The following is a 115343-nucleotide window of genomic DNA, read 5'->3' as shown; positions in this document are numbered from 1 at the left end:
GCCGCTGACGCCCGATCAGCCGGCCGGCTGATCGTTCAGAAGTGACCCAGCCCTTAGCTACTGCCGGTTGGTAGACGCGTGCCGGCGGCGCGCGTAGAATTCCACACGATCCGGGCACACACTCCCGTCCACCCCCGTCGTGCCTGGTAAACGACTGATCTCCCGCCGTGCCGAAAGGTGCGGCGGGCTTTTTTTGTTTGCCGTACGGAACAACTTGGCTAGAGCGAATGTTCGGCTCCTGCAGCATCTCACAGACCTGCTACGATCATGTCGTTTCCCGGCAGCTCCTCTGAATGGGCGGGGCTTCTGCATGGTTTTGCGTTTATCGTCTGGGCGACAACCTTGGTCAAATTCTTACATTAGAAACTTGGAACTTAAGTGAGGCAGAAAACATTGTGGCGCCATGGGCAAGAACGATGGCGACAATCTTCCTGAGTGGTTTCCGGGCAACCTGCCCGAGGACCCTGTGATCCGAGCCGATATCGCGAAAAGAATTTCGAGAGAGACCGACGGTCAAATTGGGCCGACGGTTTGGTGGTCAGGAAGGCCAGGCGGGATCGCAATCTGCTCGAGGAACTGGAAAAAGGTGACGCCGCCCTCGACAGCCAGCCGTCCGTGGTTCCGTTGCTCCTGGTTTTGTATGTGCTCTCAATGTTGGGCTTCGCAGCGTACGCCATCGCTGGTTGGTATCTTCCATAGCGCGCTTTGAGTTTCCATTACCCACTCTGGCAATGAGCTGCGCCAAGCGGTTCCTGTCGGATTTGTCTTTCGCCCATGCTGAGCCGTTCGCGATGGTGGCGCGTGCTTCTCTCATTAACTCACAGGCTCGAGCGGTTGGTGCTCCGGCTCCGCATGGTGAAGCACCTGGCCGAGATCGCGCATGTCAAAGTCCTGACCGCACACGGCGCAATAGTCGCTTGGCAGTTAATTAGGTTCTTCCTCACTTTGTGTGGTGATCAGGCCGGTTGAGTGGCAGCATGCGTGCTCTAAGGAGTTCGGAGCCCGCTCTGCCGTACATCGCACGCTTGATCGTCTTCAGGCGGTTGATTGCCCTTCCGCCTGGCCGTTGCTCCACGGTAATTCAATGGCATTGCACGGCGTCAACGTCACGGCGTAGGACCGGCGAAACGCGTGATGGCGACGAGCCCGGAGTTGACGGCATCGTCGATCCAAGTGTCGAGCTTGTCCAATTCACGGGCCCCGCAAAATGCCGCGGAAGCGCATGGCAAGCCTGCGCATCGTGGCAAACTCATGTGATCCCTGCTTCAGGACGTCGACCTTCCTCGCCTGGTTGATGGTCAGCATACCCCGGGCATGCAGAGGGCCGCGGCGACTACCGGCGAGATCACATGGCCGGTCGCCGGATCCCGTATGGGGACAGCGTCGCGGGCTGGTTGACGGCGTATGATCGAAGCAGGCGACGCACTGTCCTTGCCCGGCCTCTCGGCGCGGCGCCAGCTTGCGAGAAGCCGCTCCAGATTCGAGAAACTGCCCGTGTCGCCGCGCTGTTTGATATCCGTGGAACAGGTGTCGTCCGCAGCGATTGCCGTCTCTCCAGGACTGGCTAAGAAACGCCTCGAAAATATAAGGGTGACGTCGGCTCGACGCGGCCCTGCGTCGGTCGGGTGGCGTGTCGAAAGTCAGCCATTTAGCGATGCTGCGCCGGCATAGCCGGTATGACGGGGGATCTCGGAACAGGACAGCCCTTCCTTGCGCAAGGCGTGAACCATTTCGAACACCGTCTGCCGCGATTGTCGATGAGCGTGGCGCACCCGGCGCCGATGCGTTGCGTCAAGGTGCGGATCAGCCTGAATCAGATCGACTTGCGCGCTCCCGATACCCTTATTAGGCAGCAATGCACGCCCCGTGGCGCGGCCCGAAAGGCTCATCTGCTCCTCGATTGCGACCCGCAGATTCTGCATGAGATGGAACCGATCAGCCACCTGGCGCGCTTGCGGTGCGCCCTCACGGACAGCCTGCGCATACAGGCCGCAGCGGTCTCGGCTGACGACCTCGACGGAAGGGTGGTCCCGCAACCACTTTGCTGCACTCTCGACGCTCCGATCATCGAGAATGTCAACAACCGAGCGACGCTCGAGATCAACCACGATGGTGCCGTATCGCGTCGCTCGCCGCCAACTCCAGTCATCTATGCCGACCACCCGAATCTCGGAGGTGCGGTGAGCGGCCGCGGCATCTCGCTTCAGCTGCCGCAGGATACTGTCGTCGCTGACCGGCATGCCGAGCCGTCGCATCAAGCGCTCGCCGGGACGGCCGCCGGTGCTATGGCCGAGCAAACCGACAATCTCCGCGACCCTCCTTGTCCGGCGCGCATAAGGGGAAGCAATCGTCGGCAGACGGTCGGTGAATGTTTGTCGTTCACATTTCTGATGTGCGCACCGCCAACGGCTCAGCCGGAGCTTCACCGTCACGGTCCTGCTCTGAACCGGCAGATCCTGAAGGCTGCGGTTGGACCAGCCATGCCGACTTCGGGTCCGTCGTCCGCAATCGGGGCAAATGCCGAACGCCGGTCCGGCAGCGGAAACAAGCCAACTGTCATCATCAGTGAGCGCGACACCCAGTATTTTAATCCCTGGGCCGGGGGACCATTTTGTTTTCGTTCGCATGCCCGCACATAGCGGCATCCTCGCCAACGGCGAATGAACCACACAAAGTGAGGCAGAGTCCAATTAAGTGCCAAGCGATACTTGGCACTAGCGACCGAGTGCAGTGGGTCTGGTTTATGATGGGGGTTGCGCGAGATTGCCGTTTTGCTGTCGATTTTGATGAGCTTTAGCTTTCGGCAAACTTTGAAATCTCGACACAGTGTCCTCCTTGGCGTGCTGCCCGCGCCAGCCTCGCACATTTCGCGTACGCCTACACTTTCACTTTTCCATTGCCCGACTTGCAGGCAGCGAGCCACTGCATCGCGGAGGTTGCATCTTCCAATATAGCGGCCCGTTTCGCAAAGCCGAAAAAGGCATTGCGCGCTGCGCTTACAGGTATTCGCTCGTCGTATGCATCATAGCACGCCTTGAGGGCGGCTTCGTGGATCAAGTCTCTGCGGTTTCCTGGCCACTCGTTGAGGAAATCGATAGCGTCGGCCAGGCTGGCAATCTCTTGCACGATGTACGTTGCACGCTTAACGAAAACTGGGCTGCGGAAAGCATCAGGGTTCATTCGTTCCTCCCGACCTGCTGAATACCTACTTTGCGTGATGAGCCGCCTCATCGACATCCGCCGAGCATTGCAGAATGTGTTGTCAGAGCGATGACGGTTTAAGAGGAAGGCAGCGGGTCGTAGTCCTCTGGTGCAGTCTTCGGAGGTTCGGAGGGGAGCTTGAGAGTCACAGTTTGGCAGCCCATCACCTCGGGCCATTGGGCAAAGATCTGCACGCTGTCTAGAGCGTGGCTTGGCAGTCTATTTGGGCGCTCACATGCCAATGCGGCTTCGCACCCGCGATCGGTCAAAGTTCTCCCGTTGGTCGTTCGCTGAAGGAAGCCTCGACATTGCCGACACGAGCGCGGCGTTCGGGCAGACCGCCGGCCGGTGGTCCTCCGCTTGCAGCGCCGTCGCCTTCTCCCAGAAAGAGCTCTGTGGATGGCTCCCGCGATGCAAGAGGTAATTGGACGTTACGGCGCGTTGGGCGGGTGCAGTCTTCTGTCCGGCCTGTTGATGCAGCCGTTCGAGACTGCTGGCCCTGATGGGTCGGCGAACTGGATCCCATCTGCCTATCAGGCTATGGTGCCTCCGATATTCGACGGGTTGTCCCTGTTCCCGGCCTGACCAGTCTCGCCATCACATCGCGTCGCTCTCACAACCTACTGGAGCCGATCGATCGGCCCGCCTGTTCTCTGTCCTAAAATTTATCTTCTTCGCAACCTTACACCGCAAGGTTCGCGGCATGACGAGCTTGAGGTCTCGCGCGTACCATGATCGCCCAGACCACACGGGCCATCTTGTTCGCCATGGCCACACTCGCCAAGCGCACGGGTTTCCTGGCGAGCAACGCGACAAGCCGAGGATCCGCTGCCGCCCCTCGAGTTTTGCGAAGGGGTCGGCCCGAGCCAGGCGGCGAACTCCCGACCCGAGCCGAACTGCCCCGGATCGGCAACGGATGCAGCCAATGCTAGAGCCCCTACCGGACCGATACCGGGGAACCGTGCGGGTGCGACGGCAGTCGGCCACGAAGCGACGGGCAATATCCTCGTTCGGCACCGCCATCTCGGCTTCCCGAAACAGCCATTCCTTCAGTTCGCGCGCACCAACAAAGAGATCGTCGGTAGGCAGGCCAAGCTGCATCGGGGCGAGGCTTAGAGACCGCGCCGACGTCGTTCGGACCGCTCTGCGAGCCGGAAGCCGCCTTGCCCTTCGACTTCTCATTTGCGACAGGCCCTGATGAATTACCAAGCCGGGCTGCAGCGGGAAACCTGTCCGGATAACAGGATCACAGCGTCGCCATCCCTGACGCGCAGTGGGGCCGTTCCACCTCATCAGCTTAGCCTAGGGCTCTCATAGTGCGTCGCAACATTTTGATGCTGCGATGCGGAACTTTCCGATAAAGCGGCAGTTCTCTATGCTTCTAGCACGCGAGGGCTCGATGAGGCGCTACAAGATTCTGCCGTCGGAATCAGGGCTGTGGTCGGTGATCGATAGCCTGACAGGGCTTCCCGCCGAGAGATACGGTCGGCCGCTCACCGGGCTGACGCGGTACGAGGCCGAAGAGGCTGCCTTTAACCTCAGCGAGAGCACTCCGCCATGGATGGCCAGGGTCAGACATCGCAGGCGTTAATCAAGGCTGCCGATTCCACAGATGGTCGGAGCGATGCGCCTCCACTCTCAGCACACCCGATCGCGTAGCCTCTCACCTCTTCCTTCGGGATGAGCGCGTCATGGCAGGGGCGCTTGTGCTCTCCAGTTCGCCGTACCATAAGAGATCCGGATCGTCGCGGTGCGCCATCACCGGCGCGAAATCCACGAGGGGCCGACAGCTTCATCTTTTCGGCAAGTGCGGTGAGGTCGCCACGAAACGGCTGGGATGTTCGACCCGTATGGGCACATCGACGAGATTAGAGTGAGGACGCGGGATTTTCTCTAGCCTCCTGGGCACTGCGGGTTCGGCGTGGACGTCGGAGGGACCTTTACCGATCTATCGCTGGTCAACGAGCTCACGGGTGAGTTGCACCACTTCAAGACGCCTACGACATCGCAGGAATCCGACGGCTGACGAATTTCTTTTGAGGTCCGGACTGTCTGTAACCGAATAGCCACAGCCTTTACCCAGCGTCATCACGTGAGGACTGACGGGTGGTTCGCGTAGCCATGTTCGTGCATAAGCACACCTGGAATGAATTCCTCCCTGTGAAACAACCATGACTAGTCGTTTTCGCTTGGAATCTTCGGCGCTGAACGGTGTTCGAACCTCGGCCGTTGAAGGGGTTTCGGAGTTGGACTGTTCCGAGGGGATCGAGGCGTTGATCGATGCCGCCAGCGCGGATGCCGTTGATAAGGCGCGTGTTTCGCTGGATCAGTTCAAAGGTAGGTCGGAAGCAATCGGTCCAGCAATTGACGAATTCCTGCTTGATCTGATGACCCTTGTGTTTGTTGCAGAAACCACCCGCGAAAGATTCCACAATCCGGTGCAGCGGTTGGTGCGCATGAGATTGACCAGGATCAGGCTGTTGTTGGGGCGCGGCGATGAGAAGGAGCAACCGCTATGCCAAAAAGCCGCCGCTTGATCCCGATGTCGCGGACGAGGCACCCCAGTCCCCGATCCTGACGGGCTATGACAAAGAACACTTTGTGACCTATCTGCGTTTGCTCGACGCAGCGGCGGACGATGCCGATTGGCGCGAAATGGCGCCTGTCGTGCTGCATATCGATCCTGAGTGCGAACCGGACCGGGCACACAGAGCTTGGGAAACTCACCTGGCGCGGGCGCGCTGGATGACGACGACCGGATATCGGTTTCTATTGCAAGGCAGTGCGCCGCACTGACTTTGCAGACCGTCTCGAGATCTCGCAAGACGATGTCCGCCTCGGCTGTTCTGCCGCCCTCGCGCCGAGGCCAGACTGTCGCCCAAGGCTCTTTCATGGCGCTCAGGGATGTAGATCATCTTGAAATTGTATTGCGGCGTAAACCATCGTTCGAAAACCCATGGCTTGAAGTCTCGATCGGCTGCTTCTCAGTCTCGCCGGACATTTAAACGCTCAACAGCGCCTTGTGGAACAATAGCGTTTTAGGCGGTGCGCGAGTTTTGGCCTGCTGTACATTGCAATAATCACCAGCCACGAGGATGCGTTCATCCATGCAGCCGATTGGTCGCCACCTCGCCACCCTTGCCGAAGAAGACGAAGCCGGTGGCGCGTTCGGATGATCCAAGATCGACCGTTTGCGGCAAAAGGGATTTGATTTTTGGCGGCAAGGTAGGCAAGTGTAGCATCCGGCGGAGGCGTACTGTAGGGGATGCAGATCATCTGAACCATGATTTTATATACCTACTCACTTGAGGCTGAGCCGAGCAAAGACCGCTGGAACGACACCGGAATCCCAGGTTTCTTCTTTACAGAACTGGACGAGGTGCGGCAGGTCGTCCGCGAGCTCCGCGACGAAGTCACCTCGGATGAGGATGAGGAGCCTTCATGGAGTCCGGTTCGCATCGAGCGGATTGAACTTCTCGCACCGACGACCCAGAACGTCCTGACCCTGCTCAACGAGGGGATTGGGCCGCTGATCCAGCGCTATGAGATCGTGGAAACCATTGCCTAATAACTAAGCCGAGAGCTTTCCGGCAAGTCCATGCCCGCGCACTTTGCTGACCTTCTGTTGGCCGTTTTCGCAGCGACGTGCGCACTGGGCCCACCCGACAATTGGGCGGGATAGGCTTTGGCGAATTGGTCGAGGCCGACGAGATGCAGATGATCGCGAACGAGTTCGCCTCTCTCGCCAGCGCCCAACCGGCTTTGGCGTAGCGCCGCGGCGACATTGACCTCGACATTGAGCCAGGGCAAAAGCCTGTGCTCCTGGAAAACGATCGAGCGGTCCGAGACCCGGCCGTTCCACCCTCTGTCCATCAAGCCGGATGTCGCCGTCATAATCAGTGTTGAGGCCGAGGACGAGTCGCAGCAAGGTGGACTTGCCGCAACCCGAGGATCCCACGATGCTGACAAACTCGCCCTCGTCGACTGCAAGATGGATATGCGACAGCGCCTGGACCTGATGGCCGGCGACACTGAATCTCTTGCTGACGTCAGCAATCTTCAAGCGTGGCTTTGGCCACGTCCCCGTTCAGAAATGGGGACAGGGCCGCTCATGGAATCCTCCAGCGCAGAAAGTGATGCTCCACGGAGCCGGCGATGACATTGAAGACCACTCCGACGCCACCGAGGAGGAGAATGCACAGCAGCAATAGATCCATGTGGAACAGCCTGGCCCTCGTTCATGCGCCCGCCGATCCCTGGTGCGATGTTGAGCAGAAGCTCGGCCCCCCTGTCGCGGTCCAGGCATAGATCAGCGCGGCATGAAGGCCCATGAAGATTTGCGGCAGCGCTCTCGGAATGGCGATGATCCGGGCGAAGTCGAAGCAGCCGAAGGTCAGCACGTTGGCAAGCTCGCGATAGCTGCGCGGGATGCCGGACACGCCCTGCCAGGTGTTGCTGGAACGCCGCGAGCGCGATGAAGACGACCTTGCCGGCCTCGCCTCCGCCGAACCACATCGAGATCAGGGGCACCCAAGCGAAGAGAGCGATCTGGCGGTGTACCAGCAGCACCGGCTCGAGCAAGCGTTTCATGAGGCGGGAAAACCCGATCGCCAAAACCAAGCGCGATTCCGGCCGCACTGCCACACACGAAACCGATCAGATCACGCTCCAGGCTCGCCAAGAGTTTAGGGCGCAGGGCCCGCCCCCAGGCAGCCTGATCGGACCGTGCGGCCCGATACCTATCCGGCCACCATTGCGCCGGACTTCACGACTGATCGTGGATGGCGACCGACCCAACCGGCGAGCAATCGAACGCAGCGAACAGAGGGTGCTCAGCCCTCTGGAAATCTCCTCCCGCTCACTAAGACTGAGCGCTTGGCTTGCCCGTTTCCGAGCGGCCGGACGAATTCCGCCTGTCGGCGAGATCACCGAAAAGACCGACGAGGACTCCCGATCAAATCGTCGCCCGATCGAACTCATCGACTCGCCAGCCTGCCAACGATCCCAAATCTCAGACCGCTGAGCTGCAGAGTAATAGATGCGACGTCGCTGCTTCATGCCTCACACTCCATCTTTGACAAAAGACTAGGCCTCGTGGACAAAGGGTAACCAAAGCTTGACTGCTGCGATGGCGACGAAGCCGAGGTAAGACTCCCTCGTCTTGTCGTATCTGGTGGCGACGCGCCGCCAATTCTTGAGCTTGTTGAACAGCCGCTCGATCAGGTTGCGCCACTTGTATTTTTCGGCATCGTGCGGCGCGGGGTCCTTGCGGTTGCGCTTGGCCGGGATGACTGCCTCAATCTCGGCTTTTGCCAACTCCTCCCGAATGGCGTCGGCATCGTAGCCCTTGTCGGCCAGCAGCGCTTCGATCTTGTCGGCGATCATCCGCAGCAGTGGTGCGAAGCCCTTGATGTCGTGTGCTTCTCCGCCCGTCAGGACGAAGCCGAGCGGACGGCCTTTGACGTCGCAGCGGGCATGCAGCTTGGTGGTGAAGCCGCCGCGCGACCGACCAAGCGCCTCTGTCTGCTGAGTCCCCTTTTTATGCCGACTGCGCAGTGATGCGCCCGGACGATGGTTGAGTCGATCATGTCGGCGGTGCCGGCTCGCTCGACCAGCTCGGCCAGCGTTTCGAGCATAGCATCGAACACGCCCGTTTCGACCCATCGTCGGTAGCGGCGGAACACGCTGTTCCACTTGCCATATTCGTCGGGCAGGTGCCGCCATTGCGCACCCGTCCGCGCCATCCACATCATGCCCTCGAAATAGAGCCGGTTGTCTTGTGCCGGTCGACACCCGCGCCCGCGCTCAGGCGGCAGCAACGGCCCGTCAGCGCCCACTCCTCGTCCGTCAGACCGATTTGTTCGCCCAAGGCTTCCTCCAAAAAGAAGCCTTGAACCAATCCGAGAGTCTCACGTCAACCTTTGTCCACGAAGCCTAGTGTGTTGCGTTCACCTGTTGAGCCCACCCCGCTAAGCGGGCAGAATTTCTGCGACAGCATTTGCTGAAACCCTACTTTACAACAGTGTGGCGCTTCCGGCCGAGCGAAAGCCGGATCGGGAGGTCTTGGGACGATATCATTGTATCAACCTCGACGACGTTGCCGTTGATCCGCACACCTCGTCCCGAGATCGCCCTTCGCGCTTCCCCTTTGGAGGAGGTCAATCCGGCGCGTACCAGCAAATCCACAAGGCTACTCCGGCCAAGCCCTCGGCGTCATTGAGATGAAGCGTCGGTAGCCCCTCTGCGGCTTCGCCATGCCCGAATGCTTGGCTAGCCGTGGCCTCCGCCTGTTTGGCGGCGTTAGTTCCATGTGCCAGGGCCGTAGCTTCGTTGGCGAGACGTTCTTTGACGGCGTTTAGCTCGGTTCCTTCAGCCTTTCCAAATCGCTCGATCTCGTCCATCGGCAGATCGGTGAAAAGCTTCAGGAACCGAACGACATCAGCGTCTTCCGTGTTACGCCAGAATTGCCAGTAATCGTATGGCGAAAGGCGATCTTCGTTGAGCCACACAGCTCCGGCAGCCGTCTTACCCATCTTGACACCTGAAGAAGTCGTCAGAAGCGGCGTAGTCACTCCGAAGACTTCCTTTCCATCCGTCCGCCGTATCAAGTCGATGCCATTGATGATGTTCCCCCACTGGTCGGCTCCACCCATCTGCAAACGGCAACCGGTCCGGCGGGATAGCTCAAGGAAGTCGAACGCTTGGAGGATCATGTAGTTGAATTCTAAGAAGCTCAGATTCTCCTGCTTTTCCAGCCGCGACTTCACACTGTCGAAAGAGAGCATCCGATTGACGGAGAAATGCCTGCCGACGTCTCTCAGCATGTCGATCCAACGAATGCTGTCCAGCCAGTCGGCATTGTTCACCATCACGGCATCCGTCGGGCCGTCTCCGAAGACAAGGAGACGGTCAAAGACCTTTCTGATCCCTTCAATGTTGGCGGCGATCCGCTCGTCCGTCAGCATCGGCCGCGCCTCCGAACGGAAGCTGGGATCGCCAATGCGGGTGGTCCCACCCCCAATGAGAACGATGGGTTTATGGCCAGTCTGCTGAAGATGACGAAGCGCCATGATCAGAAGAAGATGGCCGACATGAAGACTGTCAGCCGTCGCGTCGAAACCAGCGTAAGCGGGTACGATGCCTGCTTCAAAGGCGGCATCGACACCCGGCAGGTCGGTCCCTTGATTTACATAGCCGCGCTCAATGAGCGCCTTCAAAGCCGCCGAACGTGGTTCGGAATGACCGGTTGATAAATCGGGAAGTGCCATACAGGGAATCCTCCTGGTATTGCCGCCAGGGGGTCCTCTCAATGAACAAAGCCGCCTGACGGCGGCTTGTTTCAAGGCATGATCGAAACGCGCCGCTCCTTATGGAAGCGTCGCATAATAGATTGCAGCGATGAGCGCGGACTTGATCATGTGCCGATGCATAAAGGACTTTATCCGCGCCTGCAAGCAATCTGAAATGGCTACTTCGGGGAGCTGCCGAGCCTTTGTCGCGACGATTTTGCGACTTTTTCACCGTCGCAGAACTCAACTTTTGCGACAACATTTCCTGCTTCCCGCTTTCCTACTGATGTCGAGCCCAGACGCGCTTCACCTGCGCTTCGCTGCAGCCGGTCAGCTTTGCCGTCCTGCCGATACTGTTGCCGCCAGACCGGAAGACAATAATGCGTTCGTGTGTCATCAGTCAGCTTGGTCCGGCATATTTCCCGCCCGCCTTTGCCAATTCGATGCCTTGCCTCTGGCGTTCGCGGCGATCCTCGAAGTCGTCCCGAGCCATTTGCAGGGCGAGCTTCAGCAACATTTCCTGAATGGACTCGAGCACGATCTTGGCAACGCCGTCGGCGTCTGTCTTTGCCTGAAGCTGAAAAGCTGATCGAAACAATTCGGAATAAGGGTGCTGTCTTGCCGTACCTGGTGTTGTGGATCTTAGCGACATCGCGGCCAGCGACTGATGCGGTCTATCTTCTCCGCAACGACAACCTCCCCCGGCTGAAGGTCCGCGATTAGACGAAGCAGCTCCGGCCGGTCGGCGCGAGCGCCGGATGCCTTCTCGCGGTAGACGCCGGCGATGTAGTACCCGGCATCCCTCGCCTCAACGATGATCGATTCCTGGCGATCAAGATCCTGCCCTTGCGTACTGACCCGCAGATAAACACGAGCAACGTGCATATCCCTGGAATGAACCCCTCGCCTCACCCGCCCGTGGGGTCGGTTTCCCCTGTCAGAACGATCCCATCTGAAGGAACCCGGCCGTCATCACGACTACCGGTTGCCGCCGAGCGCCGAGGCAAGGCGCACAAGCGAGAGGAACTCGGACCTGTACCCAAACGGGCCGGCTCCTCGAGCGGCAGTGGCGATCTCCATGATCTTGTCGTAACCGAACTTCGCGGTCGCATCCTCGTCGCGCAGCTTCTGGCCGAAGGCCGCGACCGCGACCGAGAAACGCTGGTCGATGCTGGCCTGGTCGAAGGACGCAACCTCGCTGGCCGATGTCAGCGGTGTGGTGATCAGCTTCGAGACGTCCTCGTTCGGCAGCTTGTAGCGGATCTTGACGAAGGCATATTCATCCGCATTGGCGACGCCGCCATTGTCCACCGCCGCCTGGCGATAGCGCAGCGGATCGATCTGCTCGCCACCGCTGCCCTTGGGCGTGATCTCATAGATCGCGGTGACCGAGTGGCCCGAGCCGATATCGCCGGCATCGACGCGGTCGTTGTTGAAATCCTCGCGGTTCAGCGCCCGGGTCTCGTAGCCGATCAGCCGCTATTCCGAGACCTTGTCCGGGTTGAACTCGACCTGGATCCTGACGTCCTTGGCGATGGTGAACAGCGTCGAGGAGGCATCCTCGACCAGCACCTTTTCCGCTTCGGCAAGCGTGTCGATATAGGCCGCGGTGCCGTTGCCGTTCTGGGCGATCGTCTGCATCATCTGGTCGTTCAGATTGCCGCGGCCGAAGCCGAACACCGACAGGAAGACACCGGTCTTGGGCTCCTGTTCGATCAAGCGCTTCAGATCGTCGTCATCGCTTTGTCCGACGTTGAAGTCGCCGTCGGTGGCCAGCATCACCCGGTTGACGCCGTCCTTGACGAAGGACTTTTGCGCCAACCTGTAGGCTTCCTTGATACCCGCCTCGCCGGCCGTGCTGCCGCCTGGCGTCAAATTGTCGATGGCACTGAAAACCTTGTCCTTTTCGGACGCCTTGGTCGGCTCCAGCACGGTGCCCGCATCACCGGCATAGGTAACGATCGAGACCGTATCGTCGGCCTTCAGTTTGCTGGCCAGCAGCCGGAAAGCCGACTTGAGCAGCGGCAGCTTGTCCGGCTCGTCCATCGACCCCGAGACGTCGATCAGGAAGACCAGATTGGCGTGCCGACTTGAAGCGTTTCATGATCCTTTCGCGTCGTCGGGTCGGCTGGTGCGAATTTTCCGCTCGATTATTGAGGCCTTTGTGCGACCGGTGTTCGACGCCGGGCATGAGGTCGCGCCTGGCGGCACCATAGGATCGGAGCTTGTCGGTGATCATGATCCGTGGTGTCCGCCCTTGAGCCTTCAGCAACTTGCGCATCAGACGCTTTGCCGCCTTGGCATTTCGGCGGCTTTGTACCAGCACTTCGAGGACGAAGCCGTCCTGATCGACGGCACGCCAGAGCCACTGCTTCTTGCCACTGATAGCCACCACACATTCGTCGAGATGCCATTTGTCGCCCAGGCAGCCGGCTGACCGTCGCTTGATCTCCGGGGCGAAATGCCGTCCGAATTTCTCCGCCCAGCTTCGAACGGGCGATGATGCCGCGGGCCGCCAGCATGTCCTCAACCATGCGCAGGCTGAGCGGAAAGCGAAAGTAGAGCCATACGCCATACCGCGTGCGCAATGATCTCGGCGGGAAAGCGGTGGCCACGATAGAGCGGATCACGAGCAACTTCTGACATGGCCCAATGTACGCACATCTTCACAAGCTGTCGGTTGACTTTACGGTGCCGCGCCAAGCGAGCAGCATCCGGCCGGCGGGGCCGACCCCGTCTCCCGGCCGTGTGAGCAGAACGGCATCGCGCAGGGGCCGCTTCATCCTCGACGCGGCCAGCCTGCTTTGCCGTTACCGCCGCCGCCGAAAGCGCCAGGCGTTGCCGCCAGGCGCCGGTCCGCCGGCAGCGGTTCGTTTCCATCGATGATCCGATTGCCAACCAGTTCCACTTTCCCCGCAATACCTGCGTAACGCCGCCATGCAAATCTGGAACAAAATCGCGTATGTCGCCGCAGCATGACAGCCGTCCCGGCCAGCTATCGCTGCATCAAGCCGCTGATATCTTTACAGTGCCCGCACGCCTCCTCGCGCGCCAACGGCCAGTCGGGTGTCGCGAATTGAGGCGCGCTGAAGCCGTCCGGCTCAGCCGATCATGGCGCTTCGGTTGCCGGGTTCGAGGTCGTGGCCTCTGCCGCTGCGCGATTCTAGCATTTGAGCCTTGGAGAGCTCTGCTTCAGCCTCGGCGAGGCATGGCTCGGCTGTGGTTCTCTGCCGCAGAAGGTCCGATTGCGAATTCTTGAGGTTGTCACGACGTAGGCGGGCGGCCTTGGCGAACGTCGGATAAGCGAAATGATTGATATCGGAGATGCCGGCCTTCGTTTCCTCGGCGTTTATCTGGAAGTCCAGTTCTCGCGCCATGCGTTCGAAATCGGCAATCATCATGTCTAGCTGCTGCAACTGTCGCCGCTTCTCATTCACCTGAAATTGCTTCAGTCGGACCAGATTACCTCGTGGCTTCATGACTCGGTACTCCGGTACACATTTCGTCCAATCAAACCGCTCTCTCCCAGCCCCTTAACGTTAGGCCTACAGCGACTCTCACGGTTTCTGCTGCGAGAGGAAACATATTTTCCAAAATCCTTGGCGGATGGCTATGAGTTCGTTGGCATCGACAAGCATGCCAGCGAGGGACTTAAGGGGCGGTAAAAAAGGCGGAATAGGATTTCACATTGTCTGCATATGAACGCGTTGAGACCTGCGGCGGGCTTGTCACACAAACCAATCGTCAAGATTTGCGACATAGACGCCGGGGGGGCATGAATACGCCCGCCGTCAGCTACACGCCCCCCCGATTTCCGCCGCCTATTATCGCCCACGCGGTCTGGCTTTATTTCCGGTTTCCGCTGAGTCTGCGCCTGGTTGAGGAAATGCTGCTGGAACGCGGCATCGTGGCTTCGTATGAGACAATTCGCCGGTGGGGCATCAAGTTCGGGCCGGACTACGCTCGCTGCTTGCGCCGCAAGCCGCCGTGCCGGAATGATGTCTGGTACCTGAACGAAAGGGTTCTGTCGCAAACTTTTCGGAAAGGTCATTTGCTGCATAACGCTTGCTCTTTTTTCCGGGAGTTTGTCATGTTCAAAGGCCGCCATTTTGGCCTAATCGGCCCGAAGCTGCGATTTTGGCCAAGTTGGAGAACATTTGGCGAACATCAGGGCTTGCTCTGAGCTCGCAAGAGCATGGCGACGTTTTCGGCGGTAAATTTGAAGCCTCGGCGGTCGGGAATCCGTTCGGCGGAGATAGGATATCGCGGCCGCTTGGGATCAATGCCAGTGATCCGGAATCGTTCGCTTCCAGTGCTGAACTCGCGTCCGAGATCCGAGGGAGCCAATCCATAGCGTGCAGCCAGAAACTCGAACATATCCTTTTCGAGATTGAATGCTGTGCCGTCGGAGGCGGGAACGCTGACACGAAACATGGGCTCGAAGGAGAGCCCGGAATCCAGGCCGCGCCATCCGGCGCTCTCGATGACCAACCCATGATCCGCGGCGATCTTCCGGCAGACCTCGAGCATGCGGGCCTGGATTTCTTCACAGGTCGCGGGTGTCAGACGGGTTATGTGCTTGCCTTTGCTCATCCTGGTTTCCCCTTCCGCACCTGATAGACGGTTCCACGCGAGATGCCGAGATCGCGTGCGATGCGGGTCGGGCCGTGCCCCTGTTTTAGTCGGCTGATAATTTCGGCGCGGTCGATCTTCGGCGGCCGTCCGTTGTAGACGCCGCGCTTTCTGGCAGCGGCAATCCCCTCGGCCTGGCGCTCGCGCCGCAGATTGGTCTCGAACTCGGCAAAGACGCCGAGCATGTCAAAGAAGGCCTTGCCGGCGGCGGTCGAGGTGTCGACTGGCTGCTCGGTTGCGAAAAGATGCGCACCTTTTGCCTTGAGCCTGTCTACGATCGCCTGGAGGTCGCGCAGAGAGCGAGCCAGGCGATCGATGCGGGTGACGACGAGCGTCTCGCCAGGATGGATGAAGTCGAGAATGGTGTTGAGCTGCGGGCGGCCTTCCAGGGAGGCGCCGCTCTTCTGCTCCTCGCGAATGACCTCGCAGCCGGCGGCCTTGAGCGCGGCGATTTGCGCAGAAAGGTTTTGGTCTGTCGTTGAGGTGCGGGCATATCCAATGCGGGTCATACAAAACTGTTGATTTTGGGTGTGCCGAGATGTGAAGTCGTTCAATATCTCAAATCGGACTCGAAATAAACATGGCTGTGCGGCTGCAACGTGTTCATTCGCGCTGCGCAGGTCGGGTATACCCAAATTAGAACACGACCATCGGTTCCGGGCGGTCAGTTACGCCGTCTTCGTGGTTTCAGCTTTCTGGTAACCTCCGCCAGCCACGCGATTGCGCCGGGCGTGGCCTGCCAGGCCTTGCCGTTTTCCTCGACGTAGTCGGCCGCTTCGTCCTCGCCCCCCAAGGTGATATAGCCGTCTGGAGAGGCAACCAAAGGCTGCTTGCCGGACAGGACGCCGGGCACATGGCTGTTCGCGAGCCAGGCCTCCTCGGCAAGCTTCCCGGCGCCTGGATCGTTTTCACGAAAGGCAAGAAGGGCGCGCGTGTAGAGCCATGCAGCAGCGCAATCGTCTTCGTGCTGTTTGAGAAGCTTCCTCAGGGCCTTGATGTCGTCGCGTGCCAGCAAATGCCCGGCCAGCACGTAGCGGATGCCCTGATTGTCATTCGGATTGAGCTCGAGCATCGCCTGATAATGGTCGATGGCCTCCTGATGCCGACCAAGCCGCCAGAGTACGGCGGCAAGACCTGCCCGTGCCCGCATGTAGGGGCGCGTCTCGAGAAAACCCCAGAAGTGACCGGCATATTCCTTGAACCCTTCCGGTCCGAGCGCCTCTTCTCCGGCCTCTACGCCCTTCTGGTAGCAATCCAGCACTTCCTCGACGGAGTTGGCCTCTTCCTCCGCGAGCAACACATAAGCGTCGGCGCACAACGGCGAGATTTTGAGCGCTTTCCTGGCCAGCGAAATACGCTTGCTGCGACTGGTCGCTTCCCAGGCCTCATACATGACGTCTTGCGCGGCGTCGGTCGGGTCGCTCCCTCGTCCGCCGAAAAGACCTGCCATGAACCCCTCCATGCCACGCCGGTCCGGCATCGGAGGCAGAGCATTGTCATTTTCCGGCTGCTTGGACTTCGCCACTGCCTTCTTTCGGGGCTTCTTCGATACAGGCATTTCTACATTCCCTTCGATGGGTCACGCCGCTTGTTTCTGCTCGAAATCGATCCGGCGATCCAGATCGAGGTCGAAGCGGCCATAAGGGTTGACATGGGCATAGATGAGCGGCGTCAGGCCGCGGTAGTCTTCCGGCGTGAGCCGTGCCGACCAGTTCGGCTCGCTCAGCACCGACTGCATCATGCGCGTGTTCACGTAGACCAGCGACGCCTGTATGAGATGCGGAGCCATCGCCGATATCTCCTGGTCGTCGAGCCGGTTGGAAGCGATCTCGCCACCCTTGCCGAAAAAGACGAAGCTGGTCGCGCTGTTCCAGTTCTCGACGACGTTCAGGCCTTCATGGATTTCGCGGCGAAACGGCTCGTGGCGCAAATACCGGCACAGGAAGATCGTCTTGATAGCCCGGCCAAGCTCGGCCAGTGCCTTGTAGGTCGGGTGCATCACCTCGGCGCGGGCGAAGCGGCGCAGGATCGCTTCCGGATCGGCGAGCCCGCTGTGCATGGCTGCGGCATAATTGACCATCTCGTCATATTGCTGCTCGATCTGATCCCGGTTGATAGCGCTGGAAAGAACGGGAAGCAGGTTGGGCAGTTCGGCGCGGAGGCCCGCATGCGGCTGCGCCAGCTTCTGCCGGGCGATCGCTTTGAGCCGTGGCGCGAGCTCGAAACCGAGCAGCCTGCAGAAGGCAAAGCCGATGGCGCTCTGGCCATGGCTGTCGACATATTGCCGCTGGATCTCCATGTCCGTGCAATGCCGCAGCACGCCCTTGATCATCGAAGCGACCTCCGAAGACGAACAGCGCTTGAGCTGCGAGAAGATGCAGGTCGAGCCCTTGTCGACATGCCAGTAGATCATCACGCCGCGACCGCCATAGCGGACATGCCATTCGGTCATCAGGTTGCCGTCCCAGGCGCCGAACTTCTTGGAATCCGAAGCGCAGGCCGTACCGGCCTCGCCCCAGATGGCGGTGTTGCGGATGGCCAGTGTCGCGTTCGCAACGCTGGCGCAGGCTGCTTCGAGCGCTTCCCGGTGAACGAAGCGCCGGCCGACGTGAAGCAATTCCTCGTAACTGACGTCCGGGCATCCGGTCGCCACGCGCTTTAGGCCGGCATTCGTGCCCAATCCGTAAAGGCACAAGATCAGGCGCCGGTCGACCGCACCGCGGGAAAGCGTCACGCGAGAGGCCGATGTTTCAAAAGCATCCAGAAAGCCGGTGTCGAGGGCCGTCTCCTTCAAAACATCCAGCAGTTCCGTCATCGGCCAGCGATGCCCGATCTCGGCCTTGACCGAGCGAAGGCCCTGCGGTTCCGGCAGTGGCTCGAACGGCGTGATCGAGATGCGGTTTTCACCGCGCCAGAGAATGCGCACCTTATCGTTGCGGGCGATTTCGCCGTTCAGCAGCCGCAATTCCCGCTCGAGCTCGGCCTGGATTTTGCGCGTGAAAGCTCGCGCATCCGACGTCAGGTTGAGCGCGTCGTAGTAGGCCGCCCGTCGGCTCTCGAAATCCTTGGGCAGATCGTCGTCCGGATTTCGATAGCGGTTCGCCCCGACTACCCAGATTTCCTTGGCCCGGATGCGATCGCGCAGCTGGCTGAGCACACAGAGTTCATAGCTGATCCGGTTGATGCGCCCGTCCTTGCCGATGATCGCGCTGCGCCATTTCTGCGGAATGACCCCTTCGACTGGCACGCCATTCCGCGGGAACACGCGGCATCCGGTATCGAAGGCTCGCTTGATCCAATCCAAGGCTTCGAGCACCGGCCGATGCACGGCGTTGTTCGAACGAAACTCCAGGACCGAGAGCAGTTTTGGCAAGATCCTTCTGTAGTGGCCGGCATAGGAACCGCGCATCACTTGGTAGATGCGGCGCTCAAGCGTGCCTTTCGCCCGATGCTCCTTGATGATCGCCGCGAGCTTTTCCTTGCCTACCACGGGAAAGATCACATCGCACACCCGGCCGTCCGGCGTCTCGATCGCCGCACCAGCAATGTCGACCAAAAGCCGCTCCTTGCCATAAACCCTCTCGATATCCTTGGCTATCCCGGCCACCACCTTACGCTTCGAGCGAACCCCGATCTTGTGAATGGCCTCCACCAGCAGGTCGATCATCCCGTCGATGATCTGCGCTTCCCGCACCATCAGGAAAACGGCATAAAGACCCAGTTGTCGCATCGGCGTGTGCCGGCGCATCTCCGAGGCTTTTTCGGCACCGACCCGCCGGACAATCTGATCGATCCAGGTCTTGCCCGGGTCCGTCAGCAACTCCCTTGGCAGTTTTAGCTCTTGAATGAAGGCCAGCCGACCGGCGAGCGAAAGCATATTCTCCAGCGTTGTGGCACCTGCATCGGCTTTGATCGTGTGGAACCCCGTCGGGCTTTCCGGATCGGCGAGCGAAGCTTCCATCAGAGCGGCCGTTTCCGGAACAAGCCGGTGCGCCACACGGCCGAGAAATGTTTCTAGGAACCGTTGCCGTTCGGAACGTACAAGCCGCTCCATCTCCTTGCCCGACGGGCCGAAAATCTTGTGGTCGCGGCACCAGAGACAGACAGCCTCCAGCATCGCCGCGACCGACTGCCCGCCCGGGCAAAGCTCCGTTGCTATCCAGTCCGCAAGCGCCGCGCGATCCGCCAGCCTCATGCGGCGAACGCCCAGATGACGGAGAATCTCCGCGCAATGGCGCCGGCCCGAGCGCCCTGAAAAATGGTAGCCGCCGAAATCGGCCTTGCTGACGCCAAGCTGCTCGGCCAGATACGAAACCGCCTCGTCCGGAACCTCGGTCGCGTCGGTGACAAAGTATCCGAAGGCTGCGAAGAACTTCAACTGCACCGCCAGTCCGAGCCTCGACCCGGCCGGCTTGGCGTTCGCAAAGTCGATGTCGGCAAACGAGAGGCTCCACTCACCGACCAACGACTCAGGTGAAACACGCAAACCCATACATCCACTCCCTGTTCAGGGAGTGAATTCTCAGGCGATGGCGCCATGGCGGTCAATCCGTTCCGGCAACGTTCCACAACTTGGCCAAAATCGCAGCTTCGGGCCGATTAGGCCTAGTCGGATTATCGCGTCCTTGGGGCTTCGATGTCCTCAGGATACGCCTTGATGCCGCATAAGCTTCGTGGCGGCTACTCGCTTAGCGGTGGCTAGGAGCGGCCCGGCAGCTTTCGGCCCCAGACTGACATTCGGCAACGCGCCCTATCTCGGCCGCTGCGGTCAGTTTTGCCAGTGACTGGAAGCGGACATTGTCGGCAACCACGCTGGGGTCGCGGTCGCGCTATTGCAGCCGCTGCCGACGCGCGTACAGCCTGCTCCCAGGATAGTGTGGCACTTGTCAGGCTCTACTCGCACCATCTTCGGAAACGCCGGCACTTTAATCTCTGGCGATGAAGTTCGGCCGTCGCTCGAGCGTCGTCCGGAAGCCTCGTTCGGCGAGGAACGTTCGCACTCGTTCGGCGTCCCGTTTCCCCACGTGGGAGACCCATTCTGAGAATAATCGCACGGCGCGCCGGTTCATATGCCTCGACGGGCAGACGAGCCAATAGCCAGGAAACTCGATGACGTCGAACTCGTTTGAAATCGGTACGAGCGATCCTGCGGCAAGGTCTTCGAACGCGATCGTCGTGCTTTCTAGAACGACGCCCGCGCCATCCTTGGCCAGTTGGACCGACATGGACGACCGGTCGAAGCGAAAGGGGTATGTCATGCGAGCGCCCTGGATGCCGTTGCGGGGCAGCCAGTAATCCCATCGAAAGTAGGCCTTTGAGCTTTCTATGAGCCGCGCGGACAGCAGCTGCTCGCGCGGGTCGTTGGATTCGGCCTTGAGCTGCTCCAGATACGAAGGGGAGCACATAGGCAGGATGAAATCGTTCAAAATGCAGGACGAATAGAGGCCTGCCCATCCGCCGTCTCCGTAGCGCAAGTCGAGATCAATGACCTCCGTCTCGAAATCGGAGAAGTTGGGCGTCGCATCGACCCGCAGTTCCCACGAAGGATAGGCGCTGCTGAACTCCGCCAGCCGCGGCGCCAGCCATCGCTCTCCGAAGGACGGGCTGACGCGGATGCTGAGCTGGAAGCTCTCCCGCTGCCGCATGATCGCGTTACGAACCTCGCGAATGGATTCGAATGCCTGCGTCGCGGTCTGGTAGAGGCGCTCCCCGTCGATTGTCAGTGAGAGGTGCCGTTTCTCCCGGTGAAAGAGCCGAACTCCAAGCTGTTGCTCCAGAAGCCGAAGCTGCTGGCTGACGGCGGAGGGAGTCACCTTCAGTTCCTCAGCAGCTTTGATCACGCCGCCCAAACGGGCAACCGCCTCAAAATGACCCATTGAGTTAAGGTTCAGGTCCGCCATTCGTTTGTTTAGCTCAGCTTCACAGAACATTAAGAATCGAGAATTGAGGCCCAAGTCAATCGGCGTCATCATTCTCCGTACATCGGGAGGAGAAACCGGATGGGACCGAACGCGACCCAGGCTCTGGGCAGCGATGGCGACGCTTTGCCGCTCTCTGCTGGCAGAGCCAGCCGGGTGCTGCTGGAAGCCAGCAACATCGAAAAGAGCTACGGCGCGACCCGCGTTCTGCGCGGAGTCGGTTTCCAGGTTCGCGCCGGCGAGATCCACGCCCTACTCGGCGGCAACGGCGCCGGCAAGAGCACGCTGATCCGCATTATCACCGGTCTCACATCCCGCGACGCGGGCGAGATCCGCTTCGCCTCGTTGAAGCCGGGCCGCACGTCGCCGGTCATCGCCGTCGTCCACCAGGAACTTGCACTCCTGCCCGAACTGTCGGTCGCCGAGAACATCGGTATCGTCCACGCCCGCAACGGGCTTTCCGCGAGCAGTATTCACGCCATGCGCCGCGTCGCCATCGATGCGCTCAGGCTGATCGATCCGGCGACGCCGGAGGCTTTCGTCGACCAGGCGGCGCGGCGCCTGTCCCTGCACGAGGGCCAGGTTGTCGAGATCGCGCGCGCCCTGTCTACCGGAGCGGAAGTTCTGCTTCTAGACGAGCCGACGGCCAATCTCACCGCCGGCGAGACCGGCAAGCTTTTCGCGGTCCTCAGGCGGCTGGCGCATGCCGAGGGCATCGGAATCGTCTTCGTCTCACATCGGATGAAGGAAATCCGCGAACTCTGCGACGTCTGCACGATCCTGCGCGACGGCATCACGGTCGAAAACGCCACGCCGCTCGCCGCGCTGACCGATGCCGCGATCGTCCACCAGATGGGGCAGCCCGCCCACAGGTTGACGGCCGCTCGGTCTCGCGCGAAGGCCGAAACGGTCTCGCGGGCGGCGATATCGCTCGCCGGACCCGACGGCGCCTCAATCGAGCTCGCGTCCGGCACAATCCTTGGCCTCGCCGGCGCTCCTCCGGGACCGATCGGACTGATCGCGCCGCTGGTCGGCGCCGGCAAAGGACGCGACTGGCAGATTTCGCTGGACGGGGTGCAGGTAAAGTTCGCCTCGCCCACGCAGGCGGTGCGGGCGGGCGTCGGCTACGTGTCCGGCGATCGTGCTGCCAAAGGAATCCTGTCGCAGCTGCCGATCGTCGACAATGTGCTTGCGGCGCGGCGCATCCGCGACCGCCGCCGCCTTGTGCGCGGCGCCGAACTGCATGAATGCGCCGACCTAGTCTCGGCGCTCAAGCTCAAGGCTCGTTCGATCTGGGACCTGCCTTCCTCTCTATCGGGAGGAAACCAGCAAAAACTACTCGTCGCTCGCTGGCTCGGACTGCCGCTGCGCATGGTCGTGCTCGAAGAGCCGACCCGGGGCGTCGACATCGGCACAAAGCGCGACATCTACGATCTGGTCCGTCAGATGGCGGACGCCGGCGTGACGGTCGTCTGGTGGTCGACGGAGAACGTCGAGCTGCTCGAACTCTGCGACAGGATCTACGCCTTCGACACCGACGGCCGGCCGAAGGGCTTTCTCGACGCGGACCACTTCACCGAGGACGGCGTGGCCGAACTGACGGGGATGGCGGCATGAGCGAGACCGCGCAAAAGACTGCGTCCGAGCGCGCGGCGAGCGTGGGCCGGGCCGGGCACCCCGGCGTGCTCCAGATCTACCGCACGGAGTTCGCGATCGCCTGCGCCATCGTCGCGCTCATGCTCGCCGTCGGCACGTTCGTGCCGGCCGCGCTGAGCATGGGCAACATGCACAACATCATCCAGGCCGCCGCGCCGCTGATCATCATGTCGCTGGGCGTTTTCCTGGTCGTCTTGACCGGCGGTATCGATCTCTCTGTGGGCTCGGTCTTCTCGCTGACCGGCATGGTCACCGCGCTCGCGATGGCGAACGGCGCGGACGGTGTCACGGCGAGCTTCGCCGGAATGGGCGTCGGCCTCGTCTTCGGCTCGATCAACGGTTTCCTCGTCACGGTGGTGCGGCTGGCGCCCTTCGTGGTGACGCTCATCACCTACGCGGTGGCCGGATCGCTCGCCTTCATCGTCACCAACGGCCGCTCGATGCCGATCGGGGCGCCGGACTTCTGGCTGCTGAACTCGGGCGAGATGGTTCCCAGGATAGCCAACCACCTTTTGTTCTGCATCGTCCTGATGGTGGTGCTCGAGATCGTCCTGCGCAAGGTGGTTGTCGGACGGTGGTTCTATGCGGTCGGATCGTCCGCCAATGCAGCCCGGCTGCTCGGCATCCCGATCCTGCGCATTACCTTCGCGGCATACGTCGCGTCCGGCCTGCTCTCCTCGTTCGCCGGTCTGGTGACTGTCAGCTACATCCTGAACGCCGAGGCGACCGCCGGCGCGAGCCTGATGCTCCAGGCAATCGCGGCCGTGGTGATCGGCGGGGCGAGCCTCTTCGGCGGCACCGGCAGCGCGATCGGCGCAGTGCTCGGGGCACTGATGATCACCTGCATCCAGAACGGGGTGAACCTGATTGGGGTGAACAGCTTCTGGCAGGGCTCCGTCACCGGCGTCGCCATCCTGCTCGCAGTCCTGATCGACCGCTTCAGCAACACTAGTCGTACCTGAATCATCAAAGGGAGGAACCATGATGAAGACGAAGACTATCCTGCTTTCTGCGATCGCCGCGGCCACGCTTTCGAGCGCGTCCTATGCGCAAGACAAGAAGACAGTCGCATACATCGCCCCGTCGCTCGACATCTCGTACTGGCAATGGGTCGGCTACGGGGTCAAGCAGAAAGCCGAGGAACTCGGCATGGACTATGTCGAGTACACGTCCGAGAACTCGCCGGCCAAGCAGATGGACAATGCCCGCACGGCGGTGACCAAGGGCGTCGACGCCATCGTGATCGGGCCGGTGAGCTCAACCTCGACGCCGCCGCTGCTGAACTATCTCGAGCAGCAGACGATCCCGATCGCCTTCGCTGGCATAGGCCCGCAGCCTAGCCTGACGAACTTCACCTCCTCGGTGACCGCCAACAACTACGAGACCGGTAAGGCGCAGGGCAAGTTCACCTGCGATCTCGCCAAGGAGCGCGGCGGGAACAAGGTCGGTATGTTGTCGCTGCCGCAGGACCGTGAGAACGCGCAGAAGTATCTCACCGGCGCCAAGGAAGCCTTCGAGGCCGAGGGGTGCGAACTCGCACAGATGCTCGAGACGCGTGGGCTGACGATCAACGAGGCGGTCACGCAGGCCAACGATCTCCTGACGGCCAATCCGGACATCAAGGCGATCTATGGCATGTATGACGAAGCGGGAACCGGCGCGGCTAAGGTCGTCGAGACCCGGGGCCTGCAGGGTAAGGTCGGGATCACCGTCGCAGACGGTTCGCCGACAACGATCGACCTGCTCAAGAAGGGCGCCATTCAGGGCATCTTCTTCCAGGAAGCGGTCGGCCAAGGCATCGATGGTACCCAGCAGGTCTACAACGCCCTGACCGGCGCCCCCGTCACCCAGAACATGGCCTTGGTGATGCCTCTGGTCACGGCCGATAAGGTGGACAGCCCGGAGGCCCAGAAGGTCATCTCGCGCGTCTTCCCCCCGAGCAACTGAGCGCGAAAACGCGCCCGCCGGTCCTGCCGGCGGGCGCGCCTTGGACAAGCGAGGAGGACGACGTGGACGACATTCCCTTCATCGACCCGCACCATCATCTGTGGGACCTCGAGGAGAACTACTATCCGTGGCTGTCTGACGACGTGAAGCCGTCGGCCTTCGGCGACTACACGGCGATCGTCAAGAGCTACCGCATCGAGGACTATCTCGATGACGCGAAGAACCAGAACCTTTTCAAGTCCGTGCATCTCGACGTCGGCTTCGACCCGAAGGACCCGGTTGGCGAGACGCGGTGGTTGCAGGGCGTGGCCGACAAGCACGGCTTTCCGCACGGCATCGTCGGCTATGCCGACCTGTCGAAGCCGGATGTCGGCGACCTCCTCGACCTGCACATGGAATATGCGAACTTCCGCGGCATCCGGCAGTCGATGAACTATCATCCCGATCCGGCTAAGACATATCAGGCTAGGCCCGAGGTCAGCCGGACGCCCGAATGGCGGCGCGGTTTCCGCGAACTTACCAAGCGGAGGCTGAGCTTCGACCTGCAACTCTACTACCCGCAGATGGCGGAGTTCCTCGATCTCGCCCGCGATTTTCCCGACGTACAGATTATCCTCAACCACACCGGCATGCAGGTCGACGGGCCGGAGCATTTCGCGGCCTGGCGGCAGGGGATGCAGACGCTGGCCCAGGCTCCCAACGTCGCCTGCAAGATCTCGGGCCTCGGCATGGGGGACTTGACCTGGACCACCCAATCGATCCGTCCCTACGTCGAGGAAGCAATCGCCGCCTTCGGTGTGGAGCGATGCATGTTCGCGACCAATTTCCCGGTCGACAAGCTGTTTTCGAGTTTTGACGCGATCCTGAACGCATTCAAAGAAATAACGAAAGAATGTCCGCAGGCGGAGCGGATGGCGTTGTTCCATGACAACGCAGAACGGTTCTACCGACTTTGACACACAGCAATTGGAAATTCGAAGGAGTGCACTCATGTTGCTGAAAAGCAAGACGGCCGTTATTTCGGGCGCGGCGAGCCCGAGAGGGATCGGCCGTTCGACCGCGAGCCTAATGGCGGAGCACGGCGCCCGGGTCGCCATCTTGGATCTCGACCTCGGTCAGGCGCGGGAGGCGGCGGCGGCACTCGGACCCGACCATATCGGCGTCGCGTGCAACGTGGCCGATCGCGACGCCTGCGGGGCCGCGGCGGCGGAGGTCGTCCGCGCCTTCGGAAGGGTCGACATCCTCTGCAACAATGCTGGCATCACGCAGCCGGTGAAGACGCTTGAGATCATCCCCGAGGACTGGGACCGCATCCTCGACGTCAATCTTCGCGGCGTACTCTACCTCAGCCAGGCTTTCATTCCGCATATGCGTGAGAGCGGCGGCGGCTCGATCGCCTGCATGTCGTCGGTTTCGGCACAGCGGGGCGGCGGCATCTTTGGCGGACCGCACTATTCGGCCGCGAAGGCCGGCGTGCTCGGCCTCGCAAAGGCGATGGCGCGAGAGTTCGGCCCCGACAATATCCGCGTCAACTGCGTGACACCGGGCCTGATCCAGACTGACATCACCGCCGGCAAGCTGTCCGACGCGGCACGCGTCGACATCATCAAGGGTATCCCGCTATCGCGCCTGGGCGACGCCCGCGACGTGGCCGGCGCCTATTTGTTCCTCGCGTCCGATCTCTCGTCCTACATCACGGGCGCGGTGATCGACGTCAACGGCGGGATGCTGATCCATGGCTGACGCTGCCGTCCGAGAGATGCCGGAGGCCGGTAGCAATGTCAGCCTCGCGGAGCGTGCCTATCGCATCCGCCGCCACGCGGTGCGGATGGGAGCGGTGCAGGGCCAGGGCTACGTCGGACAGGCGCTCGGCATCGCCGACGTGCTGGCGGTGAGCTACTTCCATGCCCTACGTTACCGCCCTCAGGACACGCTTTGGGAGGGAAGGGACCGCTTCCTCTTGTCGATCGGCCACTACGCGATCGCGCTCTACGCAGCGCTGATCGAAGCCGGAGTACTGCCTGAGGAGGAACTGGAGACCTACGGGACCGACGACAGCCGTATGCCGATGTCGGGCATGGCAGCCTATACGCCCGGCATGGAGATCACCGGCGGATCGCTGGGTCACGGGCTTGGCATCGCGGTGGGCATGGGCCTCGGTCTGAAGCGCAAAAAGAGCGACAGCTTTGTCTACAACCTTTTATCCGATGGTGAGCTTGGCGAAGGGTCTACCTGGGAGGCGGCGATGTCTGCGGCCCACCACAGGCTCGACAACGTGATCGCCATCGTCGACTTCAACAACCAGCAGGCCGACGGCCCATCCCGCGACATGCTCTCGGCGGAGCCGGTCACCGACAAGTTCACCGCCTTCGGCTGGCATGCCCAGCGCGTTGACGGCAACGACATCGAGGCGGTCAAGGCCGCCTTCGACATCGCGCGCAACCTCGGCGAGGCCAAGCCACGCATGATCGTGTGCGACACGAAGATGGCCAAGGGAGTGCCCTTCCTGGAGCGCCGCGAGATCACGCATTTCATCCGCGTCGAGCCCGATGAATGGGTGCTCGCCCTAGAGGCTCTGGAGAAGGGGCAAGCGCTATGAGACTGTCCAAGTTCGAACCCCGCAAGCCGCTCACGGCCGGCGAACGCAAGACGACGTCGGCGATGATCGCATCGATCGCGCCCGATGGCGTGCCAACGCGTACGGCGCCGTTCGGAAACACGCTTGCGCGACTGGCGAATACGCGTCCTGACATCGTCGGGCTAACAGCGGACCTCGCCAAATACACCGACCTTCACGTCTTCGCGCAGGCCCATCCCGACCGCTTCCACCAGATGGGCATGGCCGAGCAGGTGATGATCAGTGCGGCGGCGGGCCTGGCGCGCGAGGGATTCACGCCCTTCGCCACCACCTACGCGGTGTTTGCCTCCAGGCGTGCCTACGACTTTATCTGCATGGCGATCGCGGAAGAGAACCTTAACGTAAAGATCGTCTGCGCGCTGCCGGGGCTGACGACCGGCTACGGGCCGAGCCACCAGGCGACCGAGGACGTCGCGATCTTCCGCGGCATGCCGAACCTGACCATCATCGACCCCTGCGACGCGCTCGACATCGAACAGGCGACCGAGGCGATGGCCGACCACAAGGGCCCAGTCTACATGCGCCTGCTGCGCGGCAAGGTACCCGCCGTGCTCGACGAATACGACTACCGGTTCGAACTCGGCAAAGCGACGGTGCTGCGCGAGGGCGCGGACGTGCTGTTCATCTCCAGCGGCCTGATGACGATGCGCACGCTGGAAGCGGCAAAAGCCCTTGAGGCCGATCGCATCGGCTGCGCGGTCTTGCACGTGCCCACGATCAAACCGCTCGACACCGCCTCGATCCTCGCCGCCGCGAGAAAGCCCGGCCGCCTCGTCGTCGTGGCCGAGAACCACACCGTCATCGGCGGCCTAGGCGAGGCTGTCGCAGCCGTGCTGCTCAACGAGGGAGTCACCCCGGCATACCGCCAGATCGGCCTGCCGGACGCGTTCCTAGACGCCGGAGCCCTGCCGACCCTTCACGACCGCTACGGCATCTCGACCAGCGCAGTCGTCCGCCGAGTCAAGGCCTGGCTCTCATGAAGCAATGGATGCTGCCCCGACAAATCAACAAGTGGAGGAGAATATGACCATTGCACTGAACCGCCGTACCATGCTGCGCACGCTCGGCGCCGCGCTTGCCGCGCCTGCCGTCCTGGCCTTCCCTCTTCATGCGCGTGCACAGGCAACGCTGACGCTCGGCCATGGCGCGGCGCCGGGGAATCCTCGAACGCTGGCGGCCGCCAAGTTCGCGGAACTGGTGACCCATAAGACCGAGGGCCGCATCACGATCAACATTGCCGGCTCAGAGACGCTTGGCAATGATGCGGCGATGCTGACCAGCCTGCGCACCGGCGCCCTCGACCTCACGGCCAACAGCCAGGGTCCCGCCGCCAGTCTCGTGCCGGAGATTTCCGTTCTGGGGCTGCCGTTCCTGTTCTCCGACGCCGCGCACGCCTTCAAGGTCGTCGACGGCGCGATCGGCGCGACGCTGGCCCAGAAATTCGAAGCACTCGGCATCGTCCCGCTTGGCTACTGGGACAATGGCGTGCGCCACGTCACCAACTCGAAGCGGCCCATCACCAAGCCGGACGACCTCAAGGGCCTGAAGATCCGGACTCCCGCCGATCCGATGACCATCGACATATTCCAGACCCTCGGGGCGGCGACCGAACAGATCGCCTTCGGCGAGCTCTATGTGGCCCTGCAGCAGGGCGTGGTCGATGGGCAGGAGAACCCGCTGGCCAACATCAACAGCTCGAAGCTCTACGAAGTGAACAAGTTCATCTCGCTGACGGCGCACAAATGGGAGTCGACACCGTTCCTGATGTCACAGGTCGCATCGGCCCGTGTCGGCGCCGATCTCGAGCATATCCAGGCAGCAGCCAAGGAAGCCGGTGAATTGCAGCGGGGCCTGTCCAACAAGGCCGCCGACGAGACACTTGCGGCCTTCAAGTCGAACAGCGCCATCGCAGTCAACGACGTCGACCGCACGGCCTTTCTGGAGGCAACGAAGCCGGTCGCCGAAGACTGGAAGTCGAAGGAATGTCGGCCCGTTCGTCGAAGAGCTGGTGGCCGCCGCCAAGGCCTAACTTAACGCGCAGAGCCTTCGCGCGCCTGCGACCGCATCGAAAGGAGCCGGCGATCTTTCGCCGGCAATGCGGGGCGCGCCGCAAGGCGCAGGAGAAACCATGCTCAGGATCGTTGACAGCATCGACTTCGCTATCGGGTGGCTTTGCCGGGCGACCATCATCGTTACCGGTGTCTTCCTTACCCTCGTGATGACCGCCAATGTCATCGCGCGCTACGTTCTGGCCACGGGCGGCTTCGGCTTCGCCCAAGAACTGCCAACGCTGCTGTTTCCCTGGTTCATCATGGCCGGAGTGACGCTCGCCGCCCTGGGCGGCGCGCATATGGCCGTCGAGTGGCTCTACGGAAAGCTGGAGGACACCGGCCGTGTCCGGCTTATGGCCTTCGGCAACCTGCTCGTAATCCTCTCGTTCGGCGTGCTGGCCTGGCAGTCGCTGGTGGTGGCCGCGATCGCGGGAGCGGAGCGGAGCCCCGTTCTTGGACTACCTAACTCCATCGGTTACTACTGCGTCGCGGCTGGTGCCGTGCTCGTCGCCGTGGTGACGGCCACCGCCACCCTGCGCATCCTCATGCTCGACTGGAACGCCCGACCGGCCACCAACGTCGAGGAGATGCCGCTGTGACCCTCATAATGGTTGGCGTGTTTCTGGTGCTGATGGTCCTGGCCGTACCAGTTGGATACGGCCTCATCCTTGCCGCCGGCGCAGCCGTGTTATGGAACGGCTTCCTACCGCTTTCCATCGTGGCGCAGCAGATATTCGACCAGACGCAATCCTTTCCGATGCTGGCGCTGCCCTTCTTCATGCTTGCGGGCACCCTGATGCTCGGCGGCAAGCTCGGCCGCGACTTGCTTGAGCTTGCCTCACTTGCGATGCAGCGTTGGCGCGGCGGGCCTCTCTCGACCACGGTCATCTCGTCTGTCGTCTTCGGCGGAGTGTCCGGCTCCGCAGTCGCAAATGCGTCGGCGCTGGGTTCGGTCCTCATCCCCTGGCAGAAGCGGCACGGGTATCCCGCGCCGCTCTGCGCCGCCAACAATGCAACGTCCGCGGTTATCGACGTGCTCATCCCACCTTCGATCCCGATGATCCTCTATGGGCTGGTCAGCGGGGTCAGTGTCGCGGATCTCTTCGTCGCCGGCATCCTGCCCGGCATCCTTATGGCGGCCGGCTTCGTCGGAGTGTGCTGGTGGATTTCGTGGAAGCGCAAATATCCGGTCAGCACAGATCCAGTGCGCAAGCGCGACCTCGTCAAGCTCGCGATACGCAGCCTTCCCGCGATCCTCTTGCCGATACTCATCATCCTCGGCCTGCGTTTCGGATTTGCGACGCCCACCGAGGTTGCCGTGCTGTCGGTTGTCTACTCACTGGTGCTGAGCGTGCTGGTCTACCGCGATCTGACATTTAAGCGTTTCTGCAACAACATGGTTGAGGCGGGCATGGCGACCGGCGTTGTGATGCTGGTGATCATGGGCAGCGCCGCCGTCGGCTGGATTCTGACCTTCGACCAGGTCCCGCAGAACTTTGCGGCATGGGTCTCGGTCAACATCTCGAACCCCATCATTATCATACTGATGATGAACATCCTGATGCTGATCGTCGGCATGCCGCTTGACCTGCCGCCGTCGATCCTGTTGCTCGGGCCGATCTTCGTGCCGCTGGCAGCTGCGATCGGCCTAGATCCGGTCCAACTCGGATTGATCATGGTGATCAACCTCGGCATCGGGCTCTACACGCCGCCTATTGGGACCACGTTGTTTATCTCGTCGTCCATCGCCAAGTCATCGCTTGGCGCTACGACTAAGGAGTTGTGGCCGTTCTTCGCCGTCGCGATGCTGCTTCTGATCGCCGTGAGCTACATCCCGGCGCTGACGATCTACTGACCGCATCAATGGCACGTGACATCTCTGGATTCCTGGCCAGGCGCCGCCAGCCCGAATGTCCGCAATCGAAGATCCGCCGGCCGAAAGCCGCCCGTCAGCTGTCGGCCCCGATTGAGACGTTCACAAAGTCGTCCCAGAGCGTCGGCAGTTGGCGCTTCTTTCTCGTTCCGATCGAGGAAGCTACGGAAGAAAACCACCTCTCGCGACTTTGCTTGTCGCGAAAACTCCCGATCAAAGCGACGGTTTTGCAACTGACTTTTGCACAGTCGCAGAACTCCACTTTTGCGGCAACATTTCCTGCTTCCCGCTTTCCTTCCGATGTCGAGCCCAGACGCGCTTCACCTGCGCTTCGCTGCAGCCGGTCAGCTTCGCCGTCCTGCTGATACTGTTGCCGCCAGACCGGAAGACAGTGATGCGTTCGTGTGTCACCAGGTCAGCTTGGCGTCCGGCATATTTCCCGCCCGCCTTTGCCAATTCGATGCCTTGCCGCTGGCGTTCGCGGCGATCCTCGAAGTCGTCTCGAGCCATTTGCAGGGCGAGCTTCAGCAACATTTCCTGAATGGACTCAAGCACGATCTTGGCAACGCCGTCAGCGCTGGCCGCGATGTCGCTAAGATCCACCACACCAGGTACGGCAAGACGAGCACCCTTATTCCGAATTGTTTCGATCAGCTTTTCAGCTTCAGGCAAAGGCAGACGACTGATGCGGTCTATCTTCTCCGCAACGACAACCTCGCCTGGCTGAAGGTCCGCGATCAGACGCAACAGCTCCGGCCGGTCGGCGCGAGCGCCGGATGCCTTCTCGCGGTAGACGCCGGCGATGTAGTACCCGGCATCCCTCGCCTCAGCGATGATCGATTCCTGGCGCTCGAGATCCTGCCCTTGCGTACTGACCCGCAGATAAACACGCGCAACGTGCATATCCCCCTCCTGCTCTCGGCTCATTTTGATATACCTCAATGCGCTCTGGCTCAGAATTCGGGCAAGCGGATAGCCCCATAGGCTGGGTCAGAAATACGCCGCAGCAAGCGCCATGGTTGCGGTGGTCGCGAAACTGCCTATTGGGGGACGGTGCCAAAATCAGACGCAAAACAGTCGCTTAATCCGGGACTTTTGCGAAAACCAGGCGGCCGGAATCGACGCTAAGCGGAAGCTCGCTTGCTCCGGGTCAATTCACCGCCATGACCCCAAGCTGACTTCGCCGTGACGTTGTCGAATGTCTGAAATGTGGCAAGACATGCACGTCGGCGGCGTCCCCTGTCACCCTCGAAGTTGTAGATCCGGCCCGTCAAGCGCGCCTCCCGATCGGTGCTCAGCATCGTAAGCTTTCAGGCATGAGGGTGAACAGATGGCGAGCCTGGATCTCACCCACCGGCACGCTGGAACACCGAACTTTCGTCCTTCCCTGTGTCTTCGTGTTATTATAGCGACTAGGGAGATGGCTTGATGAGCGAGAACCGCAAGCTAGCCGCGATCCTGGCCGCCGACGTGGTCGGGTACAGCCGGCTGGCTAGCGCAGACGAAGATCGTACTTTGGCAAGGTTGCGGGCACTGCGCAGCGACCTGATCGATCCGACCATCGCTGTCCACAACGGCCGCGTGATCAAGCGCACAGGGGATGGGGCGCTGGTCGAGTTCCGCAGTGTGGTAGACGCCGTGCGCTGCGCCCTCGAAGTGCAGAACGGCATGGTCGAGCGCAATGCCGGCGTGCCGCAGGACCGTCGCATCGAGTTCCGGATCGGAATTCATCTCGGCGACGTAGTCGTGGAAAGCGACGGCGACCTGATGGGCGACGGCGTCAACATCGCCTCGCGTTTGGAGGGCGTCGCTGCCCCCGGCGCCATCTGCCTGTCCGAGGACGCCTATCGCCAGGTCAAGACGCGGCTTGACCTCTCGGTCAGTGATCTCGGCAACACGCAGCTCAAGAACATCGCCGAGCCGATCCGGGTGTATTCGCTGCGTGTCGGCACCACCGAGGCAAAGGCAACCGCGACCTCCGAATCCGCGACAAGCCGGCCGACGACGGAACTGCCGCCGAAGCTGTCGATCGCCGTGCTGCCGTTCGCCAACATGAGCGGTGATGTTGAGCAGGAGTATTTCGCCGATGGAATCTCGGAAGACATCATCACGGCTCTCTCAAAGCTGCCGCAGCTCTTCGTCATTGCTCGCAATTCGTCGTTCACCTTCAAGGGCAAGAACGTCCACGTGCAGGAGGTGAGCCGGAACCTCGGCGTGCGCTACGTGCTGGAAGGCAGCGTCCGTAGATCCGGCAACAGGGTACGGATCACCGCCCAGCTTATCGACGCAGCCTCGGGTGGCCATCTGTGGGCGGAGCGCTTCGATCGCGACCTGACCGACATATTCGCGGTGCAGGACGACGTCACTCAGCAGATTGTGGACGCGCTGGCCATCAACCTGACGGAGGGCGACCGGCAGCGGCTGGCGCCCGAGCACACCGGCAACGTTGAGGCGTATGACTATTTCCTGCGTGGCCGAGAGCTGTGGCACCGGCTGACGAAGGAGACGAACATCGCCGCCCGGGATCTTTTGCAACGTGCAATCGAACTGGACCCGAATTTCGCCTCGGCCCACGCGTTCCTGGCCCTTACCCACGTACTCGACCACTTGAACGGATGGAGCCCGTCACCGCCGAATTCGCGCGAGCAAGCGGAAGAGCTTGCGACGCGGGCGGTAGCGCTGGACGATCGTGATCCTAGGGCGCACTGGGCGCTGAGCATCGTCGAATTGTATTCGCGACGGCACGACGTGGCCATCAGCGAGGCCCAGCGTGCGATAATCCTCAATCCGAACTTCGCTGAAGGGCACGTCGCCCTCGGCGAGGCACTGTATTACTCGGCCAGGGCCGACGAGGCGCTCAAGTATTTCGATCGGGCGAAGGTCTTGAACCCATATTTTCCGGATGTGCTATTGCACTTCCAGGCGTTGGCGTCGTTTCAACTGGGAAGGTACGAACAGGCAGTTGGCTTGCTGAAGGAGCGGCTGACCCGCAATCCCGTTACCGATGTCTCTCGCGCGCTTCTGGCTTCCAGTTTTGGCCATCTGGGCCGTTTCGGCGAAGCCCGCGCGGCTTGGCAAGAGGTGTTACGGGTCAATCCCGACTACTCCCTGGAATACCGTCGCAAAGTGTTGCCCTACAAGAACCCCGAGGATTTCGAGTTGTTGGTGGACGGGCTTCGCAAGGCCGGCTTGGTGTAATTGCGGACCAGGGGAACGCCCGGTTTCAAGCTTCTACAGCCACTCGCTCAAATGAGGAGCAATGACTGGTTGGCGCCTCTCGCTGGTTAAATCATCTGAGCTGCAGAGGGCCCGATCTGAGCGTCGAAGGACTTGTTGGGTCACGGAGCGGCCATTTGCCGAGCCGTCTCAAAACGCCGTCGCGAAGCTTGTCTCGCGCCGTGCTATACTGACCAAGCCGACCTGCACTCGCCGCGGTTAGGGAAATGCCTCACCGCTGCGGACGCACGAAATGTTGACCTGAGGGAGTCGCCAGTCCTGATCAGAAATAAAACGACAGGGAGGATGACGTGTCCCTCGACGCCAATGACTTCGATCAAGCAGTTGAAAAATACCACCTGGCTCTGGATGAGTTCATGAAAGGAAACCCCGCGCCTGCGAAGAAGCTCTATTCCCAACGAGACGATGTAACACTGGGCAATCCCTTTGGCCCTTTCGCGCTTGGATGGAAGCAGGTCGTTGAGACGATGGAGCAAGCGGCATCGAATTACAGGGACGGCGACGCTACCGGCTTCGAGAACATAGCGAAGTGTGTGACGTCTGAGCTGGCCTATCTCGTCGAAGTAGAGCGGCTCAGGTCCAAGGTTGGCGGTCGGAGCGATGTCACGCCTCTTGCGTTACGCGTGACGAGCGTCTTTCGCCCAGAAGATGGTCTCTGGAAGATTGTGCATCGTCATGCGGATCCGATAACGACGGCTCAGCCGGCCGATTCGGTACTCCGCCGATAGATGCGGTTGTGTGATTGGGGAAGCGATTCGATCTCGCAAACGCTTGCTGCGGCAGCGCGGCTATTCTTCAGTCCGTTTTCTATATTAGGGTCGGCCCGCGTCATCGGGCTCGCAGCATCGGACGGCCGCTCTGGGCGTGAAGGTCAGGTTTGGAGAAGCGCCGGGAATGGCAGATCCTGGTGCGACGGAGCTGATCCAAGGATTCGGTCTGCCGTCCCGCCACACAGCGTCGCGCTTGGGTGGATTGTCGACGTGGAGTGGCAATCCTGATTGGCGTGTATCTAGGCGATGTGGCGATTAGCAGTGCGGCTTGCAGGTTCCCGCCGTCGCCTTGTGTAGGCCGTTGCGCAGCTCAATGCCGGAGACTCTTTCGATGAGCATGAATTCGGACTGCGATATTCAAGCCATTCGGGCGCTCATTGAGCGCCAATTCGCGAGCATGAGCTGGACGGTGGAGGGAGAGCCTGATTGAGAGCTGTTCAAGGAAGACTTCATTCGCGACGCACAGCTTTTTCCATCATCGCGGCCGTTGCGGACCCAGGCAGTCCCTGCATTCATCGACCGCATGAGAGCACTCGTGGGGACCGCTTTGCAGTCATTCGATGAAACCGTTCTCGTCAGCAAGATATACGTCTTCGGCAATGTCGCAGTCGCAGTTACTGCCTGTGAGAACGTTGAGAACGAGAGCAATGTCGAGCGTGTGGTCGAAATGATGCTTCTGGTAAAGGAACAGGGGAGCTGGAAGATCGCCGCCCAGGCTTGGGATAAGGCGAGCGAAAGTCAGCCCATACCCGCGGACATACTTGGCTCATGAGCAGTCTGCGATAACAAATCGCGTAACATCTTGGCTTCGTCTCGGAGGTTCGGGTCGATTTGAGCCGTTGCGCGAAGGGCAGCTTTTGAGAGGCGCTATGAATGTCGCTATGGCGCATGCGCGCCCTTGCCGGACGTTGAAGGATTTAACCGCGTCGAATCCTGCCGGACGGGAATGATTGACCCTTCTCGGACATTACGATGAGTGTTGTGAAACGTCCCGAGTAGACCGAAAACCGGACGATCTTCGAATCACTTGACGCCGACTGCGCCGGAGAAAAATTAGCCCCGTCGCAATCAGATCGGACGTAGAATAAGCTGCTTAAGCGGTAAAGATGGGTCCTGGGAGGAACTGATGGTGCGTGGCGGCTCGCATGGTGCGGGTATCGGCCGAATATCGCGTCGTTACTTCTCGAAGTTGGCGTTGGTCAGCGCGGTCGCGCTCGCTTTGCCGAGGCTCGCACGCGCGCAGAACGAACCCTTCAAGTTCGGCCTGACGCCCGTATTCCTGTCCAACGACTTGGAGCTGCTCGGGCACCTGCGGGCGTACCTTTCCTCCAGGGTCGGAGGCGCGGTCGAGCTCGTCTCGCGGCGGACGTATCAGGAGATCACGGCGCTCCTCGTTTCGGGTCAGGTTCATGCGGCCTGGATATGCGGCTATCCCTACGTCCAGTACAAGGCCGATCTCGACTTGACCGCGACACCCGCGTGGCATGGCAAGCCGCTGTACCAATCCTACTAGATCGCGGCTGCCGGCCGGGCGGTGGATGGCTGGTCTGGCCTGCGCGACGATATCCACGCCTTCTCCGATCCAGATTCCAATTCCGGTTTCCTAGTAACGCGGGCACTGCTCGCTGAACACCGTCTGCGCCCCGAGCAGTTCTTCTCGCGCAGTTTCTTCACCTACGGACATCGCAACGTCATCAGGGCGGTGGCCTCCGGGCTCGCGCAGTCCGGCAGCGTGGACGGCTACGTCTGGGAGGTCATGCGCGAGATCGAGCCGGAGCTGGTGACCCGGACGATGATCGTCCGGAAATCGGAATGGCTGGGGTTTCCCCCGGTCGCGTCACCTAAATCGTTGGCCGGCGACCCGAGGATAGCCGCGCTGCGTGATGCACTGGTCTCGATGTCCGACGACCAGGAAGGCCGAAAGGTGCTGGAAATATTGCGCCTCGACGGGTTCGTCGTCGCCCCGCCCGAGCTTTTCGATACCATCGCCGCCAAGGTCGAAACGGTGAGGCAGTTCGGATGACTCCGCTCCGCCGCTGGCAGGCAATTCCGCTGTCCTTCCGGGTCCCCGCCATCGTGGCCCTGCTGATGGTCGTGATAAGCGCGGCCATCTCCGAGAGGGTCCTCGCTCGCCTTTCCCACACCCAGGAAACCTATCTCGATGGATTGGCTGGCACGTATCTGGACGGTCTTTCGTCGTCGGTACTACCTGCGGTCCTGCGTGGGGACGTGTGGGAAGTGTTCGACGCACTTGATCGCTCTTCTTCCGTTTACGAGTCCCTTGCACCGATCGAAACCGTGGTTACGGGCGCGGACGGACGCGTCCTCGCCGCGACCGACCCTAACAAGATCAGGGCATACTCGGCGCTTCCCGTCCAATACGCCTCGCGGTACGGCTCCGAGGCCGTGACGATCGACGAAGACAGGAAAACCGGCTTTGCCCGCCGCGAACTCATCTATCAGAGCCAGCCGATCGGCGCGATTCATGCCGCATTCGACGTATCACACCTGTTTGCCGAGAGGCGCGAAGTCCTTGTCACGCTCCTCGTGACGAACGCGATCGTCGCGGTCCTCTTTGCGTTTGGCGGCTTCCTGCTCGTCCATCGCATGATCGGTCCCATCCGCGTGCTCGAAACTCATATGCGTTCCGCCGCCCACGGCGCGGCCGAACCAATATCGCTGGGCGAGATTCCGCCGGGCGATGGCGAGGTAGCGAGCCTATTCCATGGTTACAACGCGCTCGTCCATGCCGAGCGCGAGCGCACGAATCTCGCTATGCAGCTTGCAGAAGAGGAGAAGCTTTCGAGCCTCGGGCGGCTCGCTTCCGGCATGGCGCACGAGATCAACAACCCACTCGGCGGACTGTTCAACGCCATCGATACGTTAAAGACGCACGGACAGACCCCCGGAGTACGCGACACCTCTATCAGTCTGATCGAGCGCGGGCTGGCGGGTATTCGCGACGTTGTCGAGGCCGCGCTCGCCACCTATCGACCGGAGCGCGCGCAGCGTCCGCTGACGGAGGACGATTTCGACGATGTCCGGCTGCTGATTAAGCCGGAACTGCGCCGCAAGCGACAACAGCTCGAGTGGAATATCTCATGGAACGGCGCAGGAGAGCTGCCCGTCAAGGGCGGCTTGGTGCGTCAGGCGGTTCTCAACCTCCTGCTCAACGCGACCGCCGTTACCGCCGAAACAGGCGTCGTTTCGCTCAGGGCAAGCAATGCCGACCAACGCCTCGTCATCGAGATCGGGGACCAAGGCCCCGGAATGCCGCCGGATATCGCGGGCATACTCGTCGATCCCGATCCGGGACCTGCGGTGCGCGCCGGACGCGGACTCGGTCTGTGGATGGTCAGGCGGGTGGTTGACGAACTCGGCGGAACTGCCAGTATCGCATCCAACAAATACGGAGGGACGGCGGTCACGCTGGCAATTCCCTTCGACAGGGAGGATGCCGAAGCCGATGCTGCCTGACCGCGCCATAGGGCTTGTGGAGGACGATCCCGTGATGGGCGGTTCCATCGTCCAGCGGCTCGAGCTGGAAGGCTGGCACGTCACGTGGTGGCAGTCCGGCAGCGAAGCGATCGGCGCCATTCCCGCGGCAGCGAACGCGCTCGACCTCGTCATCTGCGACATTCGGCTCCCGGACATGTCGGGCGAAACCGTCTTCAACGAACTCGCACGACAGCCGAACGCGCCTCCCTTCATGTTCGTCACGGGCTATGGCGAGGTCGACCAGGCGGTGCGGTTGATGCGTTCGGGCGCGGTCGATTTCATGACCAAGCCCTTTGAGATGGACGAATTCCTGAAACGCATCGAATCCGGCCGCCGCACAACCAGTTCGGGGGTCCGGCTGAAGGGCTATTATCTCGGCGAATCCCCTGCGATTCAGCACGCGGAGGATTTGATCCACCGCTACGCGAACCATGACCTGCCAGTGCTCATCACCGGGGAAACCGGTTCTGGCAAGGAAGTGGCGGCCAGGCTGCTGCACCAGATCTCGCCACGCGCCACGGAGCCGTTCATGGCGGTTAACTGCGCAGCGATTCCCGCAGAGCTTCTCGAGAGCGAGATATTCGGCCACGAGAAAGGTGCGTTCACGGGAGCCCAGCAGCGCCATCTCGGCTATGCCGAGCGCGCAGGCAAGGGCACGCTCTTCCTCGACGAAATCGGTGACATGCCGTTGCCCCTCCAGGCCAAGCTGCTTCGGCTGATCGAGGACGGAAACCTTACGCGCGTTGGCGGCGAGACGCCGATCCCGTTCCGCGCCCGCATTGTGGCGGCTACGCATCGCGATCTGGTAAATCGCGGCAGTTCGACTAGGTTCCGGGAAGACCTTTATTTCCGGCTGGCGGTTCTCACGGTGGAGATTCCGCCGCTCAGGCAGCGGCCCGAAGACATTGCCTGGCTCCTCGCTAGGTTCCTCGAGAATGCCGTCAGCCGCTCGGACACGCGCATCCGCGGGTTCAGCGCGCTCGCCGAGGAGGCTGCCCTTTCCTATGCCTGGCCCGGCAACGTCCGCGAGCTGCGCAACCGCATCGACCGCGCCGTCGCGCTGTCGACCAGCGAATGGATCATGCCGGGCGATCTCTTTCCCGAACACGCGTCCAAGGCAAGCGGCACGGGCTTCCTACCGCTTGCGGACGTGAGGGACGCGGCCGAGCGCCGCCAGATCGAGCGCGCGCTTGAAGAGACTGGCGGCCAGATCGCCAAGGCCGCGGGTCTGCTTGCGGTCTCGCGAACGACACTGTGGGAGAAGATGACGCGGCTTGGCCTGACCGAGCGCGCGCGTCCGGAATCCTGAACCTTCGGCGCTGCAGCATGTTCGGATTTCCGAACACGGACATCTATCCGAGACTTGCCGGAAGAGCGTTCCTGTAATCAAACCAGCCTCTTAAGCGTTTGGCACAAGCGTTGCTTCGCATTTGACGATGTCATCACGCCAAGTGGGAGGAACGCATGGAACGGTGCAACAGACTGGTCGATGTCGGCCGTCGTCAATTTCTGAGGGGCAGCGCTTTCGCCGCTGCTGGGGCTGCGGCCGCCGTCTCGCTGCCAGCGACGCAGGCTAAGGCAGCCCCCGGTCTCGCCCTCGTGGAATATCCTTCCAACAGGCTGGCAAACGTTTCTGAACTGAAGGTCAACGAACCGCTCGACGTCGGCTATCCCGATGACGCTGCTCCGGGCGTGCTCCTGAAACTCGGCACACGGGTTGAAGGCGGCGCCGGTCCCGACGGCGACATCGTCGGCTTCACCACTATCTGCCCGCACAAAGGCTTCCCGCTGAACTACAACGCCGAGGACCGCACGCTGAACTGCCCGGGCCATTATTCCCGTTTCGACTGCGAGGCCGGAGGCCTTCAGATCTGGGGCCAGGCGACGCAGAACCTGCCGCAATACCTGCTTCGCGTGGACGAGAAGGGCGACATTTTCGCGGAGGGGCTTGACGAGCTCATCTACGGCCGCCTGTCGAACGTGCTCTAGGGAGGACCAGTCATGGCTTACAAACGTCAGATCGACCGCCTGCCAATCATCCCGGCAGACGCGAAGGTTCACAATGTCGTCTGCCACTATTGCATCGTCGGCTGCGGCTATCACGCCTATACCTGGGATACAAACCGCCAGGGCGGCACAGCGCCCGACCAGAACGTCTTCGGTGTGGATCTTTCCCAGCAACAGGAGGCGGAGACAGCTGCCTGGTATTCCCCGTCCATGTACAACATCGTCAAGCAGGACGGGAAAGACGTTCACATCGTCATCAAGCCGGATCGCGAATGCGTCGTGAACTCCGGCCTCGGCTCGATCCGCGGCGCCCGCATGGCCGAAATGAGCTTCAGCCGGGCGCGCAATACGCAGCTTCAGCGCCTCACAGACCCGATGGTCTGGCGCTACGGACAGATGCAGCCTACCTCATGGGACGATGCACTCGACCTCGTCGCGCGAGTGACAGCGGCCGTAATGAAGGAACAGGGCGATGACGGAGTGTTCGTCTCGGCCTTCGACCACGGCGGCGCCGGCGGCGGCTACGAGAACACCTGGGGCACCGGCAAGCTCTATTTCGGGGCCATGAAGGTCAAGAACATCCGCATCCACAACCGCCCAGCCTACAATTCGGAGGTCCACGCTACGCGCGACATGGGCGTGGGTGAACTTAACAACTGCTACGAGGACGCAGAGCTCGCCGACACGATCATGGTCGTGGGCGCGAACCCTCTGGAGACGCAGACGAATTACTTCCTCAATCACTGGATACCAAACCTACGCGGGACCTCAACTGACAAGAAGAACGCGGAGCTGGCGGACGAGCCGCACGAGCCCGCCCGCGTGATCATCGTCGATCCGCGCCGGACCGTGACGGTGAATGTCTGCGAGGTCGAGGCGGGCAAGGACCGCGTCCTGCACTTGGCGATCAACTCCGGCACGGATCTCGCACTGTTCAACGCCTTGGCGACCTACATCGCCGAGCAGGGCTGGACGGACCGGGAGTTCATTGCCGCCTCGACCAATGACTTCGACAAAGCGCTCGCCGCCAATCGGACGACGCTGGAGCAAGCGGCTGAGATAACCGGCCTCACCGTCGATCAGATCAAGCAAGCGGCAGCCTGGATCGCTGAACCAAAGGAAGGAAAACGGCGGCGGACGATGTTCGCTTATGAGAAAGGCCTGATCTGGGGCAACGACAACTACCGGACCAACGGCGCACTTGTGAATCTCGCGCTGGCTACGGGAAACATCGGCCGCCCCGGCGGTGGTTGCGTCCGCCTTGGAGGGCACCAGGAGGGCTATTCCCGGCCGTCGGACGCTCATGTCGGGCGACCTGCTGCTTACGTCGACCAACTGCTGATTCAGGGCAAGGGCGGCGTCCACCACATCTGGGGATGCGACCACTACAAGACGACGCTCAACGCGCACGAGTTCAAGCGGCGCTACAAGGAGCGAACCGACATGGTGAAGGACGCCATCTCATCCGTCCCCTACGGAGACCGCCAGGCGACGGTCGACGCGATCATGGGCGCGATCCGCAAAGGCGGTCTGTTCTCGGTCGATGTCGATATCATCCCGACCAAGATCGGCCAGGCGAGCCATGTGTGGCTGCCTGCCGCAACATCGGGCGAGATGAATCTCACCTCGATGAACGGCGAGCGGCGCATGCGGCTGACCGAACGCTACATGGATCCTCCCGGCCAGTCGATGCCTGATTGCCTGATCGCCGCGCGGCTGGCCAACAATTTGCAACGGGTTTTGCGCGAGGCGGGCGATACCGCCATCGCGGACCAGTTTAAGGGCTTCGATTGGAAGACCGAAGAAGACGCCTTCATGGACGGCTATCACCAGCACGAGAAGGGTGGCGAGTTCGTCACCTACGCCCGGCTGCGGGCGATGGGAACCAACGGCTTCCAGGAGCCGGCAACCGGACTGGAGACCACCGGGCCCGTGGCGGCTGGAACTTCGACGGGTGAACCCGGCGAGGTTCTCGGCGGTCCGGCAATCGAGGGCGCGCGCGGCAAGGAGCCTGTGCAGGAGGCGGCGCCGACCAATGCCGGGGCTGCGCCGACGCCGCCTGCCGGAAGCGAGCGCATCATCGGAACCAAGCGTCTTTACGCCGACGGCAAATTCAACAAGGAGGATGGCAAAGCTGTCTTCATGGAGACGCAGTGGCGGGGCCTGCAGGCTGCAGGCAAGCAGGCGGAGAAGGACAAGTTCGCTTTCCTCATCAACAACGGCCGCACGAACCATGTCTGGCAGAGCGCCTACCTCGACCAGCAGAACGAGTTGGTCATGGACCGCTGGCCCTATCCTTTCATCGAGATGCATCCTGCCGATATGGAGGAATTGTCGCTGAAGCAAGGCGATCTGGTCGAAGTCTACAACGACAACGGCGCGACGCAGGCGGCTGTCTATCCCACACCGACGGCGAAGCGGAAGGAAACCTTCATGCTGTTCGCTTATCCCACTGGCGTGCAAGGCAACGTCGTGTCGGCTGGGGTGAACGAGTTCATCATCCCGAACTACAAGCAGACATGGGCGAACATCCGGAAAATTGCCGATGCGCCGGAAGGGGTGAAGCACCTCTCGTTCAAGTCGCAGGAATACCCGGCGGCCTGACACCGTCAACCGCGATCCCGCCGCGGCTCAAAGGCTTCGGCGGGATCGTCTTGTCCAGGACTACGCGACACGCCGGGAGGCCGACATGGAAACCGCCACCGCCCTCACAAACGAAAGCTGCGGCGCAGGTGCCGACGGCAGGGTAATCCCCGTTGATATCGCTGCCGCCAAGGCCGTGGCGATCGCCAGGGTCTTGAGAGAAACCGAGCATGTTCCTCTTATCGAAGCGACGGGGCGTGTCCTTGCCTGCGATGTCCGCGCCTCGATCCACCTCCCGCCCTTCGACAATTCCGCGATGGACGGATACGCGGTCAGGATCGCCGACTTCACCGGAGCGGGTCCTTGGGAGCTTTTGATCCAGGGCCGGATAGCGGCCGGTGATTTCCACGCGGGACAAGCCCCCAGTGCGAACGAAGCGATACGCATCTTCACCGGCGCTCCCGTGCCGGGAGGATTCGATGCTGTCGTCATGCAGGAACACTGCGAACGCACAGGCGACGGGATCACCGTGACGAAGCGCCCGCGACAGCGAGAAAACATCCGGCAGGCGGGCGAGGACGTCAGAGCGGGAAATCGCCTCATGGGGGCGGGTGACCAGCTGTCGCCGCAGAAGCTGGCGCTTCTGGCGGGCCAGGGCCAGGCTGACGTCGTGGTGCTGCGGAAGGTCCGCATAGGTCTGATCTCGACAGGTTCTGAATTGCGCGATCCGGGCGAGCCGCTCGGACGCGGCCAGATCTACAACACCAACCGGATCATGATCCGGGCAATGCTGTCGGCATTTCCATGGGCGGAGATCGTCGACTACGGGATCGTCCCCGATCGGCGGGATGCGCTAGCCGAGGCGTTCGGCGCGGCGGCATCGCGGTGCGATGTCCTCCTCACCACCGGCGGTGTCTCCGCAGGCGAAGAGGATTACGTCGTGTCGGCGCTTGGCCATCACGGCGGCACTCTGGACGTGCTCAAGGTCGCAATGCGGCCGGGCAAGCCGGTCAAGATCGGGATGATCGGGTCGATGCTGTTCGCCGGACTGCCGGGCAATCCGAATGCCGCGCTGGTGACGTTTCGCCAAATTGCGCTTCCTGCGATACGGACTGTCGCGGGCGTCGCGAGCGTGTCGCCGGAATGGTCTCCTGCAGTCGCGGGTTTCACCCACCAAAAGCGCCTCGGCAGAACCGAGTTCGTTCCTGTGAAGATGGTCGGTCGCGACGAGATCGGCCGACCCGTTCTCGAGATGCTGGGCTTGGGATCGTCGGCAAGCCTCATGGCGATGGCTCTCGCCGACGGCATCGCGCTGCTACCGCCCGACGTCGTCATGATCGAACGCGGGATGGCGCTGCGCTTTGAATCCTTCCGTCGGGGCTGAGCGTGCACCCTCAACACTCGATACGTGGAAACGCCCGCAACAGACAAACTTCGCTCCGTAGTTCAGTCATCCGAATATTCTTCGGATGACGCTGTCAGCATCCGCATCAAAGCAGCTGCCATGGCTGAGCACTATTCGCTGCGGCTGCCATGAATGAATCGTTCCGATGGCCGCCTTCGCCTTTCGCCGCTGGAAAAATAGCGGCAGGCGCATACCGAAGAATATCTGGCCGTAGGGATGATACATCCCGGCGATCTTGGTGGCCGTTCGCCATGGCTCGGAAATCTTGTCCAATTCGATGTTGATGATCGTATCGGTGAGTATCAGCGTCCTCGAAGCCTTATGGAAGAAAATGAACTCCTTGAAATAGCCGCCGGGAAATAGCGTCTGGTCGATCTCGCGACGCCACTCTTCGGGCGGACTGACGTCGAGATCTCTCGTGAAGTCGATATCCACGTGCCGTGCCCGTGCCCGCCGGCGCACACCTGGAGAGGCCCAGGAAATCGTTTCAGGAAAGGCCCTCGCCCATTCTCCGATGTGGGCATAATGGAATTGGTTGGGCGACACGAGATGGCGAACCCTCCCCATGCCGCGCAGTTCCCTAGCCAATTTCTCGTCGAACCTGATCGGCGAATGGAGGAAGAGGTCGCCGTTTGAGAGGTGTCGCTTGGCATTTAATTGTAAGAATGCAACCCAAATGTTTTCAGATGGTTAGCTCTGCACTTAATTTGAGAATTGGCATTTAACTTGAGAATTTGCTGCCATTCTTGGCAGTTTAATTGAGAATCGATCGGCACAACATTCTCTGCACTTCTGAATGTTCGAATAGGGCGATTGCCTTCTCAGGTGGAATGCAGCAGGAGCCAAACTCCATAGGTTTTCAGTATCATAGACCGGGCTGCGCGTGATCCCGCTTCATTCTCGCTTTGGCATCATATTTGAGAACCGAGGCGCCGAGATTCTCATAATTAAGTGCCCAAGATAACTGAAACGGCCGCTTTCTTACAATTAAGTGCCAAGCGACACGTCACGATCAGATCCAGCATCGGCTCACCCGCCAGCCATCGATGACGGCTGCCATCCTGATGCAGCAGCATCCCCTCGCACGGCTTCCTCTCCCGCTTGCGCCGGTGAGCACCGCGCCGCTTGGCCCGTCCCACCAGCCCAGCCGCATGAAGCTGCGTCTTGATGAAGGTGTAGCCCCAGCTGAAATGGTGATCACGCAGCAGGTGCTCGTGGAAATGCTTCACGTTCCACCCGAGATAGCGATGACGATAAAGCTCCAGCATCTCTTCAATCGCTTCCGCCGGCACCCGACGCGTCGAAATCTTGCCCAAACGCCGATCGAGCAACCCAGCTTCCCCAGCCTCTTCGTAGCGGTCGCGGTAGCGGCGAAATTGCCGCTCCGACATGCCCAGCAACTCTCCAGCCTCCATCATCGAAAGATCGCCGCCATTCCAGCGGCTCAATACGTCTCGAAACTTCTGCATTCTCCGGTCCTGTAGCCATGCCGCCCGATTCATCCCCAGCCTCCATTGGCTGACGATAAAACCGGACAACTCCTGTGCTACCTAATCCGGACAACTCGTGTGCTTACGACACACGCTTTGGGCGCGTTGACGGCCAACATTCAATCGACTATAGAGGCCTCGCAAGCGAATTCCTGACTGAAATAGTCAGGAAAGCCAGCCTTGGGTTTTGCGAGAATGAAGGCTGGCCAAGATGCGATACTGCCTGCTATCCCCGGCGCGGTTAACCCCCACTGAGGAGGTAAACCCTTACAGGGTTGCTGAGCTGCAGGCGCAGATCCTGCAGGCGGGCTGCTGGACTGTCCCGATCACGGCACAGAAAGACGCACTATTCGTGATGGACGGCCATCACCGGCTGACCGTCGCGCATCGCCTGGGGTTTGCGGCGGTACCGGTGATCCTTTTGGACTATGGCACGGTGCGGGTGGAGAGCTGGCGTGCAGGCGAGACAATCACTCCCGCGTGCATTTTTGCGATGGCCCGAAGCGGCCGAAAATTTCCCTGCAAGACGACGCGGCATATTTTTGACCAAGGCCTTCCCAGTTGCCACGTCCCGCTGGAAAGCTTGCGCCGCGTCGATCCGGTAGACCACATGCTGGCAAGCGCGCCAAGGGCGTGGTCATGACGCTGCATTGCCACAAGCTTGGCGCGGGTCTGCCCCCGGTTCTGCGGCCGTCGACGGCTGAACTGTTGGCCCGCGATGCACAGCGTCTTACGGAATGGGTCGCGCGACATGGCTCGCCGCTCAATCTGATCTGGCCCGATGAGCTGCAGAAGAACCTTGCGGCACTGAGGGGTGTGTTGACAGAAAGCGATGTGGCGCATGCAGTCTATTACGGGGCGAAAGTCAACAAATCGCCGGGGCTGATGGAGGCGGCGCTCCGCGCCGGCGCCGGTATTGACGTCTCGAGCCTTTACGAATTGCGCGACGCCAGGCGGCTTGGCGCCGATGGCGCACGGCTTGTAGCGACAGGCCCGGCAAAGACGACGGCATTTCATAGCGAGCTCGTTGGCTGCAGCGCTCTGATATCGGTGGACTCGCCGGAAGAGCTTGACGATCTTGTGAGCTGCTTGCCGGTGGGCCAAGTGGTCCAACCGATCCTGCTCCGCTTGCGCCCTACGGAACAGGGCATGAGCCGCTTCGGCATGCCAGCGGACGCCATACAGCATTGTCTTTCGCGCATCGCTGGTGAAGGCAGGCTGCGCTTCGACGGGTTGCATTTCCACGTAAGCGGCTATCGCTGGGAGTCCCGCGCGGCAGCGTTGAGGGAAGCCGCCAGCTTGATTACCGAAAGCCGGGCAAGGGGATTTGCTCCGCGCATGATCGACATCGGCGGCGGGCTGCCAGTCCAGTATGTCGATCAGCTGGCCTATCAGGCGCATCTGAAGGCACAGGTCCCCGAGGACTACCGGACCGGAAAAGTCCCGGGCTCCTTCTACCCCTATGGCGGCGCGCTTTCGGCGACTGACTGGCTGCGCCAGTTCTTGCATGCGCCGATGCCCAAAGCCCGCAGCATCGCCGGGTATTTTGCGGATGAGGGATTGGTGTTGGGAATGGAGCCGGGGCGTGCGTTGGCAGATCAGACGGCCATTTCCATCTTCCGGGTCTCAAGAGTGAAGGCCCTCAGTTCCGACAGTTGCGTCATTTTTGTCGAAGGCAGCAGTTTTAGCGCCTGCGAGACCTGGTTCGCATCCGAATTCCTGGTCGACCCTATCCTGGTGCCGGTCACACCGCCGTCCGCCCTGTCAAAACCCGTGCGAGGCTATCTGGCCGGTCATAGCTGCCTGGATGAGGACGTGCTTTGCAATCGGTGGCTTACATTTCCCGTGGCCCCGCGCGCGGGAGACCTTCTGGCTTACGCTAACACCGGCGGTTACCAGATGGACCTTCTTGAAAACGAATTCCACCGCCACCCGATGCCGCGCCGCCTGTGCGTGGTTCAGGATGCGAATGGGCAGCCAGCACTCGTCCCCGACATAATTGGAGAGGCATAAATGCTCTGCACGACCACAACCCAGCTGATCGGCCAGACACCGATCATGTCGATCGCCGTGCCGAACCGCGATGCCACGCTGGTGCTGAAGATCGAGAAGAACAATCCCGGCGGGTCGATGAAGGATCGCATGGCGCGCAGCATGGTGTGTGCCGCGCTCGAGGACGGGCGGCTTGCCGCCGGTGGCACGATCGTCGAATCCTCGTCCGGCAACACCGGCATCGGGCTGGCGCTGGCCGCACTGGAGTTCGGCCTGCGCTTCATCGCCGTAGTCGATCATCATGCCGCGCCGGACAAGATCCGCATGATGCGCGCGCTCGGCGCCGAAATCCGCTATGTCGAAGGGGATTTCCGAGAGGACGAAGTTGCGGTGGTCGAGCGGCAGCGCCTGGCAGCGCAGCTTGGTGCCCAACTTCCCGGCGCGCTTTTCATGAATCAATCCGACAATCCGGCAAATCCGGAAGGCTATGCCGGTTTTGTCGAAGAGCTTCTGGCGCAGCTCCCGAACGGCATCGACGCCTTTGTAGGCTGTGTCGGGACCGGCGGTTCGATTACGGGGATCGCTCAGCGCCTCAAGCGCCACAACCCGGCCGTGCGCACGATCGCGGTAGAGCCGGCCGGTTCGATCGTGTTCGGGAAGCCCGGACATCCCTATTACCAGTCGGGAACCGGAACGCCGGCAGGTGATGAAGTCGGCAAGGTGCTCGATTATGGCTGCATCGACGAAGGAGTGCAGGTCACCGACACCCAGGCGTTCGAGACAGCGCGCTATATCGCCCGGCGCAAGGGCCTGCTGGTGGGCGGCTCCACCGGCGGCACCATCTACAAGGCGCTGGAGTTCATTGCCGCAGGCAAGTTGTACGGCACGGTGGTCACGCCGGTGGCAGATGGCGGCGAAAAATATCTCGGTTCGGTTTTCGACGATGAATGGATGGCAAAGCGCGGGTTGCTGGATCCGGCAATTGCCGACCAGTTGGATGCGTGGCTGGCCGCAAGGGCATGCGCAGCATGAAGGTGACGATCTGCGGCGCGGGCCGCACCGGGCATTTGAACGCAGTGCTCTTCAAGCAGCGTCCCGGCATTGCGGTTTCTGTCCTTACTGCCTCTGCCGCGGTTGCCGAAGGATGGGCAAGCGGCGACGATGTCTGGCAGGCACGCACGCCGGACGGCCGCATCTTGAGCGCACGGCCTGACCATGTCGGCACCGATCCGGGCAAAGCGCTGGAAGACGCGGATATGGTGGTCGTGACCCAGCCGGCCCAGGCGCGGCCGGCGCTTCTACGCCAGATCGCTCCCTACCTTCCCCAGAACAAAAAGGTGTTTCTCGGCGCGATCCCCGGCTTTTGCGGTTTTGACTGGCTCGCGGCGAAGACCCTTTCGGGCCACGACAATGTGGTGATCTGGGGTATGAAGGACGTGCCCCATACGGCCTTTGACCTGGTTCCGGGCAGGCGCGTGCGTATGGGTGGCGCCAAGGCGCAGCTCTTTGCCGCACTTCATCAGCGCGAGAGCAGCGCCGACCGCGCTGTGCTCGCCGAGATGCTCGCCCGGCTTTTCGACGCGCCCGTCGCTATGCTGCAGAATTATCTGGAAATTACGCTCACGCCGGGCAATGCACTGATGCACCCAGCCGTGCTCTATGGCCTGATTGGCCCGGGCGCCCCTTGGCAGGACAAGCCCTTTGACGAACCAATATGTTGGTGGAGCGACTGCCCGCGCGTGGGCGCCGAATTGCTGGAGGCGTGTGACGCGGAAAACCAGGCGATCCGTGGTGCGATCGAGGCGCGTCTCGGCATTGATCTAAGCACTGTAAAGCCTCTCCGGCAGGAACTGATCGAGGCTTATGGCAGCCAGATCGGGGACGACCGCACCATGTATACGCTTCTGCGCACGAATCGCGCCTATGCCGGCATTCGCGCGCCGCTCGTACCCAATCCGCACGGGCCCGGTCTTCTCATCGATCGCGAGAGCCGCGCCTTCCACGAAGATATCGCCGTTGGTCAGGCGTTGCTCGTGGAGATGGCGGCGCGGCTGAATCTGGCCATTCCGGCCATTGCGAAAACCTATCACTGGGCGCGCCGCTATCACGGAGGGCTAGCCGAGGGTGCACCAGCCTATGTGCCCGCCGACTGGCCGGAGGCTGCCTGATGGACGAGAGGACTTCTTCCGCGGTAGATTCTCAAACCCAGGCGCGCGATGTGCAGCTTTGGAAAAACGCGTCGCGCAATGCGCTCAATCGACTGGTGCGCTGCCTGTTCGCCGAGCGTCTCCTGGAACCCAACGCATTGTTGTGGGCGCGGGACGGCAGGCAGGCATGGTTCCCCCTTTGGCCGTCGCGCCGGGTCCTGCATTTTACCGACCTGCGCCGTGCGCCTGCCGGAACATTGCAAAATCTCGGCCACATCGAAGTGCTGGACGGAACCGGCGCCCGGCACCGGCTCGATGATCCGTCCGCCCTTATAACGGAGGTCTCGCCGGCATTGGCGGTTTCACCTGCGCCGGATGGTCTGGCGCAACTGTTGCGCGACGTGGACAACAGCATGCGCAACGACGTCCTGGCGCGTCGCCACCGGGAGGGCTGGAGCGCAGAACTGCGCCTGAAAATAGCCAACGCAGGTGTGCCCGGCTTCCTCGCCTATCTCGAACAGAGTTTGCCGCCGCATTTGGCGGCCATGACCCTCGATCAATGGGGTGCGCTCGAAGGCCATCCCTTCTATCCGACATGGAAGGCCAAACCTGGCCTGCCGCCACAAGAGGTGACCGCGTTATCGCCCGAATTCGGCGCCCGCGTGCGCCTGCGCATCACGGCGCTGCGTAAGGAATGGGCCCATGTCGAGAAGATGCCGCATGTCGGCAGCTATTCGGAATGGTTTTCGCTAAAATTTCCCGACCTCTGGCGCGACTGGGCTGAAGGTTTGAAAGAGCGCGGAAAGTCTCCCGGGGACTGGCTTCCTCTCCCTGTCCACGGGTGGCATCTGGACAATTTCGTGCGCCGGCAATTCGAGTCCGAGATTACTTCCGGCGTTTTCGACCCGGAAGGCCCCGAGATCGTGACGCTGCCGTCCATGTCGTTCCGCACGATGCTGCCGGACACAGAGGAGCCCAGACCCTTCATCAAACTGCCAGTCGCGATCTGGCTGACCAGTGAGCAGCGCACCCTCCAGGCCAAGTCGATCCATATGGGGCCCCGCCTCAGCACCCTCATTTCCGACATTCTGGCAAAGGAGGAGGATCTCCGCGACACGCTGGAGATTTTCACCGAAGAGTTAGGTGCAATCCTGCGCCATCCCGACACCGGTGACGAGCATCCGGGCCGTTTTCTGTCGGTGGTCTATCGCAACACTGACGCTCTGGCACGCAGCGACGGACTGTTGCCGGTGACTGTCGCGGCGCTTCTGACGGCAAGCCCGTTCGATGAGCGCCCGCTCATTTGCGAATTGATCGCCAGAAACGGCAAAGAGAGCGAGGCGGCGGTAGCGGCATTTTTCCGTGGCTATGCGCGTACTGTCATCCGGCCGGCGCTCGCCATGTATCTGCTCTATGGAATTGCCTTTGAGGCGCATCAGCAAAACAGCACGATCCTGTTCGACCATACCGGCACCCCACGAAAGTTGTTGATCCGCGATTTTGGCGACGGCCGCAGTTTCGCGCCCTTGTTCGAGGAACGCGGGCACTGCCTAAAGCCCTTCACCCAGAGAGGGATTTTGCCCACGACGTTCGATGAAGACATCAGCCTCGTGCGCTCGTTCGTGATCGATGCCTGCTTCGTCTGCCACCTCCATGAGATCGCCCTGTGCTTGACGGAGCAATATGGACTGGCGGGCAACAGCCTGTGGCGCATCCTGAGGGAGGAAACCGAAGAGGCATTCGACACGCTTCGGCCGCGCGTGCCGTCCGATGAGTTCTGGCTGCGGGAACGCGCGGCCTTTCTCGAAAATCCGTGGCCGACACGCTCGGTGCTGCGGATGCATCTGGAGCGGTATCGCGACTATCGCGTCGAACACCAACTGCCCAATCCGTTGACGGACGCGGAATGACAAACGCCTCCGCCGCCCTTCGCGGTTTCGGGCCTGTTTTCGTGCTCCTGTTCGCCCTGCAATTCGTTTCCATGGGCGCGATGGAGATGAGTGGCCCTTTCTGGCCAATCCATATCAAGGCGTTGAGCCCCTCCGACAGTGTCTTCGGTCTCGCCGGAATCGGCGTCTATATCTGTCCGATGCTCGGCGTATCGCTCACCAGCGCCTTTTGGGGGCGTATGGGGGATCGCTACGGCAACCGGCTGATGATGGTTCGCGCATTAGCCGGTTTGGCGATCACGCAACTGCTCATCGCCTTTGCGCAAGATGTCTGGACAATTTTGGCTCTGCGCTTTCTGCAGGGCGCCTTTGCCGGTTACATCGCCCCGGCGCAGGCTTATGGCGTGCAGGTCACCGGTGGACGCGATCGCGCCGGCCTGTTCGCGTGGCTTCAGGTGGCGACCAATGTCGGCTCGCTTGGCGGGGCGTTTTTGGGCGGGCTGATCCTGGATGAATTGCCTTTTGCCGCCATCAATCTGACGGCCGGCGTGATCTGTGGCCTGTGCGCCGCCACCGCCTGGGCAAGTCTGCCTGTGCCGCCAAACGGGATTATTCCCGTACGGTCAGCAACCGCGAAAATTACTGCCCATGCACCCACGGGGAGTGCGCCGGTGCCGGGGCTTCTTATGCTGATGGGGATGTTGCTCGCAAGCCGCATGGTGCTGCAGGTTCCGTTTTCCTTGTACATGACGCAAGTTTTTGGCGCACAGCACTGGGTCACCGGCTTGAGCTACGGACTTCTGGCGCTGGGCTTTGTCGTGGGCGCGCCCTTGTGGGCGCGGCTCTTCGAGGGGCGCGCGAAATCCTATGTGCTCGGCTGGAGTGTGTTGATTTCAGCCGGTTGCCTTGCAATCACTCATTTGGCCGGGATCACCGGGTCCATGGCGTTTTTTGCAATGCTGTATTTTGTCTGGGGCGCTCTCCTGGGAGGAACAACGCCGGCTCTCCTGTCACTCATTTCGGCGGCAACGCAAGACGACCGGCAGGGTTCGGTGCTGGGTCTTGCGCAAAGCTGCCAGCAGGGCGCCTCGGTAGTCGGCATCGTCGCCGGCGTTGCGGTCACTCAGTTTTTTGGTCTCGACGCCGCGTTTCCGCTCGTCTCAACCCTCTACGCCTTATCATTGTTAGTGGCGCTCGGCATATGGCGCAAAGCGCGCCATTCACCTGACGAAGGAAGTTGATCGTGAAGAGATATCGTCCGCTGTTGCATGCCGCGATCGCGGCCCTTGCAGTGATCGTGGCTGGCCCGGCACCGGCATGTGCCGGGGAATCGGCGATGATGGAGGCGCAGGCGCCGCTCGTCGTCACCGATATTGCCGGCCGCGAGGTAAAGCTGAATGCGCCCGTCAAGCGCATGCTTCTGGGCGAGGGCCGTCAGCTCTATCTCATAGCGTCTTTGGAACCCGAAGATCCGCTGGCTCGTATCGTTGCCTGGCGCAACGACCTGATCGAGGCCGATCCGGCGACTTACGCGCAATATCTCAAAGCGTTTCCCGACCTGGCAAAGCTCACCGCTTTCAAGGGTTCGGAAGACAGCCTGCTCGATATCGAGTCAGCCATCATCCAGAAACCCGACGTGGTTCTGCTCAACCTTGAAGCCATGCGGGCCAATGAAGACGCCAAATTTGTCGAGAAGCTGGCGGCGCTGGACATTCCGGTTCTTTACATCGACTTCCGCCATCATCCGCTGGAGAACACCGAGCCAACCATCCGCCTCCTGGGCAAGATCATGGGGCGCGAGGCGCGCGCGGAAGAGATCATCGCGTTTCGCCACAAGGCCATGGCGCGGGTGAGCGACGTCCTCGCCGAACACAAACCGCAACGTCCAAAGGTCTTCATCGAACGTATCGGTGGCTATTCCGACGATTGCTGCCTGTCTTTCGGCGCCGAGAATTTCGGCAACTACGTCGAGCTCGCCGGTGGTCACAACATTGGCAGCGACATCATCCCGGCGACATTCGGGCAGCTAAACCCCGAACAGGTGATCGCCGCCAACCCCGATCACGTGGTCATTACCAGCGCCGACTGGGAGGCCTATGTCCCCGGCGGACACTGGATCCCCCTCGGTCCCGGCGCGGACCCGCAGGTGATGCGCAAAAAGCTCGAATGGTTCCCAACCCGCAAAGCCTATACCGGCATTGCAGCCCAAGAGACGCGAAATTTCCACGGCATCTGGCACCAGTTCTACAACAGCCCTTATGAATTTATCGCAGTCCAGCAGCTGGCGAAGTGGCTCCACCCGAACCTGTTCGACGATCTCGACCCCGATGCAACCTTTGCCGAATATCACCGCCGATTCCTGCCCATCGATCACCAGCCCGGCTACAGCGTCAGTCTCTCAGATAGCCCGTGATGACCGATGTCCGGCCCGAAGCGGTTTCCCGCTCGGGCATGGCATTTATAGAGCGCCCGCCTAGTGTCAGGCGACAGTTTGAGCGGCGGTCGGCGCCAGCTTGTCGGGCTTGCCCAATGTCTGGTGCGCGACCCGCCTGCTTTGCGAACAACCAACCAGCGCGCTCGATATGCACCGGCAGTTGGAGGCCATGCGGCGCCGCGTGCGGCCTTGTTTATGACAGCGGGATGATCGTGATGATCGCTCTGCACGACCTCAATTGCACTGAAATTCGCTGACCAGGTCGCAATTCTGTCAGGTGGAATCTTGCATGATTTCGGCACGACGGCTCGCGTCCTGACGCCGGCAAACCTCGCGGCCGACTTCGTTTCAGGGCGCGCGTTGGACGCTGCTTGGCGGGCAGTCCATCTGATCCTCGACGACGCGATTTGAAGCTGGGCGCGTCACGCGGGTCCCCGCCATCAAAAATCCGTTGTCATTGACAGCTTCACGGTAAGCGGCGCGCCCTGCGCCAGCGTGCCGTAACTGGCGACGCCTGACCAGTAGTCGTGGTCGAACACGTTCTCGATGGCGGCCCGGAAGGTGACCGGACGATCCTGAATGTCCGTATGATAGCGGGCACCCAGGTCGAGCCTCGTCCAGGAGGGAATCTCCTGCGTGTTAGCCGTATTGACATACTGGCTGCCGGTGTGGATGGCGTTGGCTGACAGCGTGAGCCCCTGCAGGAAGGGCGTATCCCATTCAGCGCCAAGATTGAACTGGACCGACGGCACGCCGATGGGCGTATTGGCGAGGGTTACAGCACTGTTTGTCTTCGTCAACTCGCCTTCGAGCAGCGTAATGCCGCCAAGCAGTCGCACACCCGGCGTCACTTCCCCGAAGACGTTGAATTCCAGGCCGCGGTTGCGTTGCTTGCCGCCTTCTACGAACACGAGATCGCTGCCGCGGGTTTCAAGCTGCCCAAAGGGCTTTTCTATCTGGAACGCGCTGAATGTCACGGCCAGGCGGCCCAGATCGATCTTGGTTCCAATCTCGATCTGCCTGGACCTGTACGGCGCCAATGTTTCGCCCGCATTCACGGCCGTCGTCGGCGCCGTATCGCCTATGCTCAGCCCTTCGACATAGTTGGCATAAAGCGACACGTTCTCCCACGGCTTGACGACTAGGCCGACCAGCGGCGTGAATGCGCCTTCGTCGGAGGATGAGGTGACGGCGCCGGTGGTCGAGTTGAAGTTTTCCGACGCGATATGCTGCCACCGCGCTCCGACTGTCAGCTGCGCCCTCTCATCAAAAATCGACAAGGTGTCGGCGAGGGCAAATCCGTATAACTCGCTCTCCGATACCTTCGGCGCCGAAGCTGGAGCCGGTACGTCTTGCCAGGGCCTGGCGACAGGATCGTAGATATTGGTGAACTGAGCCGTTCCCGAATTGAAGCCCCGGCCGAGGCTCTGATTAAAATGACTTGCCTGCAACGTGACGGAATGCGCAATGGCGGCCGTGTCAAAGCTGGCGCGCAGGCCCGTTTCCGCTGTCGTTCTGTCAATATCGAAAACGTAGTTCTGAGGCGTTACGCTGACGTCCCCGGCTGAGTTCAAGATGACTGGCGTCCCGAAGAGGCGCTCGATGCGCGAGTTGCCCCCGCCGGCAGCGGCAAACACCGTCACCTGGTCGGTGAGATCATATTCGACGCGTCCCAGCCATGACAGATCTTCGCTCTTGGACCACTCCCACGACTGCTGAACGTTAAGCCGGCCGTCTGGCGCCTCTGGTATTGCGAAACCGGAAAGTGGGAAGAACGGGCGTTGCGGCGCCTGGAAATCTTCCCGCTGTCCGATGACATCTAGCGTCGCTCTCAGCCGCTCGCCCTGATAATCGAGCGCCAAGGCACCAACCGGCACGTCCCGCGTTTGGTCGTCGATCGGTGTGTCGCCGCCATGATAGCTGCCGTTAAAGCGGACCCCGAACTGACGCTCGGCGCCGAAACGCCGGCTCACATCGACATGCCCGCCACCCTGCAGGTTCGAGGTATAATCCGCCGTAAACCGTGTCAGATCGACCTCGGCCGCGCGCTTGGGGACGATATTGATGGTGCCCCCGACACTGCTGTTCGGCGCGATGCCATAAAGCAGCGCCGCCGGTCCTTTGAGGACCTCGATACGTTCGGCATAGTCGGTGAACAGGCGATAGGTCGGCGCGACCCCGAACACGCCGTCGAACGCGACCTCGCCAAAATTGCCTTCATTGATCGGAAAGCCGCGAATATAGAAGGAATCCAATATCCCGCCGGTTGAATGGGTGCTCCGTACGGAAGGATCATTGATCATCACGTCGGCCACTGTGCGTGCCCCCTGATCCTCGATGGTTTCCGCCGTGTAGCTGCCTATGTTGAACGGCGTATCCATGATGTCGCGGTTGCCGAGCAGGCCCAGGCGCCCGCCTCGCGCGACTTGTCCCCCCGGATACGCTTCCGGCAAGGTGCCGATCGTTGCAGTCAGGGGCACACCACCCAGCCCCTCCACCACGATGCGCTCAAGCACCGTCGCCTCCTGCGCAGCGGCGTCCTGACCCACGACCACGGCCAGTGCGGCGCACAGCCCAACGGATTTCCTCATGCAAGTCCCCTCATGCCATAGACCAAGAATGTTTGCCTTGCCCTGGCAGGAGCTGGGTGAAAATGGTCAGGGGGTGGTAGCTAGATAACATGAGTGTTCTTGTCAACTACTAGGCTTCGTGGACAAAGGGCAGCCATAGTTTGATTGAGGCGAGCGCCACGAAGCCAAGATAGGATTCCTTGAAGGCTGAAACACGGTAAAGACGGCGCAGACCGTCACGCTCTTCCAAAAAGACTATTCTTCAGAGGGATCGTCATCATCGATCCGGCGGTCGGGAGGCCCGCCGGCTGAAAGAGGGCGATGGCATTGATGCGGTCAGGAGACAGATGGCACGGTCCAGGCCAGGCACCTGCACGGATGACTTCCCAAAAGTGGCGGACCGGTCCCGGAGTCGAGCCGCCGTCGCGAGATTTTCGCGCCCGCGGAGACTTCGCTGTCTACTGTCCGCAGGGCGAAGCGCGCAGCAGGTGAGAGCCTGCGGCGGGTGCACATGTGCCCGAACCACGATAGCGTTCGGCTTCCTGCGCCCGATCCCGGTTGCGGCGGGTCGCATCGCCATACCCCTTCTTCGTCCGGTGCCGCCAACCACTGGCGTTGGCGATGAATTCATAGGTCGGCCGCGCCGCTCGGGCAGGAGCTGAAGGCAAAGCCAAGCCTGTTTAGCGGGTCGCGGTGGATATCACGTTGGGGTTAGCCACCGGCGGGAATAAGGCCGCTCTCCTGGAACGGATCACCGATGCCATTCTAAGTATTGTCGATGCCGAGATGGTAAATCACGAGATCAACCAAGATGACCTCGACAATAATCCAGATCTTGTCACCGAAGGCGTCAAGGTAGGAGACATCATCAAAATTCCGAAGATTAACTAACCCAGTGAGACCTTGAGCGGTGCCGGTGAGAATGCTATTCTTGCCGGCTTTTGTGTACATTCGTCGATTGAGAGGCGGTCGCGTGGGTGTCTTTGATTCGAAGAACGACCAGGACAATCGCAACTACACTGATGGATACAAGACAGGCAGAGAGGGGGATTCCCTAACCCGAAACACCCTTCGTTTGCTAGGTTTTGTAGGCAGTGACGTTTGGTCCGATGCGTTTAAAAACGGGGAGAGTGACAGGAAGTACGACCCCGGCGTTTTTGATACTCCTCCTTCGAAGGCCAAAGAGAAATCGGAAAAGCGCGGCAGCGGTGGAGGTGGGAGGTCATATAGCTCGTCGAATTGGTCTCATTCTTCCAGCTCCTCCAGCTCTTCGAGCTCGTCAGGCGGTTTTAGCGTTGTAGTAATCGCCATCCTGGTTGGATTAGCGGTCGGCGCTATCCTGAATTATACGGCGAGTGACTACCCCAGAAACGCTACTCAGTCGCCTCAACAATACGCACCCGCATATACTCTTTCTCCGCGGCAGGCGGAGAGACAGCTGTCTCTTGGCAGGGTGGAGTGGGGTTCTATACAATTTGCGCTTCAACAGATGCGCTTCACCCGCAGTCGGCCGGATGGTTTACCGGGACCCCAGACCAGACGAGCGATCGAGCGTTGGCAAGCTGCGAACACTGTAGCTTCTACTGGCTTTCTGTCAAAGTCGCAGTATGAGTCACTTCGCAGAGAAGCAGTAAACCAGTTCCAAGCAGCAAGGTATGTTCTCGAAAAGCTCAGCAGATACAGGTGGAGTGGCACAAGAAATAGCGCCTGTAACGAGAACATTATCAAAATCACTGGATATAAAGATGGCGTCGTCTCTCTTGCAAGTGCTTCTGGCCGCAATGCGAGAGGCTCTCTCTTGTCGTTCAACAACGGACAAGCGGCTGAAGGCGCTGGAAGAGGAGAACGCGAAGCTGAAGAAGCTGCTTGCCGACCAGATGCTGGAAGCCTCGGCGCTGCGCGAGCTTCTTTCAAAAAAATGGTAGGGCCCGTCGCCAAGCGCGAAGCCGTCGCGCATCTGAGGGCCGCCATGGGCCTGTCGGAGCGGCGGGCCTGCTCGATCGTCGCTGCCGACCGCAAGATGATCCGTTACCGGTCCTGCCGGCGGCCTGAGACGGAACTGCGCGGCCGCTTGCGAGACCTTGCCACTGAGCGCCGGCGCTTCGGCTATCGGCGGCTGTTCATCCTGCTCAGACGCGAGGGCGAGCCGTCGGGGATCAACCGCATCTATCGGCTCTATCGCGAGGAAGGGCTGACGGTTCGCAAGCGACGGTCACGACGACGCGCGGTTGGCACCCGCGCACCGATCCTGGTCGAGGCAAGGCCGAACGCCCGCTGGTCGCTGGATTTCGTCCACGACCAGTTCGCCTGCGGCCGGCGCTTCCGCGTGCTCAACATCGTCGACGACGTGACACGCGAATGCCTGGCGGCGATCCCAGACACCTCGATCTCGGGCCGGCGTGTCGTGCGCGAACTGACGGAACTCGTCGCCCGCCGCGGCAAGCCGGGCATGATCGTCTCCGACCATGGCACCGAGTTCACCTCGAACGCCATCCTCGCCTGGTCGAAGGATCACAAGGTGGAATGGCATTACATCGCGCCGGGCAAGCCGATGCAGAACGGCTTCTGCGAGAGCTTCAACGGCCGGATGCGCGACGAGCTCCTGAACGAAACCCTGTTCTTCGGCCTCGACCATGCCCGGACGACGATCGCCGAATGGGCGGACGACTACCCGATCGCGCCCACATTCGGCGCTCGGCTACATCACGCCCGCGGCTTATTCCGCCAATCTCACCGCAACGGGCGATCAGCTGCACAACCCCGACCAGCTCCGCCGATCACCCGTTGCTCAACCCGCGCCATACGGCGTACAATCCGCCGAGGCTCTAATTGCCGCTGGATGAAAATTCGGTGGCAGGTCAGCATCGCCAGGCGGCGCATCTCTGCGAAAGCATCAGATCCCTGCTTCAGGACATCGACCTTTCTTGCCTGCCGTTCTGTCAGCAGGCCTCGCGGCTTGATGCACAGCGCTGCGGCAATCACCGGCGAGATCGCATGACCGGTGTCCGGATCTCGAACCGGCACCGACTAGCGCCTGCTCTCTTTCGGCCCGCCGCCAGGCTCCGAGAAGCCGCTCCAGATTGGCGAAACTGCCAGTGTAGCCGCGCTGCTTGACGTCATGAAACAGGTGCCGTCCGCAGCGGTTCCCATCCTTCCAGCATTGGGCGAGGAAGGCTTCGAAATACCAAGGTGATGTGGGGTTCAATGCTGCGCGCCGCCTGTCTGGCGGAGCCTTGAACTTGAGCCAATTCGCTACGCTGCGACGTTCATAGCCGGTCCGGCGGGCGATCTCGCTATACGACAGTCCCTCGTCGCGCAAAGCGTGGAGCGTTTCGATTATCTCCTGACGAGCTTGCCTATGCGCGAGACGGGCGCGCCGGCGATGTGTCGCAGCGTCGACGATTGCGTCCTCCGACAGGATGGCCCTGCCGGTGGCACGTCCAGAAAGGCTCATCTGTTCTTCGATGGCCGAGCGAAGATTCTGGACCAGGTGAAACCGATCGGCGACCTGTCGTGCCTGCGGTGCGCCCTCGCGAACAGCCTGCGCATAGAGGCCACAGCGGTCCCAGCTGACGACCTCGACGGAAGGATAGCTCCGCAGCCACTGGCTGCACTCTCGACGCTCCGATCATCCAGAATGTCGACAACCGAGCGGCGCTCGAGATCAACCACGATGGTTCCGTAGCTTGTCGCCCGCCGCCAGCTCCAATCGTCGATGCCGACCACCCGGACCTCGGAGTTGCGGTGAGCGACCGTGGCATCCCGCTTCAACTGCCGCAGGATGGAGTCGTCACTGACCGGCATGCCGAGCCGTTGCATCAAGCGCTCGCCAGGACGGCCGCCAGTGCTGTGGCCAAGCAGGCCAACAATCTCCCCGAACCTTCTCGTCCAGCCGCATAAGGAGCAGCGATCATCGGCAGCCGGTCGGTGAACGTTTGTCGCTCACATTTGCGATATGAGCATCGCCAGCGGTGCAGCAGAAGCTTCACCGTCACCGGCTTGCCCTGGACTGGCAGATCCTGGAGGTGACGGTTGGACCAGCCATGCCGACTTCGGCTTCGCCGACCACAATCGGGGCAAATGCCGATCGCGGATCCGGCAACTGAAACAACCCAACTGTCATCAACAGCGAGCGCGACACCCAGAATCTTGGCCCCTGGGCCGGGTGACCATTTCGATTTTGTTCGCATGCCCGCCCATAGCGACAGCGCCACTAACAGCGGATGAACCACACAAAGTGAGGAAGAACCCGTTCAAGTGCCAAGCGACAGCCAACAGGGTGTGGAGAACATGCTCAAGGAAAACACAACGCCAGCAGGGAATGCAGGCTAGTGCTCTGACGTCACTCCAGGTTGGCTGCCGCACTGCACCGGAGCCTCTGCTTTTGAGGCCTGCGCTGGCTACAATGAGAGCAGGGGTTCGGCCGTGTTGACAAAGTCCGTAAGTTCTTGATGCTGCGTGGGAGAATAGATGTTGACATCGTAGGGAGTGTCTCATGGCCGACCTCAAGGACACCGAGGCAAACCAGGCACCAGCCGAGATGCGCGTGAAGGAACAGATATCTGATATCAAGGAAATGGCGCCGAAGCCGAGGAAGCGAACCGGGCAGCAGAAAGGTGCTGTCCGAACCAGAGCCGCCAAGGCAGGCCAACAGGCGTCGTCATCTAAAGCGGTCGCTTCTCCTACGGTCCGGACAGCGCGGAGAATATATTCCGAGAAAGAGCGGGCCCAAAAGCTGGGCGAGATCGAAAAGCAGATCGGGCGGGGAGAGAGCATTAAGGGCGCTGTCCAGAACGCCGGAATATCGGAACAGACCTACTATCAGTGGAAGAAGGCTGCTGGGCAGACAACACAGAGCGATAAGCTCACGGATCTGGTGAAGCTTGAAGAAGAAAATGTCCGTCTGAAGAAGCTCCTCGCCGACCGGCTTCGGAAGGAAAACGCCGACCTCAGGAAAAAGCTAGGGCTTGCTTGAGCTGCTCGGGGCCACAGCTGGCGGTCGCGCTCAGCCCGTCGGCGACGTGATCGAAGCGAGCTTTTCAGTTCCACACTGCACGCTTTTGCAACATACCCTGACCCGATGTCGGTCGGCAACTCCCGCCACGAACGAAGTTCCCGGTACTTCTCTGAAGCTGTCCTTCGGCCGGTCTGCTGCTTGCGCTGCGGTTGCACTCGGAGCATTTGCCTCTTTGCCTCGGCAATTGCACTGAATCACATTCACTATCTCTGCAACGCAGAAGGCCACCGGGTGTCTCCAATAAATTGTTGCAGTAAGTTTCGGACAATCCTCCATCGTACCAAGGTACGCTTCGCTCACTGTGCATCTTGCTTTCTGAGAAACTCGGTCGCTGTGTTTATTTTATCTTTGTTGTCATCACAGAACTTAGCCAATTCCTCGAACGTAGACTTGGAAGTGAGCATCGTTGCGATCTGCTTCTCATATCCATCGGCCGCCTGGATGGGGTCAGAACAAGAGCTGTTCAGAATCGTACGCTAAGGCCAAACGAAATATGAACATCATGCCGCCCGTCGGATTGGTGCTGGCAAGCGAAGCGATCTGAAGCCTTCGGGCATCTGGTGTTCAGAATCCCAGGTGTAGATGCCTGTGAGGTTGATGTGTTCCCAACTGAGCGGCGCGACGTGTTTGAGCAGGTCATCCGGGATAGTCCGACCCGCCATTCGCAGGTGTGTGGCTGCGCGGTCAAGATAGACGGTGTTCCAATGGACGATGGCGCTGACGACGAGATTGAGACCGGAAGCGCGGAATGCTTGGCTCTCGAATGAGCGGTCACGGATTTCGCCGCGCTCATGGAAGAACACCGCGCGTTTGAGCTTGTGCGCTGCCTCGCCCTTGTTGAGGCCGGCTTGGCACCGCCGGCGCAAAGCCGGGCTTGAATACCATTCGATCATGAACAGTGATCGCTCGATCCGGCCGAGTTCCCGCAGCGCCTTGGCCAACTGGCTTTCCTTCGGAGACGCCGAGAGCTTCTTCAGGATCGTCGAGGGGACGACGGCGCGCGTCGCGATCGATGCGGCCAGATGCAGCAGGTCGTCCCAATGGTCAAGGATCAACGCGGTGTTGATCGGTGCGCCGATGTGGCTCGTCAGCGCCGGGTAGGCATCGCCCTTCTCGAATGTGTGAAACTTTCGATCTTTGAGGTTGCGTAGCCGAGGCGCGAAGCGTTTGCCGACAAGGGCGAACAGCCCGAAGACGTGATCGCTCGCGCCACCGGTGTCCGTAAAATGCTCCTGGATGTCCAGGATCGTTTCCTGGTCGAATAGTCCGTCGAGCACATAGGCCGCTTCGCTTTCCGTGGGGCTGATGGGCAGGATGCTGAAGTAGCCGTACTGGTCCGACAGGTGGCTGTAGAATTTCGATCCCGGTTCGCTGCCATAATGCAGATTGACGTCGCCGCGTTTTGCTGCTCGGTCGCTCGCACGGAAGAACTGTCCGTCGGACGACGCAGTCGTTCCGTTGCCCCACAGACGGGAATGCGGGTGCCCGGCGTGTGCGTCGGTGATGCAGGCCTGAGCGCCGCGATAGGTTTCTGATCGGGCATGGAAGGTGCGCATCCAGCCAATCTGATGGGCGCTGATGCCCTTGGAAGCGCCGGCCATCCGCTTCGGACCGAGTGGTTGCATCGGCCAAGATGCCGGCCAGCATGGCAGAGACGTTTCGTGGGGCGTCGCCTGTGCGGACATGTGTGAAGTGATCGGCAAAGCCCGTCCACTCATGCACGCTTCCCTCAGCAGGTCAGGAACTTCGACCAGCGGATACATCTCGCTGATCTCTGCGTTCAGTTCTTCGGCTGCCGCAGGAACGTCGCCGACAGTCGGCGTCACGATCAGCGTTCCCGCTTCGAGACGAACACCATTGAGCTTACCTGCGCGAGCGCGATAGGCCAGGCGCTTCAAATTGAAGTTCAGCACCTGCTTTACTTCGTTCAGCCAGGCGGCGCCGTCACGGCCCACACCAAGGCCAAGCCGATCCTCTTCCTTCATCGTGGTGAACGTAGATCGCGGCATGAGGTGCTCGTCGATCGGGCGGAACGAGCGGCTGCCCTCTACCCATATATCCGCCGAGCGAAGGCGCTCGCGCAATGCGGCGAGCGTGGCTATCTCATATAGCCGGCGATCAGGCCTCTGCTGCCCAAAGATCAGTTTCCGATCGGTTGGACTGAGATGGCTGGTCGGAACACGCTCGGGCAGTGCACGCCGTCCCTCCGAATGAAGCCTTTGGAGCATCGCAATAGCTGTGAGCAAGGAGTCGTGGCGGCGCGCTGAACGGAACGTAAAAGTCGCCAGGAACGCCGTCGCGTATTTGAGGACGCCACTATACTGCTCGGCCGCCAGGACCAGTGGGGATGCTTCATTTTCCTCGACCATTGCTGCAAGCTCCGGCTTCATCCGAAGCAGCCTGTGCCAACCGACCTTCTGGTCGACCACCTCAAGTGCGTCCTGACCCCGATCGTTGGCCGACTGCAGCGCCGATATCGTATCGAGGAACAGACGCAGGGCCTTGGAGGTGTCTGTCCGATGGTCCATGTGACGCCGTTTCTTGCGGCTATGCGCCTGGGAGAACAGCCGCCCGATCAGCTTGATGAACATCGTCACCGCGTCATCGGTTAGCTTCTCGCCGAGCTTGATGACCTGCGCGACGATCAGGGCGTGACGACGGCTCGCATTGAAGTCGTTGGCCAGCCACGCCGGCGTGGCATTGCCCTCACGAACCATCTGGTCCCACCGCCCGGAAGCCACGCGCGCCCGCAAACCGGGATCGATTCCGAGCGTGCGCAGGAATGCAATCCGTTCGGTCAGTCCTACCAGATTTGAAGCCGCGGGCGCTTCCCGCGCAGACCGCAACCAATGGAAGCGGGTCTGACCGATCGCCGCATCAACCTCGAGCAGCTTGTCGAGCGCCTGCAGCTTCTCAGGTGCCAGACCTTCGATAAGCGCCCCCTCCGCGTGGCGGCGAGCTATGGCACGGGCCGCCAGCCCCATTCGCTCGATGATCTCCGCCGCGGGCAACAGTGTTCCGCGTTCTCGCAGCGTGGCAACGATGGCATTCACAATCGAAGCGCCGCTGTCGGACATCGCGGCCGCCTCTATTGCCGACAACAGCGCGGCGCGACGATCCTGAGCTGTCGCGCTTCTGACGCCGAGACAGATCATCAGGCGCGCAATGTGATCGCGACGCGTCTCTTCCCGGCGGGCATAGTGTGAACACAGTGGGATCGGCGCCGATCTGGTCGGCGACATATTTCAGCATCGCGCGGGGCGGAATTTCGCCTGCCGCCAGCACCCGACCTGGATGTCGCATCACGCAAAGCTGAACAGCGAAGCCGAGCTTATTGTGCTCGCGCCTGCGCAGGCCAATTTCGAGGCGATCAGCGGCGGACAATGAATAGTGTCGGATCAGGCTGTCCTCATCAGCCGGAATATCGAAAAGCTCCTGACGATCCTGAGCTTTGAGAATCTTGCGCCTGGCCACTGCTCAACTCCGCATACAACACCAACTGCCGATGAATGTTGCCGAGCGGACTGGATGTGGAAACAGCAGCAATCCTGCTGCTACGGTTATCCACTGGGATCAGACGTCGCGCCCCGGAAATCACGCGACACAAGCAAACTCAGTTCACGCTTCGTTCGACCTTAGCGTACGATTTTGAGCAGCTCTTGTTCTGACCCCTTCAAGGGCGGGACGTCGCTGTTGTCGGGTGCCAAGCGTCAGGTTTTCACCCACTAGGCAGCGAGAATAGCTAACTCCAGATAACGGCAGAAGGCATTCGCGAGCTGCATCTGACGTGGCGTGCGGCATTGCGCCTCCAACACTGATGGTGAGGCAACGAGGATGCACAGGCACTTCGCACGAGACGTCGCGACGTTCAGTCTGTTGGGCGAATAGAGGAACTCCATGCCACGCGGCGCGTCGGCATGGCTGGACGACGTCATCGAGTAGATGACGATCGGTGCCTCCTGCCCCTGGAACTTATCGACCGTGCCGATTCGCGCACCGGGTATCCGGCCTTGGAGTTCAAATACCTGCGCGTTGTAAGGCGCGATGATGAGGATATCGGACAGCGTGATTGGTCGCTCGATGCGGTTCCTGTCGATCCAGCTGGAAGCTGAGCCGAGAATTTCCTGCACGATCGCTCGAACGCGGTCCGCTTCCTCAGGAGAACAGTTCTGGTTACCCTCGGTAGGAACGGCCACATAGCGCAGGCCCGTACCCGAGAAAGAACCTGCGGACTGTATCTTTTGGGCCTCAAGTCCAGGACGGGGCCGCAGGCGTCCGGAGTAGAAGAGTTCCGAAGTGTAGGCGCAGATGTCAGGATGCAGCCGCCAGGTCTCCGCCAGGAACAGGCCTCGTTCGGCTCCGATCGTCTGTTCACCGTCAAGCAGGTGATGCAGTGCCGATACGTCCGTCCCGTCTGGGTGGCTGCCCTGCATCGGCTGCTCGAGTTGCTGGGGATCACCGAGTAGCACGACGCTTCTCGCGGCCTGCGACACCGCAAGCACGTTGGCCAGCGACATCTGGGCTGCTTCGTCGACGAAGAGCACATCAACTGCCTTCGCCGCGTCGCGCAAAGCCCAGAGCCAAGCAGTCCCGCCGGCTACGTGCGCACCATTGCCGACCGCGCCGAGCAACTCGGCACTGTCGATGGTGAATCGCAGACTTGGCTGGTCCGCCTCTTTCTCGGCAGGCTTCTGGATGCACTGGACGACGACGCCCGTTTCTTCGGCTGCCCTTATGACTTCGTCGAGGAGGTTGCGAATGACTTTATGGCTGTTCGCCGTCACTCCGACGGTCTTGCCCGCAGCAACCAATGCACAGATCATTCGTGCGCCGGTATAGGTCTTTCCGGCACCTGGCGGCCCTTGGATCGGGAATATTCCGCCGTCCATGGCATGCGCTATGCGCCGGGCCGCCTGGAGTGCCGTCTCGCCGTCCATCTGAATGGGCTGGCCGCCGATCCGCGGTGGAAGCCGCATCAAAAGATCGCTCGCGGCCAGGTACGGACCATCGCCTTCCATACCGTGCGCGGCGGCATATTCTCCGATCCGGAACACAGCGTCGGCGAGCACTTCGTTGTCGATCCGCTTGTGCGAGAATACCGCCTCTGGATGGACGGCGACGCTGTCGCCCCGTTTTTTAATGTCAACCCATCCTTCTTCGACGGAAATGCAGTCCACCGTGCCGAATGGGCTGCCGCCAACGCGATGGAGCTTTTCACCGCCTCGGAATTCCGTTTCCTGCGGGGGAAATCTGTAACGGTGGACCGGCGATCTAGCAGTTCCGCCAGTCACCGCGACGAAGGAAAGGTCCGAGAGCGCTGCCCGTTCATCTATGAGATCCTCAGCAGCCAGGTCACTCAGTCGAAATTTCTCCCAATACACAGCCTTCTGCTCACGCCGGTGCCAGTCCAGCGAATTGGCGAGCAGCCAGCGCGCGTGCTGTTCGTTGCTCCGCTCACCGACATCGGCCGGAATGTCTTGGGTCAGCTGCTCCAGAAGTGCCTTGGCCTTTGCCTGTCGCTCGCTGAGCTTTTCCGAGGGTTGTCCTTCCGGCGAAACAGGTCTCGGAACGTGGATCCCTCGTTCCACGAGGGAGTCGCGGCGTTCTTCCAGCCAGTTCTTGAGCCTGAGGGTCGAGACGCAATCGTCTCGATTGTATCCTGCGACGATTTCGCGATCGGAGGTCCCGATCAGGTCTAGATCGCCGAGTTCGAGCCCCGCCTGCAGCTTTGCCAGTGCCCTGTTCGCGTCAGAAAGGGGGATAGTGCGATGAAATCCGTAGAGAGGTTCGAGCTTCTTGATCGAATAGCTTTCGACACTCACCCTCACGCCGCTTCGCATCACGCTGTAAAGGTCAACGAAGCACTTGGATCGCAGCAGGAAGTCAACCTCTTCCTCACGGCTTGCATAGCGTCCCATGAGCCGCTTCAGCGCGGCGGGTTCGTAAGGCGCGAAATGATATATATGAAGGTCGGGATACGCCTGCAGCCTTGCCATGACAAAGTCGATGAAGCGTTCAAATGCCGCCTTCTCCTCATCTCTTGTGAACGCCCAGTCGCAGGTATAGGCGATCGCTCCACCTGTTTCCGCACAAACATAGCCGAACAAGTACTCGAGCCCACCTTCGCCTGCGAAAGGATCACCCTCCAGATCAAAGAACACGTCGCCCGGAGAAGGCTCGGGAAGACAGGCAAGCCCGAAGCCCGATTCCACCGGCAGCAGTTCGTGCAGCAATGTACCAGCTTCTCGGCCAGCCACCTGAAGTCTCGCCTGTTCGCGAATCCTTTCGTAGGAAAAGCGCGCGCCGCGGGAAGGCTTCCAGGGGAGTGGTGACGGCATCGCCCCCAGCGAAGCAACGGTACGGACCCCGTGTCTCTTCAGCTCCTCGATCTGGACTTTCGTCGCACCCGCCACCAGCGAAAGATGATCGTCGGCGCGCCACTGCCCCTCGCAACGTCTCTGCCAGCGGCAGACGTCGCAGTGCTCGCAGGGTTCCGGATAAGTTTCAAAGCCATCCCAAGAGTCGACATGTCCGGCCAGCGCGCTCCGGATACGCCGGAAATACGCGCCATAGTCCTGCACCCGGTAAGTTTGCGCTACATAGTTGGTCCATGGCGCGACGACGTAGCAATGTTCGGGCGGCAGGCCCTGCACGTCAGCTAGGAGCTCGGCGTAGAGGCAGAGCTGCAGCACGGTTCCGCCCTTGGTCTCCCGAGCAAGCTTGGTGTCGATGACCTCATAGGACCAAGGGCCGAGGTCGGATGGGGTGCTCGTCCGCCTCAAAATGTCCGTTCGCCCAACCCAGTTGCCGGACCGGAAGGCACCCTGAACGATGATCTCGGCGCCGTCCAGCATCGCCTGGCGAGTGCGCGCTACCGCTTCATTGTCCACGCCAACGCCCTCGATGGCCGTTACCCCAAGCCCCATTGATTTCAGGTGGTCGACGTAGCCCTGCTCATGACGCGCGCCACGCTCCCACAGGATTTGCAGTAACGGGTCCCAGACGGCAGGCTTTGAAAGCGTGCCGTTCGCAACTGCGACATCCAACGTTGTCAGCTGATGGCAGTTCAGATGCCCTACGAGGTCTGAGGCACTGAGAAATAGAGAATCTCCAACCTTTTGCATTCAGTAGCTTCGATCCCGCTGCTCGACTCTGTTAAACCCTTTTCACTAACTTACCAGATTAGGGTTCCTGCCGGGGACAAGGAATTTGGACGGTGGAACGTGATTATCATAAGTTCAACTTGCTAAATCCAGGTGCGGGCGCATGAAGCTGATTCGGAACGCAGGCGACGACCGTGTCGTTGATTATCTCCAGGACTGGCTCGCCCACGGTGCCAGGGTAGACGCGATTTCACCCGGGATCTCCGTGCATGCTTTTTCGGAACTCCGGGATCGACTTGAAAAATCGGGTCGCTGCCGGTTCCTTCTTGGTAATGACGCGACCTTGCCATCCTCGATTTTCGATGGTCCGGCGGACATTGCCTCACGCGCGAAGCTCGACGGGCGTTGGCTCGCCCGTCGATTGGCAGACTGGATCAGCAGGCATTCAGATGTCCGACAGGCGGCTTCAGCACCTCCGCAGTCCCTGATTATAGTGGAGGCATCCGGCACGCGTCGAGCATTGCTGGGAACCTGCGCGTTCACAACAGAAGGATTCGGACTGACGCCTGCAGACCGGATGTCACTGGTCCAAGCAACCGAAGCCGAGGATGAATCCTCGGCTTTTGCAGAGTGGTTCAATTCGAACTGGGAGGCAATCAAACCGGCGGCGGATGCCAAGGAGCGTCTTGTCCGGTTGCTAGAGGATGCCAGCTCGCAACGCCCGCCGTCGTTGATCTATTTTCAAATGCTCTTCCAGCTCTTCAAGGACCTCGGTGACGAGCTGGATGAAGAGCGGATCATCAAATCCGCCACCGGTATTCGGAGCACCGTAGTCTGGAAGAAGCTGTTTCGATTTCAGCGAGACGGCGCGATCGGTGCCATCGACAAGCTGGAGCGGATCGGCGGCTGCATCATCGCCGACAGCGTTGGTCTAGGAAAGACGTTTGAAGCCCTTGCGGTGATCAAATACTACGAGCTGCGCAACGACCGTGTTCTGGTGCTCTGCCCGAAGCGGCTGCGGGACAACTGGACTCTCTATAAGGCCAACGATCGGCGCAATATGCTCGCGGCCGACCGCCTCAATTACGACGTTCTCAATCACACCGATCTGTCGAGGGACGGCGGCCTCTCCGGCGACATCGATCTCTCTCATGTGAACTGGGGGAATTACGATCTCGTCGTGATCGACGAATCCCACAACTTCCGCAACAAGGCGACGCATAAGGAACGCGACACCCGTTACGACCATTTGATGAAGCGGATTATCAAGGCCGGCGTAAAGACCAAGGTGCTGATGCTATCGGCGACCCCCGTCAACAACAGGCTTGCCGACCTGAAGAACCAGATCGCATTCATGACGGAAGGCAACGATCTGGCGCTGATCGACAACGGCATCCCGAGCATCGAGGCGACCATTCGGAAGGCGCAAGCGCAGTTCAACCGCTGGCTCGACCTTCCGGAACCTGAGCGCCGTCAGGCGCGCCTGATGGACATGTTGGGATTCGACTATTTCAAGCTGCTCGACATGCTGACCATCGCTCGTTCGCGCAAGCATGTGCAACGCTACTATGGAACGGCCGAAACTGGCCAGTTCCCGGACCGTCTCCCTCCGACCAACATCAAGTCGGACGTGGACCTTGCGGGCGAATTCCGCCCCATCCGGGAGATCAACAACGAGATTCGGCGTCTGACGCTCGCGGCATATGCGCCCCTGAGATACGTGCTTGCCCACAAGCAAGCGGCCTATGACGAGAAGTACAGCACCAAGATTCGCGGCGGAGAGAGCTTCTTCAGGCAAGTCGACCGGGAGGAGAGCCTTATCCACCTGTTACGGGTGAACATCCTGAAGCGAATGGAAAGCTCGGTCGCGTCATTTGCTTTGACTATCAAACGGCAGCTAGCCGACGTGGAAGCGCTCTTGTCGAAGATCGACGCCCATGCCGAGACCGTCGAAGAAATGATGATCGAGGATGTTGATGTCGATGATCCGGCATTCGAATCCTTACTCATCGGACGGAAGGTCAAAGTCCTGGTCCAAGACGTGGACCGTGTTCGGTGGCGGCAGGATCTCGTCGAAGACCGAAACCGACTCGCAACGCTGCTGTCCGCCGCGCGCTCAGTCACCGCGGATCGCGATGCGAAGCTCGCCGACTTGAAGCGGGTGATTTCCGGCAAGGCCCGTGCGCCGATCAATGGCGGTAACCGAAAGGTCCTTCTGTTCACGGCCTTCGCCGACACCGCCGACTACCTGTATCGGGAACTCGCGCCGTGGGCGAAAGAGGAGCTTGGCCTCAACGCTGCGGTCGTGACAGGCACGGGTGCTAACAAGACAACATTGTCCGGATTGCGGAGCGATATGAGCAGCATCCTCAGCGCTTTCTCGCCGCGCTCGAAGGAGCGACCGACAGAAATGGCCGCTGAGGGTGAAGTCGACTTGCTGATCGCCACCGATTGCATCTCCGAAGGTCAGAACCTGCAGGACTGCGACTTCCTGATCAATTACGACATTCACTGGAATCCCGTCCGGATTATCCAGCGGTTCGGCCGTATCGACCGGATCGGGTCCCCGAATTCGCAGATACAACTCGTCAATTTCTGGCCCAACATGGAGTTGGACGAGTATCTCGATCTCGAATCCCGGGTCAGCGGCCGAATGGTTCTTTTAGATGTCTCGGCGACGGGCGAGGAGAACGTCATCGAGTTCCAGGCGGGCAATCAGATGAACGATTTGGAATATCGCCGCGCCCAACTCCAGCAGCTGCAGGACGCGGTGATCGATCTGGAGGACCTTTCCAGTGGGGTCTCGATCGCTGATCTCACGCTCAATGACTTCCGCATCGATCTATCGGGCTATCTGCGCGAGAACAAGGAGCAGCTAGAGACTCTTGCCCTAGGAACCTATGCGGTCACGACGAGTAGGGAGGTGGATGAAGCGGCAATCGCCCCCGGTGCGATCTTCTGCCTTCGTGCGGTTGGTGACGCCGCGCTGAAGTCTCCGGAACCCGGATATCCGCTCAGCCCGCATTTCGTCGTGCACGTCGGGGCTAATGGGGAAGTTCAGCTTCCCTACACACAGGCCAAGCAGGTTCTGGATAGGTTGAAGAAGCTGTCGATCGGTCGGGATCTGCCTGATGCGGAGGCTTGCATCCGTTTCGACAAGGAAACGCGTTTCGGCCGCGATATGGAGTCCTATCAGAGGCTGCTGGCCCGCGCTGTCGCCTCGGTGGTCGGGAAGAAGGAAGAACGCGCCGTCGCCAGCCTGTTTTCTTCAGGCGGGACGCACGCGATGAAAGGCGAGTTCGCCGGCATCAATGATTTCGAAGTCGTCGCATTCTTGGTCATTCTGCCGGACCTTGGGGACTTGGCAGCGTGACGGCGGAGACCGACACTGCGGCGTTCGTCGATGCTCTCGGTATTCCGCCCGAAGCGCGTGTCGATGCGCGCGTTCCAAAGAAGCTGTTGGTTGAACAGGGCGCGCCCACGACGGCCGACAAGCGTGCCATTCAAGACGGCATCGACGAACTGCAGTGGTTCGCGGCGTGCAAGCCGACGACGATCGGCGTGCCGGCGTTCAAGGACGATGTCCGCGAGTATCTTGAGATTGCCGTTGTCGGCTGCGTGTTCCGGCCAGGGGCAAAGGCGAGGCGGCTGATCGAGCTGATCCATCGGGCGATTCCCTACCCGGTGCTGCTGATCACATCGGACGAGACGGGCATCGCGGTCTCGGTCGGGCACAAGCGCCACGCCCAGAACGAAGCCGACAAGGTGGTGATCGACCGCGTGATTTCCGTAGGAGCGTTGCGCCCGGACAGATTGGATGAGAGCGAGAGAGCCTTCATGGGAAGCTTAACGCTTGCCCGTCAGCCGCGTCACGATCTATTTAGGCTCTACGAAGGGTGGCTGGCCCGAATCGAAGCATTGAGCGCTGCTCGGCTGGCTGGCGCCTTTTCCGTGAGCGACGACGAAACGGCCATCGAGCGCCGCCGCGACGCGATCGACGAGTACGAACGGCTCCAGCGCGCGTGCTTGCAGTTGCGGTCACAGGCTGCCCGTGCGAAGCAGATCAGCCAGCGCGTTGATCTGAACCAAAAGATAAAGACCATCGAACGCGCGATGGATGAAGCAAAAACAGCGATGCTGGGGGGCAACGCATGAAAATCTCGACCATTCTCGACCATATCGACAGCGGCCATATGGCGCTTCCCGAGTTTCAGCGCGGGTACGTCTGGAACACCGAGCAGGTGCGCGGCCTTTTCACCTCGCCCTACCGAAAGCATCCCGTCGGCGGATTGCTCGTATGGGCAACAGAAGCCCAGACCGCCAATCATCGCGGCGATGGAAAGCTCGCCTCCGGTATCGTTAAACTCTTGCTGGATGGGCAACAGCGCATCACGTCCCTCTACGGGGTCGCCCGCGGCAAGCCGCCGGCGTTCTTCGACGGCAATGCCCGCGCCTTCACGGGGCTTCACTTCCACCTAGCCACCGAGACGTTCGAGTTCTATCAGCCGCTGAAGATGTCTGGCGACCCGTTGTGGATCGACGTTTCCGATCTCATGAAATCCGGCAACGCGGGGATCGGCAAAGTGATCCAATCCTTGGGCCCAACACCCCCGTCGGACTATTTTGGGCGGCTCCTAAATCTGCTTGGAGTCCTTGACAAGGAGCTGCACATCGACGAGGTCACCGGCGCCGACAAGACGCTCGACGTTGTCGTTGACATCTTCAACAAGGTGAACAGCGGCGGCACTAAGCTATCGAAGGGCGACCTCGCTCTTGCCAAGATCTGCGCCGAATGGCCAGAAGCCCGGATCGAGATGAAGGGCAAGCTAAAGGCCTGGAACGGCGCCGGCTATGATTTCAACCTCGATTGGCTGCTGCGTTCGATCAACACTGTCCTTACAGGCGAGGCGAAGTTCCTCTACCTGCACAGCCAATCGGCCATCGATATCCAGGACGGGCTGAAGCGCGCCACAAGACGTATCGATACCTGTCTCAATCTCATTGCCGGCCGGCTCGGTCTTGACCACGCCCGGGTCTTCTTCGGCCGCTTTGCCGTCCCGGTGATTGTCCGCTATCTCGACCAGAAGGGTGCGGCGCTGAACGAGATCGAGCGGGACAAGCTGCTGTTCTGGTTCGCGCAGGCAGGAATGTGGGGCAGATACTCCGGATCAACGGAATCCTTTCTGGACAAGGATCTGGAGGCGCTCGAAGGTCCGGATGGCGGCCTCGACAAGCTCTTGGAGCAGCTGCGGCTGTGGCATGGCGGCATGCGTGTGGAGGCCGGCCACTTCACCGGCTGGAGCCTCGGGGCGCGGTTCTATCCCATTCTCTACATGCTGACCCGTATGGGAGCAGCCAAAGATTGGGGGACGGGGATTGCACTGAAATCCGACCTCCTCGGGAAGATGAATGCGCTAGAGGTGCATCACATCTTCCCGAAGGCCCAGCTCTATGGCCGGAAAGTCCCTCGGTCGCAGGTCAACGCTATCGCCAACTTCTGTTTTCTGACCAAAGACACCAATCTCAACATCCGGGACACCCTTCCGGAGGTCTATTTTCCGAAGGTGGAAGAGAAGCATCCGGGAGCGCTCGCCTCCCAATGGATTCCCATGGACGAGTCATTGTGGAAGATCGAGCGCTACGCAGACTTTCTCGATGCCCGGAAGGATCTCCTGGCGGCTGAAGCCAACCGCCGGTTCGCGGAACTGCTGCATGGCGATGACCGCTGGATAGGAGAAACTGCGCGTGTGGTGACGGCGCCGGTGGCCGAAGTTGCCGGTGACGTGTCGAGCGTCGAGGAGGAGGCGGAGCTTCAGGCACTCAATGCGTGGGTCGCAAGCCAGGGCTTCGGTGAAGGCGTGATCGCTTTTGACCATTCGAATGCTGAGACGGGCGACCAGATCGCGATGTTCGATCTGGCTTGGCCGAACGGGCTTCAGGAAGAGCTTTCGGAGCCCGTCGCCGTTCTGTTGAATGAAAGCGACGACATCATCGCGCTGGCTAGTGCGGCGGGCTTCCGCTGCTTCACCAGCGTCGCCGTCTTCAAGGATTATGTGAACAAGGAAATGCTGGGTGAACTGGCGGCGTGACGCTTCCTTCCTGGCTGCGAACGATTTGGAAGTACCGATGCTAAAACTTGCTTTGAACGATCCCGAGACCAAGAGCACCGACGTGGTGGAGGAGAATGTCGACGCGCTTAAGGCGCTGTTTCCGGAAGCCTTCGAGGAAGGAAAGATCGACTTCGAGGTGCTGAAGCAGCTCCTGGGCGGCGCGATCGATGAACGGGACGAGAAATATGGACTGAACTGGCACGACAAACGCCGCGCGCGGCAGATTGCATTGACCCCATCCACCGGTACTTTGCTCCCCTGTCCTGAGGAAAGTGTGGATTGGGACACAACTCAGAACTTGATGATCGAGGGGGAGAATCTCGAAGTTCTCAAGATAATACAGAAAAGTTATGGAGGTAAAGTAAAACTAATATACATCGATCCACCATATAATACGGGGAATGATTTTGTATATCCTGATGATTTCAGTGACAGTATCGCGAATTATCTGAAATACACAGGCCAGACAGATAACGAGGGGCAAAAGGTCAGCTCCCGATCTGAGGCGTCTGGACGCTTCCACACTGACTGGCTCAATATGATGTACCCTCGTTTGAAGCTGGCGAAGACTCTCCTTCGAAACGACGGCGTGATCGCAATCTCAATTGATGATGGTGAAATATCTAACCTCATCAAATTGTGTGACGAAATATTTGGTGAAGAAAATCGTCTTGGGAACATTGTTTGGCAAAAGCGATACGTTTCCAACGTTACTGCTAAATGGTTATCTGATATGCATGATTTCGTTGTCGTGTACGCCAAGAACCGAGAGAATGTAAAGATCAATTCTTGGACTCGCACGCCGGAACAACTCGAGGCGTACAAGAACCCTGATAACGACCCGCGTGGCGTCTGGCGCGCGCAAGATTTATCGGCCAGCAAGCCCTATGCAGCAGGTCTCTTTACGATCATTGGCCCTACCGGGAATAGCTTCGATCCGCCTCCTAACCGATACTGGCGGTGCAATCGTGAGCAATTTCAGAAGTGGGTTGACGACGGCAGAATTTGGTGGGGTGTTAACCGAGATGCTCGCCCGATGCTCAAGGCGTTCTTGGAAGAGAGTGAGCGGGGAATTACTCCGAATACTTGGTGGGACTATGACTTTGCAGGCCATAATAAGGAAGCGACCCTCGAGCTAAAGGCGTTGTTTGACGGGGACGCGCCGTTTGATACGCCTAAGCCAGTTAAGCTAATGAGGCGTTTGATTGACCTATTCACCAGCGGGGGTGATACGGTTCTAGATTTCTTTTGTGGTTCTGGTGCATTCGGACAGGCCGCTCTTGAGGCAAGCGTTGAAAGTGAACTGCCGTTTCGCTTTACTCTCGTGCAGTTTCCAGAACCGTTGTCCAGAAAGGATTACCCTACCATATTCCGTGTAGCTTCAGAACGGCTGCGCCGGGCAGGAAAATCGATCCGCAGTCGGACCCCCAAAACGAAGGCTGATCTTGGGTTTCGGGTCTTCAAACTCGCTTCTTCCAACATCCGTGCATGGGAACCAAATCCTGCTGATATGGAGGAGAGCCTCCTCACGAACGCCGAGCACCTCGCTCAGGGCCGATCCGAGCACGATGTGCTCTACGAACTCCTCCTCAAACTCGGCCTCGATCTCTGTGTACCGATCGAGATGAAGGTAATTTCGGGAAAGACGGTCCATTCCGTTGGCGGTGGCGCGCTGATCGTCTGCCTTGCCGACGGTCTCAACAAGGATGTGGTCGAATCCCTCGGCTCCGGCATCGTGGCATGGTACGAGGTTTTGGCGCCAGCGGTCGATACGCGCGTCGTGTTCAAGGATTCCGGCTTCGCCGATGACATCGCCAAAACCAACATGGCGGCGATCCTGAATCAGAACGGCATCACCGACGTGAGAAGCCTGTGATGTCCATGGACGGTGTGGGCACAAAAACCATCACGGCCTTTGCATATGGTTCCAACATGCTGACCGCCCGCCTTCGCGAGCGATGTCCGTCCGCGAGGCCGCTCGGTGTCGCCGAACTTCGCGGATACGAGCTTCGTTGGCACAAGCGAAGCAGAAAGGACGGTTCCAGCAAGTGCGACGTGATTCAGTCCACAAGCGCTGGGGCATCTGTTTTCGGCGTTCTCTATGAGATCGCAGTTAGTGAGAAGGCTGATCTCGATCGAGCCGAAGGCCTCAGGTCGGGCTATGACGAGGCTGAAGTGAAGCTCCATACCGCAGGCGGTGAGATAGCGGCCGTTGCTTATGTAGCTACCGACATAGACCCGGACCTGAAGCCATACTCCTGGTACCATGCCTTTGTGCTCGCTGGTGCCCGAGAGCACAGACTGCCTGAAACCTACGTCAACATCCTTCAGTCCGTCGTTGCCACCCAAGATCCGGATCGTACCCGTCACGACAGGAACATGCTGCTGACAGGTAGCGAGGCCCGCCAATGAAGCTCCATTTCGAATCCGACCTCGACTACCAGAAGGCGGCGATCGAATCCGTCTCCGATCTGTTTCGTGGACAGGAGATCAACCGCACGGAGTTCACAGTCACGCGACGTCCAATGGCGGAGCGCTCAGGGCAGGGTAGTCTCGAGTTGGGCGGCTTTCTCGGCGCTCAAGGCGAACTAGGGCTTGTAGAGAGCGAGCTTGGTATCGGCAATCGGCTGACGCTGCTCGACGACGAGATCGTCGCCAACCTAAATGATATTCAGCTTCGCAACGGCCTCGCGCCCTCATCGGTGCTGACCTCCGGCGATTTCACCGTCGAGATGGAGACGGGTACTGGAAAGACCTATGTCTACTTGCGGACCATTTTCGAACTGAACAAGCGGTATGGCTTCACGAAATTCGTTATCGTCGTTCCGTCGGTGGCCATCAAGGAAGGCGTGTACAAGACCCTGCAGATCACTGAGGAGCACTTCAAGGGGCTCTATTCGGGACAGCCTTTCGACTACTTCCTCTATGATTCCGCGAAACTCGGTCAGGTGCGAAATTTCGCCACCAGCCCAAACATACAGATCATGGTGGTGACCGTTGGCGCCATTAACAAGAAGGATGTCAACAATCTCTACAAGGACAGCGAGAAGACTGGCGGCGAGCGGCCGATCGATCTGATCCGCGCGACCCGGCCGATCTTGATCGTGGACGAGCCACAAAGCGTTGATGGAGGCCTCTCCGGCGCGGGCAAGAACGCCCTCGGCGAAATGAATCCTTTGTGTACGCTTCGGTATTCGGCGACCCACGTCGATAAGCACCACATGGTGTTCCGCCTGGACGCGGTGGACGCGTATGAGCGGAAGCTGGTGAAGCAGATTGAGGTGGCCTCGCTGGAGGTTCAGGGTGGGCACAACAAGGCCTATGTCCGTTTCATCGAAAGCCGCAGCAGGGCCGGTACGATCGAGGCGAAGGTCGAACTCGATGTTCAGGATGGCCGCACCGTACGGCGTGCCGAGAAGTGGGTACAGGACGGGGATCCCCTTGAGGAGCTGACAGGCCGCGCGATCTATGCCGATTGCAGAATTGGAGAAATCCGGGCTGCCCGTGACGGTCAGCTCCTGGAGGTGAAGTTGCCCGGCAGCGAATCTTTCCTGCAGCCCGGCCAAGCCGCGGGCGACGTGGACGCCGACGGCTTAAAGCGCCTGATGATCCGCCGGACCATCCATGAACATCTGGAGAAGGAAAAGCGGCTCGCGCCCCTGGGTATCAAGGTGCTCAGCCTCTTCTTCATCGACGCGGTCGAGCACTATCGCTCCTATGATGAAGACGGGAACCCGGTGAAGGGCAAGTACGCCCGCTTATTCGAGGAGGAATACCGTCGCGCCGCGAAGCTTCCCGAGTTCGGCAGCCTGTTCAAGGAGGTCGACATGACCTCCGAAGCCGAGGATGTCCACGACGGCTATTTTTCGATCGACAAGGCGCGCCGCTGGACGGACACCGCCGACAACAATCAGGTCGGTCGCGACAACGCCGAGCGCGCCTACAATCTAATCATGAAGGACAAGGAGAAGCTTCTGGGATTCGAGACGAAGCTGAAATTCATCTTCTCCCACTCCGCGCTCAAGGAGGGTTGGGACAATCCCAACGTCTTCCAGATTTGCGCCCTGCGCGAGATTGGCACTGAACGGGAGCGGCGCCAGACCATCGGCCGCGGCCTGAGGCTCTGCGTCAATCAGCAGGGCGAGCGCCTGCGTGGTTTCGAGATCAACACGCTGACCGTCATCGCCACGGAGAGCTACGAGGACTTCGCCGGGAACCTGCAAAAGGAGATCGAACGGGACACCGGCATTAAGTTCGGCATCGTCGAGAAACACCAGTTCGCAACGATTCCTGTCCTGCAGGATGACGGCTCGGCCAGAATGCTTGGTTTCGAGGAATCGGCCGCGATTTTCGAGCACCTGAGAACTGAAGGACTCGTGGATGCGAAGGGCAAGGTGCAGGACACGCTCCGTGTCGCTCTCAAGGAGGGCACGTTCACCCTCCCGGACGGCCTCGATGCCCATTTGCTTGCCGTTCGCGAGCTTCTGAAGAAGGTGGCTGGTAAGCTAGACATCAAGAATGCCGACGAGCGAGTCGTGGTGAAAACGCGGCGAGCGGTTTTGGAGAGCGCCGAGTTCCAGGCGCTATGGGATCGCATCAAGCACAAGACCACCTATCGCGTTCACTTCGATAACGAGAAACTGATCGCAGACTGCGCCAAGGCAATTGCCAACGGGCCGCCGATCTCGAAGGCGCGTGTCCTGATCAGGAAAGCAGATCTTTCGATCGGCCAAGGCGGTGTCGCGGCGAAGGAGCAGGCCAAGGACAGCGGAACCCTCGTCACCATCGAGGAAGGCGACATCGTCCTGCCGGACATCCTGACGGACCTGCAGGATCGCACCCAGCTCACGCGCAAGAGCCTTGTTCGGATCCTTACGGAGTGTGGCCGCCTGAACGACTTCAAGCGAAACCCGCAGGCGTTTATTGAGATCGCCGGAGAGGTCATCAATCGAACCAAGCGCCTCGCCCTAGTCGACGGCATCAAATACCAGCGGTTCGGCGACGGCGTCTATTTCGCCCAGGAACTGTTCGAGCAGCAGGAACTGACGGGCTACCTGCGCAGCATGCTGAAGGACGCGACGAAGTCCGTCGTCGAGCACGTCGTGTACGACTCAGGTGTCGAGCGGACCTTTGCGGAAGAGCTGGAGAAGAACCAGTCCGTGAAGGTCTACGCCAAGCTTCCGGCGTGGTTCAAAATTCCAACGCCGCTTGGCACCTACAATCCGGATTGGGCGGTGCTGGTAGAAGTCAGCGGCGAGGAGCGCCTTTACTTCGTGGTTGAGACGAAGGACAGCCTGTTCACCGACGATCTGCGCGACGCGGAGGCCGCCAAGATCGCCTGCGGCGCAGCACATTTCAAGGCGCTGGCTACGGACGCGAACCCGGCGCGATATGTGAAGGCCACCAAAATCGATGACGTTTTCGCGCAGGTCTGATCATTCGATGGCGAGGTGCGGAAGAGCAGCCAGGATCTCCTCGCGGTGAACGAGATCCTAGGGTCGCACCGTGACGTTGAAGGTCAAATATTCAGATTTCCAGCAGGTCACCCGGAGCCGGACAGTGACGTTGCCAGCCAACGCCCAGACCGAAATCGAGCACATTGCAAACGGCCTACTACGACGCTTTTTCTCCCCGAAAAGGCATCGGGCTGCTCGTAATCATTCTGTGCGAGGACTCATCGGTCGACGAACGGCCGTTACGGAATGGAAATTGAGATCGTGCCGTCTGCGGAACCGGCAAAGACGTCCACAGCCTTTCCAACGGCACCACCGAGGCCGAACAACCCTCATTTTCGGAAAAATCGACCTCGCCCACTGGTCATGGGCGTCTGGTGTCGAACTACTACTCGTTTATGTGCAATCCGCTTATATCTGCGGTTAGACGGTGCGTCTTTCTTTACCAGCCATCCTTGACTGGTAGCCTAGCGACACTTATGTCTGGTCCCTTCAAGACATATACGTCCGGTTGCACGCCCTTGCGAACAGCTCCAACGCTGCGCATTTGTGTCCCGGAAGCTAGCAAAAGGACACTAACATGACCGCGATTCCCCTACAAGAAGACGCCGCAAAGCCGGCGCCGACAATCAAGACCAACAAGGCCTCCGCCGACAAATGGGGCCAACAGGTGATCGAACTTGGTTTCTGCCTCGTCCCATCTCTCTTGCTGCGCGCACAGCAGCGCATCGGCCTCAATCCCACTCAGCTCGCCGTTCTCCTGCAGCTGTGCGATTTCTGGTGGGATAAAGAGCGGAAGCCGTTCCCAAGCAAGGAGACGCTCGCACAACGGTTGAGCCTGAGTGAACGGCAGGTGCAGCGGTATGTTGCAGAGCTCGAGCAGGCTGGATTGGTCCAGCGGATTGAGCGCCGTAGCAGCAACGGCGGCAAGCTTAGCAACACCTATGATCTGAGTGGCCTTGTGAAGCGCCTTCAGGAACTCGAGCCCGAATTCCGCGAGATCGAAGAATCGGCGAAGGCCGCTCGCAAGGCAGTGACGAAGCGTGGATACAAGGCGGCGGCCAAAACTGGCGCTGAGGTCTCACGGTGACCGCCCGCAGTTCTCCGAAGAGCGAGGGCTCGGTATGAGTTGGGCGCTATTTATCGACGAGTCAGGCCAGGATCGCCGGAATTCGCCATATGAGGTCCTGGCAGGCGTTGCGATCGAGGACCGCAAGATCTGGCCGCTGATCAGGCAATTGTCCGATGCCCAGCAGCATATCTTCGGGATGCGTCTTTATCAGGCCTACGGCCAGGAGGCGAAAGCCAAGGAGCTGCTCAAGCCAAAGACTTTCAGACACGCTGCACAATTGCCAACCTTCGAGCAGAACACCCGCAGCCGCCTTGCGCGGGAGATTCTTCTTGATGGGACAGCAGTCACTCGCGATCGGTTGACGGCGCTGGCCCAGGCGAAGATCGCCTATTGCGAGTTTGCGCTCAACCTTGCTCGTAGTCACGGAGCACAGGTCTTCGCAACTATGGTCCCTCAATCAGCACCGCGGCCACCAAGCGATGACGCGATGCGGAAGGACTACGCTTTCCTGTTTGAGCGGTTCTATTACTTTTTGAATGGAATGCCGGACGATCCGATGGGATATCTCGTGTTCGACGAGCTCGACAAGGCGCAGAGCCATGTCCTCCTTGGGCAGGTATCGAACTATTTCATACGGACGCGGAACGGCAGGGTGCGCTCCCGCCTCATTATTCCGGAACCGTTCTTCGTACACAGCGATCTAACGACGCTAATTCAGCTGACAGACATCGTCGCCTATGTAATCAGTTGGGGCTTGCGATTAAACGGCATGACGCTGCCGGCCAGACCCGAGCTGGCTGGACTAGCTGATAGCGTGAAGCGAATCCGATTCAGTCGTGAGACCGAAGGAGGTGAAAAAATCTGGGGGATCAAGCACATTCGGGACTTGAGGCCAGTTCCCCTCAATCCGGCATAAAAAAAGGCAATGCCCACGTTTCCGCGTACAAAGCCTCCGAGAGGACATCTATGTCATGGGGGGGCTAATGTCAACCTTGCCTCAGTAGCGCAGGGTGGCAGCGGCGAAGCGACCTAACGTCGATGAGGATGCCGCAGGTCAAATCACGCCTCAACTATATGTGCAACCGCAACGCCACCGCAAAGGCCGCAATATGATCGTTTTCAACGATCTAAACCACGATCTGCTCGAACCGAGCAGAGACGTTCTGATGGCGCCTACGACGTTCGCGGCGACGCTGGAAGCACATGGTCTCTACAGCACCAAACAGTTCGTGCTGCGCTTGAGCCCACGTGTTCATGAGTTGGTCGACGCGCTCGCCTCTGGCGACTTTGGGAGTCATGAGCCTGCAGACCTCATCCAAGCCTATTCGACCTACATCCATGAGACCGTCCACTGGTGGCAGCATGTAGGCTCGACCGCTGGCCTTATTTTCAGTCTCTGCTACCCGGCGCAATTCTCGAGCAGCCTGGAGCACCTTCAAAATGCGATCGCGGAGATTGGGCCAAAGAAATCGCTAAAACGGTGGGCTGATGATGCGCTTCGCCATGGCACGGCGCCCTCACCCAAGGCGCTCGCCGAGGCGAACATCGCCGTCAACAATGCGCTGGACGTCGAGTTCTACAAATTCTTCGCGCATAGCCCAAACCGGTCATCCGAGCTCAGGCAGAACCAGCATTTTGAAAGTGTGGGTCATTCTTATCGCATCGCCTATAGCAACACGTTGATGGCGCTGGTGCAGTCTTGCGATCTTGCGTCCGACAGCCTGCCTGATGCGGAACGATGGCAAGCAGAGTTCGATCGCCTCATGCTCACGCGCCACGAGGGCTTCTACCATGGATCGCCAATCACCCGTGGTGACGTGGGGCTCCACGCTATCTTCGAGGGGCAGGCGCGCTTCATCCAACTTCAGTTTCTCGCTGCGTCAGGCGGCCCCTCGACCTGCGCGGCCTATGCTGCCGGCGGTTATCTGAGCGGTATCTACGTCGATGCGTTTACAGAATTCCTTCGCCTCAGTGAATCCGAATGGCCCGAGACAATCGACAGCCCCATCGTCGGGCTGTTTCTGCTGATCTGCGACCTCTCGATCAACCCGACCCGCGGCTTTCCCCTCGATATCGAACGTTTCGAGGATTTCATTTCTGATGTCGATGCCGGCGCACGTTTCGCCCTGCTTTGTCAGGCCGCGCGAGAGCATCCTGAAGTGAAGCAAGCGATCCAGGCCTATAGCTTTGAAGAGTATGCATTCGTTTCGCGCGTCCTCGCAGACCGCTGCGGCTACGACGATCCACTTGTCGCCCTACAAGCTGTTATAGCCTTGTCTGAGACGGCGGCGGGCCAGGCCCTCATGGCCCAATGGGCGAGTTTCGAGTACGCCACTGGTAACCTGCCTATCCGGGTTATGACCTCACATTTTATGGATTTCTGCAGGAGTAAGCTCACCCATCCACACTTCTTCTGTTGGCTGGCAGAGCGTTGGCCCTGGGCCGCACGACTGAGGTGTCGCAGGGGCTCTTCCTGCGCCACGTGTCGCTCTTCACCGACCGCGCCGACACGGAGCAAATCTTTACGCGCGCGTTCGCGGGTCGCGAGGGGACAGCGATCAAGCGTATGCTCGATACCTTTATGGCATCGACAGTTCTTTACGATCTGACATGGCAATGGATTCTTCGGGACGGACCCTTTCACTACAATTTTCTGTCAATCGGCCTGGAATGGGGACCCCGGACCGGCGCGCAAAAGGGACCCCCTTTTTGAGGCACGACGGTCAGCGCTCGCCGGGCGGAGCTGGTCTGGGTTGCGCAGCCCGGCGAGTGCGGATCGCGCTTGGCAGCTTGATGGGGTGATCAGGCGCGGTTCTTGAAGCGCCAGGACTCGTTTCCGGTCTCGATGATCTCGCAGTGATGGGTGAGACGGTCGAGCAGCGCGGTGGTCATCTTGGGGTCGCCGAAGACGGCGGGCCATTCTCCGAACGCCAGGTTTGTGGTGACGATGATCGAAGTGCGCTCGTAAAGCCGGCTGATCAGATGGAAGAGCAATTGCCCGCCGGCCTGGGCGAACGGCAGATAGCCGAGTTCGTCGAGCACGACGAAGTCGAGCCGGGTGAGGTAGTCGGCGATGCGGCCTTGCTTGCCGCCGCGGTGCTCGGCCTCCAATCGATTGACGAGATCGACGACGTTGAAGAAGCGACCGCGCGAGCCGTTGCGGATCAGGGCACGGGCAAGGGCAATCGCCAGATGCGACTTGCCGGTTCCTGTGCCGCCGATGAGCACCGCGTTGCGCTGGTCGGCGACGAAGGTGCCGTTGCCAAGGTCCCGGACCAGCACCTCGTTGACCGGCGTGCCGTCGAAGTCGAACTCCTCGATGTCCTTGGCGAGCGGCAGCTTGGCGACGGTGAGCTGGTATTTGATGGAGCGGGCCTGCTTCTCGGCAATCTCGGCCGACAGGAGATCACCGACGATCCTCGGCGGCTCGTGCTGGCGCTTGATACCCGTTGCCATGACCTCGTCATAGGCGCTGCGCATGCCATAGAGCTTCAGCGTCCCCATTAGTTCCAGAACCTGCGTGCGTTCCATCAGCTTGCCCTCCTGAGGCTGTCGTAGCGGGCGCAGTCGGCAACCGGCTCATGCGCCAGGCGGAGTGCTTCCGGGGTAAGAATGGTGATTGCCGGCGCCGGATCGCGCTGCCGTGCAAGGATGTTGATGATGACGGCTGACGAGCAGACGTTCTGGTCGAGCGCCTCCTGGCAGGCCGCCTCGACCGCGTCGAGGCCGTCACTGAGAACGGTAGCCAGGATCGCCACCATCTGCCGGTCGCCATCGTCCGCGGACTTCAATCTGCGCCGGACCCGTTCCATTGCCGATGGCAGAACCCAGTCCTGGAACGGCGCCCCGTTGCGCAGCGCTCCGGGCTTGCGGGCGAGCACGGGGACATAGTGCCAAGGGTTGTAGATCGTCTCGCCGCGCGCGAACGAACGCACATGTTCGGCAACAACCACGCCATCCTGACGAATGACGATGCGATCGGCATAGGCCTGGATCTCGACCGGCCGGCCGACGGCGGTCGACAGGACCGAGTATTTGTTGTTGTCGAAGCGCACCGTGCAGGTCTTCGACACCGAGGCGGGAACCGTGTGGAAGCCGTCGAAGGGGCCGCGATATTCGACCAGTTTGTCGCGCTCTTTCTCGAACACGTTCCAGATCGTGCGCTCCGGCTGGTCGATATGACGATGGGCTTTCGTGTAGGCGATGCATTTGTCGAGGAGCCAGGCGTTGAGTTCCTCATAGGATTTGAAGCGCAGGCGCGGTGTGAAGAAGCGCTCGCGCACCAGGCCGACCTGGTTCTCGACCTGCCCCTTCTCCCAGCCCGACGCCGGCGTGCAGGCGACCGGCTGCACCAGATAATGGCTGCACATCTGTAGGAAGCGACGATTGTATTGCCGGTCCTTGCCGACAAACACCGTCTCCACCGCCGTCTTCATGTTGTCGTAGATGCCGCGCGTGCAGGCGCCACCGATGAAGGCAAACGCCCGATCGTGGGCGTCGAACACCATCTCCTGCGTCTCGCGCGGATAGGCCCTCACGAACATCATGCGGCTGTGGCAGAGCCGAACATGGGCGACCTTCACGGTCACCGTCACGCCGTTGATCAGAACGATCTCGTGGCTCCAGTCGAACTGGTAGGCCTCTCCCGGCGCGAAGAACAGCGGCACATAGGCTTCCGCCGTTGCCGATCCTTGCGCCTTCGCCCAGCCCTTGGCGTATCGACGGACCGCATCGTAGCTGCCTTCATATCCGAGCCCGCGAAGCTCCTCGAAAATCCGGATCAGAGTCAGCCGCTCGCGCGCCGCCTTGCCGTGGTTGCCACTTAAAAGCCCGTCGAGCTGATCCTGCCAGGGGCCGATCTTCGGCATCGGCTGATGCTCACGCTCGTAGCGGAACTCCGTCGCGTCCGACCGCAGCACCTTCCGGACAACCTTCCGCGATATCCTCAATTCGCGGCAGATCTCCTTGATCGACTTCCCCTGGACCAGCGAAAGCCGACGTATCTTCGCAATCGTCTCCACAACCAACATCCAAAACAAATGCCTCCGATGAAACCGAAGGCAGTGTGACAACCCTGCGTTACAGGGGTCCTTTTTGGACGCCGATCACCCCTGAAACGGGGTCCTTATTCCACGCCGAAACACACAATTTTCGATCGCTGACCGGCGACAGTCTGAACAGGGCCACGGAAATCTGGGCCAAGAATGCCTTCAAGGAGGCGTTTGGCCACCACCCGGACGATTTCGAGCAACTAACGTAGGGCCACTGCTCGAAGCCTCAGGATACCGACCAATCGGCGGCTGGAGAAATTTTATCGATGCTGGTCAGCCCCGGATCGTGCATCCACATCCGGGGCATTTAAACTCTATGGATGGCTGACAAGACCGCATCAGCGAGCTCCCGATCTCTTCTTTTGGCGCTAAAATCGATACCAGCTCACACATAATATTTGAACGGCTGTTTCTCCTCCCCCTTCGCCGATCCCATTGTGAGGACGTCGCCTACCATCCGGGCGAAGCGGACGGTGACCGGCAGGCCATCGTTGAAATTGCAGGAGTTGTAGTTGATTTTTGTGAGGCCCATGATGTCTGCTAGGACAGTGCGAATGTCAGGCTTTACGTCCTTGCTCCGCATCACGGTGATGTGCAGGGGATTTGGGGTTTCCGGTCCGATGTAGGTGTCCAGCTGCGGAACATACCCAGTTGTCCAAAGGTAGGCAGTCTGGTCGTCGAGCAACAGCGCTGTCCCGCGAAGAACTGGATAGTCGCCATCGCGAAAGAGCTTCATCTCGCCGCCGGTTGAGCGTATCCGCACGCCGATGACGTTTGTTTCCTTCGGTGCCGCCTCTACGAACGCATTCCACTCTTCGTCATTGAAATAGGTCTGTCCGTGGATGAAGAGCTCCTTCGGCGCAGCGTTGTGAGTCGAAATGTAGGTTTCGAGAACGAGGGCCAGAAGGCTCTTCGCCGCGTCTTTCTTCAAGTGAAACTCATAGTCGCCGGTCTTCCACGGGCCGTTTGCTCCGCGGAAGACCACGCCATCTCCCTCGTTCAGAAACATCTGGGCGGCGCAACATGCGTGGCCATTGGGATCACGCGGCAGGCTCTTGTAGACCATACCGATGTAACAAACCCCCGGCCGAACACGTGCTAGTCGCCACGGCGGTCTCGCTTGGGTTTTATAGTATAGTCCGGTCGCCAAGTTCCACGCGATGGTTGCTGCGTCCTGCGTCTTGCGCGAGGGGTAGCCGGCCTTGTTGAGGTAGGCGCCAGGCGCGAGCGTCGTTTCGCGGACCAGTTGGGTTGGCGCGATCTTCAGGAATTCCGCTTTGATCCTGCGATGGAAGTCCGGGACGTCCTCGAAAATCTCTTCGTCTGTTTGATCAATGACACCAGCCGTGGACAACAATGGCAAGCTCTCCTTGGCCTTCTGCTTCTTGCCGAAATCGCCTTTCTCCATGGGCAGACCGGTCCTCTTCGAGCCTGGTCGGCAACGCTCGTAAACGATGTCCGGCAACACGAGAATCCAGACGTCGACGGACTGCTCTTCGTTGCGGAGATGCTTTTTCACCCGGTCGATATACAACCGGGCGACTTTCTCGACGGCCTCGTTGAGGTTCCAGATGCGGGTGGCGCGATCAATATCCTGCCGCGGAATTGACAACGCGCTGCATTCGTCGGGATCGAAGGAGATCCCGAATGTTTCTTCAAGGCCAGGAAAGTTCGCGAGATGGAGACGGTCTGCCTTCTCGCCCTTGCCGGGTGGCGGAACCTGAACAACTTTCTTGAGCTTGTAGCTCCACGCTCGGAAATGCCCGATCCCCTCGGTGGTGCCTACGACGCCGACGCTGATTTCACGGGTCTTTTTCCCCTTCGCATGCGGACCATAGAGGAAAAGGCCATCTTTGGGATGCGGGCTGCGCTGCGAGAATGCGAATTCGAGCTCGGGTTCGTGAAAATGTTCGACCTGGAGCGACTTCTCTGGAAATCTCATCCTTCGGCCTCTTCGTCGTTATCAGGTCGACCCAAGGTGCTGGGATCCGCCTCTTCATCATCAGCATCGAGAATATCCGGAAGGGCCGTGCTGACCGGTGAAGAGAACAGTATCGGCGCCGCCTCAAGCACAACGGCGCTGTTTGCGGATAGCGCCAGTCCGATGTAGGCCGAGTCGCCGGAAAGTAGCTCGATGAATGCAAGCATGCGTCCGTACCACTGCTTGTTTCGCCATCCCTTGCACATGCTTCTTCGCAGACGGTGCAGCTTTTTTGGATCGTCGATCTCAAGCCCGGAAGGTGTGCCGTTGTCGACTGAGAACAGCACCCTAGACTTGAATTTGAAGTGCCAGAACGGCCAGAAATAGGGGACCGCAGTGACGCCGAATTGCCAGATATGTCCCTTGGCCGAATTGCGGAGCATGGAGGAGCGTCGATCACCCTGCTTGCCCCAAGGTATTCGCTGCCCCGTCGGCGCCTGTGCAGACGACGCGTGGAAGCCAACCGCGTTTGAATAATGGTACTCAACAAAGCCGTTTTTCTTGCAAAAAGAAAACCAGGCTCTCTTGAGCATCGCGATCATCAGGTTGGACGCAACCTGGCGTTCGATACCAAGTTTCGGAAAGCCTTTATCTACGAAGTCCAGCAGCGGGATCTCATACTTCAATTTGAACCGGCCGACCGACTGGAAAGCGGAATCGATCTCCGACTGATCCGCGAATGCTATGACTGCCGATCCCTGGATGGCAGACGGATAGGGAAAAGCCTCGATGGCTCTGTCGAGCAATCTCCGGTCGACGACCCCTGAGCTCTCGAAATATCGAATGACATCCGGACCTTCCACGATCCGAAGCCAATTCGAAGTCAATCGCTCAGGCTCGTCGACAAGCGGGATCGCGCCGCGCCGACGAAAAATCTCCCAGTTGGGATCGACGACCGCATGGTCAGCGCTTCGTGGAACTTTCTGCCGTTGGAGCGCATCAAGAAGCGAGCCGAGCCCTTCTCCCCAACCACGAACGAAGTCGACTATCACGGCATCACCGATGCCCTTAACCTTTCGCCCCGGCTCCAGCCGAAGTGGAATAATGAATCGCGGGTCGGCCAACTCCTTTGACAACGCCAGCGCGATATCAAGATCGTCCTGGACGTTGGAGTCGGCGAGTGTAGCGTCGCGGCTAACGAGCAGAACTTTTGCGGCTCGATACTGAAGCGCGACATTGATTTCCCTGCGCCACCGGTCGCCGGGCTGAAGCGTTAGGATATCGGCGAAGACGCGGTATCCTTCCACCTCCAGCTTGGGCGCGAGCCAAAGAGTAAATTCGTCGTCGGTCGGCGAGGACTTGATCAGAAAGATTACGTCCCGAGCACCTTTCTCTGCCGCGTCTCCGACCGATTGTCTGGCGGATGTCGCCGGAGGAAGGAGGTTCCCGAGAACAGCCGGGACCGCACCCGGCTTGGCCATCGCCTTCTCGACGGCGCCGGTGACGATTGCCTCCAACACGGTCGTGCTTTGAGCCCATAGTCTCTGGTGCGCCTTTTCGACATCCGGATGTTTGCGGAGAAGCGAGTTCAGGTCGTCAGGTCCAAATATGTCGCCCGGCGTCTGAAGCGAGGGACCAATGATGCCCGCAAGCGTGCTCTTGTTCGCAGGGGTGAGCGACGTCGACGTAACGAGAATGTAGCGTTTGGGCTGCAACCGGTCGATCGACCGCCGTTCCTTCGCCATCTTAGACTTCAGGGGCGAGAACCCGGACCGGAGATAGTGCTTCGCCTGCAGGATGATCGATCCGTCGGCCAATGCGTGGCGGCCATCCATCCCATCATCGGGACCCTCAGGAAACGCCTCGAAACGCACTCCTATCTCGCGCCCTATAAGGTCGCGAGCCAGCCCCTCGAAATCGTTGTGCGACAGACTCGAAAAATCATAATTCATACAATCAGAATGAGAGCCAATTCTCCTAGCAGTCAAGCAATCGAATGCACTGGTGCGTCGCAGCTAAGCCCTAACAGAAGCAAGATAAATCGTCAGATACTCCAGCAGTTACTGGCGGTTAGTCGGTCGCCGCATCATAGACCTCAAATCAATCCCCACGCCCGAAACCTCCCCCTGCCCGTCATCTCACGCAAATTGAGCTCACCGACCAGGTTGAGAGCGCCCTGCTTCGAGACTTTTAGCACCTCCTGGATCATGCCGGTCGAGACGATCGGCCGCGAGAGTACGAATTCGACCAGGTCGGCCAGTTTCGAGCTGGTGCGCCGTTGTTTGAGCCGCCGCTCCATCTGGCTTTTCGCCATCACCAGCCGGTCGTGCTCCTTCAGCCCCACGAGTGCGGCCTCATGGATCGCATCGAGGGAGGCCAGCAACCGGTCGGACCGATTGCGCGCCCGCCGCCGCTCCCGCGGAATGTTTTTGGCGCCGAGATGCAGACAGGCGAGATGGTGGGCGGAAAGATCCTCCTGGCGCAGCAGCGCGGCGCAAAACAGCGGCCCGAGCCAGGCGGCATGCTGCAGCACCTCGATGTCGGTCCAGGCCTCGAGCAGGATCGCGCCGCTCAGGACGACCGGCAGATCCCGCGTCCTGTCGATAACGTCCTGCCATTCGGCCAGCCGTTCTTCTTCATTCCAGTCGAGATCGTAGATCAGGCCGTTTTGCGGCTCCGGCCGGTCACGTCGTGACGTTTCCTCCTTTCGAGCCGGCACGTCGGCGCCACTCAGAATCCTGGATGAGCGGGCCAGAACGGCATCGATCTCGGCAAATTCTTCGGCCAGCAGATCGTCCTCAACGTCATCCCGACCGTCGGCTCCAAAAGAGCTGGCTCCAGCCCCCTGCCCTTCCCGGCTTTTTTGTCCCGACGCCGTCATCGCCTCGCCCCGGCCGGTCAGCGCCAAAAAACCGTCGCGGCCGAGCGCCCAGTCCGGTTTTTGCGCAAAAATGCGCCGGCGGGTTCGCAGCACCGCGTGCGCGCGGGTGAGTTCGTGGGTCGGCGTTCGAATGTCCATGTGGGCGTCGTGCAGGACCAGGTCCTCGATGTGGACGAGCTCGCCCGCAAGCCAAAGTGCTGCGGCCGCGTCGGCAAAATGCTGGCGCTCGACAAAACCGTCGCGGACCGGCGAGCGGGCGACCCGCTCGTCGAGCCGCGCCAAAGCCGCGGTCGCGCGGGAAACCGGCCCGATCAGCGTGTTCAGAGGCAGACTGTTGAGCGCATAAGCCATTGTTTTCATGATGGCTGATTCGCGTTAGTCAAGCTATCCGGCACTTAAGTTGACTTGCAGGGGATTTTCTCTGGCGCCTTTCTCACTATCGATAATGACCTCTTATCGATAGTGATTGTTTTTGACCCGCAAATCAGCCAGAATCGCCCTTGAGATGGCCGCAGGCGTCGTGCGGCCGGCGTTCTGGACGGCCTTTCCCGGCCGATACAAAGGCAGCCTGCATGTCCGAGCAAAAACAAAAAACCGTCCGCCTGCCCGACGCCGCTTCCGTCGAAACCGTGCTCGCGGCTCTGCCGCCGCAGTCGGCCGACGCCGAGCTCGCCCCGGCCCTGAACAAGGCTTTTCCGGGCTTCGCCTTTACCGTCGCGACGATCAACGACCCCTACTGGTGCAACCCTCATGCCGTCGTCGCTGCCGACGGCACGCGCCTCGGCGACCATCGCGCCTGGGTCGAGCGCGCTCTGGCCGATATCGGCGGCGACCTCACCGCCTTCTGGAACCGGCATCGCGAGAGCGGAAAAAAATTCACCGAATGGCGCGGCACCAGCGCCTTCGCCTTTGCGCCGACCGGTCCGGGCGTCGCCGATTTTGTCCAGCTCTCGCTCGGCCGCGAGACGGAATTTGTGGCCGGCCTGGTGGTCGATCGCGACTATCGCCCCGACAGCGCCGACCAGCTGTTCGAGCCGACCTGGGTTTCTCGCGAGTCCGCGGTTGAGGCGCAGCAGCTCGCCGGACCGGTCTACCGGCTGCGCGGTCGCACCGGCGGCGGCATCGTCCACATGAGGAGTTTTTTGGCGCGCCGGACGCGGATCGAACGCGAGCAGCGCGAGGCAAGCCGCCCGGAGCTCGAAAACCGCATCATCCGTGAGGTCGGCCCCGACGGCACGCGCGACACCGCGTTTTTAGACGCCAATCCGGGCTGGTTCGAGTTTGTTCCCCGCGAAAACCGCTTTTTTGCCGATTGGGCGCGATCAAGTGCCGCAAGCGTACGCATCTTTGACCACTGGGCCTTCGACATCCACGATCTTGAAGATCGTGGCCGGTGCGAATTCGGGTTTATTCCGCGGCCGCTGAAGAATCCGGCCGAGCGGCTGCTGGGCGAAGAGGGCGTATCGGTGCACCGGCTGATGGAACGGATCGAAGCAATCGACCAAAAAATCGGACTGCCCTTCGCCTGGTTTTTTCTCATGACCCACGGCCAATTTGTCGATCCCGACGTCGGCCACGGCGTCGCTGACGGGCTGCGGACCGGGCGCGTGCGGCTGGCCGATCGTGACGCCGCCGTGCTGCTCGCCTGGGCCGACAAACCCTATCTGTTCTGAGGCGGCGTCATGGACCTTCGCCTGCCAAAACCCGCATCCGACCAAAAACTGCGCCGCGCCGAAGCGCTCGATGCGCTGGAGTCGGTGCTGCCGTTCGACCGGCGCGACTTTTTGGCCAACATCCTCACCGACGACGATGTCGCCACGCTGCGCCATCTCGCCAAAGAAGGCATCGGCGAGAATTCGCTGCGGGCGCTGGCCTCCGACCTCGGCTACCTCGAGGCCTGGTCGCTTGCCGCGACCGGTTTTTCGCTGCCCTGGCCGGCGCCTGAGGCACTTTTGATCAAATTCGTCGCCCATCATCTGTGGGATTTTTCGAAACGGGAGACGGATCCGGCGCACGGCATGCCCGCCGAAGTCGCGATAACGCTGAAAGCTGAAGGGCTTTTGCGCGTCGACGGACCGCACGCGCCCAGCACCGTGCGCCGGAGGCTGTCCAGCTGGTCGACGCTGACCGGCTGGCGTGGCCTGAAGGGAAAGTTCAATGCGCCGGGTCTGCGCAGCGCCATCAAACTGGCCGTGCGTGCCAGCGCCCGCCCCCGCGTACGAAAAAGCAAAAAGGCGGTGACCGCCGATATTTTGACCACACTGCTCAACATCTGCGCCGGCGACCGTTTCGTTGACGTCAGGGATCGCGCGATCCTCATCACCGCCTTCGCCTCAGGCGGCCGCCGCCGCAGCGAAATTGCTTCGCTCAGGTTCGAGCAGATCGTCGAAGAAGAGCCGGTACCCGCCGATCCCAAGGATCCAGAGGGGCCAAAACTGCCCTGCCTAAAAATCCGGCTCGGCCGGACCAAGACGACACAGGCCGACACCGACGCTTTTGTGCTGCTCGTCGGCCGCCCGGTGCTGGTCCTAAAAGACTGGCTCGAGCGCGCCGGCATCACCGAGGGCGCCGTGTTCCGCGGCATCGATCGCTGGGGCAACCTGGAAAAACGCGCCCTGACGCCGCAGGCGGTCAACCTGATCCTGAAGCGCCGCGTCGCCGAGGCTGGGCTCGACCCGGCGGCGTTTTCCGCGCACGGCCTACGCTCCGGCTATCTGACTGAGACCGCTCGCCGCGGCATTCCGCTGCCGGAAGCCATGCAGCAGTCGCGGCACCGCTCCGTCCAGCAAGCCTCGAATTATTACAATGACGCCGAGCGGACGCTTGGAAGGGCGGCAAGACTCATCGTTTAGAGACCCTGAGGACTGCCGGTTGCGGCGCCGTCCACCATCTCCATCGCCGCTCGGCGGCAAAGCCCATCATCTCGCGCAAAAGATCAGCGTCAGGGGTCTTCACCACGAGCGTGCGCCGGTTCATCATGTCGTCGGTCATCGGTGGGTCCTTCGAATCAGGTTGGTGTGAGCAACTCGACCTTGCCGGCGAACATCGATGCCCCCGCTACGCCGCTCGCTCCAGCGTTGTTGAGAGCGCTCGCGAGCGACTTCGTCACCGCCCGGTACACCATGCGGCGGGGCAGGATCGAGAACAGCTCGTGGTACCGACCTCTGATGCGTTGGCTCCACGCCACTCCATTTGGGACGCCGAACGACAATGCCCGTCAGCTTCAAGGACATAGAGTTAGCTTTCGGATTCGTCAGCTCCGGGGCACGGGAGAACATCAGGCCTTTCTGTGCAAGCAGTCCAGCACGCTCTACTGGCATTCCGAATTCACGGGCGATTTGGATGAATTGCCGGATGATATCGACGACAGTGAAAAATACGTCCAGATACCTGGCAAGAAAGAACTCGACCTGGGCAAGCCGCTCGTACTGGACTTCGCCCGCCATTTTCTGCCTGACAACGTCGGTGACGTTCAAGAGATCTTCAGCAAAAGAGGCGCGTACGCAAGATTCAACGATCTGTTGCAGCCAACGGGTGCACTCGATCTGTGGTACGCTTTCGAAGCGAATGCTGAGGGAAGAGCATTGAGGACGTGGTGCGATCTCAATTTGATCGAGGTCGGTGACTGATATCGCGCCCGAAAGCTCGCGCGTCGGCCGTGAACTATCCGCAAACCGTTGATCTGGCATCCTGATTAGGGCGGAGGTCGGCTTTGGAATTGCAGGATTTGCGGTGTTTGGGCACTGTTTTCTTGCAATTCGATTTTGCGATTCCCTTGTGCTGCGGAGCGTGATTCACTCGGTCGGCGGCGGCGAATCGAGGGGGACGCAGTGTCCAGGCCACGCGAGAAGCGCGAGACGGGAGAGCAGGATCTTTTCCGCTCCAGGCTCGATCAAATCATCAACATGAAGCACGAGCTGGTGCGCCTGGCGCAGGCGATCGACTGGCCGGTGCTGGAGGAGCGTTTCGGTGCGGTCTATTCGGACGGTCCCGGCATGCCGCCGCTGCCGACCCGGCTGATGGCGGGGCTGGCGATCCTTAAGCACACCTTCAACCTGTCGGACGAGGTGCTGTGCGAGCGCTGGGTGGAAAACCCCTACTTCCAGTATCTGTGCGGCGAGGAGTTCTTCCGCCACGACTTGCCCTTCGACCGCTCGTCGATGACGCGCTGGCGCAGCCGCATGGGCGAGGAGCGGATCGTCGCGCTTTTGCAGGAAAGCCTCAGCATTGCGGTCAAGACCGGGGCGATGAAGCCGACCGACACGCGCCAAGTGATCGTGGACACGACCGTGCAGCCGAAGAACGTGATGTTCCCGACCGACGCCAAGCTCATCCACCGGGCCCGCGAACGGCTGGTGCGGCTGGCCAAACGGGCGGGGCTGGATTTGCGCCAGACCTATGTGCGGGTCGGCAAGCTGGCGCTGATCAAGCAGCAGCGCTATGCGCACGCCAAGCAGTTCAAGCGGGCCAACAAGGCGCTGCGCAGGCTCAAGACCTATCTCGGCCGGACCGTTCGCGACATCTCCCGCCAGATCGCCGGCGATGCGGAACTGGACGCGCTCTTCAAATGGTCGCTCTACCAGGCCTCTACCGTTCTCGAGCAGCGTGAGCGCCAGCGCGGCCGCAAAATCTACAGCCTGCATGCGCACGAGGTGGAATGCATCGGTAAGGGCAAGGCGCATGCACCCTACGAGTTCGGGGTGAAGGTGTCGGTGGCCACCACGCTGAAGCGTTCAAAGGGTGGCCAGTTCGCCCTGCATGCAAAAGCGCTGCCCGGCAATCCCTATGACGGCCACACGCTCGCAGCGATCATCTCTGACATGGAAAAGACCATCGGCAACGAGATCAGCCGCGTCCTCGCCGACGCCGGCTATCGCGGCCACAACGCACCGGAGAGCCACAAGTTCAGGGTCTTCACCAGCGGCCAGAAACGCCGTGTCACCCCAGCCATCAAGCGCCAGATGCGGCGGCGATCGGCCGTCGAGCCCGTGATCGGCCACATCAAGGCCGAGCACCGGATGGGCCGCAACTATCTCGCCGGCAAGCAGGGCGATGCCGTCAACGCCATCCTGGCCGCCGCCGGCTACAACTTCTCCCTCCTGCTTAGGTGGCTGAAGGCTCTTTTGTGGATTCTCCTCGCCGCCCCTCAAAGTCAGCCGAAGGAACTCGAAGCCTGATCCCTCTCATTGTTCACGGCCGACTCGCGCGACACCTGCAGCCGAAAACGTCCCTGCCCTTCGCGAATTCTTCATCGCCAGGACAGCTGGTCCTTTGGCAGCCGGCCGCTCGGGTCGAATACAGTTACCTTATGCGGAAGATGCGGACCCCAGTCCCAAAGCACCAGGTTGCGATCCTCCGTCTCGGCACCGGGAGCAAAACTCGGAACCAGACCAGGCCATCGCTTGTTCCTTGCCGCCCGCCCAATCCGTCACCCGACTGATGATCTCGAGCATTTCACGCAGACGTCCCTGTGTCTTTACCGTCCGGCTGCGCTCAGACCGATAGAGGGTCTCGCGAGCAAGACCGGCGGTCTGGGCCAACTGGCCCTTGGACATGCCAAACCCATCCGCGACCTGCTCGATCGCGATCTTCCCGCTCCGGTCCATATAGGACAAGACGAGAGGTTCATTCTGCACGGAAGTCTTGAGTGCCTGGCTCATAGGATCCACTCCACCATATAAAAGCCACGTCTCTTGTGCAAAAAATATGGCAATTTTCGGCAGTTTTCAAGCTCCTAATCGAACCAGCTTGAGCGCCTACATTAGCGGATCACAAGGGGATCTGCTCGATGGTCGGCTTCGTCAACCTGCCCCATCGAGCCCAAAGGCTTGCTCTCGTGGCAGAACCAGTCATCTCGTGATCTCGATCCGCAGGGACCGCCGTCACTTTATAGTCCGCGGTTGACGCTCAACATTTCCGAGCCGCTTGTACGCTACCCAGGCATCCGCAGGGACGGCGCTGCCGGCCAGCGCCAGCCAAGCCGCGCGATCGGCGTCCGTAAGTGAGTTCCACCGCATTATTCCGGCGGTTTCATCGGGCGTCGGTTCCCGGTCGTGTTCGTTTTTCATGTCCTTGATCCTCGCATAGGGCTTTCTTACCGACAAGCGCTGCAGCCACTGTCCAGGCCCTATCGCGCGGAGCAAACCCTGAGCCCTCGTTCCGAAAATCCCGGTACCCACACTCATCCGGTCATTCGCGCCGTTGCCCCGTTGGCCTTCAGCGCCGCCATCAGCATCGGTCCGACCGAAAACTGCCCCGCCCGCGCCTTTTCGGTCAGCACCCGCAGATAGCCGCCTGCGGAGTTGATGTGCTGTGCCCTTTGCACAATGCAGGCAATCACCATTGCGGCGACCTCCTGGCCCATCACATGGCACGCTTCCTCATATGCTGACGGCGAAACGCCAAGGTAGCCCCGCACCTGGGCCGCCGTGATCATTAAATCGCGCCAGTTGCCGATCCCGTCGACGGCGTAATCCAAAAATTCCGGGCAGGCCTTCAGCACAAGCCCTAGCGGATAGGTTTTCGGGGGCTCTGCGGTCCTCGTCCTTGGCTCGGCCGTCGACCCGCTTTTCTCTAAAGCAGGTTCAAATTCAAAAATAGAGTCGGTATTTGAATCAGATTGCTGCCGCTCGTTTTGGCAGTCATTGCCGCTCGTATTCGTGGATTTCATGTGAACTTCCAGCAGCTTATCCACTTCGTCATGCAATGCGGCCAGATCGCCCACGATCGGCTCTAGCTCGACAATCGAAGCACGGCGCGGAATTGCCTCCACAACGGCGCGGAACCGCCTCCACAGGCCTCCCCAGTCGCCTGGCACGTCTTCCTCAACCGCCGCCTCGACCAACTTCTGGATATCCCGGCGGTGCAAAGTGATCCGCTCGCGCATAAGCCTGAGCGCCCTGTTGCCGGCGCGAACACGCTCAGCCGCCGCCTCGAACTCGTGAGCACGGGCCAGCAGCGGCGCCAGGGAGAAGCCAAATGCTTCCTCGATCTCGCCTCCCCTCCCCTTGCGCGCGTAACGCTTGCCGTTCGGGCTGTCCCGACGGATGATCAGCCCGCAGTCCACAAGGGCCGCCAGGTGCCGCCTGACTGTGGGCTCGGGCATGCCGTGCGCCCTGAGGGACAGCTGTGCGTTCGAGGGAAACACAATGAGGCCGTTTTCCTCACTCAGCTCGCTGTCAGGATAGAATGATAGCAGCGCATTCATGACGGCCAGGGCGCGATCGCCGATGCCGACGATGCTCTTGCCCTCGCAGAGGTCGCGGTAGATCTGCCATTTCTCAACGACCCTGTCCTTGGGGATTTCACGTGAGTCGTTTTGCGCTGCCAGCATGGCAAGCGACATCGGCCGCCGCCCAAAGGGCGTCGTTGCAATACCCGTCTCCATTTCTTCCTTCGCCTTCAATTAGGCAAAAGAAATCTGCTCGCCGAATCGACGCCTAGACTCTTGACAGTGATTCGTGGAAATGCGATTCTCAGTTTGCGACAACTTTGAAAGAGGCTTCCACGGCTAAGGTCGTTTGGGGGCCTTTTTCTTTTGCGGTTTACTCCTGCTTCGGTTTTCTGTTTGCCTGCCAGTCGGCATAGAGATCGTCCAGCCGTTCTGTCAGATATGCGCCGAAGCCCTCATCGGCTTCGGCAGTCTTAAGGGAGAGCGTATAGGCCCTCCCGGCGTCCTTGATCTTTGCCGCGACATTGCCACCGTTCGGTTTCCACTCCCTGACCTGTTCTCGCCGCGGCTTCTTCGAAACCTCCGCAAGAACCATCATGAAGCGTTCGTCCGAGCCCAAGGCCTCGAATTCAGGCCTGTGGATGGCATTTCTAGCGGCTTCTAGCGCTTTGGGATCAGTGATCTTTTCGGCAATATCCATCCACCTGCGACGGCCCATAGAGGGTGCGGCACCGATCACTTTAACTAGGCTGGCCGGAATGCCCTTGGCGACAGACAACAGTTTCGACAGTTCCGTCTTGTCAGTGCTTAACGCCTGCATGATCAGATCGCGGCCGAAGCCGTGTGTTTCGAGGCTTAACGCAAAGACCGCCCTCTCGATATAAGAGAGATCCTTTCTCGCAGTGTTTTCGATGCCTTGTGCGACGACGAGTTCATTGTCCGTTAAGGGCCTGACAACCGCCCTTACCTTCCGCCTCAGGAGCCTGACAGCACGAAGCCTCCTATGGCCATAGGCAACCTGGTATCGTCCTTCGAGATCGGGATGCTGCCTGACGAGAATGGGCACTTCCTGGCCGTTTTCCTCGATCGACCTCACAATATCGTCCGTAGCGGTCACCTCGCCGTCGAGGCGATCACGCACGAATGAGCCGTCAATGAGTTCGGGATCAAGTTCGACAACCCTCTCGCCGGACTTCAAGGCTTCCCGAAGTTCTCTGGCTTCCTGGTCCATGCGGTCGAGGGCAAGTCCCATCGTCCTTACGGGCCCCGCCAGGACACGACCGCCATCCGTCTCTTTGGAAAAGTTGGCCGCGGCCAACTCTCGGGTCGTATCGGCAAATATTCCGTTCAGAACGTCTCGCCTGCTCATGACCGCTCCCATGCCTTTTCGATGCCGCCGAGGATTTCCCCGTTGACTGCATCCAGGGACTCGATCGCCCTATCGAATGTCGAGCGGCGGACTTGTCCTCGTTCGATTTCATAGAGTGTCTGTTTCGTAAGCCCAGCATCGGCGATTGCCGTCGATTTCAGGACTGTCGCCGCCAAAACCTCGTCCCCGAAGAGACTTCTCAACAGGGCAACGATCTGTGCTTGCGGACCATCGTGCGGCTCATGGCGCGTTATGACATACCGGATGAAATCGTGGTTCAGATCGCCGCCTGCTTTCCGGACGACCGACAGAAGGTCGGAAGTCATCAGCAGAAACTGCGACATTGACGCCACGTCGACCATCTGAGGATGGACGGTGATCAGAAGCGATGTCGCTGCGCAAACCGCGCCAAGCGTCAGGTATCCGAGTTGCGGCGGGCAATCGACCACCACAATGTCATAATCGGCTTCGACTTCGGCCAAGGCCTTGCCAACGCGCCGAAAGAAGATTTCGCTGTTGCCTGTTTTCCGCTGCTCCATCAGAGCAGTCGGGGTTTCGTGCTCGAACTCCATCAGTTCCAAGTTTCCGGGAACGAGGTCGAGGCCAGCGAAGTACGTTTTTCTGATTATTTCCTTCAGCGGCCGCCGCTTCTCGTCGTAACGGATCGCACCGTAGAGCGTATCGCCTTCCGCTAGATCGAACTCCGGCTGAACACCGAGCATCGAAGACAACGAAGCCTGTGGGTCGAGATCAACCGCGAGAACACGGTATCCCTGCAGGGCAAGGTACTGTGCGAGGTAGATGGATGTCGTTGTCTTTGCACTGCCGCCCTTGAAGTTGGCGACGGCAATCGTCTGGAGCTTTTCGCCTCTCTGCCGCCACGGAAGGTAAGTGAGTGCATCCTTCGGCTTGATAGAAGCCATGTACTGCCGCAACTCATGAATTTGGGCGAGAGAATACGAACGTCGTCCCGTCTGGGACACCTCGGGCAAAGGGCCTTTGCCATCTATTGAAAGCTGCCGTAGGTAGCCGTCTGATACCCCGACGAGCTGAGCGGCCTCGCCGGAGGTGAACGTTTTCAACATTTTCTGGGAGGACGGCGGGAACAGGCGCTCCCGCAGTAACTGTAGCTGCATAGACAGCTGGCGCGCATGATGAGCAATCCGCGCGTCGGAAGAAATGGCCGTCGATACGTTTTGAGTCTGCAACATCGAGTTCCCCTTTCGATGCGCTTTTTAGCGGTGAATTGCTAAAAAACCGTATCGAACATGGCACGATTCGGTAACCATGCCAACAACCCTTATGATTCAACGGTTTCCGGTGAACGACGGCCGATAGTTGGCCGCGGCCAACTCTTCTTTCGTGCGAATCGACTGGTTCCAATAGTGCCTCTGTCGCGGCCAACCAGCAAAGTTGGCCGCGGCCAACTTCTCCGTTCTAGATTCACGTGAAGCAAAAAAAAGAGGAATAAAGCCGCTGAATCCCGAACGGCACACCGCGCTCCGCTCGAACCCGGCCTCCCGAGCTTGCGCCATACGTTTACGCCAGTGCGCTGTCCGCCGCCTGTCCTGGCCACTACCCTGCGCGCTCGAACCACGACTGCAGCACAGTCGCTGGCCGGGGACGAGCAGCACGAAAGCGTCGCTGTCGGCCTGTTCGTCCTGGTGTGGCCTCATCCATAGGCAGGGCAGTTTTTCGCCGTCGGGTGCCTTGGGATCACGCCGGCTCGGACTCTTCCTGGATCAGCGTTCGACCCGGAGAGCAGCAATTTTGCTGCGACGGAGGCCCGTCAACGCGAAATCGTCAGCAAAACGGCACGGTCGCGGACGTCGCGATTTGAGCAGGTCATACGGCGGCGCGAGTGAGCGGGTCCGTTTTGCAGAAGAGCCTACAGGGAAGCGCTTAATAGGCGCCAGCGGGTGCCACTGTGTAGACCCCCCTCCCCCGTTCCGCAGAACCGCGCAAGCTAATGAAAGGAGCCGCTCGACTGGGCGGCGGTGAGGAAACAGCTGCGGCTCGATAACGAGCGTCACTAATTGTGCTCGCCGAGAGCAACCGTTTCGTTTGGCTCACGCGGAAGGCGGCTGAAAGGCCGGTGTCACGGCCCTCTTTTGCCGAGGTCAAGGCCGTTTCGCTCGGATCGCCAACGACAAGCCACACAAAGCACGCCTCGAGCTGGCTTTTCGCTCTGCAGCAGTGAAGGAGAGAGCTTGAGCCTCGCCCTGAGCGGAAGCGGAATGCCAGAACTTCTGCATCATGCTTCGTCAAGCAACGCCCTGCCCAGATCCTGCAGGGGCACCGCTTCGATGCCACGCTGGAGCGGAAAACGCTCCGATCCTGGAAAGACGACGAAGCGCTGCTCCGGAGCAAGGTCCTCGCAGGCCTGATAGAACCCTTTTCCAGCTTTGGCGTCAGACTACGCTTGATTTCGATGGCCCAGAGGCGCTGGCCCGGCAGCGTTAGTAGCAAGTCGATCTCCGCACCCGCAGCTGTTCGGTAGAAATTGCTTAGGGCGCCGGCGGGGGCGGCGGCAGTGAGGGTTTCGATTACGAACCCTTCCCAGGAGGCGCCGGCCACCGGATGAAAGGACGTCTTCCTGAGTTGCGAGACCAAGCAGCGTATGGGTCATGCCGCTGTCGCGGACCATAAACGCGCGGGGATTTGACCAAGCGCTTGCCGACATTAGCGTGCCACGGCTCCAACCGGCGCACCAGCAGGAGATCGACCAGCAGATCAAGATAGGACGCGACGGTCTTACCGTCGACGCCGAGCGCGCGGGCGAACTCGGCTGCGTTGAGAAGGCCGACCTGGTGGGGGGCCAGCATGGTCCAGAAGCGGCGCAGCGTCTCGGCCGGAATGCGTGGACCGAGGAGGGAGATGTCGCGCTCCAGATAGGTGCAGATGAAATCCTGCCGCCATCGTTGACTGGCGCAGTCGCTAGTGGCCAGAAAGCTGTCGGGGAAGCCGCCGCGTACCATAGCGGCCCAAGGTCGGCGGCGCCGACTTCCAGACCGTCGATCGGACGCATCTCGAGATAGGCGATACGGCCAGCAAGGCTTTCGCCCGACTGCTTCAGGAGATCGATCGATGCCGATCCCAGGAGCAAGAAGCGGCCAGCTTTTCGCCCAACGCGGCGGCCGCGGTCGATTAGTCCTCGCAGGTTTTGGAACAGGTTCGATAGCCGGTGGACCACATCCAAGATGACCAGCTTATCTTCATGGTCGGCCAGATATAGTTCCGGCTCCGTGAGCCGGGCGCGGTCGGCGTCGGATAGGTCGAGATAGATAGAAGGTCGCCGTTCGGCTATTTCGAGCGCGAGCGTGGTCTTGCCAACCTGGCGTCGTCCAAGCAGCGCCACGGCGGGCATGTTGTCCAATAGCTCGGTGAGTTCAGTAGCTCGGTGAGTTCAGTCGTGATGCGCCGCTCGATTATCCTTGCAATTATGGAGTAACGTTCCGATTTTGCAAGGAACAGGCCGCCGCGCACACAGGAAGGAACAGGCCGCCGCGCGCGCACAGGGATTGCAGCTATCCGCTGATGCTGGGTATTCCCGACTTTAATTGAAGCGCTAGCTAAAATCTCGAACCGCAGTTTCCACCTTACGGCTTCAAACGGGGGGAGGGGGAGGGCTTTGCAGAGCCCTGCCGCTGTGGTGAGGTTGACCCGGAACCGGTCGCGTCGATGCTGGTATTTGCGGGTCATCTTGGAGGGATGGCCAAGCTGCTTCTGAACATAGATCGTCGACCTCGGCCGAGGAGGCCAGGCCAGCCCAGCGGTTGGCCTGCAAAGGGCCTTTCCTCCTCTGCCGGCCGAGGCTGGATGGATCTGTGAGCCCGCGTGCCGGCCGCCGTTTCCATCGTCACAGCAGTCATGTGTCTCACGGCTCATTCGTCGCCTGCGAGGCCATCAAACGCCTCAAGCAGCGCATCGACGATCGCCTGGCCGAGCGCCTGTGCCGTCGCGCCGATTTGGGCTTCGTTTCCGTTGCGGGCGACGGTGGCGAGTTCCGAACCCTGATCCGTCAGGATCGCATTGGCCCGATCGATTGCCCATTGCGCGAAATCGTCCCGGCTGTCGATGATCCTGGTTTCCATCAATACGCGCTCCCGCGTTTGCGATTTGTTGAGCCTACTTGGGCCAAGATCAAGGTGCGCGATGGGTACTGCGTTCGCGCTACAATACGTTTCGATCCTTGCAACGTCAGGCCCCGCTGAGCAAGTTCCCTGGCACCCGCGAAGCGCAATTTTTGCGGCTCAGCGGCCATGTGCAGCGCAGTGGGATCGTTTTGAGCCGAACAGCGCGGCTGGGACCAGTGAGCCTGAGGCCGGTCAGACGATCAGCCGCGCGGCGCGTCCCAATTGGCGCTCGGCGTCGTTGTAATAGCGCGATGCCTGTTGCACAGAGCGGTTGTCGCTTTTACTTCCCGATTTCAATTGAAGCGCTAAGGTGAAATCCTGTCTTCCCCGGACCGCCATACGGTGGCCTGAAGCGGGGAGGGGAGGGGGCTTTTCACAGCCCCGACCCCTTGGTGAGGTTGACCCTAAACCGATCGCGCCGTCGCTGGTATCTGCGCGTCATCTCGGCGCTGGTGTGGCCAAGCTGCTTGTGCACATAGCGCTCGTCGACTTCGGCCGAGGATGCCAAACCGGCGCGCAGCGAATGGCCTGCAAAGAGTTTTTCGCGTTCGCCTTCCGGCAGGTCACCGCGCACGCCGGCGGCCAGGGCGGTCCGCTTGACGAGGCGGGCGACCTCCTGGTCGTTAAGCCGATCGGCGCCGACCGCCTTGCCCTGGCCGGTGACACGCCGGAAGAGGGGGCCGTGCGCGATGCGCGCGAGCTTGAGCCAAGTTTCCAGAGCTACCACCGGGCAGGTCGCATCGGACGAGCCGCGTCCGACTTCGACCTCCCGCCAGCCGGTCTTGCCGCGCAGGCGGACCAGCGTGCCTTTGTCGAGGATTTCCACCCAGCCGCGGCCATTCTCGGTCTGGTCACGGCCGCAATCCAGGCCGACGATCTCGGAGCGACGCAGGCCACCAGCAAAGCCGAGGAGCAGCATGGCGCGGTCGCGCAGGCCACGCAGGCTGCCGCGGTCAAGCGTTTCCAGCATTGCGATCAGATCCTCGGGCAACACCGCTTCCTTCTGCCGGGGAGGGGAGGCGTGGCTGTTGCGAATGCCGGCCATGACGGTCGCGATATGGCGGTCTTTTCTGTCCAGTGGCTGGCCACGCTGAGAAAAACTCCAGGTCAGCGAAGAGAGACGTCGCTCGATTGTCGAAACGGAGTTCGGCTTCTTGTCGCCCGTTAGCTTACCGGAGGCGCAGGCGGTGATGTAGAGGCCGACAGTCTGCGGTTCCGGCGGGAATACCTCCAGACCTTGGCGGCGCGCCCAAGCGCAAAATTGCTTCCATTCGGCGGCGTAGGCGCGGCGGGTGTTGGCCGAGCTCGCCGCCTCGACATAATCGCGTGCGCGCCCGGCGAGTGCGTCGAGATGTGCCGGCAGTCGGGGATCCGCGACGGCCGGAAGGGGCGAAGGGGTGTCGGGCGTCCGCTCTTCCGGCGTTCTGCCCATCTCCATGACGACGTCGATAATGTCCGGCATGTCGTTGGCGATCGAGGCCTCCGCCTCGGCCGAGCCTTCGGGCGCGATCTGGTCGACACCCGGCACCGTTTCCTGTGGTCGAGCGGAGCGATGCCGGGCACGCTTTTCGGGGTTTTGATCGACGAGAGACGCCATTTCCTATGTAAAGCCTAAAACGACCGATAAGGCATTATCATTCATTACATGCAAACGACAGGCGCGGCGGTTAGGATGCGCGCGCTTGCCAAAAGCGCCGCCATGATTCATCGTGCTTTCGATGATTGTGCGTCCCTAGCCCTCTTTACCTCACCACGGTACCTCCGGCGCCACGGCGGCCGCGCCAATGGCGGCGGTGCCGACTTGGCTGCGCAGGGCTGTCCCCGACGCCCAAACGGCTGCGGGACAAGGCATTGAGGACATTGCCATCACAGCCGGCGCCCCCATCGGCGCGCTCGATGCAAGGTCCGCCGGCAAGAAAGGTGGGCTGGCACCTAGCGGCAGCGCTTGGCGCTCGCCGCGGCGGCGGTAACGGGGAAGCAGGCCGGCCGCGTCGAGAATGAAAGCGCGCTGTCGCCGTATTGCTCACGCGGCCAGGCGATGATGTCGGTCCTGCCCGTCGTTTGCTTCTCGCCTGGCGCCGGCTGGCCGCAACGCCTGCGGAGAAACTGCTGACGGATGCGAGCATCGGCGCGGTGCTGGATGACCTCGGTCTCGCGCGCAATGACGAGGGCGCGAGCGATCTGACCGACGATCTCCGGCAGCTCGCCGCCAGCGAGGGGATGGCAGGAGTGATGACCGGCGCCTTCGCGATCGCCGAACGTCACGGCTTTTCGCGCGCCCTTGGAGCCTGGCGCGGCGACGCCCTGCTGGCGCAACGGCTGGGCTGGTCACATGCAGTGCCTCTGCTGGGCACCGAGGTAGCCTTGGGGGTGGGTTCCGGTCGTTCACGTCGGCCGGCACCTCCTATTGCGACAACCGGGAAAGAGGTGGGATCTGAGCAGGCGGAAGGTCTGCTTGCCCCGCAGGCGCGCGCGGCGCTGCGCGCGATTGATCTTTCCGCTGAGCACGAGCACCGCGCGCACCGGCTGCTTGCGGTCGCACCGAAACTGCGCGCCCGGGCGTCGGACCTGGTCGTCGAAAGACTCTTGTCCGACGACGCGATCGTGGCATCGGAAAAGATCGCTGGCATGAGCGACTGCGGCCTGCGCCGCCTGTTCGACCGGTTGGTCGAGCTCGGCGCCGTCCGCGAGCTGTCCGGCCGCACCACGTCCCGCGTCTACGGGCTTTAGGAAATGGCTGAAGCGGTGCGCAAGAGGCGAGGCCGGTCAGATGACCATCGATCAGGCGACCGCCTGTTTGATCGTGAGCTGGATCATCTGCCGCCGGAGGCGCGATGGCGCGAATGGATGCATCGCGTCGAGGCGACCATCTTTGCGGGCAGCGAGCCGGTCGGCCGCGAAACGCTGGTCCGCATTGTCGGAAAAGCTGCAGCATCGACCTTTTGATCGATGACATTCGCGAGGAGCTGCGCGGCCGGCCCTACGATCTGGTGGCGGTAGCCGGCGGTTTTCGGCACCTGACCCGGCCGGCCTATGCCGACGCCATCCGTGCGGCCACCGGCTCCAGCGGAAAGCGCCGTCGACCTGACGCAATCCGAAGTGCTGGTCTTGATGTGCATCGCCTTCTTCCAATCACGCGCGCCGAACTATCGTCCGTCTTTGGCAAGGAGATCAGTCGCGACCTGATCGGCCATTTGCGCTCCTTCGGCCTGATCGCCTCCGGCCCGCGCAGCCCGACGCCGGGCGCACCTACACCTATGTCACGACGAAAGCGATCCTGCTGGAGTTCGGGCTCGAAACCTTGCGCGATCTTCCCGACTTCGAGGCGATCGAGGATGCGGGGCTGCTGTCGAAGGAAAAGCTGCTTGCGGGCGATATCATGCCGGGGTTTTCGGGCCCGGCGAGAGTGATGCCGACGTCGACGAATAGAGCGCCTGTGCCTGGCCGGACGACCGCTATCGTCACCGCAACTTCTCGAGCTATATGACGGCAAGAGCGTCCGAAGGCGGCGATGCCTGTGGACGCGCATGCCAGGATAGGCACCCTGCTGAAGGATCGATTTTCCCCACGAGGTCCCTCAACGGCGCACAAGGCATCAGCATGGACTGTGCGAGGCGGAGGTCCTCGATGTGTTGTTCGCCAGATCCCCGCCCATTCGGGCCTTGCAAGCGACCAGTTGTGTTGCCGCGCCCAGGCGTCCCGTTCGGCAACTTTGGACGAAACACTCCCTGCGTAAGGTTCGTCGGCCCCGACGTGATGTTTTGCCACTGGATCGTACCAGGCACTTGCATGATCACGTCCCGGCAGGCGGGCCGAATACCCGCCTCGGGGTTCGACGCGTGCCTTGGATGGCCGCAGACCGGTGATATCCATGAACTGCAATACCCTTGCAGCCCCGCGAGCGCGCGCCAGCGGCGCGTACGCCGAGTCTGGCCTTATTCATCGATCACATGGTCCGAGGCGTGGCGCCGGAAACGACCGAGCTTATGAGCATATCGATACTGAGATGGCTTGATCAACTCATCGAGTGGCGTTGATAAGAATACCCAGATCGTCTCACGGCCGGCGGTTCGTGTTTGGCCATCGCGCCAGAAGGTGGAGATGTAGACGGCCTGCCGCGTCGGGCCGGCTTCCGTTGAACATGCATCAATGATCGGCGTGCATGCTGAAAATTGCCAAAGCCCGATACTTGTGATGCCGTGTCGAGGGCTTTGCTGTGTGAGATCGAATCTCGCTTTGAAATAGCCTTGGCAAGGCGCTTTATGCCCTCAATCGAGGACGGCTTCTGTCTTGGACACGCCAGTTCTCCTGGCTCGTAGGGAAGTGTCGCCCGTCAACCACCTCGCGAGCCCGAACATGACATGAACGGGGAGCGTCAGCATCGGCAGTGCTATCACCAGCTTCGCAACGACGGGCGGCGCGCTCCTGCCAGAGCACCGATTCTTAGAATACAACTGATTGCTTTTCGGGAGAAGGGTTTGAACCACTGCCCCTCTCTGGCCCTGACGCGATTGACACGTGAGTAGGCCTCAAGCAGCGCGGGAAGATCGCCGCCGGCGGGCGGCGAGTGCTTCGATCGTTGTGAACTCTGGTAATTCTCCATGAATTCCGCGAAGCGGGTCATCAACCGCTCATTGCGACCGGCTGCCAGGATACTCTGCCGGCGTCGCGCCACGGCCGCGTCCGCGCCTGCGAACAACCATTCAACACGCCGCGTCAGCTGCTCAAAGCAGCGGACGCGCGCCGACGTCGACAGGTTTTTGTCGCCGAAGTGCTGTCGGCCAGGGCCGGTGCGCGCAACAGGCGTGAAACTATGGTCAGCTCCACCTTGCAGATATCGTCGATGCATCTTTCGAGCAGCCTCTGTGAGGCCTTGACGAGAGCTTTCGGCGCCAGGCGCAGATCGAAGCCGCATCGGGAGCAGAAATGCTGAGGGATAAGTTCGTCCTGATCGAAGGAGGCGATCCCACTGCGGCAGGCGGGACAACGATCACGCAGGCCACGACCATGCACGAAACAGGAAATGCGCGACGGGCTTGACCATGGCTGAGCAATCCGGCGCCCGGAGAAAATATGCCCAGCGAGCGCGGCCAGACGACCGGCTACTTGATACCGAACTGGAGCATTTGCCGGCTGAGCTCCGCTGGCGCGAGTGGATGGGCGGGTCGAAGTGGTGATCTTTGCCTCGGCCGAACCGGTGACGCGCGAGGTGCTCGCACGCGTCGTCGGCAAAGGCTGCAACATCGATATGATTATCGACGACATCCGCGACGCGCTTCACGGCCGCCCCTACGATTGGTATCGGTCGCCGGCGACTGGCAGCATCGGACGAAAAAGGGATTTGGCGATGCAATCCGGGCCGCCGCCGGGCTCGGGGCGCAGGAATCCGCGCTGTCGCAGTCCGAAGCCCTGGTGCTGATGTGCATCGCTTACTTCCAGCCGATCACGCGCGGCGCGAGCTTTTTCGGCAAGGAAGTGTCGCGCGACCTGATCGTGGTCTTGCGCTCGCAGGATTTTATCGCCTCGGGTCCGCGCAGTCCGCAACCTGGCGCGCCCTAAACCTATGTCACGACGAAAACCTTCCTGTCCCACTTCGGCCTCGACACGCTGCGCCAGCTGCAGGATTTCGAGGCGCTCGAGGATGCTGGGCTGCTGTCGAAGGAGAAGCTGTTGGCGGGCGACATCATGCCGGGGTTTTCCAATGACGGCGACGGGGATTCTGGCGTCGCCGGCGATGAACGAACATGGCTTTTTCGCCCAGCGCTGGCCTCTGGCCGCTGACCTACGAAAGATCTGGACCTGGTCTTCTTGCCGGTTGCGCGAAGGCCTCGAGCTGACCGGCAAGATCGACACCCGACACTTGCGCACGGACCAATCTGGGGACTCCCAGGAAATCGGCAAAGCAGGCGATCCCTCGCGGCCGATGCCGCCAGAATAACCCGACCGCGGTGCGCCACGACAGCGTCCCTGTCGGGATCATCCATTCCACGAAGTGGCGGCAAGTTGGTCCAACATAATCGCATGCGAATCGCGTGATGGCGTAAGCGTGGCGTTTGGCTGCCATCGCCCACTTCAAGCGAAAACGCGAGCCGCATCAGGCCACGTAAATTTCGACAAAAGCGTTTGCGCGAAATATAAAATCAATTAATACCATTCGTTGTAAATGGCACATCATCTGTAGCGGGCGATATAACTGAATGCCTATTCCGACACTTCCCAGAGCCGCAAAAAGCTCTGCTCCGGCACAGTATCTCGGCTTTTCGCTTCAGCAGGTGCGGCTCTGCTATTACCTCCTGAGCGTGGCCGACGGTATCGCCGTCTCCCTCGAACATATCGACGATGTTGGCGTCCATCGTCCTGACGGAACGGCGCTCTTCGAACAAGCCAAAAGCACGCTGAGCGGAAAGAACCCGGCAAGCAACAAATCGGAAGAGCTCTGGAAGACCTTCGGGAACTGGGCCGACACCTGCCTTGATTCAAACATCGATCCCAGTACGTCTGAGTTTCGCTATTATGTCTCAGACACGAAAGCCGGTGCGCTGCTCACCGCGATCAGCAAGGCCGGCAGTCCCGCCGAGGCGGAAAAAGTCCTCAAAAAAATTAAGGAGCTCTTCGAAGAATGTGAAACGGGAACGGGGTGTGAGCCACATCTCGCCCGCTTCCTCAAGGCTGGGGACGCTGTATGCTGCGCCATCATCCAACATTGCTCGTTTCATGCGGAAGCCGATCCGGTCGCCGCCATCCGTGATCGCTTGAACGTTCTTCCCGTCGATGCGATCGACGATTTTTGCGCAGCAGCCATCGGGCTGGCGGTCGACGACATGGACGAGCTGATCCGCCAGGGACAGACACCTGCAATCGAGGCTTCCGCGTTTCGAAAGCGCTTTTGGGCCTTCGTGCGAAAGCACAACTTCTCGAATGTCCTGACACCCAGCATCGATGCGCCAGAGCCACAGGCAATCGACAGGACGCTCCTGGGCGCGCCCCTGTTCGTTCGCCAGCTGAACGCGATCGAAGCAAGCAACATCATGCTCGTGACCGCAGTCAGCGACTACATGAGAACCACGGCCGACAAGGTCAAGTGGGCAGACGACGGCGCCGTCTACGCTGACAGCTTTTCCGAGCTGGATGAGCAACTCGTCCGCCGGCATTTGCTGGTTTGCGATGAAGTTGACGACACCCAACCGGTGCTTGCCGTGCCGGATCGAGGCCGCCGGGTCTACCGCGAGTGCTCCAACACAGGCATGCCGTTGGAAGGCCAGACCCTCCCCTCCTATTTCATTGCCGGCGCCTTCAACTGTCTCGCGCAAACCCGCCGTGTCGGGTGGCATCCCAAGTATCTCACATTGTTTCCACCCGAGTGACCGAAATGACCGATGGCAAAATCGAAGGCGCGTTACCGCAGCCTTCGCCCTCCGACACGGCGAATCCTATCGCCTTGGTGCAAAATCCTGCCTTTGGTGTTCATCTACTGTGGAGCTTCGGACGAGGCTTCCAGGCTGAAAAGATCGATGAACTTCTGCCCATGCCGACTTTCTTCCTGGTGCTGCCGCTCATCCTCCACGCCCGCACACTCGCCGACCTCAGATCGACGAACCTGCCTTCGGGTCTCAGTAAATTTGTCGCAAAGTTGAGCGAACAGCGAGAGCGTCTCATGGCGGTCCATGACAGGACCTTGCGCATGCGCGAGCTGACCCTCCAATCGATCGGGACCGGGATTGCTTCCCGGCTTCTTCACGTTGACTACGCGACGGGCTTCGTGCGGGCTAACGATGTCGACGTTCCCCGGCCGCCCGAGCGGCTGAAATTTCACGTCGCCAACGCCGACAAGTTGGGGCGGTGGTGTGCAAGGCTGCCCCAAGCACAGGTGTTCCAACTTCTACAGGTAACTGTCTAATGCATTTTCAAATTCGCAAGCTCATCCTGTGGCCAAAAAGCGGAGGCGAACCGCGGATCGTTGAATTCCATCCGGGTATGGTGAACGTCATCAGCGGATCGTCCAAAACCGGCAAATCCGCCGTCATTCCCATCATTGACTACTGCCTGGGATCGGGAAAATGCAGCATTCCTGTGGGAACGATCCGGACAGCCTGCGCCTGGTTCGGCCTTCTGATAGAGACGTTAGAGGGACATAAGCTTCTAGCAAGGCGGGAGCCGGGCGATGCTCGCCAGACTGGCGATATGTATCTAGCCGAGGGAGCAGCGCTTGAAGTGCCGATGCAGGCACCCGAAAAAAATATCACTGCGGATGCCGTTAAGCGAAAACTCGACGCGCTCGCCGGTCTATCCCAACTCGGGCTCGACCCGAATGCCGATTCCGGGTTCCAGTCACGCGTAAGCTTCAGGGATCTGCTCGCTTTCACATTCCAGCCCCAATATATCGTCGCCAATCCGATGGTGCTGTTTTTCAATGCGGATACGAGCGAGCATCGTGAAAAGCTCAAGGCGATTTTCCCGTACGTGCTGGGAGCCCTCACACCGGAAATGCTTCTGGCGAAGTGGGAGATCGACCGGCTCCAGCGTGAGGCCCGCCGAAAGGAAGCAGCACTCGAGGCGGCGAAAAAAGCGGTGAACGCCTGGCAGGTGGAGACCCAGGCTTTGCTGCGTCAGGCGCTGGAATTCGGCCTGTTGCCGGCAGCCACCCCGATGCCTAGCGAATGGCCGGACGTCGTCGATCTCCTCCGCCAAGCCGCCGAAGCCGATACCCGGCAGTCGTTCACTACCGTCGAGTCGATCGACGGCACACTGGCACGCTTGCAGGAACTTCGCCAGCTGGAAAGCCAGGCATCCGCCGATCTGACGGAAAAACGCCAAGCCTATAACGAATTGCAGCGCCTGCTAGACAGCAGTAACTCCTACGGCGACGCGATCCTCATTCAGCGGGATCGCCTGAACATCTCAGAATGGTTGCGCAAGCGCGTAAGCGATTCAGGCGATCCTCTGGTTGCCATGGGCTCCGTCGGTCGAACCAAGCTCGATACTCTGACACAGGCGCTAGCGGGTATTGAAATCGAGATGCGCTCGCAGCCGAGTCTATCGCACACTTTCGACAAGGAACGTTTGCGTCTGCGAAAGGAGGTGGAAGACGCCACAGCGACATTGACCGCTGTCCGCCAGGAAATCACCCTGCTCGAACAAAGATCAAAGGAAGTGCAGGGGGCGCTTTTCCAACAGGACAGGCTCGAGCGTTTCGTCGGCGGCTTGCTGCAGGCGCTCCTCTCGCTCGACCGCACGCAGGAAGGTTCGGACCTGACGATCGAATTGGATCGTCTGCGAGAGCGGGTCAACGAGCTTCGAAAGGTCTATTCCGAGCGCGAAGTCGAGCGCAAAACGCAAAATGCCCTGCAGATCATCCAGAACATGGCGTCCACCATTCTGCCCTTGCTCGACGCGGAATGGCCCGAGGCGCCGATCCTGCTCCTGCTAGACGATCTGACCATTAAGGTCATCCATCCGGATCGGTCCGACTACCTATGGGAGATTGGCAGCGGCGCGAACTGGCTAGCCTATCACATCGCGGTCACACTGGCCCTTCACCGCTTCTTCCTCGTCGGTCACCATCCGGTTCCGGGACTGCTAGTCTACGACCAGCCCAGCCAGGTCTATTTCCCGCGCGGCTTTGCAGCAGGTGACGAAAGTGCCACAGGGCGTGGCCGCGACAACGACATCGCCGCCGTGCGGTCCGTCTTCGACGCGATCGCGAAGGAAGTCATGCGCTCGGAAGGCCGGTTGCAGGCTATTGTCCTTGACCACGCCGCGACGGATGTTTGGGGCGGTCTCACAGGAGTGACCCTGACTGAGGAATGGCGTGACGACATCAAGCTGGTGCCGGTCGATTGGTTGTGAGACGGCACTGCCGTGGCGTAGTCGCCTGTGACACATTTCGGGCGTACCTTCCGACGAACGCAAACGCCACGTCACCGTCCACATGGGGTAATCGCGGGAGCGAGTCGCCCTGAAACCAATCATATCCTTGGAAGGTGGCTGTTCCCCGATAAGATGGAGATACGGGCTCACGACCTGACGCCGGGCCCAAGCATCTGATGGAGAACAGCCATGGAAGAATATATCGGTCTCGACGTGTCGATGAAAGAGACAGCGGTGTCGATCCGACGTGAAGGCAAGCGCGTCTGGCGCGGGAAGTGCGCCTCTGATCCAAAGATCATTGCCGAGCTTATCCGCAAGCGGGCGCCAGCCGCCAAACGCGTGGTGTTCGAGACTGGACCCCTTTCCGTCTGGTTCTATCACGCGCTACGCGCGGAAAGGGTGCCAGCGATCTGCATCGATGCTCGCCATGCCAAAGCTGCGCTCGATATGGCGGCGAATAAGACCGACGCGAACGACGCCGACGGTTTGGCGCATCTTGCAGAGGTGGGATTCTTCCGTGAGGTGCGGGTGAAAGGATTTGACAGCATGCTGACCCGCACGCTCGTGGCGGCACGCACCCGGCTGGTCCGGATCACCACCGAACTTTCCAACCAGATTCGTGGAATCATGAAAACGTTCGGCCTGCTCGTTCCTGCAGGTAAGGGAACCACGTTCGAGAAGAACGTTCGGAGCCTTCTTAGCGATCACGGGGAACTTGCTCTCATCGTGCTGCCGATGTTGGAGGCCTGGCGCGGCATTCGCATCCGTGCCGCCGAGCTTGGGCGCCAGCTCGTCGCAGATGCACGTCAGAGCCAGGCATGCCGCATGCTCATGTCGATCCCTGGCATCGGCGCCATCACCGCAACCTCATTCGCCACTGCCATTGAAGATCCGGGCAACTTCAAGACGTCCCGATCTGTTGGCGCCTGGATAGGCCTAACGACGCGCCGCTACCAATCCGGAGA

At 60.5% G+C, this 115343-nt stretch carries 84 protein-coding genes and 16 pseudogenes; 57 read left to right on the top strand and 43 right to left on the bottom strand.

What is annotated here, in order from left to right; all coding sequences use genetic code 11:
- Positions 1-940 precede the first annotated feature (940 nt).
- The 3 genes and pseudogenes from NKH23_RS26040 to NKH23_RS26030 form a co-directional block, all read right to left on the bottom strand.
- A pseudogene (locus tag NKH23_RS26040) lies at positions 941-2627 on the bottom strand (ISL3 family transposase).
- Positions 2628-2877: 250 nt separating this feature from the next.
- Positions 2878-3180, bottom strand: coding sequence for a DUF982 domain-containing protein (locus tag NKH23_RS26035; RefSeq protein ID WP_023803730.1), 303 nt, complete (start codon positions 3178-3180; stop codon positions 2878-2880).
- Positions 3181-3866: 686 nt separating this feature from the next.
- On the bottom strand, positions 3867-4127 hold the full coding sequence (locus tag NKH23_RS26030; protein WP_502912375.1) for a transposase: 261 nt from the start codon (positions 4125-4127) through the stop codon (positions 3867-3869).
- 995 nt (positions 4128-5122) lie between these two features.
- Here NKH23_RS26030 and NKH23_RS26025 point away from each other — a divergent pair.
- The 4 genes from NKH23_RS26025 (at position 5123) to NKH23_RS26010 (ending at position 6769) form a co-directional block, all read left to right on the top strand.
- On the top strand, positions 5123-5227 hold the full coding sequence (locus NKH23_RS26025) for a hydantoinase/oxoprolinase N-terminal domain-containing protein (protein WP_084833964.1): 105 nt from the start codon (positions 5123-5125) through the stop codon (positions 5225-5227).
- 247 nt (positions 5228-5474) lie between these two features.
- Positions 5475-5738, top strand: coding sequence for a hypothetical protein (locus tag NKH23_RS26020; protein WP_353035677.1), 264 nt, complete (start codon positions 5475-5477; stop codon positions 5736-5738).
- Positions 5698-5997 carry a DNA -binding domain-containing protein gene (locus NKH23_RS26015; RefSeq protein WP_353035675.1) on the top strand — a complete coding sequence of 100 codons (300 nt, stop codon included), beginning with the start codon at positions 5698-5700 and terminating at the stop codon, positions 5995-5997. Before NKH23_RS26020 ends, NKH23_RS26015 begins: the two co-directional genes overlap by 41 nt.
- Before the next feature lie 487 nt (positions 5998-6484).
- Positions 6485-6769, top strand: coding sequence for a hypothetical protein (locus NKH23_RS26010; protein ID WP_353035673.1), 285 nt, complete (start codon positions 6485-6487; stop codon positions 6767-6769).
- Positions 6770-6772: 3 nt separating this feature from the next.
- On the opposite strand, the gene NKH23_RS26005 is transcribed toward NKH23_RS26010, so the two are convergent.
- From NKH23_RS26005 to tyrS, 6 genes and pseudogenes are all read right to left on the bottom strand, one after another.
- Positions 6773-7159, bottom strand: coding sequence for an ATP-binding cassette domain-containing protein (locus NKH23_RS26005; RefSeq protein ID WP_245277912.1), 387 nt, complete (start codon positions 7157-7159; stop codon positions 6773-6775).
- 280 nt (positions 7160-7439) lie between these two features.
- Positions 7440-7640, bottom strand: a complete 201-nt coding sequence (locus NKH23_RS26000) for a hypothetical protein (protein ID WP_023804255.1) — start codon at positions 7638-7640, stop codon at positions 7440-7442.
- Between the two features lie 217 nt (positions 7641-7857).
- Positions 7858-8181 carry a helix-turn-helix domain-containing protein gene (locus NKH23_RS34685; RefSeq protein WP_373420512.1) on the bottom strand — a complete coding sequence of 108 codons (324 nt, stop codon included), beginning with the start codon at positions 8179-8181 and terminating at the stop codon, positions 7858-7860.
- Between the two features lie 105 nt (positions 8182-8286).
- Positions 8287-8865, bottom strand: coding sequence for an IS5 family transposase (locus tag NKH23_RS25990; RefSeq protein ID WP_245277911.1), 579 nt, complete (start codon positions 8863-8865; stop codon positions 8287-8289).
- A 29-nt stretch (positions 8866-8894) separates the two neighbouring features.
- Positions 8895-9038 (bottom strand): annotated as a pseudogene (locus tag NKH23_RS25985) (transposase); the annotation flags it as partial.
- 172 nt (positions 9039-9210) lie between these two features.
- Positions 9211-10469: pseudogene (tyrS, locus tag NKH23_RS25980) on the bottom strand (tyrosine--tRNA ligase).
- Positions 10470-10599: 130 nt separating this feature from the next.
- Here tyrS and NKH23_RS34680 point away from each other — a divergent pair.
- A complete protein-coding gene (locus tag NKH23_RS34680) occupies positions 10600-11079 on the top strand; it encodes a hypothetical protein (protein ID WP_502912374.1) in 480 nt (159 codons plus the stop codon).
- Positions 11080-11132: 53 nt separating this feature from the next.
- On the opposite strand, the gene NKH23_RS34675 is transcribed toward NKH23_RS34680, so the two are convergent.
- The 5 genes and pseudogenes from NKH23_RS34675 to NKH23_RS25955 form a co-directional block, all read right to left on the bottom strand.
- Entirely contained in the window at positions 11133-11375 is a 243-nt protein-coding gene (locus NKH23_RS34675) for a recombinase family protein (RefSeq protein WP_023804241.1), read from the bottom strand.
- A gap of 93 nt (positions 11376-11468) precedes the next feature.
- A pseudogene (locus tag NKH23_RS25970) lies at positions 11469-12572 on the bottom strand (YfbK domain-containing protein); the annotation flags it as partial.
- A pseudogene (locus NKH23_RS25965) lies at positions 12568-13136 on the bottom strand (IS6 family transposase); the annotation flags it as partial. The pseudogenes NKH23_RS25965 and NKH23_RS25970, both read right to left, overlap by 5 nt.
- 50 nt (positions 13137-13186) lie before the next feature.
- Positions 13187-13352: pseudogene (locus tag NKH23_RS25960) on the bottom strand (DUF1403 family protein); the annotation flags it as partial.
- Positions 13353-13591: 239 nt separating this feature from the next.
- On the bottom strand, positions 13592-13969 hold the full coding sequence (locus tag NKH23_RS25955) for a flagellar export protein FliJ (protein ID WP_352451800.1): 378 nt from the start codon (positions 13967-13969) through the stop codon (positions 13592-13594).
- Positions 13970-14265: 296 nt separating this feature from the next.
- On the opposite strand from NKH23_RS25955, the pseudogene NKH23_RS25950 reads away from it, so the two are divergent.
- Positions 14266-14535 (top strand): annotated as a pseudogene (locus NKH23_RS25950) (IS6 family transposase); the annotation flags it as partial.
- Positions 14536-14657: 122 nt separating this feature from the next.
- Here NKH23_RS25950 and NKH23_RS25945 read toward each other — a convergent pair.
- The 5 genes from NKH23_RS25945 to NKH23_RS25925 form a co-directional block, all read right to left on the bottom strand.
- Complete coding sequence (locus tag NKH23_RS25945) at positions 14658-15083, bottom strand: hypothetical protein (RefSeq protein WP_353035670.1); 426 nt, start codon at positions 15081-15083, stop codon at positions 14658-14660.
- Entirely contained in the window at positions 15080-15631 is a 552-nt protein-coding gene (locus NKH23_RS25940) for a recombinase family protein (RefSeq protein WP_353035738.1), read from the bottom strand. The genes NKH23_RS25945 and NKH23_RS25940 overlap by 4 nt, the downstream gene beginning before the upstream one ends.
- A 155-nt stretch (positions 15632-15786) precedes the next feature.
- On the bottom strand, positions 15787-16572 hold the full coding sequence (locus tag NKH23_RS25935; RefSeq protein ID WP_353035668.1) for a tetratricopeptide repeat protein: 786 nt from the start codon (positions 16570-16572) through the stop codon (positions 15787-15789).
- A 129-nt stretch (positions 16573-16701) separates the two neighbouring features.
- Positions 16702-19614, bottom strand: a complete 2913-nt coding sequence (locus tag NKH23_RS25930; protein WP_353035666.1) for a Tn3 family transposase — start codon at positions 19612-19614, stop codon at positions 16702-16704.
- A 433-nt stretch (positions 19615-20047) separates the two neighbouring features.
- Positions 20048-21091, bottom strand: coding sequence for a LysR substrate-binding domain-containing protein (locus NKH23_RS25925; protein ID WP_353035664.1), 1044 nt, complete (start codon positions 21089-21091; stop codon positions 20048-20050).
- A 30-nt stretch (positions 21092-21121) separates the two neighbouring features.
- Here NKH23_RS25925 and NKH23_RS25920 point away from each other — a divergent pair, with 30 nt between their 5' ends.
- From NKH23_RS25920 to NKH23_RS25875, 10 genes are all read left to right on the top strand, one after another.
- On the top strand, positions 21122-22657 hold the full coding sequence (locus tag NKH23_RS25920) for a sugar ABC transporter ATP-binding protein (RefSeq protein ID WP_353035662.1): 1536 nt from the start codon (positions 21122-21124) through the stop codon (positions 22655-22657).
- Positions 22654-23658: an ABC transporter permease gene (locus NKH23_RS25915; protein WP_353035660.1), complete on the top strand. Its 1005-nt coding sequence runs from the start codon at positions 22654-22656 to the stop codon at positions 23656-23658. The genes NKH23_RS25920 and NKH23_RS25915 overlap by 4 nt, the downstream gene beginning before the upstream one ends.
- A gap of 22 nt (positions 23659-23680) precedes the next feature.
- A complete protein-coding gene (locus tag NKH23_RS25910; RefSeq protein ID WP_353035658.1) occupies positions 23681-24643 on the top strand; it encodes a substrate-binding domain-containing protein in 963 nt (320 codons plus the stop codon).
- Between the two features lie 62 nt (positions 24644-24705).
- Complete coding sequence (locus tag NKH23_RS25905) at positions 24706-25599, top strand: amidohydrolase family protein (protein ID WP_353035656.1); 894 nt, start codon at positions 24706-24708, stop codon at positions 25597-25599.
- Between the two features lie 34 nt (positions 25600-25633).
- Positions 25634-26386, top strand: a complete 753-nt coding sequence (locus tag NKH23_RS25900) for an SDR family NAD(P)-dependent oxidoreductase (protein ID WP_353035654.1) — start codon at positions 25634-25636, stop codon at positions 26384-26386.
- A 16-nt stretch (positions 26387-26402) separates the two neighbouring features.
- Positions 26403-27242 carry a transketolase gene (locus NKH23_RS25895; protein WP_353035736.1) on the top strand — a complete coding sequence of 280 codons (840 nt, stop codon included), beginning with the start codon at positions 26403-26405 and terminating at the stop codon, positions 27240-27242.
- Positions 27239-28261 (top strand): transketolase family protein, encoded by a 1023-nt coding sequence (locus NKH23_RS25890; RefSeq protein WP_353035652.1) that lies wholly within the window; start codon positions 27239-27241, stop codon positions 28259-28261. Before NKH23_RS25895 ends, NKH23_RS25890 begins: the two co-directional genes overlap by 4 nt.
- A gap of 43 nt (positions 28262-28304) precedes the next feature.
- Entirely contained in the window at positions 28305-29315 is a 1011-nt protein-coding gene (locus tag NKH23_RS25885) for a TRAP transporter substrate-binding protein (protein ID WP_353035650.1), read from the top strand.
- Between the two features lie 94 nt (positions 29316-29409).
- Entirely contained in the window at positions 29410-29931 is a 522-nt protein-coding gene (locus NKH23_RS25880) for a TRAP transporter small permease (protein WP_353035648.1), read from the top strand.
- On the top strand, positions 29928-31187 hold the full coding sequence (locus tag NKH23_RS25875; protein WP_353035646.1) for a TRAP transporter large permease: 1260 nt from the start codon (positions 29928-29930) through the stop codon (positions 31185-31187). The genes NKH23_RS25880 and NKH23_RS25875 overlap by 4 nt, the downstream gene beginning before the upstream one ends.
- 231 nt (positions 31188-31418) lie before the next feature.
- Here NKH23_RS25875 and NKH23_RS25870 read toward each other — a convergent pair whose 3' ends face one another.
- Positions 31419-32108 (bottom strand): recombinase family protein, encoded by a 690-nt coding sequence (locus NKH23_RS25870; protein WP_353035644.1) that lies wholly within the window; start codon positions 32106-32108, stop codon positions 31419-31421.
- 525 nt (positions 32109-32633) lie between these two features.
- Here NKH23_RS25870 and NKH23_RS25865 point away from each other — a divergent pair.
- From NKH23_RS25865 to NKH23_RS25825, 9 genes and pseudogenes are all read left to right on the top strand, one after another.
- A complete protein-coding gene (locus NKH23_RS25865) occupies positions 32634-34403 on the top strand; it encodes an adenylate/guanylate cyclase domain-containing protein (protein WP_353035642.1) in 1770 nt (589 codons plus the stop codon).
- Positions 34404-34732: 329 nt separating this feature from the next.
- The gene (locus NKH23_RS25860; protein WP_353035640.1) at positions 34733-35170 is read left to right on the top strand and encodes a YybH family protein; all 438 of its coding nucleotides are present in this window, start codon (positions 34733-34735) and stop codon (positions 35168-35170) included.
- A 475-nt stretch (positions 35171-35645) separates the two neighbouring features.
- Positions 35646-35984, top strand: coding sequence for a nuclear transport factor 2 family protein (locus NKH23_RS25855; RefSeq protein WP_502912376.1), 339 nt, complete (start codon positions 35646-35648; stop codon positions 35982-35984).
- 354 nt (positions 35985-36338) lie between these two features.
- Positions 36339-37235, top strand: a pseudogene (locus NKH23_RS25850) (substrate-binding domain-containing protein).
- Positions 37232-38689: a sensor histidine kinase gene (locus tag NKH23_RS25845; protein WP_353035636.1), complete on the top strand. Its 1458-nt coding sequence runs from the start codon at positions 37232-37234 to the stop codon at positions 38687-38689. Before NKH23_RS25850 ends, NKH23_RS25845 begins: the two are co-directional and overlap by 4 nt.
- Complete coding sequence (locus NKH23_RS25840) at positions 38679-40019, top strand: sigma-54-dependent transcriptional regulator (RefSeq protein ID WP_353035634.1); 1341 nt, start codon at positions 38679-38681, stop codon at positions 40017-40019. The genes NKH23_RS25845 and NKH23_RS25840 overlap by 11 nt, the downstream gene beginning before the upstream one ends.
- Before the next feature lie 155 nt (positions 40020-40174).
- Positions 40175-40699: an arsenate reductase (azurin) small subunit gene (locus NKH23_RS25835; protein ID WP_353035632.1), complete on the top strand. Its 525-nt coding sequence runs from the start codon at positions 40175-40177 to the stop codon at positions 40697-40699.
- Between the two features lie 12 nt (positions 40700-40711).
- Positions 40712-43321 (top strand): arsenate reductase (azurin) large subunit, encoded by a 2610-nt coding sequence (locus NKH23_RS25830; protein ID WP_353035630.1) that lies wholly within the window; start codon positions 40712-40714, stop codon positions 43319-43321.
- 85 nt (positions 43322-43406) lie between these two features.
- Positions 43407-44684 (top strand): molybdopterin molybdotransferase MoeA, encoded by a 1278-nt coding sequence (locus tag NKH23_RS25825; protein ID WP_353035628.1) that lies wholly within the window; start codon positions 43407-43409, stop codon positions 44682-44684.
- Between the two features lie 66 nt (positions 44685-44750).
- On the opposite strand, the gene NKH23_RS25820 is transcribed toward NKH23_RS25825, so the two are convergent.
- Positions 44751-45383 (bottom strand): DUF4336 domain-containing protein, encoded by a 633-nt coding sequence (locus NKH23_RS25820; protein WP_353035734.1) that lies wholly within the window; start codon positions 45381-45383, stop codon positions 44751-44753.
- 269 nt (positions 45384-45652) lie between these two features.
- The gene (locus NKH23_RS25815; RefSeq protein ID WP_353035626.1) at positions 45653-46174 is read right to left on the bottom strand and encodes a helix-turn-helix domain-containing protein; all 522 of its coding nucleotides are present in this window, start codon (positions 46172-46174) and stop codon (positions 45653-45655) included.
- A gap of 232 nt (positions 46175-46406) precedes the next feature.
- On the opposite strand from NKH23_RS25815, the gene NKH23_RS25810 reads away from it, so the two are divergent.
- The 7 genes from NKH23_RS25810 (at position 46407) to NKH23_RS25780 (ending at position 54636) form a co-directional block, all read left to right on the top strand.
- The gene (locus NKH23_RS25810) at positions 46407-46838 is read left to right on the top strand and encodes a ParB N-terminal domain-containing protein (RefSeq protein WP_353035624.1); all 432 of its coding nucleotides are present in this window, start codon (positions 46407-46409) and stop codon (positions 46836-46838) included.
- The gene (locus NKH23_RS25805; protein WP_353035622.1) at positions 46835-48208 is read left to right on the top strand and encodes a Y4yA family PLP-dependent enzyme; all 1374 of its coding nucleotides are present in this window, start codon (positions 46835-46837) and stop codon (positions 48206-48208) included. Before NKH23_RS25810 ends, NKH23_RS25805 begins: the two co-directional genes overlap by 4 nt.
- On the top strand, positions 48209-49219 hold the full coding sequence (locus NKH23_RS25800; protein ID WP_353035620.1) for a cysteine synthase family protein: 1011 nt from the start codon (positions 48209-48211) through the stop codon (positions 49217-49219). It begins immediately after the preceding gene.
- Positions 49216-50355 (top strand): NAD/NADP octopine/nopaline dehydrogenase family protein, encoded by a 1140-nt coding sequence (locus NKH23_RS25795; protein WP_353035618.1) that lies wholly within the window; start codon positions 49216-49218, stop codon positions 50353-50355. The genes NKH23_RS25800 and NKH23_RS25795 overlap by 4 nt, the downstream gene beginning before the upstream one ends.
- On the top strand, positions 50355-52244 hold the full coding sequence (locus NKH23_RS25790; protein ID WP_353035616.1) for an IucA/IucC family protein: 1890 nt from the start codon (positions 50355-50357) through the stop codon (positions 52242-52244). The genes NKH23_RS25795 and NKH23_RS25790 overlap by 1 nt, the downstream gene beginning before the upstream one ends.
- Positions 52241-53464 carry an MFS transporter gene (locus NKH23_RS25785; RefSeq protein WP_353035614.1) on the top strand — a complete coding sequence of 408 codons (1224 nt, stop codon included), beginning with the start codon at positions 52241-52243 and terminating at the stop codon, positions 53462-53464. Before NKH23_RS25790 ends, NKH23_RS25785 begins: the two co-directional genes overlap by 4 nt.
- Positions 53465-53562: 98 nt before the next feature.
- Positions 53563-54636 (top strand): ABC transporter substrate-binding protein, encoded by a 1074-nt coding sequence (locus NKH23_RS25780; RefSeq protein ID WP_353035612.1) that lies wholly within the window; start codon positions 53563-53565, stop codon positions 54634-54636.
- A gap of 461 nt (positions 54637-55097) precedes the next feature.
- Here NKH23_RS25780 and NKH23_RS25775 read toward each other — a convergent pair whose 3' ends face one another.
- Positions 55098-57248, bottom strand: coding sequence for a TonB-dependent receptor (locus tag NKH23_RS25775; protein ID WP_353035610.1), 2151 nt, complete (start codon positions 57246-57248; stop codon positions 55098-55100).
- A gap of 672 nt (positions 57249-57920) precedes the next feature.
- Here NKH23_RS25775 and NKH23_RS25770 point away from each other — a divergent pair.
- Together NKH23_RS25770 and NKH23_RS25765 are read left to right on the top strand one after the other, a co-directional pair.
- The gene (locus NKH23_RS25770) at positions 57921-58118 is read left to right on the top strand and encodes an SAP domain-containing protein (RefSeq protein ID WP_353035608.1); all 198 of its coding nucleotides are present in this window, start codon (positions 57921-57923) and stop codon (positions 58116-58118) included.
- Positions 58119-58149: 31 nt separating this feature from the next.
- A pseudogene (locus tag NKH23_RS25765) lies at positions 58150-59838 on the top strand (IS3 family transposase); the annotation flags it as partial.
- 251 nt (positions 59839-60089) lie between these two features.
- On the opposite strand, the pseudogene NKH23_RS25760 reads toward NKH23_RS25765, so the two are convergent.
- Positions 60090-61417: pseudogene (locus NKH23_RS25760) on the bottom strand (ISL3 family transposase); the annotation flags it as partial.
- 305 nt (positions 61418-61722) lie between these two features.
- Between NKH23_RS25760 and NKH23_RS25755 the strand changes: the two are divergent.
- Positions 61723-62202 carry a transposase gene (locus tag NKH23_RS25755; RefSeq protein WP_353035606.1) on the top strand — a complete coding sequence of 160 codons (480 nt, stop codon included), beginning with the start codon at positions 61723-61725 and terminating at the stop codon, positions 62200-62202.
- A 542-nt stretch (positions 62203-62744) separates the two neighbouring features.
- Here NKH23_RS25755 and NKH23_RS25750 read toward each other — a convergent pair.
- Together NKH23_RS25750 and NKH23_RS25745 are read right to left on the bottom strand one after the other, a co-directional pair.
- Positions 62745-65643, bottom strand: a pseudogene (locus NKH23_RS25750) (Tn3 family transposase).
- Between the two features lie 326 nt (positions 65644-65969).
- A complete protein-coding gene (locus NKH23_RS25745; RefSeq protein ID WP_353035604.1) occupies positions 65970-69368 on the bottom strand; it encodes a TM0106 family RecB-like putative nuclease in 3399 nt (1132 codons plus the stop codon).
- Positions 69369-69510: 142 nt separating this feature from the next.
- Here NKH23_RS25745 and NKH23_RS25740 point away from each other — a divergent pair, with 142 nt between their 5' ends.
- The 10 genes from NKH23_RS25740 to NKH23_RS25695 all read left to right on the top strand — a co-directional run bounded on the left by NKH23_RS25740 (position 69511) and on the right by NKH23_RS25695 (position 84591).
- Positions 69511-72720, top strand: coding sequence for a helicase-related protein (locus NKH23_RS25740; protein WP_353035602.1), 3210 nt, complete (start codon positions 69511-69513; stop codon positions 72718-72720).
- Positions 72717-73502 (top strand): DUF4391 domain-containing protein, encoded by a 786-nt coding sequence (locus NKH23_RS25735; RefSeq protein WP_353035600.1) that lies wholly within the window; start codon positions 72717-72719, stop codon positions 73500-73502. The genes NKH23_RS25740 and NKH23_RS25735 overlap by 4 nt, the downstream gene beginning before the upstream one ends.
- Positions 73499-75436: a GmrSD restriction endonuclease domain-containing protein gene (locus NKH23_RS25730; protein ID WP_353035598.1), complete on the top strand. Its 1938-nt coding sequence runs from the start codon at positions 73499-73501 to the stop codon at positions 75434-75436. Before NKH23_RS25735 ends, NKH23_RS25730 begins: the two co-directional genes overlap by 4 nt.
- The gene (locus NKH23_RS25725; RefSeq protein WP_353035596.1) at positions 75420-77333 is read left to right on the top strand and encodes a site-specific DNA-methyltransferase; all 1914 of its coding nucleotides are present in this window, start codon (positions 75420-75422) and stop codon (positions 77331-77333) included. Before NKH23_RS25730 ends, NKH23_RS25725 begins: the two co-directional genes overlap by 17 nt.
- Positions 77333-77869 (top strand): gamma-glutamylcyclotransferase family protein, encoded by a 537-nt coding sequence (locus tag NKH23_RS25720; protein WP_353035594.1) that lies wholly within the window; start codon positions 77333-77335, stop codon positions 77867-77869. Before NKH23_RS25725 ends, NKH23_RS25720 begins: the two co-directional genes overlap by 1 nt.
- 146 nt (positions 77870-78015) lie before the next feature.
- Positions 78016-80892, top strand: coding sequence for a type III restriction-modification system endonuclease (locus NKH23_RS25715; protein WP_353035592.1), 2877 nt, complete (start codon positions 78016-78018; stop codon positions 80890-80892).
- Between the two features lie 70 nt (positions 80893-80962).
- Positions 80963-81337 carry a DinB/UmuC family translesion DNA polymerase gene (locus NKH23_RS25710; RefSeq protein ID WP_353035590.1) on the top strand — a complete coding sequence of 125 codons (375 nt, stop codon included), beginning with the start codon at positions 80963-80965 and terminating at the stop codon, positions 81335-81337.
- Between the two features lie 153 nt (positions 81338-81490).
- Positions 81491-82000: a helix-turn-helix domain-containing protein gene (locus NKH23_RS25705; protein WP_353035588.1), complete on the top strand. Its 510-nt coding sequence runs from the start codon at positions 81491-81493 to the stop codon at positions 81998-82000.
- 34 nt (positions 82001-82034) lie between these two features.
- Positions 82035-82898 (top strand): DUF3800 domain-containing protein, encoded by an 864-nt coding sequence (locus tag NKH23_RS25700; protein WP_353035586.1) that lies wholly within the window; start codon positions 82035-82037, stop codon positions 82896-82898.
- Between the two features lie 193 nt (positions 82899-83091).
- Positions 83092-84591, top strand: coding sequence for a hypothetical protein (locus NKH23_RS25695; RefSeq protein ID WP_353035584.1), 1500 nt, complete (start codon positions 83092-83094; stop codon positions 84589-84591).
- 193 nt (positions 84592-84784) lie between these two features.
- Here NKH23_RS25695 and istB read toward each other — a convergent pair whose 3' ends face one another.
- The 5 genes and pseudogenes from istB to NKH23_RS25670 all read right to left on the bottom strand — a co-directional run bounded on the left by istB (position 84785) and on the right by NKH23_RS25670 (position 92195).
- Entirely contained in the window at positions 84785-85513 is a 729-nt protein-coding gene (gene istB, locus NKH23_RS25690) for an IS21-like element helper ATPase IstB (RefSeq protein WP_353035582.1), read from the bottom strand.
- Positions 85446-87012 (bottom strand): annotated as a pseudogene (istA, locus tag NKH23_RS25685) (IS21 family transposase). The gene istB and the pseudogene istA overlap by 68 nt, the downstream one beginning before the upstream one ends.
- Positions 87013-87418: 406 nt before the next feature.
- On the bottom strand, positions 87419-88975 hold the full coding sequence (locus NKH23_RS25680; protein WP_353035580.1) for an argonaute/piwi family protein: 1557 nt from the start codon (positions 88973-88975) through the stop codon (positions 87419-87421).
- A complete protein-coding gene (locus tag NKH23_RS25675) occupies positions 88972-90906 on the bottom strand; it encodes a TIR domain-containing protein (RefSeq protein ID WP_353035578.1) in 1935 nt (644 codons plus the stop codon). Before NKH23_RS25675 ends, NKH23_RS25680 begins: the two co-directional genes overlap by 4 nt.
- A gap of 143 nt (positions 90907-91049) precedes the next feature.
- A complete protein-coding gene (locus NKH23_RS25670; RefSeq protein WP_353035576.1) occupies positions 91050-92195 on the bottom strand; it encodes an RHE_PE00001 family protein in 1146 nt (381 codons plus the stop codon).
- Positions 92196-92407: 212 nt separating this feature from the next.
- On the opposite strand from NKH23_RS25670, the gene NKH23_RS25665 reads away from it, so the two are divergent.
- Together NKH23_RS25665 and NKH23_RS25660 are read left to right on the top strand one after the other, a co-directional pair.
- A complete protein-coding gene (locus NKH23_RS25665; RefSeq protein WP_353035574.1) occupies positions 92408-93508 on the top strand; it encodes a hypothetical protein in 1101 nt (366 codons plus the stop codon).
- 9 nt (positions 93509-93517) lie between these two features.
- Entirely contained in the window at positions 93518-94687 is a 1170-nt protein-coding gene (locus NKH23_RS25660) for a site-specific integrase (protein WP_353035572.1), read from the top strand.
- 2 nt (positions 94688-94689) lie between these two features.
- Here NKH23_RS25660 and NKH23_RS25655 read toward each other — a convergent pair.
- Positions 94690-94826, bottom strand: a pseudogene (locus NKH23_RS25655) (IS256 family transposase); the annotation flags it as partial.
- 41 nt (positions 94827-94867) lie between these two features.
- Between NKH23_RS25655 and NKH23_RS25650 the strand changes: the two are divergent.
- The gene (locus tag NKH23_RS25650) at positions 94868-95464 is read left to right on the top strand and encodes a hypothetical protein (protein WP_353035570.1); all 597 of its coding nucleotides are present in this window, start codon (positions 94868-94870) and stop codon (positions 95462-95464) included.
- A 201-nt stretch (positions 95465-95665) separates the two neighbouring features.
- Complete coding sequence (locus NKH23_RS25645; protein ID WP_353035568.1) at positions 95666-97012, top strand: IS5 family transposase; 1347 nt, start codon at positions 95666-95668, stop codon at positions 97010-97012.
- Positions 97013-97141: 129 nt separating this feature from the next.
- On the opposite strand, the gene NKH23_RS25640 is transcribed toward NKH23_RS25645, so the two are convergent.
- From NKH23_RS25640 to NKH23_RS25595, 10 genes and pseudogenes are all read right to left on the bottom strand, one after another.
- The gene (locus NKH23_RS25640) at positions 97142-97495 is read right to left on the bottom strand and encodes a hypothetical protein (protein WP_353035566.1); all 354 of its coding nucleotides are present in this window, start codon (positions 97493-97495) and stop codon (positions 97142-97144) included.
- A gap of 521 nt (positions 97496-98016) precedes the next feature.
- Positions 98017-99222, bottom strand: coding sequence for a plasmid replication protein RepC (repC, locus tag NKH23_RS25635; RefSeq protein WP_353035564.1), 1206 nt, complete (start codon positions 99220-99222; stop codon positions 98017-98019).
- Positions 99223-99379: 157 nt separating this feature from the next.
- Positions 99380-100375 carry a plasmid partitioning protein RepB gene (repB, locus tag NKH23_RS25630; RefSeq protein ID WP_353035562.1) on the bottom strand — a complete coding sequence of 332 codons (996 nt, stop codon included), beginning with the start codon at positions 100373-100375 and terminating at the stop codon, positions 99380-99382.
- Entirely contained in the window at positions 100372-101586 is a 1215-nt protein-coding gene (repA, locus tag NKH23_RS25625) for a plasmid partitioning protein RepA (protein ID WP_353035560.1), read from the bottom strand. The genes repB and repA overlap by 4 nt, the downstream gene beginning before the upstream one ends.
- 691 nt (positions 101587-102277) lie before the next feature.
- Positions 102278-102952, bottom strand: coding sequence for a DUF4143 domain-containing protein (locus NKH23_RS25620; protein WP_353035558.1), 675 nt, complete (start codon positions 102950-102952; stop codon positions 102278-102280).
- Positions 102922-103353 carry a DUF8612 domain-containing protein gene (locus NKH23_RS25615; RefSeq protein WP_353035743.1) on the bottom strand — a complete coding sequence of 144 codons (432 nt, stop codon included), beginning with the start codon at positions 103351-103353 and terminating at the stop codon, positions 102922-102924. Before NKH23_RS25615 ends, NKH23_RS25620 begins: the two co-directional genes overlap by 31 nt.
- A gap of 47 nt (positions 103354-103400) precedes the next feature.
- A pseudogene (locus tag NKH23_RS25610) lies at positions 103401-103742 on the bottom strand (ATP-binding protein); the annotation flags it as partial.
- A gap of 269 nt (positions 103743-104011) precedes the next feature.
- Positions 104012-104144 (bottom strand): annotated as a pseudogene (locus NKH23_RS25605) (integrase); the annotation flags it as partial.
- Between the two features lie 115 nt (positions 104145-104259).
- The gene (locus tag NKH23_RS25600; RefSeq protein ID WP_023819817.1) at positions 104260-104469 is read right to left on the bottom strand and encodes a hypothetical protein; all 210 of its coding nucleotides are present in this window, start codon (positions 104467-104469) and stop codon (positions 104260-104262) included.
- Positions 104470-104884: 415 nt separating this feature from the next.
- Entirely contained in the window at positions 104885-106108 is a 1224-nt protein-coding gene (locus tag NKH23_RS25595; protein ID WP_502912373.1) for a site-specific integrase, read from the bottom strand.
- Between the two features lie 464 nt (positions 106109-106572).
- Here NKH23_RS25595 and NKH23_RS25590 point away from each other — a divergent pair, with 464 nt between their 5' ends.
- Both NKH23_RS25590 and NKH23_RS25585 read left to right on the top strand, forming a co-directional pair.
- Positions 106573-107241, top strand: a complete 669-nt coding sequence (locus tag NKH23_RS25590; RefSeq protein ID WP_353035556.1) for a DUF1403 family protein — start codon at positions 106573-106575, stop codon at positions 107239-107241.
- A gap of 104 nt (positions 107242-107345) precedes the next feature.
- Positions 107346-107921: an SMC-Scp complex subunit ScpB gene (locus NKH23_RS25585; protein ID WP_353035554.1), complete on the top strand. Its 576-nt coding sequence runs from the start codon at positions 107346-107348 to the stop codon at positions 107919-107921.
- 983 nt (positions 107922-108904) lie between these two features.
- Here NKH23_RS25585 and NKH23_RS25580 read toward each other — a convergent pair.
- Entirely contained in the window at positions 108905-109360 is a 456-nt protein-coding gene (locus NKH23_RS25580; RefSeq protein WP_353035552.1) for a hypothetical protein, read from the bottom strand.
- A 193-nt stretch (positions 109361-109553) separates the two neighbouring features.
- On the opposite strand from NKH23_RS25580, the pseudogene scpB reads away from it, so the two are divergent.
- From scpB to NKH23_RS25550, 6 genes and pseudogenes are all read left to right on the top strand, one after another.
- Positions 109554-110292, top strand: a pseudogene (gene scpB / locus NKH23_RS25575) (SMC-Scp complex subunit ScpB).
- Entirely contained in the window at positions 110213-110449 is a 237-nt protein-coding gene (locus tag NKH23_RS25570) for a hypothetical protein (protein ID WP_353035741.1), read from the top strand. The pseudogene scpB and the gene NKH23_RS25570 overlap by 80 nt, the downstream one beginning before the upstream one ends.
- A 259-nt stretch (positions 110450-110708) precedes the next feature.
- Positions 110709-111875 carry an ABC-three component system protein gene (locus NKH23_RS25565; protein WP_353035548.1) on the top strand — a complete coding sequence of 389 codons (1167 nt, stop codon included), beginning with the start codon at positions 110709-110711 and terminating at the stop codon, positions 111873-111875.
- 5 nt (positions 111876-111880) lie between these two features.
- Positions 111881-112408 (top strand): three component ABC system middle component, encoded by a 528-nt coding sequence (locus NKH23_RS25560; RefSeq protein ID WP_023680699.1) that lies wholly within the window; start codon positions 111881-111883, stop codon positions 112406-112408.
- Positions 112408-114357 carry a DUF3732 domain-containing protein gene (locus tag NKH23_RS25555; RefSeq protein ID WP_353035546.1) on the top strand — a complete coding sequence of 650 codons (1950 nt, stop codon included), beginning with the start codon at positions 112408-112410 and terminating at the stop codon, positions 114355-114357. The genes NKH23_RS25560 and NKH23_RS25555 overlap by 1 nt, the downstream gene beginning before the upstream one ends.
- A gap of 210 nt (positions 114358-114567) precedes the next feature.
- A partial coding sequence (locus NKH23_RS25550) for an IS110 family RNA-guided transposase (protein ID WP_353035544.1) occupies positions 114568-115343 on the top strand: 776 nt, incomplete at its 3' end.

Source organism: Mesorhizobium sp. M1328 (genome assembly GCF_040318075.1).
In the GTDB taxonomy this organism is placed as follows: domain Bacteria; phylum Pseudomonadota; class Alphaproteobacteria; order Rhizobiales; family Rhizobiaceae; genus Mesorhizobium.
This window is presented reverse-complemented; position numbering and strand designations above follow the sequence as displayed.

Bases quoted from the DNA above. Each gene is read 5' to 3' on its own strand.
- NKH23_RS25780 (WP_353035612.1), top strand. From the start codon at position 53,563: ATGGAGGCGCAGGCGCCGCTCGTCGTCACCGATATTGCCGGCCGCGAG.
- istB (WP_353035582.1), bottom strand. From the start codon at position 85,513: ATGGAACGCACGCAGGTTCTGGAACTAATGGGGACGCTGAAGCTCTAT.
- NKH23_RS25830 (WP_353035630.1), top strand. From the start codon at position 40,712: ATGGCTTACAAACGTCAGATCGACCGCCTGCCAATCATCCCGGCAGAC.
- NKH23_RS25740 (WP_353035602.1), top strand. From the start codon at position 69,511: ATGAAGCTGATTCGGAACGCAGGCGACGACCGTGTCGTTGATTATCTC.
- NKH23_RS25675 (WP_353035578.1), bottom strand. From the start codon at position 90,906: ATGAATTATGATTTTTCGAGTCTGTCGCACAACGATTTCGAGGGGCTG.
- NKH23_RS25615 (WP_353035743.1), bottom strand. From the start codon at position 103,353: ATGGTACGCGGCGGCTTCCCCGACAGCTTTCTGGCCACTAGCGACTGC.
- NKH23_RS25940 (WP_353035738.1), bottom strand. From the start codon at position 15,631: ATGACCCGCATTGGATATGCCCGCACCTCAACGACAGACCAAAACCTT.
- NKH23_RS25565 (WP_353035548.1), top strand. From the start codon at position 110,709: ATGCCTATTCCGACACTTCCCAGAGCCGCAAAAAGCTCTGCTCCGGCA.
- repB (WP_353035562.1), bottom strand. From the start codon at position 100,375: ATGAGCAGGCGAGACGTTCTGAACGGAATATTTGCCGATACGACCCGA.
- NKH23_RS25705 (WP_353035588.1), top strand. From the start codon at position 81,491: ATGACCGCGATTCCCCTACAAGAAGACGCCGCAAAGCCGGCGCCGACA.
- NKH23_RS25955 (WP_352451800.1), bottom strand. From the start codon at position 13,969: ATGAAGCCACGAGGTAATCTGGTCCGACTGAAGCAATTTCAGGTGAAT.
- NKH23_RS25595 (WP_502912373.1), bottom strand. From the start codon at position 106,108: ATGGCGTCTCTCGTCGATCAAAACCCCGAAAAGCGTGCCCGGCATCGC.
- NKH23_RS26010 (WP_353035673.1), top strand. From the start codon at position 6,485: ATGATTTTATATACCTACTCACTTGAGGCTGAGCCGAGCAAAGACCGC.
- NKH23_RS25910 (WP_353035658.1), top strand. From the start codon at position 23,681: ATGAAGACGAAGACTATCCTGCTTTCTGCGATCGCCGCGGCCACGCTT.
- NKH23_RS25885 (WP_353035650.1), top strand. From the start codon at position 28,305: ATGACCATTGCACTGAACCGCCGTACCATGCTGCGCACGCTCGGCGCC.
- NKH23_RS25925 (WP_353035664.1), bottom strand. From the start codon at position 21,091: ATGACGCCGATTGACTTGGGCCTCAATTCTCGATTCTTAATGTTCTGT.
- NKH23_RS25920 (WP_353035662.1), top strand. From the start codon at position 21,122: ATGGGACCGAACGCGACCCAGGCTCTGGGCAGCGATGGCGACGCTTTG.
- NKH23_RS25700 (WP_353035586.1), top strand. From the start codon at position 82,035: ATGAGTTGGGCGCTATTTATCGACGAGTCAGGCCAGGATCGCCGGAAT.
- NKH23_RS25665 (WP_353035574.1), top strand. From the start codon at position 92,408: ATGTCCGAGCAAAAACAAAAAACCGTCCGCCTGCCCGACGCCGCTTCC.
- NKH23_RS25835 (WP_353035632.1), top strand. From the start codon at position 40,175: ATGGAACGGTGCAACAGACTGGTCGATGTCGGCCGTCGTCAATTTCTG.
- NKH23_RS25775 (WP_353035610.1), bottom strand. From the start codon at position 57,248: ATGAGGAAATCCGTTGGGCTGTGCGCCGCACTGGCCGTGGTCGTGGGT.
- NKH23_RS25800 (WP_353035620.1), top strand. From the start codon at position 48,209: ATGCTCTGCACGACCACAACCCAGCTGATCGGCCAGACACCGATCATG.
- NKH23_RS25745 (WP_353035604.1), bottom strand. From the start codon at position 69,368: ATGCAAAAGGTTGGAGATTCTCTATTTCTCAGTGCCTCAGACCTCGTA.
- NKH23_RS25640 (WP_353035566.1), bottom strand. From the start codon at position 97,495: ATGAGCCAGGCACTCAAGACTTCCGTGCAGAATGAACCTCTCGTCTTG.
- repA (WP_353035560.1), bottom strand. From the start codon at position 101,586: ATGTTGCAGACTCAAAACGTATCGACGGCCATTTCTTCCGACGCGCGG.
- NKH23_RS25930 (WP_353035666.1), bottom strand. From the start codon at position 19,614: ATGGGTTTGCGTGTTTCACCTGAGTCGTTGGTCGGTGAGTGGAGCCTC.
- NKH23_RS26035 (WP_023803730.1), bottom strand. From the start codon at position 3,180: ATGAACCCTGATGCTTTCCGCAGCCCAGTTTTCGTTAAGCGTGCAACG.
- NKH23_RS26015 (WP_353035675.1), top strand. From the start codon at position 5,698: ATGAGAAGGAGCAACCGCTATGCCAAAAAGCCGCCGCTTGATCCCGAT.
- NKH23_RS25845 (WP_353035636.1), top strand. From the start codon at position 37,232: ATGACTCCGCTCCGCCGCTGGCAGGCAATTCCGCTGTCCTTCCGGGTC.
- NKH23_RS25895 (WP_353035736.1), top strand. From the start codon at position 26,403: ATGCCGGAGGCCGGTAGCAATGTCAGCCTCGCGGAGCGTGCCTATCGC.
- NKH23_RS25600 (WP_023819817.1), bottom strand. From the start codon at position 104,469: ATGGAAACCAGGATCATCGACAGCCGGGACGATTTCGCGCAATGGGCA.
- NKH23_RS25840 (WP_353035634.1), top strand. From the start codon at position 38,679: ATGCTGCCTGACCGCGCCATAGGGCTTGTGGAGGACGATCCCGTGATG.
- NKH23_RS25570 (WP_353035741.1), top strand. From the start codon at position 110,213: ATGACGGCGACGGGGATTCTGGCGTCGCCGGCGATGAACGAACATGGC.
- NKH23_RS25865 (WP_353035642.1), top strand. From the start codon at position 32,634: ATGAGCGAGAACCGCAAGCTAGCCGCGATCCTGGCCGCCGACGTGGTC.
- NKH23_RS25810 (WP_353035624.1), top strand. From the start codon at position 46,407: ATGCGATACTGCCTGCTATCCCCGGCGCGGTTAACCCCCACTGAGGAG.
- NKH23_RS25720 (WP_353035594.1), top strand. From the start codon at position 77,333: ATGTCCATGGACGGTGTGGGCACAAAAACCATCACGGCCTTTGCATAT.
- NKH23_RS25795 (WP_353035618.1), top strand. From the start codon at position 49,216: ATGAAGGTGACGATCTGCGGCGCGGGCCGCACCGGGCATTTGAACGCA.
- NKH23_RS25755 (WP_353035606.1), top strand. From the start codon at position 61,723: ATGGCCGACCTCAAGGACACCGAGGCAAACCAGGCACCAGCCGAGATG.
- NKH23_RS25915 (WP_353035660.1), top strand. From the start codon at position 22,654: ATGAGCGAGACCGCGCAAAAGACTGCGTCCGAGCGCGCGGCGAGCGTG.
- NKH23_RS25815 (WP_353035626.1), bottom strand. From the start codon at position 46,174: ATGCAGAAGTTTCGAGACGTATTGAGCCGCTGGAATGGCGGCGATCTT.
- NKH23_RS25730 (WP_353035598.1), top strand. From the start codon at position 73,499: ATGAAAATCTCGACCATTCTCGACCATATCGACAGCGGCCATATGGCG.
- NKH23_RS25680 (WP_353035580.1), bottom strand. From the start codon at position 88,975: ATGAGATTTCCAGAGAAGTCGCTCCAGGTCGAACATTTTCACGAACCC.
- NKH23_RS25670 (WP_353035576.1), bottom strand. From the start codon at position 92,195: ATGAAAACAATGGCTTATGCGCTCAACAGTCTGCCTCTGAACACGCTG.
- NKH23_RS25890 (WP_353035652.1), top strand. From the start codon at position 27,239: ATGAGACTGTCCAAGTTCGAACCCCGCAAGCCGCTCACGGCCGGCGAA.
- NKH23_RS25585 (WP_353035554.1), top strand. From the start codon at position 107,346: ATGGCGCGAATGGATGCATCGCGTCGAGGCGACCATCTTTGCGGGCAG.
- NKH23_RS25825 (WP_353035628.1), top strand. From the start codon at position 43,407: ATGGAAACCGCCACCGCCCTCACAAACGAAAGCTGCGGCGCAGGTGCC.
- NKH23_RS34680 (WP_502912374.1), top strand. From the start codon at position 10,600: ATGAGCGCGGACTTGATCATGTGCCGATGCATAAAGGACTTTATCCGC.
- NKH23_RS25990 (WP_245277911.1), bottom strand. From the start codon at position 8,865: ATGGGTCGAAACGGGCGTGTTCGATGCTATGCTCGAAACGCTGGCCGA.
- NKH23_RS25945 (WP_353035670.1), bottom strand. From the start codon at position 15,083: ATGAGCAAAGGCAAGCACATAACCCGTCTGACACCCGCGACCTGTGAA.
- NKH23_RS25660 (WP_353035572.1), top strand. From the start codon at position 93,518: ATGGACCTTCGCCTGCCAAAACCCGCATCCGACCAAAAACTGCGCCGC.
- NKH23_RS25695 (WP_353035584.1), top strand. From the start codon at position 83,092: ATGATCGTTTTCAACGATCTAAACCACGATCTGCTCGAACCGAGCAGA.
- NKH23_RS25900 (WP_353035654.1), top strand. From the start codon at position 25,634: ATGTTGCTGAAAAGCAAGACGGCCGTTATTTCGGGCGCGGCGAGCCCG.
- NKH23_RS25935 (WP_353035668.1), bottom strand. From the start codon at position 16,572: ATGGCAGGTCTTTTCGGCGGACGAGGGAGCGACCCGACCGACGCCGCG.
- NKH23_RS25785 (WP_353035614.1), top strand. From the start codon at position 52,241: ATGACAAACGCCTCCGCCGCCCTTCGCGGTTTCGGGCCTGTTTTCGTG.
- NKH23_RS25560 (WP_023680699.1), top strand. From the start codon at position 111,881: ATGACCGATGGCAAAATCGAAGGCGCGTTACCGCAGCCTTCGCCCTCC.
- NKH23_RS34675 (WP_023804241.1), bottom strand. From the start codon at position 11,375: ATGCACGTTGCTCGTGTTTATCTGCGGGTCAGTACGCAAGGGCAGGAT.
- NKH23_RS25555 (WP_353035546.1), top strand. From the start codon at position 112,408: ATGCATTTTCAAATTCGCAAGCTCATCCTGTGGCCAAAAAGCGGAGGC.
- NKH23_RS25805 (WP_353035622.1), top strand. From the start codon at position 46,835: ATGACGCTGCATTGCCACAAGCTTGGCGCGGGTCTGCCCCCGGTTCTG.
- NKH23_RS34685 (WP_373420512.1), bottom strand. From the start codon at position 8,181: ATGAGTTCGATCGGGCGACGATTTGATCGGGAGTCCTCGTCGGTCTTT.
- NKH23_RS25790 (WP_353035616.1), top strand. From the start codon at position 50,355: ATGGACGAGAGGACTTCTTCCGCGGTAGATTCTCAAACCCAGGCGCGC.
- NKH23_RS25870 (WP_353035644.1), bottom strand. From the start codon at position 32,108: ATGCACGTTGCGCGTGTTTATCTGCGGGTCAGTACGCAAGGGCAGGAT.
- NKH23_RS25580 (WP_353035552.1), bottom strand. From the start codon at position 109,360: ATGCATCGACGATATCTGCAAGGTGGAGCTGACCATAGTTTCACGCCT.
- NKH23_RS25880 (WP_353035648.1), top strand. From the start codon at position 29,410: ATGCTCAGGATCGTTGACAGCATCGACTTCGCTATCGGGTGGCTTTGC.
- repC (WP_353035564.1), bottom strand. From the start codon at position 99,222: ATGGAGACGGGTATTGCAACGACGCCCTTTGGGCGGCGGCCGATGTCG.